Annotated in this window: 104 protein-coding genes, 1 tRNA gene, 2 pseudogenes and 1 riboswitch (2 of these 108 only partly in view); of the genes and pseudogenes, 58 read left to right on the forward strand and 49 right to left on the reverse strand. The window is 66.3% G+C overall.

The features are described from left to right. Positions 1–951, forward strand: the 3' portion of a protein-coding gene (locus tag LC039_RS06650; RefSeq protein ID WP_226622505.1) for an FAD-binding oxidoreductase. 423 nt of this gene lie to the left of the window's left edge; only the last 951 of its 1,374 coding nucleotides appear in the window; the start codon falls outside the window, past its left edge; the stop codon is at positions 949–951. Between the two features lie 55 nt (positions 952–1,006). Here LC039_RS06650 and LC039_RS06655 read toward each other — a convergent pair whose 3' ends face one another. From LC039_RS06655 to metZ, 4 genes are all read right to left on the reverse strand, one after another. After that, positions 1,007–2,455 (reverse strand): TrkH family potassium uptake protein, encoded by a 1,449-nt coding sequence (locus LC039_RS06655; protein ID WP_226622507.1) that lies wholly within the window; start codon positions 2,453–2,455, stop codon positions 1,007–1,009. A gap of 57 nt (positions 2,456–2,512) precedes the next feature. Next, positions 2,513–2,752 carry a hypothetical protein gene (locus LC039_RS06660; RefSeq protein ID WP_226622509.1) on the reverse strand — a complete coding sequence of 80 codons (240 nt, stop codon included), beginning with the start codon at positions 2,750–2,752 and terminating at the stop codon, positions 2,513–2,515. Positions 2,753–2,953: 201 nt separating this feature from the next. Continuing rightward, positions 2,954–4,054: a GTP cyclohydrolase FolE2 gene (gene folE2, locus LC039_RS06665; protein ID WP_226622510.1), complete on the reverse strand. Its 1,101-nt coding sequence runs from the start codon at positions 4,052–4,054 to the stop codon at positions 2,954–2,956. A 161-nt stretch (positions 4,055–4,215) separates the two neighbouring features. Beyond that, positions 4,216–5,400, reverse strand: a complete 1,185-nt coding sequence (gene metZ / locus LC039_RS06670) for an O-succinylhomoserine sulfhydrylase (protein ID WP_226622512.1) — start codon at positions 5,398–5,400, stop codon at positions 4,216–4,218. Positions 5,401–5,477: 77 nt separating this feature from the next. Then, a riboswitch (SAM riboswitch) is annotated at positions 5,478–5,554 on the reverse strand. Positions 5,555–5,702: 148 nt separating this feature from the next. On the opposite strand from metZ, the gene LC039_RS06675 reads away from it, so the two are divergent. Both LC039_RS06675 and LC039_RS06680 read left to right on the forward strand, forming a co-directional pair. Beyond that, positions 5,703–7,571, forward strand: coding sequence for a monovalent cation:proton antiporter-2 (CPA2) family protein (locus LC039_RS06675; RefSeq protein WP_226622514.1), 1,869 nt, complete (start codon positions 5,703–5,705; stop codon positions 7,569–7,571). A 263-nt stretch (positions 7,572–7,834) separates the two neighbouring features. Further along, entirely contained in the window at positions 7,835–9,163 is a 1,329-nt protein-coding gene (locus tag LC039_RS06680) for an NAD(P)/FAD-dependent oxidoreductase (protein WP_226622516.1), read from the forward strand. A gap of 92 nt (positions 9,164–9,255) precedes the next feature. Here LC039_RS06680 and LC039_RS06685 read toward each other — a convergent pair whose 3' ends face one another. From LC039_RS06685 to LC039_RS06705, 5 genes are all read right to left on the reverse strand, one after another. Beyond that, positions 9,256–9,765, reverse strand: a complete 510-nt coding sequence (locus tag LC039_RS06685) for a CarD family transcriptional regulator (RefSeq protein WP_066105780.1) — start codon at positions 9,763–9,765, stop codon at positions 9,256–9,258. Between the two features lie 315 nt (positions 9,766–10,080). Continuing rightward, a complete protein-coding gene (gene fdxA / locus LC039_RS06690; RefSeq protein WP_092430094.1) occupies positions 10,081–10,419 on the reverse strand; it encodes a ferredoxin FdxA in 339 nt (112 codons plus the stop codon). A 49-nt stretch (positions 10,420–10,468) separates the two neighbouring features. Next, entirely contained in the window at positions 10,469–10,852 is a 384-nt protein-coding gene (locus LC039_RS06695; RefSeq protein ID WP_226622517.1) for an RNA-binding S4 domain-containing protein, read from the reverse strand. A 12-nt stretch (positions 10,853–10,864) separates the two neighbouring features. After that, positions 10,865–13,834: a helicase-related protein gene (locus tag LC039_RS06700; RefSeq protein WP_226622519.1), complete on the reverse strand. Its 2,970-nt coding sequence runs from the start codon at positions 13,832–13,834 to the stop codon at positions 10,865–10,867. Between the two features lie 77 nt (positions 13,835–13,911). After that, positions 13,912–14,475, reverse strand: a complete 564-nt coding sequence (locus tag LC039_RS06705; protein ID WP_226622521.1) for a hypothetical protein — start codon at positions 14,473–14,475, stop codon at positions 13,912–13,914. A gap of 65 nt (positions 14,476–14,540) precedes the next feature. Between LC039_RS06705 and LC039_RS06710 the strand changes: the two genes are divergently transcribed. The 7 genes from LC039_RS06710 (at position 14,541) to LC039_RS06740 (ending at position 23,390) form a co-directional block, all read left to right on the forward strand. Further along, on the forward strand, positions 14,541–14,831 hold the full coding sequence (locus LC039_RS06710; protein ID WP_226622522.1) for an SCP2 sterol-binding domain-containing protein: 291 nt from the start codon (positions 14,541–14,543) through the stop codon (positions 14,829–14,831). Next, positions 14,831–15,799, forward strand: a complete 969-nt coding sequence (locus tag LC039_RS06715) for an alpha/beta fold hydrolase (RefSeq protein ID WP_226622524.1) — start codon at positions 14,831–14,833, stop codon at positions 15,797–15,799. Before LC039_RS06710 ends, LC039_RS06715 begins: the two co-directional genes overlap by 1 nt. 49 nt (positions 15,800–15,848) lie before the next feature. Next, positions 15,849–16,865, forward strand: coding sequence for a ligase-associated DNA damage response exonuclease (locus tag LC039_RS06720; protein WP_226622525.1), 1,017 nt, complete (start codon positions 15,849–15,851; stop codon positions 16,863–16,865). Continuing rightward, positions 16,862–18,454, forward strand: coding sequence for an ATP-dependent DNA ligase (locus tag LC039_RS06725; RefSeq protein ID WP_226622527.1), 1,593 nt, complete (start codon positions 16,862–16,864; stop codon positions 18,452–18,454). Before LC039_RS06720 ends, LC039_RS06725 begins: the two co-directional genes overlap by 4 nt. Before the next feature lie 181 nt (positions 18,455–18,635). Next, positions 18,636–20,930, forward strand: a complete 2,295-nt coding sequence (locus LC039_RS06730) for an arginine/lysine/ornithine decarboxylase (RefSeq protein ID WP_226622528.1) — start codon at positions 18,636–18,638, stop codon at positions 20,928–20,930. A gap of 168 nt (positions 20,931–21,098) precedes the next feature. Next, entirely contained in the window at positions 21,099–22,913 is a 1,815-nt protein-coding gene (locus tag LC039_RS06735; protein ID WP_226622530.1) for a M3 family oligoendopeptidase, read from the forward strand. A 186-nt stretch (positions 22,914–23,099) separates the two neighbouring features. Next, positions 23,100–23,390 (forward strand): hypothetical protein, encoded by a 291-nt coding sequence (locus LC039_RS06740; RefSeq protein WP_226622531.1) that lies wholly within the window; start codon positions 23,100–23,102, stop codon positions 23,388–23,390. Positions 23,391–23,415: 25 nt separating this feature from the next. On the opposite strand, the gene LC039_RS06745 is transcribed toward LC039_RS06740, so the two are convergent. Beyond that, entirely contained in the window at positions 23,416–23,685 is a 270-nt protein-coding gene (locus tag LC039_RS06745; RefSeq protein WP_226622532.1) for a DksA/TraR family C4-type zinc finger protein, read from the reverse strand. A gap of 160 nt (positions 23,686–23,845) precedes the next feature. Here LC039_RS06745 and LC039_RS06750 point away from each other — a divergent pair, with 160 nt between their 5' ends. Further along, complete coding sequence (locus LC039_RS06750; RefSeq protein ID WP_226622533.1) at positions 23,846–24,379, forward strand: glutathione peroxidase; 534 nt, start codon at positions 23,846–23,848, stop codon at positions 24,377–24,379. Here the strand turns inward: LC039_RS06750 and LC039_RS06755 are convergent. The 5 genes from LC039_RS06755 to LC039_RS06775 form a co-directional block, all read right to left on the reverse strand. Further along, the gene (locus LC039_RS06755; protein ID WP_226622534.1) at positions 24,376–24,633 is read right to left on the reverse strand and encodes a YdcH family protein; all 258 of its coding nucleotides are present in this window, start codon (positions 24,631–24,633) and stop codon (positions 24,376–24,378) included. The two genes, LC039_RS06750 and LC039_RS06755, sit on opposite strands and share 4 nt — an antisense overlap. 113 nt (positions 24,634–24,746) lie before the next feature. Next, entirely contained in the window at positions 24,747–25,460 is a 714-nt protein-coding gene (locus tag LC039_RS06760) for a thermonuclease family protein (RefSeq protein ID WP_226622535.1), read from the reverse strand. Between the two features lie 88 nt (positions 25,461–25,548). After that, complete coding sequence (locus LC039_RS06765) at positions 25,549–25,746, reverse strand: hypothetical protein (RefSeq protein WP_226622537.1); 198 nt, start codon at positions 25,744–25,746, stop codon at positions 25,549–25,551. Positions 25,747–25,883: 137 nt separating this feature from the next. Continuing rightward, complete coding sequence (locus tag LC039_RS06770) at positions 25,884–26,801, reverse strand: DMT family transporter (protein ID WP_226622538.1); 918 nt, start codon at positions 26,799–26,801, stop codon at positions 25,884–25,886. Positions 26,802–26,846: 45 nt separating this feature from the next. Beyond that, entirely contained in the window at positions 26,847–27,446 is a 600-nt protein-coding gene (locus LC039_RS06775) for a LysE/ArgO family amino acid transporter (RefSeq protein WP_226622540.1), read from the reverse strand. 104 nt (positions 27,447–27,550) lie between these two features. On the opposite strand from LC039_RS06775, the gene LC039_RS06780 reads away from it, so the two are divergent. After that, positions 27,551–28,441 carry a LysR family transcriptional regulator ArgP gene (locus LC039_RS06780; protein WP_226622545.1) on the forward strand — a complete coding sequence of 297 codons (891 nt, stop codon included), beginning with the start codon at positions 27,551–27,553 and terminating at the stop codon, positions 28,439–28,441. Here the strand turns inward: LC039_RS06780 and LC039_RS06785 are convergent. Both LC039_RS06785 and LC039_RS06790 read right to left on the reverse strand, forming a co-directional pair. Beyond that, positions 28,420–29,691, reverse strand: coding sequence for an MFS transporter (locus LC039_RS06785; RefSeq protein ID WP_226622547.1), 1,272 nt, complete (start codon positions 29,689–29,691; stop codon positions 28,420–28,422). The two genes, LC039_RS06780 and LC039_RS06785, sit on opposite strands and share 22 nt — an antisense overlap. Before the next feature lie 91 nt (positions 29,692–29,782). Then, positions 29,783–30,451: a DNA-3-methyladenine glycosylase I gene (locus LC039_RS06790; RefSeq protein ID WP_226622549.1), complete on the reverse strand. Its 669-nt coding sequence runs from the start codon at positions 30,449–30,451 to the stop codon at positions 29,783–29,785. A 131-nt stretch (positions 30,452–30,582) separates the two neighbouring features. Here LC039_RS06790 and LC039_RS06795 point away from each other — a divergent pair, with 131 nt between their 5' ends. Continuing rightward, complete coding sequence (locus LC039_RS06795; RefSeq protein ID WP_226622550.1) at positions 30,583–31,293, forward strand: GntR family transcriptional regulator; 711 nt, start codon at positions 30,583–30,585, stop codon at positions 31,291–31,293. A 6-nt stretch (positions 31,294–31,299) separates the two neighbouring features. Here the strand turns inward: LC039_RS06795 and LC039_RS06800 are convergent, their stop codons facing one another. Next, the gene (locus LC039_RS06800; protein WP_264179472.1) at positions 31,300–31,734 is read right to left on the reverse strand and encodes a nuclear transport factor 2 family protein; all 435 of its coding nucleotides are present in this window, start codon (positions 31,732–31,734) and stop codon (positions 31,300–31,302) included. A 234-nt stretch (positions 31,735–31,968) separates the two neighbouring features. On the opposite strand from LC039_RS06800, the gene LC039_RS06805 reads away from it, so the two are divergent. The 5 genes from LC039_RS06805 (at position 31,969) to thrS (ending at position 40,097) form a co-directional block, all read left to right on the forward strand. Then, on the forward strand, positions 31,969–33,138 hold the full coding sequence (locus tag LC039_RS06805) for an ABC transporter substrate-binding protein (RefSeq protein ID WP_226622552.1): 1,170 nt from the start codon (positions 31,969–31,971) through the stop codon (positions 33,136–33,138). A gap of 85 nt (positions 33,139–33,223) precedes the next feature. Then, complete coding sequence (locus tag LC039_RS06810; RefSeq protein WP_226622553.1) at positions 33,224–34,099, forward strand: branched-chain amino acid ABC transporter permease; 876 nt, start codon at positions 33,224–33,226, stop codon at positions 34,097–34,099. 4 nt (positions 34,100–34,103) lie between these two features. Then, positions 34,104–36,620 carry an ATP-binding cassette domain-containing protein gene (locus tag LC039_RS06815; RefSeq protein WP_226622555.1) on the forward strand — a complete coding sequence of 839 codons (2,517 nt, stop codon included), beginning with the start codon at positions 34,104–34,106 and terminating at the stop codon, positions 36,618–36,620. Beyond that, positions 36,617–37,840 (forward strand): amidohydrolase family protein, encoded by a 1,224-nt coding sequence (locus LC039_RS06820; protein WP_226622557.1) that lies wholly within the window; start codon positions 36,617–36,619, stop codon positions 37,838–37,840. Before LC039_RS06815 ends, LC039_RS06820 begins: the two co-directional genes overlap by 4 nt. A gap of 310 nt (positions 37,841–38,150) precedes the next feature. Next, on the forward strand, positions 38,151–40,097 hold the full coding sequence (gene thrS, locus LC039_RS06825) for a threonine--tRNA ligase (protein WP_226622558.1): 1,947 nt from the start codon (positions 38,151–38,153) through the stop codon (positions 40,095–40,097). An 87-nt stretch (positions 40,098–40,184) separates the two neighbouring features. Here the strand turns inward: thrS and LC039_RS06830 are convergent, their stop codons facing one another. Further along, on the reverse strand, positions 40,185–40,499 hold the full coding sequence (locus LC039_RS06830; protein WP_226622560.1) for an ArsC/Spx/MgsR family protein: 315 nt from the start codon (positions 40,497–40,499) through the stop codon (positions 40,185–40,187). 242 nt (positions 40,500–40,741) lie between these two features. Here LC039_RS06830 and LC039_RS06835 point away from each other — a divergent pair, with 242 nt between their 5' ends. After that, positions 40,742–40,948: a cold-shock protein gene (locus tag LC039_RS06835; RefSeq protein WP_194135753.1), complete on the forward strand. Its 207-nt coding sequence runs from the start codon at positions 40,742–40,744 to the stop codon at positions 40,946–40,948. Positions 40,949–41,069: 121 nt separating this feature from the next. Here LC039_RS06835 and LC039_RS06840 read toward each other — a convergent pair whose 3' ends face one another. Continuing rightward, positions 41,070–41,975, reverse strand: coding sequence for a LysR family transcriptional regulator (locus LC039_RS06840; RefSeq protein WP_226622561.1), 906 nt, complete (start codon positions 41,973–41,975; stop codon positions 41,070–41,072). A 98-nt stretch (positions 41,976–42,073) separates the two neighbouring features. On the opposite strand from LC039_RS06840, the gene metF reads away from it, so the two are divergent. From metF to LC039_RS06860, 4 genes are all read left to right on the forward strand, one after another. Then, complete coding sequence (metF, locus tag LC039_RS06845) at positions 42,074–42,940, forward strand: methylenetetrahydrofolate reductase [NAD(P)H] (protein WP_226622568.1); 867 nt, start codon at positions 42,074–42,076, stop codon at positions 42,938–42,940. A 331-nt stretch (positions 42,941–43,271) separates the two neighbouring features. Continuing rightward, entirely contained in the window at positions 43,272–44,036 is a 765-nt protein-coding gene (locus LC039_RS06850) for an HAD-IIB family hydrolase (protein WP_226622570.1), read from the forward strand. A 12-nt stretch (positions 44,037–44,048) separates the two neighbouring features. Then, entirely contained in the window at positions 44,049–45,269 is a 1,221-nt protein-coding gene (locus LC039_RS06855) for a glycosyl transferase (RefSeq protein WP_226622571.1), read from the forward strand. 192 nt (positions 45,270–45,461) lie between these two features. Then, the gene (locus LC039_RS06860; RefSeq protein ID WP_226622573.1) at positions 45,462–46,847 is read left to right on the forward strand and encodes a GntP family permease; all 1,386 of its coding nucleotides are present in this window, start codon (positions 45,462–45,464) and stop codon (positions 46,845–46,847) included. A gap of 57 nt (positions 46,848–46,904) precedes the next feature. Here LC039_RS06860 and LC039_RS06865 read toward each other — a convergent pair whose 3' ends face one another. Continuing rightward, positions 46,905–47,525, reverse strand: a complete 621-nt coding sequence (locus LC039_RS06865) for a DedA family protein (RefSeq protein ID WP_226622574.1) — start codon at positions 47,523–47,525, stop codon at positions 46,905–46,907. Between the two features lie 209 nt (positions 47,526–47,734). After that, positions 47,735–49,483: an alpha-amylase family glycosyl hydrolase gene (locus tag LC039_RS06870; RefSeq protein WP_226622576.1), complete on the reverse strand. Its 1,749-nt coding sequence runs from the start codon at positions 49,481–49,483 to the stop codon at positions 47,735–47,737. 338 nt (positions 49,484–49,821) lie between these two features. Here LC039_RS06870 and purU point away from each other — a divergent pair, with 338 nt between their 5' ends. The 3 genes from purU to LC039_RS06885 all read left to right on the forward strand — a co-directional run bounded on the left by purU (position 49,822) and on the right by LC039_RS06885 (position 54,814). Then, the gene (purU, locus tag LC039_RS06875; protein ID WP_226622582.1) at positions 49,822–50,709 is read left to right on the forward strand and encodes a formyltetrahydrofolate deformylase; all 888 of its coding nucleotides are present in this window, start codon (positions 49,822–49,824) and stop codon (positions 50,707–50,709) included. A 503-nt stretch (positions 50,710–51,212) separates the two neighbouring features. Then, on the forward strand, positions 51,213–53,189 hold the full coding sequence (locus LC039_RS06880; RefSeq protein WP_226623203.1) for an acyltransferase family protein: 1,977 nt from the start codon (positions 51,213–51,215) through the stop codon (positions 53,187–53,189). A gap of 410 nt (positions 53,190–53,599) precedes the next feature. Continuing rightward, complete coding sequence (locus LC039_RS06885) at positions 53,600–54,814, forward strand: tyrosine-type recombinase/integrase (protein WP_226622587.1); 1,215 nt, start codon at positions 53,600–53,602, stop codon at positions 54,812–54,814. A gap of 169 nt (positions 54,815–54,983) precedes the next feature. Here LC039_RS06885 and LC039_RS06890 read toward each other — a convergent pair. Next, positions 54,984–55,896, reverse strand: a pseudogene (locus tag LC039_RS06890) (IS5 family transposase). A gap of 493 nt (positions 55,897–56,389) precedes the next feature. On the opposite strand from LC039_RS06890, the gene LC039_RS06895 reads away from it, so the two are divergent. The 5 genes and pseudogenes from LC039_RS06895 to LC039_RS06915 all read left to right on the forward strand — a co-directional run bounded on the left by LC039_RS06895 (position 56,390) and on the right by LC039_RS06915 (position 59,402). Beyond that, positions 56,390–56,683 carry a hypothetical protein gene (locus tag LC039_RS06895; RefSeq protein ID WP_226622589.1) on the forward strand — a complete coding sequence of 98 codons (294 nt, stop codon included), beginning with the start codon at positions 56,390–56,392 and terminating at the stop codon, positions 56,681–56,683. Between the two features lie 229 nt (positions 56,684–56,912). Next, positions 56,913–57,557, forward strand: coding sequence for a helix-turn-helix domain-containing protein (locus LC039_RS06900; protein WP_226622590.1), 645 nt, complete (start codon positions 56,913–56,915; stop codon positions 57,555–57,557). 42 nt (positions 57,558–57,599) lie between these two features. Beyond that, on the forward strand, positions 57,600–58,022 hold the full coding sequence (locus tag LC039_RS06905) for a DUF6362 family protein (protein WP_226622592.1): 423 nt from the start codon (positions 57,600–57,602) through the stop codon (positions 58,020–58,022). A 640-nt stretch (positions 58,023–58,662) separates the two neighbouring features. After that, positions 58,663–58,770, forward strand: a pseudogene (locus tag LC039_RS06910) (IS5/IS1182 family transposase); the annotation flags it as partial. A gap of 209 nt (positions 58,771–58,979) precedes the next feature. Further along, positions 58,980–59,402: a hypothetical protein gene (locus LC039_RS06915; protein WP_226622594.1), complete on the forward strand. Its 423-nt coding sequence runs from the start codon at positions 58,980–58,982 to the stop codon at positions 59,400–59,402. A 181-nt stretch (positions 59,403–59,583) separates the two neighbouring features. Here the strand turns inward: LC039_RS06915 and LC039_RS06920 are convergent, their stop codons facing one another. From LC039_RS06920 to LC039_RS06940, 5 genes are all read right to left on the reverse strand, one after another. After that, positions 59,584–60,918 carry a Y-family DNA polymerase gene (locus LC039_RS06920; protein ID WP_226622596.1) on the reverse strand — a complete coding sequence of 445 codons (1,335 nt, stop codon included), beginning with the start codon at positions 60,916–60,918 and terminating at the stop codon, positions 59,584–59,586. Positions 60,919–61,502: 584 nt separating this feature from the next. After that, a complete protein-coding gene (locus LC039_RS06925; RefSeq protein ID WP_226622598.1) occupies positions 61,503–62,627 on the reverse strand; it encodes an ABC transporter permease in 1,125 nt (374 codons plus the stop codon). Positions 62,628–62,644: 17 nt separating this feature from the next. Then, positions 62,645–63,571, reverse strand: coding sequence for an ATP-binding cassette domain-containing protein (locus tag LC039_RS06930; protein ID WP_226622599.1), 927 nt, complete (start codon positions 63,569–63,571; stop codon positions 62,645–62,647). Further along, on the reverse strand, positions 63,568–64,530 hold the full coding sequence (locus LC039_RS06935; RefSeq protein WP_226622601.1) for an HlyD family secretion protein: 963 nt from the start codon (positions 64,528–64,530) through the stop codon (positions 63,568–63,570). Before LC039_RS06935 ends, LC039_RS06930 begins: the two co-directional genes overlap by 4 nt. A 552-nt stretch (positions 64,531–65,082) precedes the next feature. Continuing rightward, positions 65,083–65,922: an SHOCT domain-containing protein gene (locus LC039_RS06940; protein WP_226622603.1), complete on the reverse strand. Its 840-nt coding sequence runs from the start codon at positions 65,920–65,922 to the stop codon at positions 65,083–65,085. A gap of 540 nt (positions 65,923–66,462) precedes the next feature. Between LC039_RS06940 and LC039_RS06945 the strand changes: the two genes are divergently transcribed. After that, positions 66,463–67,095 carry a tyrosine-type recombinase/integrase gene (locus LC039_RS06945; RefSeq protein WP_226622604.1) on the forward strand — a complete coding sequence of 211 codons (633 nt, stop codon included), beginning with the start codon at positions 66,463–66,465 and terminating at the stop codon, positions 67,093–67,095. 661 nt (positions 67,096–67,756) lie between these two features. On the opposite strand, the gene LC039_RS06950 is transcribed toward LC039_RS06945, so the two are convergent. The 5 genes from LC039_RS06950 to LC039_RS06970 all read right to left on the reverse strand — a co-directional run bounded on the left by LC039_RS06950 (position 67,757) and on the right by LC039_RS06970 (position 73,920). Next, entirely contained in the window at positions 67,757–68,623 is an 867-nt protein-coding gene (locus tag LC039_RS06950; RefSeq protein WP_226622606.1) for a DUF6895 family protein, read from the reverse strand. 566 nt (positions 68,624–69,189) lie between these two features. Next, entirely contained in the window at positions 69,190–69,495 is a 306-nt protein-coding gene (locus LC039_RS06955) for a hypothetical protein (protein ID WP_226622607.1), read from the reverse strand. 467 nt (positions 69,496–69,962) lie between these two features. After that, on the reverse strand, positions 69,963–72,524 hold the full coding sequence (locus tag LC039_RS06960; protein ID WP_226622609.1) for a calcium-binding protein: 2,562 nt from the start codon (positions 72,522–72,524) through the stop codon (positions 69,963–69,965). A 172-nt stretch (positions 72,525–72,696) separates the two neighbouring features. Beyond that, the gene (locus tag LC039_RS06965) at positions 72,697–73,185 is read right to left on the reverse strand and encodes a hypothetical protein (RefSeq protein ID WP_226622611.1); all 489 of its coding nucleotides are present in this window, start codon (positions 73,183–73,185) and stop codon (positions 72,697–72,699) included. A gap of 96 nt (positions 73,186–73,281) precedes the next feature. Further along, positions 73,282–73,920 carry a hypothetical protein gene (locus LC039_RS06970; protein WP_226622612.1) on the reverse strand — a complete coding sequence of 213 codons (639 nt, stop codon included), beginning with the start codon at positions 73,918–73,920 and terminating at the stop codon, positions 73,282–73,284. 1,140 nt (positions 73,921–75,060) lie between these two features. Here LC039_RS06970 and LC039_RS06975 point away from each other — a divergent pair. From LC039_RS06975 to LC039_RS06995, 5 genes are all read left to right on the forward strand, one after another. Beyond that, positions 75,061–75,354 (forward strand): hypothetical protein, encoded by a 294-nt coding sequence (locus LC039_RS06975; protein ID WP_226622614.1) that lies wholly within the window; start codon positions 75,061–75,063, stop codon positions 75,352–75,354. A 315-nt stretch (positions 75,355–75,669) separates the two neighbouring features. Next, positions 75,670–76,008 carry a hypothetical protein gene (locus tag LC039_RS06980; RefSeq protein ID WP_226622615.1) on the forward strand — a complete coding sequence of 113 codons (339 nt, stop codon included), beginning with the start codon at positions 75,670–75,672 and terminating at the stop codon, positions 76,006–76,008. After that, complete coding sequence (locus LC039_RS06985; RefSeq protein WP_226622617.1) at positions 75,999–76,247, forward strand: hypothetical protein; 249 nt, start codon at positions 75,999–76,001, stop codon at positions 76,245–76,247. Before LC039_RS06980 ends, LC039_RS06985 begins: the two co-directional genes overlap by 10 nt. Positions 76,248–76,423: 176 nt before the next feature. Then, complete coding sequence (locus LC039_RS06990) at positions 76,424–76,732, forward strand: hypothetical protein (RefSeq protein ID WP_226622619.1); 309 nt, start codon at positions 76,424–76,426, stop codon at positions 76,730–76,732. 230 nt (positions 76,733–76,962) lie between these two features. Next, positions 76,963–77,166, forward strand: a complete 204-nt coding sequence (locus LC039_RS06995; RefSeq protein WP_226622621.1) for a helix-turn-helix domain-containing protein — start codon at positions 76,963–76,965, stop codon at positions 77,164–77,166. Between the two features lie 88 nt (positions 77,167–77,254). Here the strand turns inward: LC039_RS06995 and LC039_RS07000 are convergent. Beyond that, positions 77,255–77,330 (reverse strand) — tRNA-Thr (locus tag LC039_RS07000). A 49-nt stretch (positions 77,331–77,379) separates the two neighbouring features. Next, positions 77,380–79,047 (reverse strand): ABC transporter permease, encoded by a 1,668-nt coding sequence (locus LC039_RS07005; RefSeq protein WP_226622623.1) that lies wholly within the window; start codon positions 79,045–79,047, stop codon positions 77,380–77,382. Positions 79,048–79,142: 95 nt separating this feature from the next. Here LC039_RS07005 and LC039_RS07010 point away from each other — a divergent pair, with 95 nt between their 5' ends. Further along, positions 79,143–80,024, forward strand: coding sequence for a hypothetical protein (locus tag LC039_RS07010; RefSeq protein WP_226622624.1), 882 nt, complete (start codon positions 79,143–79,145; stop codon positions 80,022–80,024). 173 nt (positions 80,025–80,197) lie between these two features. Here LC039_RS07010 and LC039_RS07015 read toward each other — a convergent pair whose 3' ends face one another. Further along, complete coding sequence (locus tag LC039_RS07015) at positions 80,198–80,455, reverse strand: DUF2312 domain-containing protein (protein ID WP_092429970.1); 258 nt, start codon at positions 80,453–80,455, stop codon at positions 80,198–80,200. Positions 80,456–80,634: 179 nt separating this feature from the next. Between LC039_RS07015 and LC039_RS07020 the strand changes: the two genes are divergently transcribed. Next, the gene (locus tag LC039_RS07020; protein ID WP_226622626.1) at positions 80,635–80,850 is read left to right on the forward strand and encodes a hypothetical protein; all 216 of its coding nucleotides are present in this window, start codon (positions 80,635–80,637) and stop codon (positions 80,848–80,850) included. A 9-nt stretch (positions 80,851–80,859) separates the two neighbouring features. Here the strand turns inward: LC039_RS07020 and LC039_RS07025 are convergent, their stop codons facing one another. Then, on the reverse strand, positions 80,860–82,842 hold the full coding sequence (locus LC039_RS07025; RefSeq protein WP_226622627.1) for an enoyl-CoA hydratase-related protein: 1,983 nt from the start codon (positions 82,840–82,842) through the stop codon (positions 80,860–80,862). A 189-nt stretch (positions 82,843–83,031) separates the two neighbouring features. Further along, positions 83,032–83,244 carry a hypothetical protein gene (locus LC039_RS07030; RefSeq protein ID WP_226622628.1) on the reverse strand — a complete coding sequence of 71 codons (213 nt, stop codon included), beginning with the start codon at positions 83,242–83,244 and terminating at the stop codon, positions 83,032–83,034. A gap of 407 nt (positions 83,245–83,651) precedes the next feature. Here LC039_RS07030 and LC039_RS07035 point away from each other — a divergent pair, with 407 nt between their 5' ends. The 5 genes from LC039_RS07035 to LC039_RS07055 all read left to right on the forward strand — a co-directional run bounded on the left by LC039_RS07035 (position 83,652) and on the right by LC039_RS07055 (position 87,344). Continuing rightward, entirely contained in the window at positions 83,652–84,515 is an 864-nt protein-coding gene (locus tag LC039_RS07035) for an MBL fold metallo-hydrolase (protein ID WP_226623204.1), read from the forward strand. Between the two features lie 116 nt (positions 84,516–84,631). Beyond that, the gene (locus LC039_RS07040; RefSeq protein ID WP_226622629.1) at positions 84,632–85,060 is read left to right on the forward strand and encodes a YeeE/YedE family protein; all 429 of its coding nucleotides are present in this window, start codon (positions 84,632–84,634) and stop codon (positions 85,058–85,060) included. A 1-nt stretch (position 85,061) separates the two neighbouring features. Continuing rightward, positions 85,062–85,514 (forward strand): DUF6691 family protein, encoded by a 453-nt coding sequence (locus LC039_RS07045; protein ID WP_226622631.1) that lies wholly within the window; start codon positions 85,062–85,064, stop codon positions 85,512–85,514. A gap of 10 nt (positions 85,515–85,524) precedes the next feature. After that, on the forward strand, positions 85,525–85,953 hold the full coding sequence (locus LC039_RS07050; protein ID WP_226622636.1) for a TIGR01244 family sulfur transferase: 429 nt from the start codon (positions 85,525–85,527) through the stop codon (positions 85,951–85,953). Between the two features lie 209 nt (positions 85,954–86,162). Continuing rightward, positions 86,163–87,344: a GAK system CofD-like protein gene (locus LC039_RS07055; protein WP_226622638.1), complete on the forward strand. Its 1,182-nt coding sequence runs from the start codon at positions 86,163–86,165 to the stop codon at positions 87,342–87,344. Positions 87,345–87,356: 12 nt separating this feature from the next. On the opposite strand, the gene LC039_RS07060 is transcribed toward LC039_RS07055, so the two are convergent. After that, positions 87,357–88,811 carry a DUF2252 domain-containing protein gene (locus LC039_RS07060; RefSeq protein WP_226622640.1) on the reverse strand — a complete coding sequence of 485 codons (1,455 nt, stop codon included), beginning with the start codon at positions 88,809–88,811 and terminating at the stop codon, positions 87,357–87,359. A 507-nt stretch (positions 88,812–89,318) separates the two neighbouring features. Between LC039_RS07060 and LC039_RS07065 the strand changes: the two genes are divergently transcribed. From LC039_RS07065 to LC039_RS07090, 6 genes are all read left to right on the forward strand, one after another. Then, a complete protein-coding gene (locus LC039_RS07065) occupies positions 89,319–89,672 on the forward strand; it encodes a GlsB/YeaQ/YmgE family stress response membrane protein (RefSeq protein WP_226622642.1) in 354 nt (117 codons plus the stop codon). Between the two features lie 97 nt (positions 89,673–89,769). Then, entirely contained in the window at positions 89,770–90,081 is a 312-nt protein-coding gene (locus LC039_RS07070; RefSeq protein WP_226622644.1) for a hypothetical protein, read from the forward strand. 41 nt (positions 90,082–90,122) lie between these two features. Continuing rightward, positions 90,123–90,401, forward strand: coding sequence for a hypothetical protein (locus tag LC039_RS07075; protein WP_226622645.1), 279 nt, complete (start codon positions 90,123–90,125; stop codon positions 90,399–90,401). Positions 90,402–90,475: 74 nt separating this feature from the next. After that, entirely contained in the window at positions 90,476–91,510 is a 1,035-nt protein-coding gene (locus LC039_RS07080) for a L,D-transpeptidase (RefSeq protein WP_226622646.1), read from the forward strand. Further along, on the forward strand, positions 91,507–92,139 hold the full coding sequence (locus LC039_RS07085) for an SH3 domain-containing protein (protein WP_226622649.1): 633 nt from the start codon (positions 91,507–91,509) through the stop codon (positions 92,137–92,139). The genes LC039_RS07080 and LC039_RS07085 overlap by 4 nt, the downstream gene beginning before the upstream one ends. Positions 92,140–92,260: 121 nt before the next feature. Continuing rightward, positions 92,261–94,231 (forward strand): multiheme c-type cytochrome, encoded by a 1,971-nt coding sequence (locus LC039_RS07090; RefSeq protein WP_226622650.1) that lies wholly within the window; start codon positions 92,261–92,263, stop codon positions 94,229–94,231. Here LC039_RS07090 and LC039_RS07095 read toward each other — a convergent pair. The 3 genes from LC039_RS07095 to kduI form a co-directional block, all read right to left on the reverse strand. Further along, positions 94,220–94,873 (reverse strand): NAD(P)H-binding protein, encoded by a 654-nt coding sequence (locus LC039_RS07095; protein ID WP_226622656.1) that lies wholly within the window; start codon positions 94,871–94,873, stop codon positions 94,220–94,222. The genes LC039_RS07090 and LC039_RS07095 overlap by 12 nt on opposite strands. A 158-nt stretch (positions 94,874–95,031) precedes the next feature. After that, positions 95,032–95,775 (reverse strand): 2-dehydro-3-deoxy-D-gluconate 5-dehydrogenase KduD, encoded by a 744-nt coding sequence (gene kduD, locus LC039_RS07100; protein ID WP_413463816.1) that lies wholly within the window; start codon positions 95,773–95,775, stop codon positions 95,032–95,034. Further along, complete coding sequence (gene kduI, locus LC039_RS07105; protein ID WP_226622658.1) at positions 95,775–96,599, reverse strand: 5-dehydro-4-deoxy-D-glucuronate isomerase; 825 nt, start codon at positions 96,597–96,599, stop codon at positions 95,775–95,777. Before kduI ends, kduD begins: the two co-directional genes overlap by 1 nt. 328 nt (positions 96,600–96,927) lie before the next feature. On the opposite strand from kduI, the gene LC039_RS07110 reads away from it, so the two are divergent. Both LC039_RS07110 and LC039_RS07115 read left to right on the forward strand, forming a co-directional pair. Next, complete coding sequence (locus LC039_RS07110; RefSeq protein WP_226622659.1) at positions 96,928–97,668, forward strand: FadR/GntR family transcriptional regulator; 741 nt, start codon at positions 96,928–96,930, stop codon at positions 97,666–97,668. 18 nt (positions 97,669–97,686) lie between these two features. Continuing rightward, the gene (locus LC039_RS07115; protein ID WP_226622660.1) at positions 97,687–97,995 is read left to right on the forward strand and encodes a cupin domain-containing protein; all 309 of its coding nucleotides are present in this window, start codon (positions 97,687–97,689) and stop codon (positions 97,993–97,995) included. 191 nt (positions 97,996–98,186) lie between these two features. On the opposite strand, the gene LC039_RS07120 is transcribed toward LC039_RS07115, so the two are convergent. Then, positions 98,187–99,095: an AraC family transcriptional regulator gene (locus tag LC039_RS07120; RefSeq protein WP_226622661.1), complete on the reverse strand. Its 909-nt coding sequence runs from the start codon at positions 99,093–99,095 to the stop codon at positions 98,187–98,189. Positions 99,096–99,307: 212 nt separating this feature from the next. Between LC039_RS07120 and LC039_RS07125 the strand changes: the two genes are divergently transcribed. The 6 genes from LC039_RS07125 to LC039_RS07150 all read left to right on the forward strand — a co-directional run bounded on the left by LC039_RS07125 (position 99,308) and on the right by LC039_RS07150 (position 106,227). Beyond that, the gene (locus LC039_RS07125; protein ID WP_226622663.1) at positions 99,308–100,189 is read left to right on the forward strand and encodes a carbohydrate ABC transporter permease; all 882 of its coding nucleotides are present in this window, start codon (positions 99,308–99,310) and stop codon (positions 100,187–100,189) included. Positions 100,190–100,191: 2 nt separating this feature from the next. After that, the gene (locus LC039_RS07130; protein WP_226622664.1) at positions 100,192–101,115 is read left to right on the forward strand and encodes a carbohydrate ABC transporter permease; all 924 of its coding nucleotides are present in this window, start codon (positions 100,192–100,194) and stop codon (positions 101,113–101,115) included. Positions 101,116–101,119: 4 nt separating this feature from the next. Beyond that, positions 101,120–102,226 carry an ABC transporter ATP-binding protein gene (locus LC039_RS07135; protein WP_226622666.1) on the forward strand — a complete coding sequence of 369 codons (1,107 nt, stop codon included), beginning with the start codon at positions 101,120–101,122 and terminating at the stop codon, positions 102,224–102,226. Positions 102,227–102,255: 29 nt separating this feature from the next. Next, on the forward strand, positions 102,256–103,521 hold the full coding sequence (locus tag LC039_RS07140) for an ABC transporter substrate-binding protein (protein ID WP_226622667.1): 1,266 nt from the start codon (positions 102,256–102,258) through the stop codon (positions 103,519–103,521). Between the two features lie 73 nt (positions 103,522–103,594). Next, the gene (locus tag LC039_RS07145) at positions 103,595–105,151 is read left to right on the forward strand and encodes a glycoside hydrolase family 28 protein (protein ID WP_226622669.1); all 1,557 of its coding nucleotides are present in this window, start codon (positions 103,595–103,597) and stop codon (positions 105,149–105,151) included. After that, positions 105,148–106,227 carry a glycoside hydrolase family 105 protein gene (locus LC039_RS07150; protein ID WP_226622671.1) on the forward strand — a complete coding sequence of 360 codons (1,080 nt, stop codon included), beginning with the start codon at positions 105,148–105,150 and terminating at the stop codon, positions 106,225–106,227. The genes LC039_RS07145 and LC039_RS07150 overlap by 4 nt, the downstream gene beginning before the upstream one ends. 3 nt (positions 106,228–106,230) lie before the next feature. Here the strand turns inward: LC039_RS07150 and LC039_RS07155 are convergent, their stop codons facing one another. The 6 genes from LC039_RS07155 to LC039_RS07180 form a co-directional block, all read right to left on the reverse strand. Next, positions 106,231–106,875, reverse strand: coding sequence for an SGNH/GDSL hydrolase family protein (locus LC039_RS07155; RefSeq protein ID WP_226622672.1), 645 nt, complete (start codon positions 106,873–106,875; stop codon positions 106,231–106,233). Between the two features lie 18 nt (positions 106,876–106,893). Beyond that, complete coding sequence (locus LC039_RS07160; protein WP_226622674.1) at positions 106,894–107,757, reverse strand: amidohydrolase family protein; 864 nt, start codon at positions 107,755–107,757, stop codon at positions 106,894–106,896. Between the two features lie 196 nt (positions 107,758–107,953). After that, entirely contained in the window at positions 107,954–109,087 is a 1,134-nt protein-coding gene (locus LC039_RS07165) for a mandelate racemase/muconate lactonizing enzyme family protein (protein WP_226622676.1), read from the reverse strand. A gap of 16 nt (positions 109,088–109,103) precedes the next feature. Beyond that, positions 109,104–110,006 (reverse strand): 5-dehydro-4-deoxyglucarate dehydratase, encoded by a 903-nt coding sequence (kdgD, locus tag LC039_RS07170; RefSeq protein ID WP_226622677.1) that lies wholly within the window; start codon positions 110,004–110,006, stop codon positions 109,104–109,106. A 52-nt stretch (positions 110,007–110,058) separates the two neighbouring features. Further along, entirely contained in the window at positions 110,059–110,859 is an 801-nt protein-coding gene (locus LC039_RS07175; RefSeq protein ID WP_226622679.1) for an NAD-dependent epimerase/dehydratase family protein, read from the reverse strand. A gap of 5 nt (positions 110,860–110,864) precedes the next feature. Beyond that, a protein-coding gene (locus tag LC039_RS07180) for a TRAP transporter large permease (protein ID WP_226622680.1) crosses the window boundary here: on the reverse strand, positions 110,865–112,008 show its 3' portion. It continues 134 nt past the right edge of the window; 1,144 of the gene's 1,278 nt are visible here — the last part of the coding sequence; its start codon lies off the right edge, out of view — the gene reads right to left on this strand; it ends in the stop codon at positions 110,865–110,867.

Below are 112,008 nucleotides of genomic sequence, written 5' to 3' on the forward strand. Positions count from 1 at the left end.
GCGATGACCCGCGCCTCGGGCACCACCACGGTGCGCTACGGCTCGATGCGGGACAACGTGCTGGGGCTGAAGGCGGTGCTGGCCGACGGGCGGGTCATCCATACCGGCACCCGCGCCCGCAAGTCGGCGGCGGGCTATGACCTCACCGCGCTCTTCGTCGGCTCGGAGGGCACGCTCGGCCTCGTCACCGAGCTGACCCTGCGCCTGCATGGCATCCCGGAGGCGGTCTCGGCGGGCATCTGCGCCTTCCCCGACATGGGCAGCGCGGTCACGGCGGTGATGGAGACCATCCAGATGGGCATCCCCATGGCCCGCATCGAGTTCGTCGACGCCGCCACCGCCCGCGCCTTCTCGGCCTACTCGGGCATGGAAATGGCAGACAGCCCGCACCTGCTTGTGGAGTTCAACGGCTCGCCCGAGAGCGTGACGCAGGACGCAGAGCGCTTCGCCGAGATCGTCGCCGACAATGGCGGCAGCCCCTTCGAGTGGTCGACCCGCGAGGAGGAGCGCCGGGCGCTCTGGGCGCTGCGGCACAACGGCTATTACGCGATCCTCGCCTCGCGCAAGGGCGCGCGGGCGGTGGTGACCGATATCTGCGTGCCGATCTCGCGCCTCGCCGAGGCGGTCGAGGAGACGCAGGCCGACATCGCGGCGAGCGGCATCCCCGGCCCGATCCTCGGCCATGTCGGCGACGGCAACTTCCACGCCATCCTGCTGCTCGATCCCGACAAGCCCGAGGACCTCGCCGAGGCCAAGCGCCTGTCGCACCGCATGGCCGAGCGCGCCCTGCGCATGGGCGGCACCTGCACCGGCGAGCACGGCGTGGGCCACGGCAAGCTGGCCTACATGGCGCAGGAGCACGGCGACGGCTGGAGCGTGATGGGCGATCTCAAGCGCGCGCTCGATCCGCAGAACATCATGAACCCCGGCAAGCTGGTGCCTCAGGATTGAAACGCGAAAGGCCGGGCCCCGAGGGACCCGGCCTTTTCACTGCAGGCGCCCGGGGTCAGCCGCGCCAGAACCGAACGGTGAACAGCACGAAGACCGCCATGATCTCCAGCCGGCCGACCAGCATGGCGAAGGACAGCATCCATTTGGCGGTGTCGTTCAGCGTGGCGAAGTTGCCCGCCGGGCCGATGATGTCGCCGAGCCCCGGACCGACGTTGGCCAGTGCAGTCGCCGCGCCGGACAGCGAGGTCACGAAGTCGAGCCCGGTGAAGCCGAGCGCCACCGACAGCACCCCCAGCGAGACCACGAAGAAGACGAAATACGCCATCACCGAGCTCAGCACGTCGTCGGCCACCGGGCGACCGTCGAAGCGCGGGGTGAAGACGCCATGCGGCGCACGGATGCGTTTGAGCTGCACCCGGATCGAGGCGAAGAGCAGCTGGTAGCGGAAGATCTTCACCGAACAGGCGGTGGAGCCGGCGCAACCGCCGATCAGCCCGATGAAGAAGAACAGCGTGATGAGGAACGGCCCCCAGCCCATGTAGTCCACCGAGGCATAGCCGGTGCCCGAGATGATCGAGCTGATGTTGAACAGCGACTCGCGGATCGCCTGCTCTGGGTGGTGCGGAAACTGGAACACCAGCGTCACGCTCATCACCGCCACCAGCGCGAGGATGGTGCCGAAGAAGGCGCGCACCTGGCTGTCCTTCCAGATCGCGACGTGGTTGCCGTTGAGCATCTGCACGTAGCGCACGAAGGGCAGCGCGGCGGCGATCATGAAGAAGGCCGCGACGTATTCCGCCGGCCCCTGGAAGGTGCCGAAGGAGGCGTCGTAATTGGCGAACCCCCCGGTCGAGAGCGTGGTCAGCGCATGCACCGTGGCATCGAAGGCGTCCATGCCGCAGACCATGTAGGCGGCCGCGCAGGCCAGCGTCATGCCGACGTAGATGGTCGAGATCGACGAGGCGATCTCGGTGGCGCGGGGCAGGATCTTGCCCATGGTCTCAAAGGCCTCGGAGCGGAAGATCTGCATGCCGCCCACCCGCAGCTCGGGCAGGAAGACCATGGCCACCACGATGATCCCGATGCCGCCCAGCCATTGCAGGATGCCGCGCCACAGCAGGATGCCCTTGGGCATGTCGTCGAGCCCGGTGAACACCGTGGAGCCGGTGGTTGTGATCCCCGACATGGCTTCGAAGAAGGCATCGACGATGCGCGCCTCGGTGGCGCCGAGCATGAAGGGGATGCCGCCGAAGAAGGGCAGGACCACCCAGGCCCCGACGGTCAGCAGGAAGGTCTGCTGCAGGGTCAGCCCGTGGCGCCCGGCATTGGCGCAGGCCAGGCTCACGAGACCCCCGATGAGCATGGTGATCAGCGCGCTTTCCAGGAAGACGTGCCAATGCCCCCGCCCCTCGGCGATGTCCACGAGGAACGGAACCAGCATGCAGCCGCCGAGCGTGGTGACGAGAAGGCCAAGAACGTAGGCGACGGGGCGGACATCGAACATGCGCAGAGCCTTCGCCCGGCGCCGCCTGCCTGTCAAGCGCCGCGCCGCGGCACCGGGTCAGTCGCCGAAGAGGTCGCGGAAGACATGTGGCAGGATCTGCTCACGGGTCAGCCCCATCTCGGCCAGCCGCTCGTCGCTCTGGCTTTCCAGCACGAGGATTTCGTGCATCCGAGCCCGGCGCAGGCCATAGGCATTGATGCCCTGCCCCACGCCCAGGAAATAGGCGTCGATCTTGGCGCGCAGCGAGCCGCGCCCCATGCCGATCGTGACGTTGTCTGCGCTGCTGCTCGTCGCCATGCGGAGACCTCCGGTGGGTTGCCTGCCCTCCCGCTGTCAGCATGGGGGCGCGGCGTCCGGAAATCATGAAGGCCCGCGCAGAAATTGCCGCAACGCAGCAAAATGCCGCCGGAGTAACCGGCGGCATCGGGGAAATGCTCAGGATTGCAGCACGGTCCGAGGCGCGAAGCCCCTCAGCCACGGTGCACCAGCCCTTGTTTCTTAGCCCTGGTGGATCAGGCTCGGCAGCAGCGTTGGATCGAGACTGGTCTGCGCGAAGGTCGGCCCTTGGGTCAGCACCGCCACCGCATCGTGCGAGTGCAGGCTCTCCTGGTGGCTGCAGAGCACACGGAAGTCGCCGATGCGCTCGTCGCCGGCCATCGCCTCGGCGAAAAGACGCGCGGCATCCTCGACGAAGATCGGGTTGGCGGCATTGAGCTCGGCGAAGGCCTGCTCGTCCTCGCGCTTGACCATGACCTGCGTCTCGGTCGGCACCGCGGCGCGGCACAGGCCCACGAGATCCTCGAACCACAGGCAGTCGTCGCTGTCGTCCTGCAGCACCACCGAGACGCGCGCCACCGAGCGCTGCGAGTGCGGCGTGGCAAGCTGGCCGCGGAACTGGCGGGCGTGCTCGGAGAGCTCCAGCGAGCAGGGGCAGGTCGAGCTGTAGACGTAGTCGAGATGCGCAATGCGCTGGCGCACGCCATCGGTCTCGACCAGTTCCAGCGCAAGATCATAATACTGGTAGCCCGACAGACCGGAGCGCAGGCTCTTCATCGTCATCGGGAAGGAGAAGCGCATCTGGATGCGCGCGTCGAAGCTTTCGAGGTCGGACTTGTAGTCGTCCAGCGCCGCCTCGATCACCCCGAAGCTGAAGTTCTTCTCGGCGTGGGTGTAGAAGCTGCGCATGATGCGCGACATGTTGATGCCCTTCTTGTCGGCCTCGAGGCTGACCGTGCCGGTCACCGAGGTCTCGAGCATGAGGGACTTGCCATCCTTCAGCCGGTAGCTGATGGGCAGGCGGAAGTTGGAAATGCCGACGTGCTGGATGCGCACATTCTCGCCACGGATCAGCGAGGCCGGACCGTTCTGCAGGTCGGGCAGCGAGGTCTTGTAGGCATCGTCGACCGAGAATCCTTCGGGATACTGGCGCGAAAAGATCGGGTAATCCTGGGAAGCACCGAGAAGCTTCAGAAGGGCCGGGTCGAGTTCGGTAATTTCACGATCGTCAGCTGCCTCAGTCCATTGGCGAAGCACGGCCAGGGCGGCCTCGGCCTCGTCGCGGCTGGGGTTACGGTCAACTACTGGCGAATACACATTCATGTCCTGCCCTCCCAGGCGGGGGTTCGTTCAACGTACTTAAGATGTTTTACCGAAAAAACCACCATTTAAGACCCTTATACGGGCGCACATATACTTTTGGATCATCTATTGCGGGCAAAAATGTGGCCGGGCAATTGTTAATTGTCCCGGCCGCCTAAAAATTACGCCACGTCAATAGCTTGTTGAATATCTGCAACAAGATCGACCGTGGCCTCGATGCCGACCGACAAGCGGATCAGACCGTCACCGATGCCAAGCCCCTGACGCTGCTCGGGAGACAGCCGCTGGTGGGTGGTTGTGGCCGGGTGCGTGGCGATGGACTTGGCGTCGCCGAGGTTGTTCGAGATCAGGATCACCTTGAGCGCGTTGCAGAAGCGGAAGGCCGCCTCTTTTCCGCCTTCAATCTCGAAAGCGACCATCGTGCCCCCTGCCCCGAGCTGGCGCTGCGCCAGCGCGTGCTGCGGGTGGCTGTCCAGCCCCGGGTAGCTGACGCGGGTCACCTTGGGGTGGCCGGTTACCGCCCTGGCAATTGCCTCGGCAGAGGCGGTCTGGGCGCGCACCCGCAGGTCGATGGTCTCCAGACCCTTGAGCATGACCCAGGCGGTGAACGGGCTCATCGAGCCGCCGGTGTGCTTCATGTAGGGCTCGATCACGCCGCGGATGATCTCACGCGAGCCGAGGATCACGCCGCCCAGCGTGCGGCCCTGGCCGTCGATGTGCTTGGTGGCGGAATAGACCACCACGTCGGCGCCCTGCTCGATGGCGCGGCTGTAAACCGGGGTCGAGAACACGTTGTCGACGACCACCTTGGCGCCGACCGCATGGGCGAGCTTGGCCACCGCCTCGATGTCCACCAGCTCCAGCGTCGGGTTCGACATGCTCTCGAAGAACACCAGCTCGGCGCCCGGCTTCAGCGCCTCTTCCCATTGCGCCAGATCGGCACCGTCGACGAAGACCACCTCGACACCGAAGCGGGTCAGGATGGTCTCGAGCACGTAAAGGCAGGAGCCGAACAGCGCGCGCGCCGCGACGACGCGGTCCCCGGCCTTGAGCATGGCGGTCAGCGCGCCCGAGACGGCGGCCATGCCGGAAGCGGTGGCAAAGGCATCCTCGGCGCCTTCCAGCAGCGCGATGCGCTCTTCGAACATGGCGACGGTGGGGTTGCCGTAGCGGGCATAGATGTACTCGTCCGCCTCGGTCTTGATGAAGCGCGCCTCGGCCTGCTCGGCGCTGTCATAGGCGAAGCCCTGGGTGAGGAAGATGGCCTCGCTCAGTTCCCCCCACTGGCTGCGCTTGGTGCCGCCATGGACCAGCTCGGTCCGCGATGCCTTCTTGAAATCTGCCATGATCTTCCACCTTTCTGTGTCCCGGGCGATCCTGTTGCGCCGGAAATGAAAAAGCCCCGTCCGCGGTCAAGCGAAAGGGGCTCTCTCGTCCGACCTTTTAGCGGCATGTTTTACGTGGCCCGCAATCCGTCAACAAATCGCCACGGCGCGGAGATACGCCCCCTCTGCCTTCCGGTCAAGCACGACGAGGCCCGGTGCGCGACGACACAGCCCGGGCCGGTGCCGCGCGGAGTCTTGTGTTTTCCCGCGGTCCCCCGTCATCATGCCATGCAACGGCAGTCACCAAGCAGGCAAGGTCCGACATGGAAAGCGCGCTCTTCCAAGCCTCTATCTATCTCGCTGCGGCGGTGATCGCGGTGCCCATCGCGACCCGGCTGGGGCTCGGCTCGGTGCTGGGCTACCTGCTCGCGGGGATCATCATCGGGCCGGGGCTGCACCTCGTGTCCCATACCGACGACCTGCGCCATTTCGCCGAGTTCGGCGTGGTGATGATGCTCTTCATCATCGGGCTCGAGCTGGAGCCGCGCGCGCTGTGGGACATGCGGCACCGGCTGATCGGGCTGGGAGGGCTGCAGATCCTGCTGACCATGGCGGCTGTCACCGCCGTGACCCTGTGGCTGGGCTCGATCTGGACCACCGCCGTGGCCGCAGGCATGGTCTTCGCGCTCTCGTCGACGGCCATCGTGCTGCAGACGCTGTCGGAAAAGGGGCTGATGCAGACCGCCGGCGGGCGCTCGGCCTTCTCGGTGCTGCTGACCCAGGACATCGCGGTGATCCCGATGCTCATCCTGCTGCCGCTGCTCGGCGCGCCGCTGGCCTCCTCGATCAGCCCGGACGGGGCGATCCAGGTCGCCGAACAGGGCCACGACGCGCATGGCATGTCGCTGGTCGAGGGGCTGCCCGGCTGGGCCGTGGCGCTGGTCACGCTTGGTGCCATCGCCCTGATCATCGTCGCCGGCATCTACGGCGCCCGGCCGCTGTTCCGGCACATCAGCGCCTCGCACCTGCCCGAGATGTTCACCGCCGTGGCGCTGCTGATCGTCGTCGGCATCGCCTTCCTGATGGGGCTGGTGGGCCTCTCCCCCGCCCTGGGCACCTTCCTCGCCGGGGTGGTGCTCGCCAACTCCGAGTTCCGCCACCAGCTCGAGAGCGACATCGAACCCTTCAAGGGGCTCCTGCTGGGGCTCTTCTTCATCACCGTCGGCGCCGGGCTCAACTTTCAGGACTTCCTGCGCGAGCCCTTCGTGCTGCTCGGCATCACGCTGGGGCTGATCCTGGTGAAAGGTGCGATCCTGCACGTGCTGGGCGGGCTCTTCCACCTCAAGGGCCGCGACCGCATGCTGTTCACCCTGTCGCTGGCGCAGGCGGGCGAATTCGGCTTCGTGCTGATCTCCTTCGCGCTGCAGCAGAACGTGATGACCGAGGCCTTCGGCCAGCGCCTGCTGATGGTGGTGGCCCTGTCGATGCTCATCACCCCGGCGCTGTTCATCCTCTACGACAAGCTCTCGGCCAAGTTCGACACCAAGGCCGACGCCCGCCCGCACGACAAGATCGACCGCGAGGGGCCGATCATCCTGGCGGGGATCGGGCGCTTCGGGCAGATCGTCAACCGGCTTGTGCAGAGCTCGGGCTACCAGACCGTGGTGATCGACCACGACATGCAGACCATCGAGCTGATGCGGAAATTCGGGGTGAAGGGCTTCTTCGGCGACCCCACCCGCCCCGAGCTGCTGCACGCGGCGGGCATCTCCAAGGCAAAAGTGCTGGTCGCCGCGCTCGACGATCCCAAGGCCACCACCAAGCTCGTGCGCTTCGCCAAGCGCATCCGGCCCGACATCTTCATCATCGCCCGCGCCCGCGACCGCACCCATGTCTACGAGCTCTACCAGGCCGGGGCCGACAAGATCGTGCGCGAGATGTTCGACAGCTCGCTGCGTGCCGGGCGCTACGTGCTCGAACAGGTCGGACTGAGCGACTACGAGGCGGCGATCGCCGAGGAGACCTTCTACCACCACGACCGCGAAACCATGCGCGAGCTGGCGACGCTTTGGGATCCGAGCATGCCGCCGTCGCAGAACCCGGCCTATGTGAAGCGCGCCCGCGAACTGGAAAAAGACCTCGAAACAGCGCTCTACACGGCGCTGGAATCACAGCGTCACGACGCGGCCTGAGGCAGCCAGAGCCGGAAGAACGGGATCCCATCGCATGCAATGACCAGATTTTTCCCTTATTCGACATGCAGATAGCCTAAAATTGAGGCGAATTGCCGCATGCGACAGTATACCTCGCGGGAATGTCATCACGAGATGCGGATTCGCCAATGCTGCGGGTGCAGCATTGGTCTATGCGGAGCGGGCCGGAGGTGGACCAAGACCCGCGCACGCGGCGCCGGCCCCGTCCCGCCCTCCGGTCGACAGATCCGAATGCCTCGACCATGTCCAACACTTCCAAGCAGACCCCCAAGCCGCCCCAGATCGTCATCGTGGGCGCCGGCACCGCCGGACTCAATCTCGCGACGCGCCTGAGCCACCGCTTCGGCCATGCCGGCAAGGCCGAGATCACCCTGGTGGACGAGAACCTCTCGCACATGTGGAAACCCTCGTTGCACGAGTTCGCAGCCGGCACCAAGGGCTTCGACGAAGAGATCAGCCTGCTCGAGCATTCGCATCGCAACGAATACAACTTCCGGCTCGGGCGCTTCGTCGGCATCGACCGCGAGAAGCGGCTCGTGCAGCTTCAGGCGGTGAACGACCCCGCCAACCGCCCGCTCGCCCCCAAGCGCGCCCTGCCCTACGACATCCTGGTGCTGGCCATCGGCAGCCGCTCGAACGACTTTGGCACACCCGGCGTTGCCGAGCACTGCATGATGCTCGACACGCCCAATCAGGCAAAGCGGCTGCAGGCCGAGCTGCTGAACCTCTTCCTGCGCTTCCAGACGGGCGCGCTGTGCACCCAGAACGACAAGCTGGAGCTGACCATCATCGGCGCCGGGGCGACCGGGGTCGAGCTGGCTGCCGAGCTGCGCGAGGCCGCCGGCCAGTTCGCCCGCAACGGCATCCACAAGGTGCGCCGCCCCGACGCGGTGACCATCCGCGTGATCGAGGCCGCGCCGCGGGTGCTGGGCGCCCTGCCCGAGAACATCTCGGCCAAGGTCGAACGGCACCTGCGCGAGCTGCACATCGACGTGATGACCGGCGCCAAGGTGGCGCGGATCGAGCCCGGCTCGGTGCATCTCGCCGACGGCACGGCGCTCAGCTCGAACCTGACGGTCTGGGCCGCGGGCGTGCGGGCGCCCGAGGTGATCGGCCAGCTTGACGGGTTCGAGACCGGCAGCCTCGGCCGCCTGAAGGTGCGCCCCACCCTGCAGACCTTCGCCGACGACAACATCTACGCGCTCGGCGACTGCGCCGACTGCCCCTGGCCGGCCAAGGAGACCTCGCTGCCGCCGCGCGCGCAGGTCGCCACGCAGCAGGCCGAGTTCATGGAGCGCCAGATCGCCGCACAGCTTGCCGGCAAGCCGCTCAAGGCCTTCTCCTATGCCGATCACGGCTCGCTGGTGGCGATCAGCAACGAGGGCGCCGTGGGCTCGCTGATGGGCAAGGCGATCGGCACGATCACCATCGAGGGCTGGCTGGCGCGCCGCGCCTACCGCTCGCTGCACTTCCTGCACCGCAAGTCGGTGCTGGGCACCTGGCGCGCCACCCTGGGCGCCCTGCTCGGCGGCGCCTCGCGCCGCATCCGTCCCAAGCTGAAGCTGCACTGAGGGAACCGGACGAGCCTCTCGCCCTCCTGCTGCCAAAGAAAAAGGGCTGCCCCGCGGGGCAGCCCTTTTGATGTCGTCGGAAGTGTCTGCGATCAGGCGGCGCGCAGGCCGAGGACCTCGTCCACCTGACGGGCAGCGGCCACTTCATCGCCACCGGAGACGGCCGCGACTTCGCGGGTCAGACGCTCGAGAGCCGCTTCATAGAGCTGACGCTCCGAGTAGCTCTGCTCGCGCTGGTCGTCGGCGCGGTGCAGGTCGCGCACGACCTCTGCGATGGCGATCAGATCGCCCGAGTTGATCTTCTGTTCGTATTCCTGCGCCCGGCGGGACCACATGGCGCGCTTGACCTTGGCCTTGCCCTTGAGCGTCTTCATCGCCTGGCTCACCACGTCCGGCGAGGACAGCGAGCGCATGCCGATCTCGGTCGCCTTGTGGGTCGGAACCCGCAGCGTCATCTTGTCCTTCTCGAAGGAGATCACGAAAAGCTCCAGCTTGAGGCCGGCGATTTCCTGCTCCTCGATCGACATGATCTGACCCACGCCATGGGCCGGGTAGACCACGTAGTCATTCGGGCGGAATTCGTTCTTCTTGGTCTTGGTCATCCAACAGCGTCCTTAGCAGCAAAACCTTGAGCACACGCGACAGAAGACGGACGGGATGCTAGGAGATGCATTCCGTTCGTCTGGTTTTACGCGAAAAGCTTAACCCCCGGGGTGCAGACCGGCCCGGTCATGTGTGCATGGTTTCAACATGAGTGGCGCAGAACATAGCACAAAATGAACGTCTTTCCTAGGAGCGCCCGGGCCCGGAAAGATGTTTTTTAAACCAAGGCTTTGAGTGCCCGTACACGGCCTCGTGAGCGGGGATTGGCGCTTCGGGCACGAATCGCGCCCCGCGCCAGGCACCATTCAGCCCTGTCAGTCGCCTTCGCCCGGGGCTTCCGAGAAGTACTTGGTCATCTTGTCGGCCTCGCCGTCGCGCTCTTCGGCTTCGGGCAGCGGGTCCTTCTTGGTGATGATCACCGGCCAGAGTTCCGCGTACTTGCGGTTGAACTCCACCCACTTCTCCATGTCCGGCTCGGTGTCCGGGCGGATTGCGTCGGCCGGGCACTCGGGCTCGCAGACGCCGCAGTCGATGCATTCGTCGGGATGGATCACCAGCGTGTTCTCGCCCTCGTAGAAACAGTCCACCGGGCAGACTTCCACGCAATCGGTGTATTTGCAGGCGATACAATTTTCGGTGACGACGTAGGTCATTGCTGTCTCTCAAAGGCTGATAGGCGCTTAGCTAGACCAGCAAACGAGATCATTCAAGCGCCCGGCCACGATCAAGATCGAGTTTCCTGCGGTCGCGCTTGGTCGGACGAGAATTGCCTTCGAGGCGCTGCACCGGCGGAACGTCGTCCTCGGATTTCGGCTGCGGAGGATCAAGATCCTCGTAGAGTTGCTGCGCCTCGGGCGCCGGGCCGCGGCGCTCGCCGAGCGCCACGACCTTGATCACGCGCACCTGGCGCGCCTGGCTGAAGGTCAGCACATCCCCCGGCCCCACGTTGAAGGCCGGTTTCGACACGTTGAGCCCGTTCACCCGCACCCCGGCCGAGACCGCCTTGGCCGACAGGCCCCGCGTCTTGAAGAAGCGGGCCTGCCAGAGCCATTTGTCGATGCGGAGCTTGGGAGCCGGATCAGCCACGCGCGCTGCGCCTCAGGTCTTGTCCTTGAAGCCCATGAGCGCTGCGGCGAAGGGGTTGTCCGGATCGATCCGGTCCTTCTTCTCGGGACGGGATTCGAAGGTCTTGGGACCCTTCGGACCGCCCTTGCCGCCGCCCTTCGGGCCGCCCTTGCCGCGCGGCTTGCCGCCGGCCTTGGGGCCACCCTTGCCGCCGCCGCGCGCCTGGCGACCGCCTTCGCGGCCCCCCTCGCGCGCAGCGTCACGGCCGCCTTGGCGGCCCCCACGCGCGCCGCGGTTGCCACCCCAGGTGAAGGTGTAGAACACCTCGGTCTCGGGGCCGGCCAGCGCCGCATCGGGGGCTTCGCCCGGAAGGATCTCGGTTTCCGAGGCCTCGGGAATGTTGTCGTCGACCTCGACGGCGTCCGGCGTTTCGGCAACCGGGGCCACGCCCTCGTCGTCGATCGTCTCGGAGCCGGCGACCACATCGGCGGCCTCGGGCGCAGCGGCCGGGTCGGCCATTGCGGCGGGGGTCGCCTCTTCTTCCTGCGCGGCGTCGAACACCGGCTCGTCCTCGCCCGGCGTGCCGGAGGGATCGGAGCTCTCGGTCAGCACCTTGTCGGCCGCGCGCACCTTGGTACGCTCGCCCTTCTCGGCGCGGTAGCCGAGGCCCTGCATGAGGTCGGAGAACTGTTCCAGCGTCATGCCGGTGATCGACAGCATGTCGGCCTTGGCCTCGAAGCCGCCGCGGCTGTCCTCGCTGCGCAGCATGTCGGCGAGACGCTCGAGCATGTCGATGCGGATCGCGCGCTCGCCCGCGGGGCGGTAGCCCGACAGGGTGTAATGCGCCATCGGCACTTCGCGCATGTTCGGCACGGTCACCAGGCCCGGCGGCGGTGCCTCGGGGAAGGTGTCGAGACCGTTCGACAGCGACCACAGCACCAGCCGCAGGCGCGTCGGCGCGGGCTTCAGCAGCAGCGGCATGAAGATTGTGTACTGGCCGAAGCGCACGCCGTGCTTGCGCAGCGCGCCGCGGGCGTCCTGGTCGAGTTGCTTCACCTCGTCGGCCACCTGGCCGCGCGGGATGATGCCCATCGATTCGATCAGACGGAAGGCGAAGCCGCGGGCGAGCCCGGTCAGCGTCTCGTCGTTCTGCATGTTCAGCAGCGGCTCGAAGAGCGCCGCGATCTTGCGGTCGATGAAATGCTGCAGGCGGCGTTCGACCTTCTGCGCGACATCGGGGCCGGCTTCGTCGTCGACGAAGACCGCGACGCGCGGCTTCAGCGCGTCGTCACCCTTGATCAGCTTGCCCACGGCCTGGTCGCCCCACATGAGGCCACCCTGCTCGGTGAAGTCGATCTCGGTATCGGGCGCGTTGTAGAAGCGATCCGCCCGCAGGTGGAAATGCGGCGCGAGCGCCTGCAGCGACGCTGTCTTCAGCGTCTTCGCTTCCTGTCCCGTTGCGCCGGCATCCTGCCGGAAGCGGAACCCTTCGAGCCGACCGACGAATTCGCCTTCGACGGTCACTTCTCCGTTCTCGTTCACCTCGGCCAAGAGGGCCTCCTTCTGCTTCAACCGCCGCATGAGCACTGATGTGCGCCGGTCAACAAATCTTTGCGTAAGACGCGCGTGGAGCGCGTCGGACAGGGCATCTTCTACCGCGCGGGTTGCCTCGCGCCAATGGCTTTCGTCATCGACCCAACCTTTGCGTTGCGCCACGTAAGTCCAAGTGCGGATAAATGCCAGCCGTTTCGACAACGCGTCAATGTCGCCATCGGTTCGATCGATGCGTTTCACCTGCCGCGCCATGAAATCGCGCGGAATGCTGCCGCGCTCGTGCAGGTGCTGGTAGATCACCTGCAGCATGGCGGCGTGTTCATTATGACTGATCCCGCGGAAATCGGGAATACGGCAGACGTCCCAGAGCAGCTTGACCGAGGCCGGATCCGAGGCGCGGGCGCGCACCTCCGCCTGCGAGTTCAGCGATTTGAGCGACATCAGGTCGTCCGCCTCGCGCGCCTTGACCAGCGACAGATCGTCCGGCGCCTTCTCGAGCGAGTCGATCAGCGCCTCGGGCGAGCCGAATTTCAGCTGCGGATTCCGCCAGTTGAGCTTCTTGAGCGGGGTGAAGCTGTGGCTGGTGATAGCCTCGACCCAGTCCTCAGGGATCTGCCCGGCCTCGCCGGTGGTGCCGAAGGTGCCGTCGCGCATACCCCGCCCCGCCCGGCCGGCGATCTGCGCCAGTTCGTTCGGCTGAAGCTCGCGCATCCGCCGCCCGTCGAACTTCCGCAGCGAGGAAAACGCCACGTGGTCGACATCGAGATTGAGTCCCATGCCGATGGCATCGGTCGCCACGAGGTAATCGACGTCGCCGTTCTGGTAGAGCTCGACCTGCGCATTGCGGGTGCGCGGGCTGAGCGCCCCCATCACCACGGCCGCCCCGCCCTTGGTGCGGCGCAGCAGCTCGGCGATGGCATAGACGTTGTCCACCGAGAAGCCGACGATGGCGCTGCGCGGCTGCATGCGGCTGATTTTCTTCGAGCCGGAGTACATCAGCTGGCTCATGCGGTCGCGGCGCATGAACTCCACGCCCTTCACCAGCTGCGAGATCGGCCCGCGCATGGTGTCGGAGCCGAGGAACAGCGTCTCGTTCAGCCCGCGCATGCGCAGCAGCCGGTCGGTGAAGACATGGCCGCGCTCGGGGTCGGCGCAGAGCTGGATCTCGTCGATCGCCACGAAGTCGCAGCCCATGCCCTCGGGCATCGCCTCGACGGTGCAGATCCAGTACTGCGCGCGCGGCGGCACGATGCGCTCCTCGCCGGTCACCAGCGCGGCGACCGAGGGGCCGCGGGCGGCTACGACCTTGTCGTAGACCTCGCGCGCCAGAAGCCGCAGCGGCAGTCCGATCATGCCGGTCCTGTGCGCCAGCATCCGTTCGATGGCGTAATGGGTCTTGCCTGTGTTGGTCGGGCCGAGAACGGCCGCGATCCGTGCGCGTTGGGCCATGGGAGGGGGCCTTGTCTTTCCTCTTCCGGTCTTGGCGTCTCCGGCGGGTCAGCCCGCCAGTTCCGTGTGCCGGTGCCTCAGAGTGAAACGCCGTTGACCTGCGTCTCGAGCCGTTCGATGGCCTCGGTGACATCGCTGTCATAGGGCCGAAGCTCAACTACCCGGGAATAGGCGCGATAGGCAAGGTCAAGATCGCCAAGCTCCTCGTGGATCGCCCCCACCCCCTGCAGCGCCCCGAAGTGGTTCGGGTTGAGCGCCAGCGTGTGCTCCAAAGCATCCATCGCCGGGCCGAGCGCATCCGAGGCGTAATAGGCCAGCGCCAGCGTGCTCCAGCCCTCGGCGAAGCCCGGCGCGTGATCGGTGAGCGCGGTCAGATGCTCGATGGCGGTCTGGAAATCGCTCACCTCCAGCGCATCGCGACCGCGCTTGAGCAGCAGGTCCATGGCGGGCGAGCCGGATTTCGACCATTCGCCCATCAGGTCGCGCTCCAGCCGGTCTGCGATCTCGGGGCTCGGCGCCTCGGCCAGCTCGGCCAGGAGCTCGTCCGCCCGGTCCGCGACGGCGGCACCAGGTAGGGAAAACGTGACTAGGGCCAGCGCCGCAAGCGTTCTAGATTTGAATTCGCGGATGAGGATGCTCATAGAGGGAAGTGTAGCGCACAGCTGGCGCTTTGCCAGCACAGGAATTCGTGAGGAGTGCCCGCAGGATGAGCGAAACGGTCAAGGCGGCAGTGGCCGCGCTGAACAGCAAGCTGGACGGAAAGGGATTCGCCGGCGTTGCCAAGTTCGTCATCGAGGGCAAAGGCAGCCTGATCGTCGACGAGAACGGCGCGCGGGTCGGGGATGACGAGGCCGACGTGACCCTCACCGCCGACACCGAGACCTTCCGCGCCATCATCGACGGCGAGAAGAACCCGACCACCGCCTTCATGACCGGCAAGCTCAAGGTCGACGGCGACATGGGCGCGGCGATGCGGTTGGCGGGGGTGCTGGCCTGATGCTCGACCCGGCCCCCTTCCATGCCGAGCTGGCCGATGGACCCGAGGGGGGCAGCGCCTTCTGGCTGCGCGCCGAGGACGGGCTGCGCCTGCGCATCGCCCATTACCCGGCCCCCGAGGCTGCCGAGGGCACGGTGCTGCTCTTTCCCGGACGCACCGAATATGTCGAGAAATACGGCCGTGTCGCCCGCGACTTCGCGGCGCGCGGCTTTCACGTCGTGGCGATCGACTGGCGCGGACAGGGGCTTGCGGACCGCATGCTCGAGGACGTGCAGACCGGCCACGTGCACCTTTTCGCCGACTACCAGAAGGACGTGGCGGCGCTGCTCGACGCGGTGGACATGCTCGGCCTGCCCCGCCCGCTGCACCTGCTGGCGCATTCCATGGGCGGCGCCATCGGGCTGCGCGCCCTGACCCGCGATCTTCCCGTCGCGAGCGCCGGCTTCACCGCACCGATGTGGGGCATCCGCATGCTCGGCCCCGTGCGCCCCGCCGCCTGGGCGCTGAGCTGGTCCGGCGCGCGCATGGGCATGGGGCATCTCTACGCCCCCTCGACCGGGCCCGGCAGCTACCTCGCCCGCACCGCCTTCGAGGGCAACGTGCTGACCACCGACCGCGCCGGCTGGGACTACATGCTGCGGCAGGTCACCGAGGTGCCCGAGCTGGCGCTCGGCGGACCGTCGCTGCGCTGGCTGCACGAGGCGCTGGCGGAATGCCTGTCGCTTTCGCGCCTGCCCGCGCCCGATGTGCCCTGCCTGACCTACCTCGGCAGCAACGAACGGGTCGTGGACCCGGCCCGCATCCGTGCCCGCATGGGCAGATGGCCCGGCGGGCGGCTCGAGATGATCCAGGCCGGCGAGCACGAGGTGCTGATGGAGGACATGGTGACCCGCAGCCGCATCGTCTCGCAGCTCGTGGCGCACTACCGGCAGGGCGCCGAGGAGGCACAGGCCGCCGAGCAGGCCTGATCCGCCGGCACATCTGGCTTCACGCCGCGCGCGCCCTATTCTTCCGGCCATGGCGGACCCGGTTCTCAGCTTCACCGAGCGCGGCATCTACTGCCCCGCGGCGGATATCTACATCGATCCCTGGCGGCCGGTGCCGCGGGCGCTGATCACCCACGCCCATTCCGACCATGCCCGCCCCGGACACGGCAGCTATCTCGCCACCCCGCTCACCGCGGCGATGATCCGCCACCGGCTGGGGGTCGAGGTGCAGGAACTGGCGTTCGGCACCCCGCTGCAGATCGGCGGCGCCACGGTCAGTTTTCACCCTGCGGGCCACGTGCCGGGATCAGCGCAGGTGCGGGTCGAGGTCGGCGGCGAGGTCTGGTTGGTCTCGGGCGACTACAAGCTGGAACCGGACGGGCTCAGCGAGCCCTTCGAGCCGGTGAGCTGCCATGCCTTCATCACCGAGTGCACCTTCGGCCTGCCGGTGTTCCGCTGGCAGCCGCAGGCCGAGGTCGCCACCGAGATCAACGGCTGGTGGCGCGCCAACCGCGAGGCCGGGCGCGCCTCGCTTCTGGGCGCCTACAGCCTCGGCAAGGCGCAGCGGCTGATCTCTATGCTCGACCCCGAGATCGGCCCGATCCTCACCCACGGCGCGGTGGAAGGCAGCAACGCCGTGCTGCGCGCCGCCGGGGCGTTCGCCTGCGAGACGATCCCGGTCACCCCGGACTTCGACCGCAAGGCGCATCCGGCACCGATGGTCGTCGCACCGCCCTCGGCCTTCGGCACCTCCTGGGCCCGAAAATTCGGCCCGGCGCAGACCGGCTTCGCCTCCGGCTGGATGCGGCTGCGCGGCGTGCGGCGACGGCGCGGGGTGCAGCGCGGCTTTGTCATCTCGGATCACGCGGACTGGCCCGCGCTGCTGCGCGCGATAAAGGAAACCGGCGCGGAAAGGGTATTTCCGACACATGGTTACGTGGATATCTTCGCGCAGTACCTGCGCATCGAAGGCTATGAGGCCACCCCGGTGCCCACCGAATTCGGCGGCGACGAAGACAATTCCGAGCAAACCGGAGACGCCGCATGAAGGACTTCGCGCGCCTCTTCACAAAGCTCGACCAAACCACTAGAACTTCTAAGAAAACTGCCGCTCTTACGGAGTTCTTCCGGACCGCGCCCGAGGCGGATCGCCTCTGGGCCGTGGCGCTCTTCTCGGGGCGCCGTCCGAAGCGGGCGGTGACCACCACCTTGCTGCGCGAATGGGCCGCCGAGCGGGCGGGCATCCCGCTCTGGCTGTTCGAGGAGAGCTACCCGATCGTCGGAGATCTGGCCGAGACCATCGCGCTGATCCTGCCCCCCGCCGCATCGCGCGAGGAGCGCGATCTGGCGCACTGGATCGGTGTCGTCAAAGGCCTGGCCGGGATGGAACCCGAGGCGCGCAGGGTAGCGGTGCTGGAGGTCTGGGACCAGCTCGATGCCACCGAACGCTTCCTGTTCAACAAGCTCATCACCGGCGGCTTTCGCATCGGCATCAGCCGCAAGCTGATGACCCGCGCGCTGGCCGAGGCGACCGGCGTGGACGAGCCCGCCATGGCGCTGCGGCTGATGGGCAACTGGCAGCCCGAGGACACCACGTGGGACCAGCTGACCGCCGAGGAGGACGCCACCGAGGACGAAAGCCGCCCCTACCCGTTCTGCCTCGCCTCACCGCTCGAGGCCGAGGCGGCCAGCCTCGGCGATCCCGGCGACTGGCTCGCGGAGTGGAAGTGGGACGGCATCCGCGGCCAACTCATCCTGCGCGGCGGCACGCATCATCTGTGGTCACGCGGCGAGGAGCTGATCACCGACCGTTTCCCCGAGTTCGCCCGCACGCCCGATTTCCTGCCGCCGGGCACGGTGCTGGACGGCGAGATTCTCGCCTGGAAGGACGGCGCCCCGCTGCCCTTCGCGCAACTGCAGCCGCGCATCGGGCGCAAGACCGTGCCGAAGAAGCTGCTGACCGAGGCGCCGGTGCGGATGCTGGCCTATGACCTGCTGGAGCACGAGGGCGCGGACATCCGCGCCCTGCCCCTGTCTGACCGCCGCGCCCGGCTCGAGACCCTGCTGAACGGGCTGCCGGAAGATGCCGCCGTGATGCCCTCGCCGCTTCTGGCCGAGACCGATTGGCCCGCCCTTGCCGCGCGCCGCGAACGCGCCCGCGAGCACCGTTCGGAGGGGCTGATGCTGAAGCACCGGGACTCGGCCTACCGCGATGGGCGCAAGCGCGGCGACTGGTGGAAATGGAAACTCGACCCGCTCAGCGTCGACGCGGTGATGATCTACGCCCAGCAGGGCCACGGCCGCCGCGCGAACCTCTTCACCGATTTCACCTTCGCGGTGAAGGACGGCAACGGGCTGGTGCCCTTCACCAAGGCCTATTCCGGCCTCACCGACGCCGAGTTCGACGAGATCACCCGCTGGGTGAAGCGCAACACCCAGCAGCGCTTCGGCCCGGTGCGGCAGGTCACCCCCGAGCTGGTCTTCGAGATCGCCTTCGAGGGGATACAGGAGAGCGCGCGTCACAAGTCCGGCATCGCGCTGCGCTTTCCGCGCATGGCGCGCTGGCGCCGCGACAAGCCGGTGGACGAGATCGACACGCTGGAGGGACTGAAATCGCTGCTCGGCGCCTATGGCTGAGGCCCGCCGCCCGCCGCGCCGGTCCACACGCAGGCCCTTGACGGGGACGGGTTCAAAAGAAAGAAACATCCGATCATTATAGGGGCATCACACCGCGCCCCGAAGACCCGCCCGGAACAGGGGCCCAAGGCCTCGGCGACCGCACATCCACCCAACGAAAGACCCCCTGTTGGAGAAAAGAATGAAGTTCCGCTTCCCCATCGTGATCATCGACGAAGATTTCCGCTCCGAGAACAGCTCGGGCCTCGGCATCCGCGCGCTCGCCGAAGCCATCGAGGCCGAGGGGTTCGAAGTGCTCGGCGTCACCAGCTACGGTGACCTGTCGCAATTTGCCCAGCAGCAATCCCGCGCCAGCGCCTTCGTCCTGTCGATCGACGACGAGGAATTCTCGCCCGGCCCCGAGCTTGATCCTGCGGTTCTGAACCTACGCAACTTCATCGAGGAGCTGCGCTGGAAGAACGAGGACGTGCCGATCTACATCTACGGCGAGACCAAGACCTCGCGGCACCTGCCGAACGACATCCTGCGCGAGCTGCACGGCTTCATCCACATGTTCGAGGACACGCCGGAATTCGTCGCCAAGCACATCATCCGCGAGGCGCGCAGCTACCTCGAGGGAATCCAGCCGCCGTTCTTCAAGGCGCTGCTCGATTACGCCGAGGATGGCTCCTACTCGTGGCACTGCCCCGGGCACTCGGGTGGAGTCGCCTTCCTGAAGTCGCCGATCGGCCAGATGTACCACCAGTTCTACGGCGAGAACATGCTGCGCGCCGACGTCTGCAACGCGGTCGAGGAACTGGGCCAGCTTCTGGACCACAACGGCGCCATCGGCGAGTCCGAGCGCAATGCCGCGCGCATCTTCAACGCCGACCACTGCTTCTTCGTCACCAACGGCACCTCGACCTCCAACAAGATGGTCTGGCACCACAGCGTTGCGCCCGGGGACGTCGTGGTCGTGGACCGCAACTGTCACAAGTCGATCCTGCACTCGATCATCATGACCGGGGCGATCCCGGTGTTCCTCAAGCCGACGCGCAACCACTGGGGCATCATCGGCCCGATCCAGCGCAGCGAGTTCGAGATCGAGAGCATCAAGGCGAAGATCCGCGCCAACCCGCTGCTCAAGGACGTGGATGCCGACACCGTGCAGCCGCGTATCCTGACCCTCACCCAGTCCACCTACGACGGGGTTCTCTACAACACCGAGGAGATCAAGGGGCTGCTCGACGGTTATGTCGAGAACCTGCATTTCGACGAAGCGTGGCTGCCGCATGCGGCCTTCCACCCGTTCTACGGCACCTATCACGCCATGGGGCGCAAGCGCGGCCGCACCAAGAAGTCGGTGACCTATGCCACCCAGTCGGTGCACAAGCTGCTGGCGGGGATTTCGCAGGCCAGCCACGTGCTGGTGCAGGACAGCGAAGAGACCAAGCTCGACCGGCACCTGTTCAACGAAGCCTACCTCATGCACACCTCCACCAGCCCGCAGTACAGCATCATCGCCTCCTGCGATGTGGCGGCGGCGATGATGGAGCCGCCGGGCGGCACCGCGCTGGTCGAGGAGAGCATCGTCGAGGCGCTGGAATTCCGCCGCGCCATGCACAAGGTCGACGAGGAGTACGGCGCCGACGACTGGTGGTTCAAGGTCTGGGGCCCCGAGGACTTCGACCACAACAGCGACGGCATGGGCCGGACCCGCGACTGGGTGCTGAAGAAGACCGACGCCGAGGGCGTCGAGAGCAGCGGCACTGACAGCTGGCACGGCTTCGGCGACATGGCGCCGGGCTTCAACATGCTCGACCCGATCAAGGCAACGATCATCACCCCCGGCCTCGATCTCGACGGCCGCTTCGACGACTGGGGCATCCCGGCCTCGATCGTCACCAAGTACCTGGCCGAGCACGGCGTGGTGGTGGAAAAGACCGGGCTCTACAGCTTCTTCATCATGTTCACCATCGGCATCACCAAGGGCCGCTGGAACACGCTGCTGACCGCGCTGCAGCAGTTCAAGGACGACTACGCCAAGAACCAGCCGATGTGGCGCTCGATGCCGGAGTTCTGCGCCAAGCACCGCCGCTACGAGCGCATGGGGCTGAAGGATCTGTGCCAGCACGTGCACGCGCAGTACGCCAAGTACGACGTGGCGCGGCTGACCACCGAGATCTACCTCAGCGACCTCACCCCGGCGATGAACCCCGGCGAGGCCTTCTCGCATATCGCCCGCCGCACCACGAAGCGCGTGCCGATCGACGAGCTCGAGGGGCGCATCACCACCTCGCTGGTCACCCCCTACCCGCCGGGCATCCCGCTGCTCATCCCCGGCGAGGTGTTCAACAAGCGCATCGTCGACTACCTGCGCTTCAACCGCGAGTTCGCCCGTGAATGCCCCGGCTTCGAGACCGATATCCACGGCCTCGTGCAGGAGCAGATGCCGGATGGCTCGGTGGAGTATTTCGCCGACTGCGTGGCGGAGTGACCTGCGGCCCGCGGGGCCGAGGGGCGCTGCCCCTCGGCGCTGCGCGCCTCACCCCGGGATATTTTCATCTAGACGAAGGGGCATCGTGCCAGCCGGCACCTTCGCCCTTGAACTGCCGGGGGACAGCCTCTTACCTGTTCCCCAAGAAAGACAACAAGGAGACACGCGATGAGCGTTCGGCCCGTTTTTGATGCAACCGCCACTGCCGGGGGCAAGAACCTCGGCGATCTGCCGGAATGGGACCTGAGTGATCTCTACCCCGCGCCCGACGCGCCCGAGGTGAAACGGGACCTCGACTGGCTCGAAGACGCCTGCGCGCGCTTCGCCGAAGACTACGAGGGCAAGCTGGGCGCGCTCGATGCCGCCGGCTTCCTCGAGATGATCCGCCGCCACGAGAAGATCGAGGCGATCGGCGGCCGCATCATGTCCTACGCGGGCCTGCGCTACTACCAGCTCACGGTGGACGCCGAGCGCGCCAAGTTCCTGTCGGACTGCCAGGAAAAGATCACCCATTACACCACGCCGCTGGTGTTCTTCACGCTGGAGCTGAACCGGCTGGACGACGACGTTCTGGACGGGCTCTTCGCCGCCGACCCCGAGCTCGGCCGCTACAAGCCCGCCTTTGATCGCATCCGCGCGATGAAACCGCACCAGCTGTCGGACGAAATGGAGCATTTCCTGCACGACTTGGGCGTCGTCGGCGATGCCTGGGAGCGGCTCTTCGACGAGACCATCGCCGGGCTGACCTTCACCGTCGACGGCGAGGAGATGAGCATCGAGAGCACGCTCAACCTGCTCACCGAACAGGACCGCTCCAAGCGCGAGGCGGCTGCCCATGAACTGGCGCGTGTGTTCGGAGAGAACATCAAGACCTTTGCCCGGGTGCACAACACCCAGGCCAAGGAAAAGGAGGTCATGGATCGCTGGCGCAAGATGCCCTCGGCGCAGCACGCCCGGCACCTGGCCAACGACGTCGAGCCCGAGGTGGTGGAAGCGCTGCGCAACGCCGTGGTGAATGCCTACCCGCGGCTGTCGCACCGCTACTACGAGCTGAAGCGCAAGTGGCTGGGGCTCGACCGCATGCAGGTCTGGGACCGCAACGCGCCGTTGCCGATGGAAACCGACCGCATCGTCGGCTGGGACGAGGCCGAGAAGACCGTCATGGAGGCCTATGCCGGCTTCGATCCGCGCATGGCCGAGATCGCCGAGCCCTTCTTCAACAAGGGCTGGATCGACGCCGCCGCCAAGCCCGGCAAGGCGCCCGGCGCCTTTGCCCACCCTACGGTGACCGATGCGCACCCCTACGTGCTGCTCAACTACCTCGGCAAGCCGCGCGACGTGATGACCCTGGCGCACGAACTGGGCCACGGCGTGCACCAGGTGCTGGCGGCGGGTCAGGGCGAGATGCTGGCCTCGACGCCGCTGACGCTGGCCGAGACCGCCTCGGTGTTCGGCGAGATGCTGACCTTCCGCGCCATGCTGGCCAAGGCGAAGGACCAGCAGGAACGCAAGGTCATGCTCGCCGGCAAGGTCGAGGACATGATCAACACCGTAGTGCGGCAGATCGCCTTCTACGACTTCGAGTGCAAGCTGCACGAGGCGCGGCGCGGCGGCGAGCTGACCCCCGAGGACATCAACGTGCTGTGGATGTCGGTGCAGGCCGAGAGCCTCGGCGAGGCCTTCGACTTCATGCCGGGCTACGAGACCTTCTGGGCCTATATCCCGCACTTCGTGCACTCGCCCTTCTACGTCTACGCCTATGCCTTCGGCGACGGGCTGGTGAACGCGCTCTATGCCGAATACGAGCAAAGCCCCGAGGGCTTCCAGGACAAGTATTTCGAGATGCTCAAGGCGGGCGGCTCGAAGCACCACAAGGCGCTGCTCGAGCCCTTCGGCCTCGACGCCACCGATCCCAAGTTCTGGGACAAGGGGCTGTCGATGATCGAGGGTTTCATCGACGAGCTCGAGGCGATGGAAGACTGATCTCCCGGGCGGGCCCTGCGGGGCCCGCCCGTTTGCCTTCGCGGATGTCCGTCCGCTCCCCCGAACTCCCCCGTGTTTTCCCGTGTCTCCCGAGGCCCCCAAGGAGCCGCTCCGATGCCCTCCCCGGCCCCCGCTCCAGATGATCGTCAGGCTTCCAAGCCCCCGCGGCGCAGCCTCAAGCGGCGCATGCAGCACTTCCTGGTGCACGTGCGGCGGCGCGTCCCGCCAGGGCTGCGGCTGGTGCTGGGCTTGCTGCTGATCTGCGGCGGGATCCTCGGCTTCCTGCCGGTCCTCGGCTTCTGGATGATCCCGCTCGGCTTTGCCGTGGCGATGCTGGACGTGATGCCGCTCTATCGGCGCGGGCTGCGGCGCGGCAAGGCGCTGCGCGAGCGCGCCGAGCCTGGCGCAGATGACCGCGACGAAGATGCGCCCGGGGACGACGCGCCAGAGGACGGCCCAGAAGACGACAGGCGCTGAAAGCCCCGCCTCGGCAAAGACGACCTTATTTGAGCTGGCTGTCCTTCGAGCCGCGCCGGTTGATGCCGCCGCGCGCCTGGAAGGCGCCATCGCGCTCCTGCTGGCAGTCGATGCAGAGCTTCACCCCCGGGATCGCCACGCGGCGCTTCTCGGGGATCGGTTCCTCACATTCGGCGCAATGGGTCGCGCTCTCGCCCGTCGGGCGCCTGCGCGCCTGCATGCGCGACAGCTCGTCCTTGATGCTGTCCTCGATCTGCTCCTGCACCGCACCGTCGCGGCTCCAGCCTCCGGCCATGGCGTCACCTCCTGAAGGGAAAAGATAGGCGGGGCGCCACCGGGCTCCAAGAGATTTCGGAAATTCCGCGCCGGCGCAGATCCGATCCGCGCCCGGGGCCGTAATCGTTTCATTGACTTCACGTCAGCGAGACTATCTGTGAGCCCAAAGGAGTCGCCCCATGCGTATCGCCCCCCTGCTCGCCGTGATGGCCACCATCGCCCTGCCCGCCCTCGCCCTACCCGGCAAAGCCTCCGAGGCGACGGTTTTCCAGTCGATCGACGGCGGCACGCTGGATCTCGAAAGCTGGCGCGGCGGCCCGGTGCTGGTGGTCAACACCGCCTCGCGCTGCGGCTTCGCCCCGCAGTTCGACGGGCTGCAGGATCTCTATGACCGTTACCGCGCCCGCGGACTGGTGGTGATGGCGGTGCCGTCCAACGATTTCAAGCAGGAGCTGGGCAGCGAGGCCGAGGTCAAGGACTACTGCGAGATCAACTTCGATCTCGACATGCCGATGACCACGATCACCCATGTGGTCGGCGAAGAGGCGCACCCGTTCTTCCGGGGGCTGGCCGAGGACGAGGGCTATGCGCCCTCGTGGAATTTCAACAAGGTGCTGATCGGTCCCGAGGGCGAGTTCGTCGCGGGTTGGGGCAGCACGACGCTGCCCCTCTCCGATCCGATCACCTCGGAAATCGAGCCGCTGCTCAATTAACCCTCGACGCCCTCGGCGTCGGCGGTCAGCAGCGCGTAGATCTCATCTTTCAGCGCAGCGCGCTTCTTGCGCAGGTCGGCCTCGGCGAGCCCCTCCATCGGGGTGAGCCCGCTCTCGGCACCATTCACCTCGCGGTTCACCTCGTAGTAGCGCTCGGCGAGCGTGGCGAAATGGCCGCCCTGCTGCTTCAGCTCGGAGATGCGAACGGCGAACTGCGGGAACTCTTCGGCGAGCGTGTGCGGAACGTGGGACATGGGCCTATGCCTCCTTTTCTTGTCTTCCCCAAGTCTTGTCATGGCCAGGGCCGTCCCACCTTGATGCGGATCAACATGCCCCGAAGTCATGCGACCGATCTGCAGGGGGCACGCTACTGGCGGGCCCTGCGCCAGCCGGCGCTGCGCGCCTGGGCTTCAGAGCAGAACCAACGCTCTCCCTTCCCTTCGTCGATCCGGGTCGGCCCGTAGTGCTTCTGCCCCGGCATGTGGTAAATGGGCGTCCCCTTCGAGGAGATATTGCCCTTGATGACGCACCCCTGCGGTGCCTCGGACAAGGCGGCGGCATTGGCGGCCCGGCGGGTCTCGGCGCGGAACTCGGCGGGGCGCTGCACCTTGGTGCCATGCACCCCGACGCCGCGCACGGCGGCGCGTTTCTCGTCGAGGTCATAGTCGAGCGAGTAGGTGCGATAGGCGAAGGCGAGCCCGTCGGAGACCAGCGCACGGCCCATGTCATCGCCGTCCACCGCGCAACGCGCGACGGCGCGGCCATAGCGGTCGGTGTCGAGCCGCTCGCAGCGGGCACGGCGGCCCTCGTAACGGGCGCGGACCTCGGAGGTGACCCAGGCGCCGCAGGCCCAGTTCCCGGACCCGTTGCCGCCGCAGGTCTGGCCCTGCTCGGGCGCATCGACGCCGAACAGGCGCACGCGGACGTCGCCCACGTCGAAGGTATCGCCGTCGATCACCCGGACCGCGCCGGAGAAATCCGGCTGCGCCGACGCCGCGCCGGCGACGAGGCTGACCCAGGGTGACGCTAGGGAAACGATGGTGAATGAAACGCTTACAAAGCGTGAACAAATGCTGATCATCCGGCCAATCTCGCCGCGCAACGTGGCGAGGACAAGGCGGCCCGATCAGTCTCCCTAAGGGCGTGTGCCGCAGGACACGACGCGCGGATCAGGCGTCGAGCATTCCCAGCAGGCGGTTCTGCGGCAGGCGCGACACCTCCATGCCCCGCGCGGTGCGGCGCAGCTGGTAGCCGTAGCCCTTCATGCGGAAGCGCCACTCGGTCTCGGACAACGACTTGCCGCGCTCGGCGAGCAGGAAGGCACGGACATCATCGAGCGACTCGGTCAATGTGTTGTTGGCAAACATGGTTACATACCCGGTTAAACTGTTTCATTGAGGGAAACTCTTGACCGGGAATGCGGCGCAAATGCGATGCGAACGCGGATTTTTCGTGAACCGGAAACGCTGTGTTTCCAAGGCACGCGGCGGGCCGCCCTGCCCGCTCAGAACTTCGTGTCGGGCCCCGAGGGCGTCACCCGGCGTTTCAGCATCGCCTCGCGCAGGGTGATAAAGAGCACCGAGCCGATGATCACCAGCCCGCCACCGACCACGAAGGGGTCGACCGGCTCGGCAAAGAACAGCGCGCCGATGGCCACCGACCAGACCAGTTGCAGGAAGGTCACCGGCTGGGTGACCGTCACCGGCGCACTCGCGAAGGCCAGCACCATGGCGTAATGCCCGCCGGTGGCAAAGGTGGCCGTGGCCATGAGGATCGCGAGGTCGCTCCAGCTCGGCCAGACCCAGACTGCGAGCGCAAAGGGAAAGAGCCCCAGCGTCACCGAGATCGACAGCAGCGCCAGCGCGATGGAGGGCGAAAGCTCGTCGGTGATGATCTTCGCGATGAGGTAGGAGATGGCGAACATCAACGAGGTGGCGAGCATGGCGAAATGCCCGGGATCGAGCTCGCGGAACCCCGGCCGCAGGATCAGCAGCGCGCCGCCGAGCGCCGCGACGATGGCGAGGATGCGGCGCACCGCAAGCCGCTCGCCGAGCACGAGCACCGCCAGCACCGTCACGTAGATCGGCGTCAGGTAGTTCATCGCCGTGACCTCGGCCAGCGGGATGCGCGTCATGGCGAAGAACCAGCAGATCACCCCCAGCGTCTGCGCACCGCCGCGCAGGGCCGAGAGGCGCCACTGGCGCCCTGTCATCCGAAGATCACGCAGCGACTTCCACATGGGGATCAGGAAGACGAGCCCGAGCAGGTAGCGCAGGAAGGCCGATTCCGCCGCCGGCACCCGGCCGTGCAGCAGTTTGACCGTCACCGTCACCCCCACGAAGCAGAGCCCCGTGAGCACCATGAAAAGGATGCCCCGGACCGGGTTTGCCTGCGTCGTGCGGATCGTGCTCGTCGTACTCATGGCGATGTTGGTAGCGCGCCCTGCGCCAAGCGCAAGGGGCCGCACTCACCCCAGCAGCAGTTTCACCGCGATGAGCCACATGGTCAGACCGATCACCAGGTCGAGCACGCGCCAGGCCACGGGCCTCGCAAAGACCGGCGCCAGCAGCCGCGCGCCGAAGCCGAGCGCGAAGAAGAAGAGCAAGGAAGCCGTCACCGCGCCGAGCCCGAAGTGCAGACGGCTGTCGTATTGCGCCGAGATGGCGCCGAGCAGCATCACCGTGTCGAGGTAGACATGCGGGTTGAGCCAGGTCAGCGCCAGGCAGGTCAGCAGCACGCGGCGGAGCGATCCATGCCCCGGCGCAGCCTCTGCCCGCAACGCCCCGCCGCCGCGCAGGGCCGCACGCAGCGTACGCGCGCCGTACCAAGTCAGGAAGCACGCACCGAGCCAGCGCATGGCCGTCTCGAGCCCCGGCAGATGTGTCGCCAGCATTCCGAAGCCCGCCACCCCGGCCGCGATCAGCACCGCATCCGACAGCGCGCAGACCAGCACCACCGGCAGCACGTGCTCGCGCCGCAGCCCCTGCCGCAGCACAAAGGCGTTCTGCGCGCCGATGGCCACGATCAGCGAAAGCCCGAGGGCAAATCCCGCCGCTGCTGCCTGCATGTGCCTGTCTCCGTTCATCTTATGTATCTTGTTCGGAGCACCGGCTATCACGCGGCAAGCAGGACAGGCTAGTTAAACAAATTCATTCTGATTAAGCTTAGCTAATGCAGTATGATCCTTCCCAGTTGGCCGCACTCGAAGCGGTGCTGCGCCTCGGCAGCTTCGATGCCGCGGCGCGTGACCTGTCGGTGACGCCCTCGGCCATCTCGCAGCGCATCAAGGCGCTTGAGGATCGGGCCGGCGCCGCGCTGGTCATTCGCGCCACCCCCTGCACCGCCACCCCCGCCGGTGCGCGGCTGGCGCGCCACGCCTCGGAGGTTGCGCTGCTCGAGGCGGCGCTGGCGCGCGACCTGGGGCACGACCTCGGGCATATTGCGGGGAAAGCGGCGCGGCTGCGGCTGGCGGTGAATGCCGACAGCCTCGGCACCTGGTTCCTGCCCGCGCTGGTCGGGCACGACCTGCTGTTCGACATCGTGGTGGACGATCAGGCCTTCTCGGCGGACTGGCTGCGGCGGGGCGAGGTCTCGGCGGCGATCTGCGACCACGCGCGCCCGGTGCAGGGCTGCGATGCGGTGCCGTTGGGGCGGATGCGCTACGTGGCGACCTGCGCGCCGGGATTCCGCGACCGCTACTTTGCCGAAGGCGTCACCGCGGAGTCGCTTGCCCGCGCACCGCTGCTGCAATTCGACGGCAAGGATGCGCTGCAGCACCAGTGGCTGCGCCGGGTGACCGGCGGAGCGCTGCTGCCGCCCGCCCATCGCCTGCCCTCGACGCAGGGCTTCGTCGAGGCCGCGCGGCTGGGGCTGGGCTGGGGGCTGAACCCGGAAATCCTCGCCGCGCCGCTGCTGGCCTCGGGCGAGTTGGTGGCGATGCGGCCGGACGAGCCCGAGGACATTTCGCTGAGCTGGCAGGTCAACCGGCTGGTCGCCCCGGCCCTGGCGCCGCTCACCCGCGCGGTTCGGGCGCAGGCGCGTCAGGCCTTGCTGCCGCCCTGATCCTTCTCGACCTCGCGCAGGCCGATCGCGATGACGCCGCCGATCAGGCTGAGCACCGCGAAGCCCGCCAGAGCCGCCACGGGCCCGACGATGGCCAGCGCGCCGCCAAGCGCGCCGGTGAGCAGCAGCAGCCCGCCGATCAGCGTGTTGGCCAGCGCCGCGTAGCTGGCGCGGCCCTCCTCGGGAGCCATGTCCACGAGGTAGGTCGAGCGGCCCTGTCGCACCCCCTGCCAGGAAATCAGCAGCGCGAAGAGCAGCAGCGGCGTCACCCAGATCGGGCCGGTCCAGCCGAGCAGCGCCGCCGCCACCGCCAGCGCCATGGCGCCCGCCCCTGCAAAGCCCGAGAGCATCAGCACCCGGCGCGACGAGCGGTCCGCCAGCCTGCCCCAGACCCAGCTCGACACGAAGCCGGCCAGCGCCGAGGCCAGTACCATCGCCCCGAGCTTCTGCAGCGCGCCGCCGCTGTCCTCGAGCAGCACCAGGTACGGCGGCGCCAGCGAGGTGACGGTGAGCGCACCGCGGCAGGCGATGAAGCGGCGGAACTGCGGGTCTTTCCGCAGCGGCGAAAGGTCGATGGGATCGGCGTCCGCCTCGGTCTCGCTGTCCTGCTCCTCCAGTGTCGAAAACAGCGCCGCCGCCCCGAGCCAGAGCGCGGCCGCGAGGCCGATGGCGGCGGCGATGGGCGGCACGTCCTGCAGGTATCCCGAAAGCAGCAGCAGCGCGAAGACCAGAACGCCAGCCGAGGCCACCGAGCCCGCGGTGCCGGTGATCGAGCCGCGCCGGGTCTTCGAGACGGTCTTGCCCAGCACGTCCTTGTAGCTGACCGAGGCGGCGGCGCGCGACAGCGCCAGCACCGCCAGCAGCGCGCAGAGCGCGAGCCCCGCCGCCATGCCCTGCAGCGTCAGCGCCACGGCGACCATGCCCGCCGCGGCCAGCCCCTGGCCGACCGATCCCGCCACCCAGATCCACTTGCGCTGGCGGCTGCGGCGCACCACGCCGGCCAGCAGCAGCTGCGGCAGCAGCGCGCCGGCCTCGCGGATCGGCACCAGCAGCCCGGTGATCGCCGCAGGCGCGCCGAGCGCCTGTGCCAGCCACGTCAGCACCAGTTTGGGATTGAGCAGCCCGTCGGCGAGCTTGGTCATCGACAGCGATCCCACGTGGCGCAGCCCGTTGCGGGCCTCGGACCTGGGCGCGCCATCGTCGCCTTCGGTCAGCGTGTCGTAGATCCGTGTCTCGTCGAGATGTGTCATATGCCTGCCGCTGCTGTTCCGCCGGTGGGTCCGGCAAAGGAACGCTCCGGCCTCTCGGCGGGTTCCCGCGCAGCGGTCAACATGTGCGGTCTCAGCCGATGCTGCGCGCCAGAACCCGGCTGATGGTCGTATAGGGCAAACCGCTTTCCGCGGCCCAGCTGTTGAACGCCCCTTGCACCGCGGCCAGCGCCTTGCGCGAGGTCGGCGGCTTGTCGATCACCCCCTCGGCGATCAGCCGCCCGACGACGTCGCGGCTCAGCACGTAGCCGTCCTTGCCCATGGCGCGCAGCATATAGGCCCCGGTATTGCCCCCCAGCCGCGAGCCGCTGCGCTTGAGCCAGTCCAGCAGGCCGTCGAACTCTGCCACCGGCCAATCGGCGATCCTGCGCGCAAAGCTGCCCGCCTCGGCGGCGACCTCGGTGACGAAGACGGCATTGTCGCGGATCGCCGCCAGCTTCGGGCCCGAGCGGATCACCCGGGTGTCCGACAGCAGCGCGTCGAAGGCATCGTCCTCGATCATCGCGACGCGGGCCGGATCGAAACCCTGGAAGGCCGCCTCGATGCCGGGCCACTTGCTGTCGACGACGCGCCAGCTGATCCCGGCCTGGAAGAGTCCCCGCGCCATGGCCGCAAGGAAGCGCGCATCGGGCTGGGCGGCGATCTCCTCGGGGCTGAGCGGCGCGGGAATGTCCGCCAGCGCCGCAGCCTGCCCGCCGTGGCGCTCTGAAGCGATGGCGAGGATCTCGTCGAATGTGCGCATGGGCTGTCCCTCCGTGGCTGCGGCCATGGTGGCGCAACCACAGGCATTTGCAAAGCGCCGGGGCGGCGGTTGAGCTTGCGCGGGGGACGTGCAACCTTGCGGCCTTGAAAGATCGAAGCCGGGGACAGGACATGCCTTCGAAGGCCGTGCCGAAGAACAGGTCGGAACTCATCTGCGCGGCGCTGCGCTCGGCGATCCTTGAACGCGCGCTGCTGCCGGGGATGAAACTGCCCGAGGACTCGCTGGGCGAGCGTTTCGGCGCCAGCCGCACGATCATCCGCCAGGCGCTGGAACGGCTCGCGGCGGAAGGGCTGGTCGAGCTGCGCCACAACCGCGGCGCGGCGGTGGCCTCCCCCAGCCTCGAGGAAGCGCGCGATCTCTTCGAGCTGCGCACCCAGACCGAGGAGCTGGTGATCGCCCGCCTCGCCGCCGGGCTGACCGAGGCGCAGGCCGAGCGGCTCGAGGCGCATATCGATCGCGAGGAAGCCGCCGTCGGCGGGCCCGAACCGCAGTCGATCCGGCTCGCGACGGAGTTTCACATCCTGCTGGGCGAGCTCACCGGCAGCCCGGTGCTGATGCGCTATGTCAACGAGTTGAGCTACCGCTGCGCTCTGACACTGTCGCAGTTCTCGCGTCCGCATTCCACCGCCTGCGGCATCCAGGAACACCGCGATATCCTCGACGCCCTGCGCAAGGGCGACGTGGCGCTGGCGAAGACCTGCGCGCGCAACCACCTCGAACAGGTCTCGGCCCGCGCGCAGTTCCAGGAAGGCGGCAAGAGCGCCTTTTCCTATCTCGACGCGCTCGAACCCTACGCCATGGATGTGCGCGACAAGGGCTGAGGCGCGCTACGCCTCGATGCCGCGCGCGGTCAGGATGCGTTCGGCGCTGTCGTTCCAGACATCCATCTTCACGATCTTGCCGCCCTGCACCACGAAACGGTCGACGTAGCGGTTGCCTTCGAAGGGCGTGCCGTCGGGCCATGCGCCGTAGAGGTAACCGGTGGAGTAGACCACCGTGCCCTCGGCCCCCTGCGCCACGTCGAACTGGCGCATGTCCTTCTTCACCCAGGCGTAGCGCATGGCGTTGAAGCCCGAGGGGCCCGACGGGTGATGGTAGACCCGCCCGCCGGTGAAGGTGATCACCACCCCCTCCGCCATGTAGGTCGCGGCGCGCGCGGGGTCGGGCACCATCGACGCCTCGAGATAATCGTGCACGATCTGCGCCTCGGGCGGCAGCGCGGCGTAGTCGAGGGCGAGGACGTCGTTCGTTTCGGCGGTCATCAAGTGTCCTTTCGGTCGGTTGCTGATTCGACTTTGGCACACTGCGGACCGGAGGGAACCCGCTCGCAATAATTTCATACAAAAATTGCATGCAATTTGCCCGAACCTTGTGCAGACCGCCCGCTGATGGCGTTTTTTCGGTGGTTTCCGGGCGCCCGACTTTGACAGCAGGCCGGTTCGACCCGGCCTTATGAGGACACCAACAGGACCCTCATTGCTGGAGAGAGACAGAAAATGCCCATCCAACCGACCTTCACCCGCCGCGCGCTCATGGCCGGTGCCGCCGCGCTGTCGTTGCTCGCCGCCGCCCCCGCCAGCGCCGAAGAGCCGATCAAGCTCGGCCTCGTCGCCGCGCTGAGCGGCCAGTCCGCCAAGTCCGGCGAGGCGATCACCCGCGGCATCGAGCTGGCGCTCGACAAGATCAACGGTGCCGGCGGCGTGCTCGGCCGTTCGCTCGAACTGGTCAGCCGCGACGACGAGAGCAACCCGGGCAAGGGCCTCGTCGCCGCGCGCGAGCTGGTGCAGCGCGAAGAGGTGGCGGCGCTGATCGGCGGACTCGACACACCCGTGTCCATGGCCATCGTGCCCTACATGAACGACGCCAAGGTGCCCTTCGTCGGCCCCTGGGCCGCGGGCACGCCGATCACCATGAACGGCGCCGAGGAGAACTACGTGTTCCGCGTCTCGGCGGTGGATGAATACGTCGACGAGGCGATCACCGAGTACCTGGTGACCAAGTACGGCGCCGAGAGGCCTGGGATGATCCTGATCAACAACCCCTGGGGCGAGTCGAACGAGGCCGGGCTGACCAAGGCGCTGGCCAAGCGCGGCATGGAGCACGCCGGCATCGAGAAGTTCGAGAACAACGACGTCGACGTGGTGCCGCAGCTCACCCGCCTCAAGGAGAACGGCGCCGACAGCCTCTTCCTCGTCGCCAACGTCGCCCCCTCGGCGCAGGTGGTCAAATCGCTCGATCGCATGGGCTGGGACGTGCCGATCGCCTCGCACTGGGGCCCGGCGGGCGGGCGCTTCACCGAACTGGCAGGCGCCAGCGGCGAGAAGGTGCACTTCATCCAGACTTTCCTCTTCACCGATGCGGCGCACCCGCTCTTTGCCGCGCTGCAGGAAAAGTACCCCGAGATCGAGACCCTCGCCGACGTGACCCCGGCCACCGGCATCGCCAACGCCTATGACGCGACGCTGCTGCTGGCCGCCGCGATCGAGAAAGCCGGCTCGACCGAGGGCCCGGCGATCCGAGAGGCCATGTACCAGATCAGCGGCGTCGAAGGGGTCATCAAGACCTACGACATGCCCTTCACCCCCGAAGATCAGGATGCGCTCGGGCCGGAGGATTACGTCTTCTCGCAATTCGTCGAGGGCGAGATCGTCCCGCTGATGGACTGACCTCTTCGGTGCCGCCCAGCGCGGGCGGCACCTCTGCACGACCTTCCCGGCCACACCGGCCGGGAGCCCCATTTCGGAGCTCTGAATGACACTTCTCTTTGCCGCCCTCCTCACCGGGCTCGGACTTGGCGCCATGTACGGGCTGATCGCGCTCGGCTTCCAGATCACCCACTCGGTCTGCAGCCGGGTGAATTTCGCCCAAGGGTCCATGGTGATGCTGGGCTCGGTGCTCGGCTACGTGCTGACCCAGCGCGCGGGACTGCCGGTGATCCTCGCCTACCCGCTGGCGCTGCTGGGATGCGCGGCGATGGGTGTCATCGTCGAATTCTGCCTCATCCGCCCCTTCGCCATCCGCGGCAACGACGGCTGGCTGATGGCGACGGTGGCGGGCGGCATCCTGCTGGACAATGCGGTGCTCTTCACCTTCGGCAACGAACCGCGCAGCCTGCCCTCGCCGCTGGTCGAGACGAGCTGGCAGATCCTCGGCACCGGGGTCTACCCGCAGCAGGTGCTGATCCCGCTGGTGGCGATTGCCGTGGCCTTTGCGCTGCAGATGCTCTTCCGCCGGACCCGGCAGGGCCGCGCCTTGCTGGCGGTGGTGCAGAACCCCGAGGCCGCGCGTCTGATGGGCATCAACACCACCGTGATGATCTCGGGCTCCTTCGCGTTGTCCTCGATGCTGGCGGGGGCGGCGGGCCTGCTGATCGCGCCGCTCTTCTCGGTGCATTCGGACATGGGCACGCTCTTCGGCATCAAGGCCTTTGCCGTCGCCATCCTCGGCGGCATGACTTCGGCCTGGGGCGTGATGATCGCGGGCTTCCTCTACGGGTTGGTCGAGGCGCTGGTCACAACCTTCCTCGGCTCCTCCTACACCTACATCGTCGTCTTCGCGCTGCTGATCGCGGTGCTGGCGATCAAGCCGAGTGGCCTGTTCGGCGCGGCCAAGCTGCGGAAGGTGTGAATCCATGCGCCTGACAGACACCCGCCTTCTCGATCTCGCCATCCTCGCCCTCACCGCCGCCGCACTGGCGGGACTGGGGCTCGTGGGCGGCTACACGCAATTCGTCTTCGGCCTTGTCGCCATCTGGACCATCCTCTGTACCGGGCTGAACGTGCTCTTCGGCCTGACCGGGCTGGTCTCGCTGGGACAGGTCGGCTTCTTCGCCATCGGCGCCTATGCCCATGCGATCCTGATGCAGGCCGGGCTGAGCTTCTGGCTCGCCCCCCCCCTGGGCACGCTGATCGCCGCTGCCGTGGGCTGCCTGCTGGCGGTGCCTGCCGTGCGCATGGCTGGGCCGTTCCTTGCCATGGTGACCATTGCCTTCGCCTTCATCGTCGAACACCTTGCCATCGAGTGGCGCGGCCTGACCGGTGGGCAGAACGGGCTGATGGGGTTCGACGCGCCCTCGCTCTTCGGCGTGACCTTCGGCGAGCGCGAGCTGGTGATGCTGGCCATCGTGCTCGCGGGTCTCCTGCTGCTCGGCTACCGCAGGCTTACGGCAAGCGGCTGGGGCATGGCCATGGCGGCGCTGCGCGACCAGGAGATCGCCGCGAGCTCGCTAGGCTTCAATCCCTTCCTCACCAAGCTCTCGGCCTTTGCCATTGCGGCGGGCACGGCGGGGCTGGCAGGCGGGCTCTTTGCCTCGCTCATGCAGTTCATCGCCCCGAGCAACTTCATGCTCTCGCAATCGATCCTCTTCCTCTTCGCCGTCATCCTCGGCGGCGCGGGCACAGTGCTCGGCCCGGTGGTCGGCGCCGCGATTGTCGTCTTCCTCCCCGAGGCGCTCTCGGACATGGCCGAATACCGGCTGCTGGTCTTCGGGGCGCTGCTGGTGGCCGTGTTGCTGATTGCCCCGCGCGGGGTGGTCGGAACCATCGCCGCCTTCCTGCCCCGCCGGGAAACCAGGGCACGGGCCTCCGATCAGGAAACGGCCCTGCGCTTCATCACCCCCGAGGCGCCCCGCCCGCTCACGGTCAGCGATCTCGGCATCACCTTCGGGGGCGTGAAGGCCGTGGCGGGGGCGAGCTTCACCGCCGCGCCGGGCGAGGTCACCTCGGTCATCGGACCCAATGGTGCGGGCAAGACCACGCTTCTCAACATGATCTCGGGCTTCTACACCCCCGGCAGCGGCCGCATCGAGACCGCCGGGACCGAGATCGCCGGCTGGCCGATGCACGCCACGGCGCGGCTCGGCGTCGCGCGCACCTTCCAGGCGACCCGGCTCTTCGGCTCGCTGGGCGCCGAGGCGAACGTGATCTCCGCCTTCCCAAAGGGTCGGTTCGGTGCGCCCTTCGCAACGCTGGCCAATGAGGACCGCCGCGCCCTTGCACTGGGACTGCTAGAGCTGGTGGGCTTCACCGGCGATCCCGCCACCCCTGCCGCCGACTTGCCCCACGTCGACCGCCGCCTCGTCGAGATCGCCCGCGCTCTGGCGCTGCGCCCGCACGTGCTGCTGCTCGACGAGCCCGCCGCCGGGTTGATGCATGCCGACAAGTTGGCGCTTGCCGCGCTGCTGCGGCGGATCGCCGACCTCGGCATCGCGGTGGTGCTGGTCGAGCATGACATGGACATGGTGATGGGCATCTCGGACCGCATCCTCGCCATGGATGCGGGCGTGCCCATCGCCTTCGACACACCCGAGCGCATCCGTGCCAACCCGCAGGTCATCGCCGCCTATCTCGGCGAGGGCACGCTGCAGGCACCGCCGCGCACGCTCGCCTTCGAACCCGGCGCGATGGACACGCTGATCACCCGCGATCTGCGTGCGGGCTACGGCGCCGCCGACGTGCTGCAGGGGCTGAACATCCGTGTCCGGCGCGGCGAACTGGTGGCGCTGCTCGGGGCCAACGGCGCCGGCAAGTCGACCTTCCTCAAGGTGCTGTCCGGGCTGCTCGCCCCCAGCGGCGGGCAGGTGCTGATGAACGACGAATACGTGCAGGGGCTGGCGCCGCACCGGATGGTCGAGCACGGGCTGGCGCTGGTGCCCGAGGGGCGGCAGGTCTTTCCCGAGCTGACCGTGGCGCAGAACATCGAGCTGGGCGTCTACCGGCGCAAGACCCGCCCTGCCCCCGAGGAACTGGAGGCCATCCTGCGGCGCTTCCCGCGCCTTCGCGAGCGGCTGGACACGCCCGCCGGGCTGCTCTCGGGCGGCGAGCAGCAGATGATGGCCATCGCGCGCGGGCTCATGGCCTCGCCGAAGCTGCTGCTGCTCGACGAGCCGTCGCTGGGTCTTGCACCCGCGATGACCGAGGAGCTCTACCGCATCCTCGCCGAGCTGCGCGACGACGGGATCACCATCCTGCTGGTCGATCAGATGGCAACGCTGGCGCTGGCCGTGGCCGACCGGGGCTACGTGCTGGAACAGGGCCGCGTGGTGGCGGAAGGCAGCGCCGAGGAACTGCGCCGTGACACGGCGCTGATCGAGGCCTATCTCGGCCAGGGGGAGGCCCGCGAAGACAGGCAGGCAGAAGCAGCACAATGACACTCGATCTCATCATCCGCGGGGCGCGTCTGTCGGACGGCGCCGCCCCGGTGGACATCGGCGTGGCGCAAGGGCGCATCGCGACGATCACGCCCAACATCGCCAGCGACGCCCCATCGCTCGATGCCAGTGGAGGCATGATCTTCCGCGGCTTCGCCGACAGCCACCTGCACCTCGACAAGGCCTGCATGCTCGAGCGGGCGGTGAACCGGACCGGCGACCTGAAGGGCGCGCTGGCCGCGGTGACTGCTGCCAAAAAGGACTTCACCACCGAAGACGTCTATGCCCGCGGCGCGCGGGTGCTGGAGCAGGCCATCGGCCAGGGCACCACGCTCATCCGCACGCAGGTCGAGATCGACCCGGTGATCGGGCTGGCGGGGTTCGAGGCGGTGAAGCAACTCAAGGCCGACTACGCCTGGGCGCTCGACCTGCAGATCTGCGTCTTCCCCCAGGAGGGCCTGCTGAACTACCCCGGCACCGAGGAACTGCTCCGCGCCGCGCTCGAAGGCGGCGCGGACCTGCTTGGCGGCTGCCCCTATACGGACACCGACCCCGAGGGGCATATCGCCCTACTCTTCGCCATGGCGCGGGAGTTCGACGTGGACCTCGACTTCCACCTCGATTTCGACCTCGACACCAGCTGGCGGCACCTCGACGAGGTGGCGCGGCAGACCATCGCGCATGGCATGCAGGGCCGCGTGGCGATCGGCCATGTGACCAAGCTGTCGATGCTGCCCCCGGACGCGCTGGAACAGAGCGTGGCGCTGCTGAAGGGCGCCGGGATCGCGCTGACCGTGCTGCCGGCGACGGACCTCTTCATCACGGGGCGGGAGCATGACCACGCGGTGCCGAGGGGCGTGGCCCCTGCGCACCGCTTCCACGCGGGCGGCGTCTGCTGCACCGTGGCGACCAACAACGTGCTGAACCCCTTCACCCCCTACGGGGACTGCTCGCTGCCACGGATGGCGAACCTCTTTGCCAATGTGGCGCAGCTGGGCGGCCCCGAAGAGCTGGCCGCCTGCTTTGCGATGGTGAGCAGCGATCCCTTCCGGCTGCTCGGCGTCTCGGACCGGATCGAGGTCGGCGTTCCCGCCGACCTGGTTCTGCTGCCCTGCGAGAGCCGCGCCGCCGCCGTGGCCGAGATCAGGCGCCCGGTCTGGGGGATGCGGGCCGGAAGGATGACGTTCGAGGCGCCCGCACCGAGGATCTTGCGCCCCTAGCACGCAGGGCAGACCCGCCGAAATCAAACCCAAGGCGCCGGGCGAGCGCCAGCCCGTTCCGGCGGGCTGGCGCTTTTTCATCCTCCCGCGCCGCAGCACCGCCGTCCGGATTTGGCTGGCATAGAGCGCAAACCTCAACCGTCGCAGCGCCACCCCACGGGCCGCCCCTCGCCCGACTCCCGCTGCACATGCCGGCACGCGCCCCTCCCCGCCGCTTGACACCCCCTCCCCCGAGGGTCACAAGGCGGCACGACACATAACCCGCAACCGGGCGTTCCGTGGGCGCCAGACCGACGAGGAGACTAGGCCGATGAGCCAGATTTCCCTGACATTCCCCGATGGCAATGCGCGCGAGTTCGACAAGGGCGTGACCCCTGCCGACGTGGCCGCAGCCATTTCCAAGAGCCTTTCGAAAAAGGCCATTTCCGCCACCGTGAACGGCGCGCATTGGGACCTGCAATGGCCCATCGACGCCGACAGCACGATCGCGATCCACACCCTGCAGGACGAGGAGCAGGCGCTCGAGCTGATCCGTCACGACCTCGCGCACGTGATGGCCCGCGCCGTGCAGGAGATCTGGCCCGACACCAAGGTCACCATCGGCCCGGTGACGGAATACGGCTGGTTCTACGACTTCGACCGCGCCGAAGCCTTCACCCCCGAAGACCTCGGCCAGATCGAGGCGAAGATGAAAGAGATCATCAACGCCCGCGACGAGGTGAAGACCGAGATCTGGGACCGCGAGCGCGCCCGCAAGTTCTACGAGTACGGCGGCGAGCCCTACAAGGTCGAGCTGGTGGACCGGATCCCCGCCGAGGCGCCGATCCGCATGTACTGGCATGGCGAGTGGCAGGATCTCTGCCGCGGTCCGCACCTGCAGAACACCGGCCAGCTGCCGTCGGACGCCTTCAAGCTGATGGGCGTCTCGGGCGCCTACTGGTTCGGCGACACCTCGCGCCCGATGCTGCAGCGGATCACCGGCGTGGCCTTCCGCAACCGCGACGAGCTGAAGAAATACCTCAACTTCCTCGAGGAAGCGGCGAAGCGCGACCACCGGAAGCTGGGCCGCGAGATGGATCTGTTCCACCTCCAGCCGGAAGCGCCGGGGCAGATCTTCTGGCATCCCAACGGCTGGAAGATCTACACCACGCTGCAGGACTACATGCGCCGCCGCCAGGAGCGTGACGGCTATGTCGAGGTGAACACGCCGCAGGTCGTCGACCGCAAGCTCTGGGAAAAGTCCGGGCACTGGGACAACTACCAGGAGAACATGTTCATCGTCGAAGTCGACGAGGAGCATGCCCGCGAGAAGGCGATCAACGCGCTCAAGCCGATGAACTGCCCGTGCCACGTGCAGGTGTTCAATCAGGGCCTGAAGTCCTACCGCGACCTGCCGCTGCGCATGGCCGAGTTCGGCTCGTGCAACCGCTACGAGCCCTCGGGCGCGCTGCACGGCATCATGCGGGTGCGCGGCTTCACCCAGGATGACGCGCATATCTTCTGCACCGACGACCAGATCGAAGCGGAATCCAAGAAGTTCATCGACTTCCTGGCTTCGATCTACGCCGATCTCGGCTTCGAGAACTGGACGATCAAGCTCTCGACCCGCCCCGAGAAGCGCGTCGGCTCGGACGAGAGCTGGGACCGCGTCGAGGCGGCGCTCGGCGACGCCTGCAAGGCCGCGGGCTACGACTTCGAGATCCAAGAGGGCGAAGGCGCCTTCTACGGTCCCAAGCTCGAGTTCACCCTGACCGACGCGATCGGCCGGGACTGGCAGTGCGGCACGCTGCAGGTGGACCCGAACCTGCCCGAGCGGCTGGACGCGACCTACATCGGCCAGGACGGCGAGAAGCACCGCCCGATCATGCTGCACCGCGCCGTGCTGGGCTCGTTCGAGCGCTTCATCGGCATCCTGATCGAGGAAAACTCTGGCAAGCTGCCGTTCTGGCTGGCGCCGCGCCAGGTGGTGGTCGCCTCGATCACCTCCGAGGCGGATGACTACGTTCACGAAGTCGTCGCCGCGCTGAAGGCCGCCGGCGTCCGCGCCGAGGCCGATACGCGCAACGAGAAGATCAACTACAAGGTGCGCGAGCACTCGGTGGGCAAGGTGCCGGTGATCCTCGCCGTCGGCCACCGCGAGGTCGAGGAGCGCACCGTCACCGTGCGCCGCCTCGGCGAGAAGCAGACCGCGGTGCAGAGCCTCGACGAGATCGTCGCGGCGCTGTCGTTGGATGCCACCGCGCCCGACCTGCGCTGACGGCAGCCTTCTGAACATGAGAAAGCCCCGGACCATGGTCCGGGGCTTTCTCTTTGCGTTCCCCTTGATCGGCGGGAAGTGATCGCCTCACCCGGCCAGCGCAGCCTGCACATCCTTGGTCCAGCCGAGATACATGCTCTCGCCGTCCAGGATCAGCGGCCGTTTCATCAGCGTCGGGTGGTCCGCCAGCAGCTCCGGTGCCGGGCGCGCGCGCTGCGCGTCGTCTAGCTCGCGCCAGGTCGTCGAGCGCGTGTTCACCAGCTTGTCGCCGAATTCGGCCAGCGCCTTTTCAATCACCTCGCCCGGCACGCCATCGGCGCGTACGTCGAGAAATTCCGCATCGGGCAGCGCTTTCAACGCTTTCCGGCAGGTATCGCATGTCTTTAGCCCGTAAATCCGCATCCGCCATCTCCTTGATCTTTCCGGGCACCATTTATTGCCTAATGCCGCAAGTGCGAAGCGTTTCTCTTGATTTTTGATGGCACCATGCAACTCTTGACCGGTGACCTTCGATGATCAGACCCGGAAAGCCACGATTTTCCCGCGTTTTTCACCGGGACCGGCGATCCTCCCCCTGAGAGGCGAATGTGACGGGGCGCCCGTATTTCGGGTAGAAACAGGAAAGTTGGAAGGAGCACGGACACATGCCGAACGGCACCGTGAAATGGTTCAATACCACCAAAGGCTACGGCTTCATCGCGCCCGAAGAAGGGGGCAAGGACGTTTTCGTTCATATCTCGGCCGTAGAACGCTCGGGCCTCACCGGCCTCGCGGACAATCAGAAAGTGAGCTACGAGCTCAAGGAAGGCCGCGACGGTCGCATGATGGCGTCCGACCTTAAAACACTTTAAAAACATATAGATAAATTTGACGACCCTACCCCCATTCGGGGTCGGGTCCGACAGACTTGTCTGAACTCGCCAGTCCGTCAGGATTTGGCGCGTTTCGGCGTTTGTCCCGGCGCCTGGCAGCCTATTGCGTCTGCAGCCGCCGTGCCTCCTGTCCGGCGAGACGGATCAGATCCATCATGAAGGGCTTCTCGAGGTCCTCTGTCCGCGTCGCCGCATAGAGGTGACGGGTGATCCCGGCCTCGGTCAGCGGGCGGGTGATGTAGTCGGAATTGTATTTCACCTCGCGCACCACCCAGTCGGGCAGAACGGCAACGCCGCGATTGGACGCAACCAATAGCAGAATCACCGCGGTGAGCTCGACTTGGCGAATCGCCGCCGGTTCGACCTTCGCCGGGGTCAGCAATTGCGAGAAGACATCGAGCCGCGCCCGGTCCACCGGATAGGTGATCAGCGTCTCGCCCCGGAAGTCCTGCGCATCGATCCAGGGTTTCTCGGCCAGCGGATGCGAGGCGGAGGCGACGAAGACCGGGTGATATTCGAACAGCGGGGTGAAGGTGACCCCCGGCAAATCCTCCGGATCGGAGGAGATCACCACGTCCACCTCCTCCTTCATCAGCGCCGGCAGCGCGTCGAAGGCGAGGCCCGGCCGGATGTCGACGTCGACGTCGCCCCAGCTTTTGCGAAAAGCCTCCAGCACCGGAAAAAGCCATTCGAAACAGGCATGACACTCGATGGCGATGTGCAGCCGCCCGACCGATCCCTTGCGCAGCCCGTCGAACTCGGCCATCGCCGCCTCGACCTGCGGCAGCACCTGCTCCGCCAGCCGAAGCAGCCGCAGCCCCGCCGGCGAGAGCTTCATCGGCTTCGAGCGGCGCACGAACAGCTCGACCCCGGCCTGGTCCTCGAGCCCCTTGATCTGGTGAGACAGGGCAGATTGCGTTATGTTCAGCTGATCGGCGGCACGCGCGAGCCCTCCGGCCTCGTGGATGGCCTTGATCGTGCGCAGATGACGAAACTCGATGTGCATCCTAGTGTTCGCCTCATGTTGTTCTTGAGAAGTATGAGTTTGTCTCACAATGGCTCATGTGTCACAAGGACCGAAATCCAAACTCGGAGTCCCGGCCAATGACGCGCCCCGACATCTCTTTCGAATTCTTCCCGCCCCGCAACATCGAGGCGACCTTCCGTCTGTGGGATACGGTGCAGGCGCTCTCGCCGCTCGGTCCGCGCTTCGTGTCGGTCACCTATGGCGCCGGCGGCACCACCCGCGAGCTGACCCGCGACGTCGTCGCCACCCTGCACAAGAACTCCGGCCTGAAGGTCGCGGCGCACCTGACCTGTGTCGACGCGACCCGCGAGGAGACGCTGGCCATCGCACGCCAGTTCAAGGACGCAGGGGTGAACGACATCGTCGCGCTGCGCGGCGACCCGCCCAAGGGTGCCAGCGGTTTCACCCCCCACCCCGAGGGCTTCAACTCGTCGATCGAGCTGATCGAGGCGCTCCGTGAGGCGGGCGACTTCACCATCCGCGTCGGCGCCTACCCCGACAAGCACCCCGAGGCGCCCACCGCCACTTCGGATGTGGAATACCTCAAGCGCAAGTTCGACGCCGGTGCGTCGGAGGCACTGACGCAGTTCTTCTTCGAGGCCGAGAGCTTCTTCCGCTTCCGCGACGAGTGCGAGAAGGCGGGCATCGACAAGCCGATCGTGCCCGGCATCCTGCCGATCGAGAACTGGAAAGGCGCGCGCCGCTTCGCCGAGGCCACCGGTACGAAGATCCCCGCCTGGGTGATCGAGGCCTTCGAGAAGGCCGAGCGCGACGGGCGGCAGGACCTGCTGGCGACGGCCATGTGCACCGAGCTGTGCAACGAGCTGCTCGAGGGCGGCGTCGACAAGCTGCACTTCTACACGCTCAACCGCCCCGAGCTGACCCGCGACGTGTGCTACGCGCTCGGCGTGACCCCGGACAACAAGCTCGAGAACGTCGCCTGAGGGCATCGCGCGGGGCACAAAAGCCTGCGTCCCGAACCCAGGCAAAGCCACTGAGCGAGCGCCGGCCTGTCCCCACGGGCTGGCGCTCTGTCATTGTAGAACGGCGGCAAGCATCCCGACGGACTTGGCCGAAATAAAGTGCGCCCCCCGTCTACCTTGCAACACCCAATGGGCCGACACTGGCCGGGCACCCCAACGTCAATCCCCAAATCTGCCCGCTGCCTCTTTTCCGCCCAATCCCGGCATCTTAGCGATTTCCTCGCTGCGCGCCTGTTCCCTTCCCCGATCCCTTCGGCTTAACTGACAGCGGGGATAGAAGAAGGAGCAGGACGTGAGGCTGGCGGTTTTCACCGATCTCGACGGGACTCTGCTCGACCACGGCAGCTACTCCTATGCCGCGGCGCAACCCGCGCTGGACGCGCTGAAGGCACGCGGCATCCCGCTGATCCTCGCTTCCTCCAAGACCGGCGCCGAAATCGCGCCGCTGCATGCCGAGCTTGGGCTCGGCGACTGGCCTGCCATCGTCGAGAACGGCGCCGACCGGATCACGCCCGGCGCGCTTTCGGAAGAGGCACCCGACTATGAAAAGCTCCGCGCCGCTCTGGCGGAACTTCCCGAACACGCACGATATTTCAAGGGCTTCGGCGACATGGACGCGGCAGAGGTGGCGCGGGTCACAGGCCTGCCGCCCGAGAACGCCGCCCTCGCGCGCAAGCGCCGCTTCACCGAGCCGGGCCTCTGGTCGGGCAGCGAAGATGAACAGGACGCCTTCCTTGCCGCGCTCGCCCAAAAGGGCATCCACGCGCGCAAGGGCGGGCGGTTCCTCACCCTGTCCTTCGGCGGCACCAAGGCTCAGCAGATGGCGAGCATCCTCACCGACCTCGGCTGCGACACCTCCATCGCGCTCGGCGATGCGCCCAATGACATCGAGATGATCGAGAGCGCCACGCGCGGCGTCATCATCCGCAACGACCACGGCAATGGCATCCCGCCCCTGCCCGGCGAGCAGACGGGACGCATTCGCCGCACCGCCCTGCCCGGCCCCGACGGCTGGAACGCCGCCATCCTCGACTTACTTGAAGACCTCGGGCTCTAGGAGACCACCGCCATGGCCGACTTCCAGCAGAACGGCAATATCGCCCAGTTCCACAACCTGCGCTCGCGCCCCATCGAGGAGATGATCTACGAGCTCGAGACCTATGCCCAGAGCCGCAAGATCTCGCTGATCCTGCCCTCGCTCTACTCCGAGCTCGAGGGCGACGCGCTGCCCAACATCCTCAAGGAACTGAGCAAGGTCACCTACCTGCATCGCATCGTCATCGGCCTCGACCGCGCCGACGCGGCGCAGTACCGCCGGGCGCGCGAGTTCTTCTCCGTGCTGCCGCAGCAGCACACGGTGATCTGGAACGACGGCCCACGGGTGCAAGAGATCATGGGGCGGCTGGAAGGACTCGGCCTCGCCCCGCAGGAGCCGGGCAAAGGCAAGAACGTGTGGGGCTGCATGGGTTACCTGATTTCCTGCGCCGACAGCGCAGTGATGGCGATCCACGATTGCGATATCGTCACCTACACCCGCGAGCTGCTCGACCGGCTGGTCTACCCGGTGGCCAACCCGACCTTCAGCTACCAGCTCTCCAAGGGCTATTACCCCCGCGTCGGCGGCGGCAAGCTCAACGGCCGGGTCACCCGCCTTCTGGTCTCGCCGCTGCTGATCGCGCTCAAGCGCACCATCGGCGACCGCGACTATATCGACTACCTGCGCGCCTTCCGCTACCCGCTGTCGGGCGAGATGGCACTGCGCACCGGCCTGCTGCCCGACCTGCGCATTCCCTCGGACTGGGGGCTGGAAATCGGCGTGCTGTCCGAGGCCTGGCGCAACCTCGGCCCGCGGCAGGTCTGCCAGGTCGAGATCGCCGACATCTACGACCACAAGCACCAGGATCTCTCGCCCGAGGACGCGAGCCAGGGGCTCTCGCGCATGTCGGTCGACATCTGCAAGGCGATCTTCCGCAAGCTCGCCGCCGACGGCACGGTGTTCACCCCGCATGTCTTCCGCACGCTCAAGGCCACCTACTACCGCTCGGCGCTCGATCTGCTCGAGGCCTATTCGGCGGATGCCAAGATGAACGGACTTGCAATCGACCGCCACGCCGAGGAGCGCAGCATCGAGATGTTCGGCGAGAACATCGTGCGCGCCGGGCAGCTGTTCATCGAGAATCCGCAGGAGACGCCCTTCATCCCGACCTGGAACCGGGTGCATTCGGCCGACCCCACCCTGCTGGCCGATTTCCGCGCCGCGGTGGCGGCGGACGACGCCGATTTCGGCTGATCCCCGCCGAAATCGCCAGAGACCTCACGTCACAGTGATCACAGATCCCTTGCGACGTCGCGTCCTTCATCGCGGCGTCGCATTGACCTGACCTATCTCTCGTCCGAGTAACTGATTTTTGAGCCCTGCCCGCGCCGGTCCTCCCATTCCGGTGCCTCCCCGCGGGGCGCTTCAAATCGAAGGAGGAGAAGAATGGGTCTCATTGGGATCATAGTGTCGCTTGGCCTGCTGATGTACCTGGCCTACCGCGGCATCAACGTGCTGATCCTGGCACCGCTTCTGGCGATGCTCGCGGTGCTGCTCTCGGGCGGGCTGCCGGTCATGGCCACCTATACGCAGGTCTTCATGAAGTCGCTCGGCGGCTACGTGATCACCTACTTCCCGCTGTTCCTGCTCGGCGCGATCTTCGGCAAGGTCATGGCCGATGGCGGCGCCGCGCGCACCATCGCCGAGAAGATCGTCGCATGGGTCGGCGGTGATCGCGCGATCCTCGCCGTCGTGCTCGCCTGCGGCGTGCTGACCTTCGGCGGCGTGTCGCTCTTCGTGGTGGCCTTTGCCATCTACCCGATCGCCAACGCGCTGTTCCGCCGCGCCGACGTGCCCAAGCGCCTGCTGCCCGCGGCCATCGCGCTCGGCTCGTTCACCTTCACCATGACCGCCTTCCCCGGCACCCCGGCGATCCAGAACGCGATCCCGATCCCGTTCTTCGGCACCAACGTCTTCGCCGCGCCGCTGCTCGGCACGCTGGCGGGGCTGATCATGCTCGGCGGCGGCACGCTCTGGCTGAGCCGCCGCGCCAAGGCCGCGCAGGGCCGCGGCGAGGGCTACGGCGTGCACGAGCGCACCGCGGCCGACAGCTCGCTGCCCGAGGATGCCGACATGCCCGGCTTCGTCGCGGCGATCCTGCCGGTGATCGCGGTGATCGGCCTCAACGCGCTGCTCACCTACGTGGTCTTCCCGAACATGAGCGCCGACTACCTCGCCGATCCGCAATACGGCGAGACCTCACTGTCGCGCGTGGCGGGCATCTGGGCCATCATCATCTCGCTGGTGGTCTCGATCGTGCTGGCGCTGGCACTGAACTGGAAGCGCTTCGCCGACGTCAAGGAGACGGTGAACAAGGGCACCATGGGCTCGCTGCTGCCGATCTTCAACACCGCCTCCGAGGTCGGCTACGGCGCGGTGATCGCCTCGCTGCCCGCCTTCGGGCTGATCCGCGACGCGGTGCTGGGGCTCTTCCCCGAGAACCCCGTGGCCTCGCTGGCGGTGGCGGTGAACGTGCTCGCGGGCATCACCGGCTCGGCCTCCGGCGGCATGTCGATCGCGCTGCAGGCGCTTGGTGAGCAATTCGCCGCCATGGGCGCCGAGCAGGGTATCAGCATGGAGCTGATGCACCGGGTGACGGCGCTCTCGTCGGGCGGCTTCGACGCGCTGCCGCACAACGGCGCGGTGATCACCCTGCTGGCGATCACCGGCATGACCCACCGCAAGAGCTACTCGGACATCTTCGTGGTGGCCGTGGCGATCCCGGTGGTGGCCACCATCACGGTGATCGTGCTGGGCTCGCTCGGTCTCTGACCAGAGGTTCGGTCGAAATGTGACGGGGCGCCTTCGGGCGCCCCGTTTGCGTTGCGGCTAAGGCTCCAGCCCCTTGCGCCGCTTGCGCCGCCCGTAGGTGGCCACTCGCCAGACATAGACCCCGACGATCCCCGCCACCACGGCGGTCGACACCGGGTCCAGCCAGCCCGCCACCAGCCCGTATTGCGCCTGCAGCAGGTATCCGGCCATCGCCAGCACGGTCGTCCAGCTCACCGTTCCCACGGTGGTATAGGCGAGAAAACTCGCCATCGGCATGCGCGCCACGCCCGCGGGCACCGAGATGAAGGTGCGCACGGTGGGGATCAGCCGCCCGATCAGCACTGCGCTGCCGCCATGGCGGATGAACCAGTCGTTCGAACGGTCGAGGTCGTCGGGCAGGATGGTCAGCCAGCGCCCGTGCCGCGCCGCCAGCCGTTTCAGCCGCTGCGTGCCGAGCTGTCGTCCGATCCAATACCAGAACAGCGCCCCGGCGAGCGAGCCGATGGACCCCGCCACGATCACCGCCAGCAGGTGCTCGCGCCCGGCGGCGGCGTTGAACCCGCCCAGCGGCATGATCAGCTCCGAAGGGATGGGCGGAAAGACGTTCTCGAGAAACATCAGCACGGCGATGCCGATCGCTCCCACCGCGTCAACAAACCCCGAGATCCAGTCGAACATGTCGCCCTCCGTAACGTGCCCGGAACCTCAACGCGCACGCCCGCCCCCGGGTTCACCAACGAGGCAGGATCGATCTTTCTTCTAGGCAGAAATATCCCGGGGGAGACGCGCGCAGCGCGGCGGGGGCAGCGCCCCTCTCTCCGAGCCTGCCGCGCTGAGAGCGAAGGAACTCTTGTCCTCACAGCTCACAGCTCACAGCCCACGCGCATCTAGCCCTGGTTCGAGATCCACCGGCACTGGTAGGGCGCCAGCGTCACCGGCCCGGCCTCGATGGTCTCGCCCGACAGCAGGTCGACCCAATGCTCGTCGGCGATGAGGTTCAGCCCCTCGTGCGGGATCACCACCTCTTCGTCCGAGCAGTTGTGCAGCGCGAAGATCGACTGCGCCCGGTCCAGGGACTGCCGCCACAGGCCGAACACCCGCTCGTCGAGGTTGAGCGTGAACTGCGTGGCATTGGGGTGGAATGCCGCCTGCCCCGAGCGCAGCTTCAGCCGCTCCGAGAGCATTTCGAGCACCTGCGCGTGCAGGCTCTCGGGGTCGTCGAGCAGCGCGTTGAGCTCAGAATAATCCCAGCGGTGGCGGTTGATCGCCCGGTTCATGCCGCGCCGCTGCACCGCCTCGAGATCGTTCGGCGTGCCGAGCATCGAGTGGATGTAGAAGGCCGGGATGCCCTCGAGCGACATGACGATGGTCTGCGAGCAGAGGAAGCGCGCGAGGTGATGCGCGTCCTCTCCCTTGTAGGTGCGCGCCATCGCGGCGAAGAAGGCGCAGTTGAGCTCGTAGACGCTCTCGCCGCCACCGGGCAGCGAACGCATCGAGGCGAGCCCGCCCAGCTCCCGCGCGGTGTCGATGACCTTGCCCACTTCCTCGGGCGGCAGCAGCCCCTCGGCGGGGCGCATGCCGATGCCGTCGTGGCTGGCGGTGAAATTGAGATAGGCGCAGCCCAGCGGCGCCGGCGGCATCGCCCGCTGCCAGTCGTTGAGGTATTTCGCCGTCCCCGCCATCATCGCGTGCAGCACCAGCGGCGGCAGCGGGAAGTTGTAGACCATATGCGCCTCGTTGCGGTGCCCGAAATACGACAGGTTCTCGGCCTTCGGCACATTGGTCTCGGTCAACAGGATGATGCTCTCGGTGGCGTAATCCGCCAGCAGGCGCAGCAGGCGGATCACCGCGTGGGTCTGCGGCAGGTGGATGCAGTTGGTGCCGATCTCCTTCCACAGGAAGGCCACCGCATCGAGCCGGATGATCCGCACGCCCATGTCCACGTGCAGGCGGATGATCCGCAGGATCTCCAGCAGCACTTCGGGATTGCGGAAGTCGAGATCGATCTGGTCGTGGCTGAAGGTGCACCAGACGTAGCGGGTGCCCATCGCCGTCTCGACCTCCTGCAGCAGCGGCGTGGTGCGCGGGCGCACCACCATCGACACGTCGTCCGACGGATCGGCCTCGAAGAAGAACTCGTCGTAGGGCTTCTGTCCCTGCCGGTAGGCATTGAACCACACCCCCTGCGAGGAGACGTGGTTGAGCACGAGGTCCGACATGAGGTGGAACTCGTCGCCGATGCGGGTGATGTCGACCCAATCGCCGAGCTGCGGGTTCACCTTGCGATAGTCCGTGACCGCGAAGCCGTCGTCCGAGGTGAAGGGGAAGAACGGCAGTATGTGCACGCCGTTGACCACGCCCTTCATCCGCGAGCGCAGGAAGTGGTTCATCAGGTCGAGCGGCTTGTGGCTGCCGTCGATCAGGCTGTCGCCATAGGTGATCAGCACCGCATCCTTCTGCGACCACAGGTTGTTGCCCGGCTTGCGCGGCTGGCGGCGGCGTCCCTTGCCCGGATGATCGGGGGTCTCGGGCCAGAAGGCATCGATCACCTGACTCGAAAGGATGTCGGCGTTGAGGGTCGGGTAGATGAAATGGAGAAGCTCGGAAAGACGGGCGCTGAAGGAGGTCTCGGTCATGAAAACGTGTCTCGACGGGTCCGGGTTTGGGAGGACCGGAAAGCCGGGGACGGCACGGTGTTCCGGGCTCTTTCCCTTGGGGTAAGCAATGATCCTCGCTTTCACAAGCATTTAGTCCGCAAATCGCGCTCTTCCACGTCGCCGGACGGCGGACCGCCCGGGATCGGGCGCGGGTTTCCGATCGCGCCCCTGTCGCATCTTAGGGGAAACATGTCGCGCCAGCACGGCGGGCGGGCGCGATCTTGCCGCAGGATGGGCCCGCAATACGCTTGACCTTGCCCTCCGCAGGCGCCAGCGATCTGTCCACGCATCCAGTCGAGAAAAGAAACGCACCTCCCATGAGTTCCTCCTACGCCCTCACCGTGCAGTGCCCTTCTACCCGCGGCATCGTCGCCGCCGTCGCCGGCTTCCTCGCCGAGCAGGGCTGCAACATCACCGACAGCGCCCAGTTCGACGACCTCGGCACCGGCAGCTTCTTCATGCGCGTGAGCTTCCTGAGCGAGACCGGCGCGGAGCTGGAGGCGCTGCAATCGGCCTTTGCCGCCGTGGCCGAAGAGTTCGGTATGGACTTCGCCTTCCACGACGAGGCCACGAAGATGAAGGTGGTGATCATGGTCAGCCGCTTCGGGCACTGCCTGAACGACCTGCTCTACCGCTGCCGCATCGGCGCGCTGCCGATCGAGATCGTCGCGGTGATCTCCAACCACATGGACTACCAGAAGGTCGTGGTGAACGCCGACATCCCCTTCCACTGCATCAAGGTCACCAAGGAGAACAAGCCGCAGGCCGAGGCGCAGATCATGCAGGTGGTCGAGGACTCCGGTGCCGAGCTGATCGTGCTGGCACGCTACATGCAGATCCTCTCGGACGAGATGTGCCGCAAGATGTCGGGCCGGATCATCAACATCCACCATTCCTTCCTGCCATCCTTCAAGGGTGCCAACCCCTACAAGCAGGCCTTCCAGCGCGGCGTGAAGCTGATCGGCGCAACCTCGCACTACGTGACCGCCGACCTCGACGAAGGCCCGATCATCGAGCAGGACATCGTGCGCGTCACCCACGCACAGTCCCCCGAGGATTACGTCTCGCTCGGCCGTGACGTCGAGGCGCAGGTGCTGGCCCGCGCCATCCACGCCCACGCCCACCGCCGGGTCTTCATCAACGGCGACAAGACCGTGGTCTTCCCCGCCTCGCCGGGATCCTACAGCTCCGAGCGCATGGGCTGAGGGCACCCCGTTCCAGTCTCTCTACCCGCGGCAGCGCTCCAGCCTGCCGCGGGCTCTTGCTTGCGCCGGGCCTCGCGGGTTCTCACGCCACGGAAGGCCGAGAGATCCTTTTTCGGGCGTCGACACCTTGGCGCGTGGGAATGCGCTCCCCTTCAGCTTGGCTCCCGCAGTAATACCTCAGGGAGACGCAAGGGCACCGCCTGTCCAAGAAAATCAGACTTCCCGCAATTGCGCGCGTGACGATGGAGGTTTGCCACCGCGGGCCGGAAAGATCGCGGGATCCATTTCCCGGCGGTGCCGCAAAACACCTCTACATATTTTTACTATTTATTCACCCACAGGCCCTAACCAATAGTCTCAAATATTTCTCAAACAGGGTACGGCCGGAAGGAACCGCAAGCTGCACAGGTTTTGCAGGGCGTGGCAGCCCATCCAATCTCCGCCCGGGTCGCCCATGCACGCCGGCAGCAAGATACGCCGGCCCTCCTCCCGAGACAGGCTTGATGACCGCTGAGTACAGACGCGAAATAGATGGTTTGCGGGGCATCGCCGTCACTTCGGTGATCCTCTTCCACGCCGACCTCGAGGTGTTTTCCGGCGGCTTCGTCGGCGTGGATGTCTTCTTCGTCATTTCCGGCTACCTGATCAGCGCAATCTTGATGCGCGAGCTTGCCGAAGGGAGATTTTCCTTTGCGGATTTCTACGAGCGCCGGGCACGCAGAATACTCCCGGCGCTCGCGGTCGTGATCGCCTGCACGATCCCCTTTGCCTGGCTCTGGCTGTTGCCGCTGGAAATGAAGGATTTCTCGCAAAGCATCGCCGCCGCGGCACTCTCGGTGTCCAATATCCTGTTCTGGCTCGAAAGCGATTATTTCGACACCGCGACCAACCTGAAACCGCTGCTGCATACCTGGAGCCTCGGCGTCGAAGAGCAATTCTACCTGCTTTTTCCGCCCGCTCTGCTCCTGCTTTGGCGCTGGCCGCTGAACCGCCGCGCGCTGGCGATCGGACTCGCGGCGCTCGCCAGCTTCGGTCTTTGCCTCGTGACGGTGGGTGCCGCGCCTTCGGCGGCCTTCTACCTGCTGCCCTTCCGCGCCTGGGAACTCATGGCCGGAACCCTGTGCGCGCTCTGGCACTTCCGCTATGGGCGGCGGACAAGCGCACCACTCGCGCTCGCCGGGCTCGCGGCGCTGCTCGTCTCGGTCTTCACCTTCGACAAGGCCACGCCGTTCCCATCGGCCTATGCGTTGCTGCCGGTCGCAGGCAGTTGCCTCATCCTGACATGCGCGGACACGCGCGGGCTGGCCGGGCGCCTCCTTGCCGCGCCGCCTTGCGTCGGGATCGGGGTGATCAGCTATTCCGCCTACCTCTGGCACCAGCCCCTGCTTGCCTTCGGCCGCATCTACGCGCCCGACAGCCTCTCGCAGGCGGAGCTTCTTGCGCTTGCCAGCGCCAGTCTGCCGCTGGCCTTCCTGAGCTGGCGCTTCGTCGAACAGCCCTTCCGCGCCCGTGGCCGCTCGTCTGGCCGCTCCTATTTCCCCAAGGCGCTGCGCCGGACACGCGGCCGCGTGATTTCCCTGAGCGCCGCGACGCTGGCCCTGGCCGTGGGCTTCGGCCTTTGGGGCCATATCGAAGGTGGACATCCCTCGCGCTACACCGCCGCGCAGACAACCTTCCTGAAAACACACGAATGGCCGCGCCGCTGTCTCTTCACCCGCCTCGAGCCCTTGCGGCAACTGCCCAATGCAGCCTGCCGGTTTGCGCCGCGCTCCGCCCCCTCTCGGGGACGGGTTGCTCTTGTCGGTGACAGCGTGATGAGTTCACTCAGCCCGGCGATGATCAGCTATTTCACTGCGCGGGGCTACGAGGTCGAGCAATTCACCCATTCGCACTGCACGCTGACCCGCCGCCACCGCGTGAACAGCATCGATGCCGCGGCCTGCCCCGGCTTCATCGCCCGCGTGGTCGACTATATCGCCACGGAAGGGTTCGATCTGGTCATCACCGCCGGTGCGTTCCAAGGCATGGTCAAGAACGGCGTGCCGACTCTCCTGCGCACGGATGGCGCCCCCGCAACCCGGGAGTCCCTGGCCCTGGATTTCAGAGAGACCGTCACGAGCGTCGCGGCCCGCCTTCTGCTCATCTCACCCCCTCCCCGCCCGGCGGTGAATGTTCGGGATCGTGCGGTGCGGGAGCTGCGGACCCATGGAACGCAAAGCGACTACAGCATCGATGCCGCGCTCTACGCACGCCAGGTCGGAGAGATCGAGAGCCTCTTCGATCTCGCCCTGCCCAAAGGCGCCCTCAGGATCGACCCCGGCGAAACCTTTTGCACGGGCGGCACCTGCCATTTCCTGCATGCCGGCGCGCCGCTGCTTGCCGATCGCACGCATTTCACCCGCGCAGGCGCAGAGCATGCCATCCTTCCACTGATCGACCGCGCGCTGAGGGACACGGATCTCCTGAGCTGGGCAAACTAGGCCCGCGCACTGTCACGGCTTTCACAATCTTTGAATCTGAAAAGAGTCGTGGAAGCAGAAACTATCGCGCATCCGCACCGCTCCCGCGGAACGGCGCAGACGCGTATTGGTCGATGCCCCAGCTCCTGCCTGAGCGACACGACGCGGATGTGCGACGCAAAGTGCATACGAATTAGCTAGGGAATGGCAAAATCCCATGCAAAACAAATATTTGAGGAAGTCACTGGTGCCCCCACACTGACTGACGTCAGAGTTTCGCCCGGATGCATGCCGCCACGCTATCCTCATGACAATACTACTCTTTTCGCCCGTTCCGTGTAGTATTCCTAGGCTCGCGGTTGCAGCCCAGTGCACGCGCATTTGGGGGGCTTCTTGGGGGGCTGTGTGCAGTTGGTTTGACGGAGGAGCCTATGGTCAGGGCGAGGAACAAACTCTCGGCGATTGCGGTGAAGCGTGCCGGGCCTGGTAAGCACGAGGATGGTGGAGGCCTTCGCCTCGAGAAAAGCCACACTGCCGGGAAGTGGATTTGGCGGTACTCGCTCGCAGGAAGGCGGCGCGAAATGGGCCTCGGCTCAATCGACGATGTGTCACTGGCGGAGGCGAGAAAGGCGCGAGACAAATGGGCAGCGGTACTGGCGGAAGGCCGAGACCCAATTTCGGTCAGGCAAGAAGAAGTCAGCTCACAGGTCGCCGTGCTGAACAAGGACGATCCCACCTTCGAGCAGTACACGATGACCGTCTTCGAAGCGCGGAAGGCGCACCTTCGCGGCGATGGTGAGCGGGGTCGCTGGCTTTCCCCGCTGAAGCATCACCTCTTTCCGAAGATCGGCAAGCGCCGGCTCTCCTCCCTGCACCAGAGGGACATCGCCGACGCCTTGCGCCCCATCTGGCGGAAGAAGCCCGCGACCGCCGAGAAGGCCATCCGCCGCTGCCACATCGTGTTCCGGCATGCCAAGCTGACCGGCCTCTATGCAGACCCGTTTGTGGTCGAGGCGGCGCGCCACATGCTCGGCGAGGTGCGGCAGGAAACCTCCCACATCGCCTCGACTCCCTGGCAGCGCATCCCCGATCTCTACACCGCCCTGGAGGGCGTTGTTGCGAGCCGCCAATGCCTGCGTTGGCTCATCCTGACCGCGGTGCGGGGAGAACCCGGCCGCGGCGCGCGCTTCTCGGAGATCGACGGCAATGTCTGGACGGTTCCGGCGAATCGGATGAAGGGCCTTGAGGGCAAGGTCGAGGACTTCCGTGTTCCCCTGTCCCGGGCCGCGCTCGCGCTGCTCGATGACATCCGTGCGCAGGCAAGCAGCGAGTACCTGTTCCCCTCCAACCGCACCGGCTTCATCTCGGAGAATGCTCTGCTGAAGATCCTGAACACGATGGGCGAAAAGGGGCGCCCGCACGGCTTCCGCAGCTCGTTCCGGTCTTGGGTTCAGGACAATGAGGCGGCGACATTCGAGGTGGCTGAAATGGCGCTCGCGCACAAGGTCGGCACCAGAGTCGAGCGGACATATGCCCGCTCGGACTTGCTCGAGCCGCGGCGGCGGCTGATGAATGCGTGGGGCGACTTCGTCACCGGGGTGACCTCGGAGAAGGTTCTGCGCTTCTCCGACGGCAAGCAGCGCTGATCACGCCGTTCCGCGCAGATCGCGCTAAAGTGGAGTCACCTTGCGCCGGATGGTGCTCTCATCGAGAGCGTCACAGTCCTTGGATTGCCCGATGAACCGCTCCTGAAAATCGCTCGGCTTTGTTGCGCAAAGGGCGTGAAGCGCGGACCTCCCCTTTCCCCATACGCACTTACCCTACAGGCTCGGTGACAGGTATGCCGAGCGCGGTTGAGCACGGTGGCGCGGATCTGGATTGCGGCGACCTGGCGATCGAAATCGCGCGCCATGAGGCTCTGTCCCAGCAGCTTCATGCAATGCATCTTCGTCTCGTCTCGGCGTGGCTTCGGCGGTGGTATCCGCTCCATTTTCGCCAGATGGCGCGGCCGAGGTATATCGATGCACGCAGCGCCTCGTTTCGGGCAATCGCGTCGGCCGTCGGTGGCTTCCATGGCTTGGCGTTCTCGCGTGGCGATATGACAGCATCGGCGCCGCGGTCGGCGACGGCGTCGTGGCACCTGCGCGTGTCATAGGCTCCGTCTGCCGTTACTGATCCGATCTCCACATCAGCGGGGATCTGGTCAAGAAGCTCAGGCAACATGGGCGTATCACCGATGTGGCTTCCGGTGAACTTAATGGCCCGGATCTCCAGCGTCTGTTCATCGACGCCCCTCTCGGGATCATGCTTCGCATGACCCTGCCGGGCAAGGGATGTGGATCTTGCGCCACAGACGGCGTTTCGCGCCGCCATGCTTGCGAGCGTGCCATTCGCCTTCGCCCCCCCCCGCCTTAATGCCGGTGCTGTCGATCATCAGGTTCAGCGGCCCCTGCGAGCCACGGTAGGGGATGGTGACGGCAAGCGTCTTCTGTCGTCGGCTCAGCGTGCTGAAATCCGGCACCGTCCAGTCGAGGCCGACGAGCCGCAGAAGGCTCTCCATGAACCCGGTCGTCTGACGGAGCGCCATGCCGAAAAGCACCTTCATCGTCAGGCACGTCTGGATCGCGGCATCGCTATACTTTGGCTGCCTGCCTCGCTTGCCCGTAAGCGGCGGCACCCAGGCCATGTCCGGGTCGAACCAGATCGTAAGGGAGCCGCGCTGCTTCAGCGCTTCGTTGTAGGCCGGCCAATTTCTGGTCTTCTAGCTCGGCGGGATGGGTCTGCTCATGCAGACCAGCTACCACGCTGGATCGCGAGATGAATCCCTCACCCGGCCTTTGCGCAACAAAGCCCCTTGACGCACGCATACCGAGTTCAGCGCTCACACGGCAGCGATCCTCCGCCTCGGGTTTGGCCGCGCCGACGCCAGACAGCATTACCGCTGGGGAGGAGTGTCACAGCTTGTGTCAGATTCGCCGCTCATCGTGGCACGCCCCTTTTTACCCAACGCGCGGCCCATGAAATAAGGGGGTGGCAAGGGTGGCAAAGTACCGCGCCGCTCCGTGCCGGTCTATGCCTCCCCGCCACCCCCCCCGCCTTGGCACAACTCAAGTCTACGCCCTCGCGCCGGGCGCAGCAGGAGTGAGCGCAGCACAATGTCAGAATGTCCGGAAAGCAAGAGCCCTAGATTCGGCTCAACGGAGGGCCTTTTCGAAGAATGGGTGACCCACGCCGACCTGGCGAGGGCACGCGAGCTCGGCCGGATGGTTTCGCCGGAGGCGATCTCGGCAAGGACCGGGCTGCCGCTGGCCGAAGTCCTGGCGATCCTTGAGGAGCAGCGCGTTCGGCTCGTGCCCGCCGTTGTGATCTGCGGTCGCACGGGCAAGGTCAGCCGCCACCCCTCCTTCCAGGCTGCGTATCTGCACATCTGCACCGTGGGTCTGGTCGAGTGGACCTGGCACACCCTTGCCGCCTACGAGGCCTGGCGCGCCCAGCGCGAGGCTGCGCAGCCTTGAGGCGGCCTGCCCCCTTCCCCGCCCTGAGCCGGGCGCTGGGCGCTGTCCCGGCGCGCAGGGCACATATGGGGGAGCGGGAATAGAGCGGGAGAAGCCCGCTCTCGGCGCGCCGCGGCGCGCCTGGTTTTGGTCCCGGGCGGCGGTCAGGCAGAAGCCTGCCGCGGCCCGTTTCAGTGAGCCTTCCCCTGCCCGGCGGCGGTGCCCCGGGTGCTGACGGAGATCTCCGACCATGAGTCATGCTGCCACCGTTTGGGCCATCCAGCAGCGCGGCCTAAAACCCGCCACGAAGCTCGTTCTCTGGCAACTCGCCGACCGGCACAACCGCGACACGCAGCGATGCGATCCTTCGCAGGCGCTGCTTGCGCATGATTGCGAGATGTCGCGATCGACGGTCAACCTGCACCTTCGCGAGCTGGAGAAGCACCGGCTGATCCGCCGCATTCGCCGCGTCGATCCGCAGACGCGCCGGCAGATCTCGACCTACTACGAGCTCGCCTTCGACACCGACTTGGCCCCCTGCGACGACGATGCCGACGAGGCGCCGGAGGCCCGGCAGAAGACCTCGCCGAAGGCCCCCAAGGCGGTCGAGCCGAGTCCGAAATCCGGACTCGGAGCCGTGTCCGAAAAAACGCGAAAACCGTGTCCGAAAAAAGCCGAATCCCGAGTCCGAAAATCGGACACAAACCTTGTAATAGAACCAGGAAAAGAACCTTACGCGCGCGAGGCGCTTTCGCCGCTGCAATCGAAGGCGCAACTGATCCTCACCGGCAAGCCGTTTCTCTGCACTGCCATCTCGTCGGTCGCAGCCCGCGAATGCATCGTCGCCGGACTAGTGACCCCGGAGGACTGCCGCGCCGCCGGGGTCCAGCCCTGAGCGGATGCCGCGCATTGCCAAGCTAGGAGAGGGAGAGCACCGATGAGCAATCCGCGCAAACAGCCCGCGCTGACCGTCGATGAAATCGAGGAACGCCTCGAGGAGGCGGCACTGACGCTGAAGCGTATGCCGGCGAAGGACGGGCCCAAGGGCTACGGCTCGAGCTGGCCGGATGTCGTGCGCTCGCGCTTCACCGCCTACGGCTTCGAGGAGGCGCGGATGCGGGTGATCCCCAGCGCGCAGGAAATCCAGCGCATGGAGGACGCCATCGACTGGCTGCGGCTCCTGGACGATCCGGACGATCGCCACATCGTCTGGATGCGCGCCGAGCAGCACCGCTGGCGCGCCATCTGCAACCGCGTCGGCCTATCGCGCTCGCAGGCCTGGTGCTGCTGGACGGCAGCGCTGATCACCTTCGAGCGCCGGCTCAAGCGCGCCCCACCGCGCACCAGCGCCCTGAGTTAAAACGGTCTGGTGCAAATGGAGGACGACGCAACCACTGCGGAGAGGTTAGTTGCGAACTTCGAAATCCCGCCTAAATGACCGCTTCTACTGGCGCGCCATCAAACAAAACCGGCGCTATTCTGCCTAACGCGATAGGTACCGCACACTACCGATCGCAGCTTCAAGCCGCCGGTCGCGCCTGTCAAAGCGTACCGCCGCAGCCAGCCCTAAGTGGACCTGTGCGCTTGGCGCAACAAGGCCAGCAGGACCGACGCGAAGGGCGGAGAGTCGCCGTTCGCTGCGTCCAGGATGAACGGCAGCGAAGCGCAGGAAGCGGACGTGACAGCTCTGCGCTATTTTCCCGAAAGCCGCCCTTCAGGCGGAACGCGGCAAGCGGCGCTATCGAGCCCTCCTCGACCGATGCTGTGCCTCGTCTTCGTGCCGGGAAAACCGACCCCGTGGACATTCGCTGAAAGTGCAGCCTTTGTCGCCGGCCCTTGCCAGTCTTCGGCAGCGGGTGAGAACCGCCCGACCCTGAACGCGAACATGCGGCACGAACGCGGCGACCGCGGAGAGAACCCCAGAGCCAGGCACGCTCTATGGAGACGCTTGTGGAACAGCCCTTGGCCGAGGCAATTAGAGAACCTTTCGGGACATCATCCTCATGGCACGCGACTTCGATCGTCCGGTCGCAGAGCTCCAAGTTCGCACCGCCGTGCTGAACGGCTACACTGCCTTTGGCATACCCGTCACAGATTCCATGGGATAAGTGTGGCTGGCGTAAGTGGAAGACCGCGCTTCACTTCCTTGGCGTAACAAGGCGCCGCCCGGCTGAACCGCCGCGCGGGTTCGCCCAAGGTCCGAGAGAAATCCCCAAGAGACCAGTACTCTTTGAGTTATTTTCTGGGTCGCGGTTGAAATGCTGCGATGCAGCATTCATGTGGATGGGGACCAAACGAAACCCGAGAGGAGGACCTCATGACTGCTCAGAACGAATTCGCCAAGATGTTCGCCGCGATCCCGAACGTTTGCAATCCGGACCTGGCAAAGGGCGGACTGGCATCGGTTGCCGAGTACAACGCGAAGATCGGTGGAGTCGCGCTCGACACCTCCGAGAAGTCGAACGAAGTTCTGTCGGCCTCGACCAAGAAAGCGCTCGGCAACATGCGCGAGCTGACATCCGTGCGTGAGCCTTCGGCGTATGGTCAGGCCTTTGCGGGCTTTATGCAGGCGCAGATGGAACTCGCCCAGAGCACGGCCGCGGCGCTTTTCGAAGTTGCGCAAGGCGCGGGCGAGCAAGTGGGCTCGGCTTCTGCCGGCGCAGCCGAGAAGGCTGAGACCACCGTCAAGAAGACCACAAACGCAGCCTCGGCGCGCAAGACGGCGTCTGCACCTGCCTGAAACAGCCTGAAGTTCCGAATTTGGAGGGCGCGTCCGCACCGGGCGTGCCCTTCGCATTTCGCGGCGCAGGTCCGCTCTCGCGGGTGTCGGCCTCGCGTTGCGACAATGGGACACGGTACCATTTTTCGGCTTTGGTGCTTGGAGCACCCCCCGGTGCACACCCAGAAGCCGCTCACGTCCCTCAATAGGACAAGAACTGTGTGGCCTCGTCCGCGGTGGGCGTGTCGCTGAAGTCGGCTTCGTCAGGGATGCGGCCGAAGGCGATCTTTGCGCCGACATAGCCGCCATGGACCTCCTCTTGGACGCCAAGGGACAGGGCCTTTGCCCCGTGCGATTGGCGCAGGCTGTCCATCAGGTCGCTGACCTTTTCCCATTTCACTCGAGAGGCATTGTCCGCGCCCTCGTCCAGCGCGCCGCCGAACAGATCACCGGTGACCTCGCCGTCAGAGACAACACCCTGCAGGGTCACGCTGACCGAGCGTGGCGAAAACCGCAGGGAGAGGCGTGCCTCCTGCAAGCCCTTGGAGAGGGTCCGCGTGAAGGTTCGGTCGTCCCGCGCGGCCGCGAAGCTACCTCGCCAGGTCCACTGCTCGTCCTCGGACCCGCGCCCGTTCCGAAACGCCAAGGTCAGTTCCTTGGCGCGCAGGTTGTCGCGGCGCAATCGCCGGGCGGCGCTGAGAAGGAGCTGCCGAGCGCAGGCCTCCACTTTGTCCGGCGTTCGCCCGTCCCGCGGCAACACACGTCCGTGGCCATACATGCTCTTCTTCGTCTCGGGGCGCTCGGCGTGACAGCCGTGGAACTCGTTCCAGAACCGCTCGCCTTCGACGTTGCCCCAGATCTGCCGCGCCTGTTTCGGTGCAAGCCGCCACAGCCCGCCGATATCTCGGACGCCTGCGGTGGCAAGGCGCGCGCCAATGCCTTTGGAGATGCCCGGCAGGTCACATAAATCGAGGTGGGACAGGCAATCTGGCAGGGCCTGCGCCTCGATCAGTGCGAAGCCGTCCGGCTTGTTCATCTCGGCACCGACCTTGGCAAGCAGCTCGGTCGGCGCCATGCCGATGGAGCAGGTGAGGGCAGGGCTGAAAGTCTGTGCCAGCGCGTCCTTGATGCGCGCCGCCAGTGTCTTGCCCTGCGCCGCTTCGCTGGGCGAGAGGTGGCAGACCACCTCGTCGATCGACCGCACGTGGGCCACCGGGAGGATGCCGCCAATGACCTCGAGGATGCGCTTGTGCAGCCGCACGTAGGCGTCATGCCGCGCGATCACAAAGACCATATCAGGGATCACTTCGCGCGCCGCGCGGATTGAGGCGCCGGATTTCACGCCCCGCGCCTTGGCCTCGCGGCTCACGGCGATGCAGCTGGTATGCGGCGAGTCCAGCGGCACAACGCCCAACGGCCGATTTCGTAGGTCGGCGTTGAAGTGTTGTTCAGCAGAGGCGAAGAAGCTGTCGAAGTCGAGGTAGAGGCGTTCGACCTTTGGCTGGCCCCCCATCCCGTTCGCCTCTCCGAAGGTCATGTCTGTTGCCTTTCAACCTGCCGACATGACCGAATGTCGGATTTCTGGGGTACAGGTTCAATGCCTGACTTGCTCGCAATGCCGCGAGTAGACCCTGCTTGGCTGAGCAGATCGTTCCTCTGGCGTGCGATCAAAAAGCTGCACCGAGGGTGCTGGCGTTCTCGGACATGCCTGAAATTCGGAAGTGTCTCGCCCAGCGGATGCCGCAGGACCTGCCGCGCGCAATATCTCTGACGAGCTCGTGTGCCTCCAGAGAGAGGCCAATATTGTGCGACAGGAGGATCGAGGGCGGGCCTCCCGGAGGTCGTCACGAGCGCCGAGATGATCTTCAATGGCTTTTCCCGGTCATTCGCGCAGCTAAGCCCAGGCGGTGTCGGTCGCTCCGGCGTCGAATGTCCTGACGTCGCCTTTGAACAAGACGGTGCTGAGCTTGACGCACCAGTCCACCCGCAGGGGTGCGCCCACCATTGCGGGCCGCCCGACATCGAATGCCTCCGGCGCGAACGTCTTAAGCCTTGCCTTCGCTTCCCTCCGCGATCCTGAGTTTTTGATCTTCTCTTCCTCGTGGCACATGCGCTGCGCGGTCAGTCCAGCCGCTTTCGGAACCGCAGGGCAGCCACGATCAGTCCCAGTACCGCAAATCCCAGCAGCCATGCCGCGTCCGGTCCGAGATCCGCGAATTCCGCGTCGCGCAGTACCACGCCGCGAATGATGCGCATGAAATGCGTCGCGGGCAGCAGGTCCGCGATCAGTTGCGCACTGCGGGGCATGCCCTCATAGGGGAACATGAACCCCGACAGCAGGATTGACGGAAGCAGGACAAAGACCGTCATCTGCATGGCCTGCAACTGGCTTTTCGCGACTGTTGACAACACCAGCCCCAGCGACAGGCTCGCGAAGATGAACAGGAGCGTGACGAGGAGGAGCGTGACGAGCGATCCGGCCGTCGTGACCGAAAAAAGCAGGGCGCCCAATCCGAGGATGATGAACACCTGCACGAGGCCGATCCCGATATAGGGAATGATCTTGCCGATCATGAGTTCCAGCGGCCGGATCGGCGTGGTGATCAGCATCTCCATATTGCCACGTTCGCTCTCGCGCACGATGGCGGCGCCGGTGAACATGATCATGGTCATCGTCAGGATGATCCCGACAAGGCCCGGCACAATGTTCACCACTGTCCGTTGCTCGGGGTTGTAGAAGAGTGTGACTTCGAACGTCGGCGTGGGCGCATTGGTGGGCTCGCGGAAGAGTTCGCCCAGCGGCATGAGCCGCAGCGAGCGGATCGCGCCTGCCACAAGCGTGTCCGATCCGTCGGCGATCCATTGTGCCACTGGCCTTGCCGTTTCTCCCTGCGCCGGCGGAGCGAAACGACTGAAGGCGCTGGAATTTCGCACCAGCCGGTCGTCGATGTCATGCGGGATGATGAAAGCCGCGCGCACCTCTGCGCGGACAATGGCGCGTTCGGCCTCCTCGACCGTGGCGAACCGCCGCTCGAAGTGAACCACCTGCGTGGCCTCCACCATCTGCGTCAGCGCCCGGCTGAGGCTCGTGCCGCTCTGATCGACGACGGCAGCCGGGATGTGGCGGACCTCGGTGTTGATGGCATAGCCGAAAAGTACCAGCTGGATGAGCGGGATCATCACGATCATTCCAAGGGTCAGCCGGTCGCGCCTGAGCTGCAGCAGCTCCTTGCGCAGGATGGCCATCGTGCGGCGCGCCGAAATCATCGGGCCGCGCCGTGGGTGGCCAGCACGAACACGTCCTCCAGATTGGGCCGGACCGCCCGAGGCGACACGTCGGGATGACCACGAAGGGCTTGCGCCACCGTCGCCTCGGAATTGGTCACCGCCCCGGCCACGAGGACGCGCAGCCGTGCACCGATCTGGGCGACCGAGGCGATGTCCGGGTGCTCCGCCAACTCGCGCCCGATGTGGCGCAGGTCGTCGCCCGCGACCTCCACGACCCGGCCCTCGGCCTTCTCCATGAGCTCCCGCGGGCTCCCGTCGGCGCATTTCCGTCCCCGATCGAGGATCGCGATCCGATGACAGCGCTCGGCCTCGTCCATCAGGTGGGTCGATACGATCATCGTCGTCCCCAAGTCGACAAGGTCGAAGAGCCTTTCCCAGAAGCCGCGCCGCGTCTCGGGATCGACGGCGGAGGTCGGCTCGTCGAGGAACAGGAGTTTTGGCTCGTGAATGACCGTCGCGGCCAGCGCGAGACGTTGGCGCTGCCCGCCGCTCAGCGCGCCGGCAAGTCGCCCCGCTTGCTCGCGGAGGTCGTATGCCTCGAGGAGCTCGTCGATGCGATGCCGTTTCCGCCTGGCGGGCAGATCGTGGATCTCGGCGATGAACCTGAGGTTCTCGAAGACCGTGAGGTCACGGTAGTAGGTGAACCCCTGCGTCATGTAGCCGACTTGGCGTTTGAGCGCCTCGGCATTGCCTGGAAGCCGTGTTCCCAGAACCTCAGCCCGACCCTCGCTCGGAGTCAGAAGACCTGTGAGCAATCGCATCACCGTTGTCTTGCCCGAGCCATTGGGCCCCAGGAGGCCGTAGACGACGCCCTTGGGGATCGTAAGGTCCAGCGCGTCGACGGCGGTATTGGTGCCGAAGCGCCGCGTCATGCCGACGACTGTCGCCACGGTTTCGCTCATGGCAGCGTTGCCGTTACCGGCACGCCGACCGGAAGCTCCGCCGCCTCGGGCGGAAGCGCCACCTCCGCAAGGAAGACGAGTCGGCTGCGCTGGTTCTGGCTGAGTGCGTAGTAGGGCGTGAAGGCGGACTCGTTGCTGATCCAGCGTAGGCGGCCCTCGAAAACCGCCTCCGTTCCGTCGAGACGAACCATGACAGGGGCCCCGATCGCCAGCCCGACGCGCGCGGGTTCGGGGATGTAGATGCGCGCGTGCGGCCTTTCGCCGGTCAGGAGTACGGCCACGGGACTGCCAAACGGCACGCGTTCGCCCAGGTTCCAGGGGAGGCTGTCGAGCATGCCGTCCCGCGACGCACGGATCGTCAAGTCCTCCAGCCGGGTGCGCTCGGCGGCGACCTCCGCATGGGCGGCTTCGACATGCGCCGTGGCGATTTGGATGTCCTCTTCGCGAGCGCCCTCCCTGATCTCGGCCAACGCCTGTTCTGCGCTGGTCAGCTCGGCGAGAGAGGTATCGCGGCGGGCGATGTCCTGATCAAGACGCGCCTGCGTGATGGTGCCGCTTTCCAGAAGGCGTCGATTGCGATCGAGGGTCGTCTCCGCTTCCTCGTAGACGGCGTGGGCGCCGCGCACGCGCGCCTCCGCGATCGCAACCTCCTGGTCGCGCGCGCCGCTCCGGACACGTTGCAGGTCCGCTTCGGCCTCGGAGAGCCGGGCGCTCGCGAGCTGCAGGTTCGCCTTTTGCACCGCGTTCTCGAGCTGGACAAGAACGTCACCTGCTGCAACCGCGTGGCCTTCGGCGACGGGCAACTCGGTGATGATCGCGTTCGCGGTCGCCGTCAGGACAACGCGCTCGCGCATAAGGACGCCGAGAGCAACGACCTCGCCGTCTTTCGGTTCACAGGATTGCATCAGCATCGGCAGCAGGAGGGCCGGGACTGCCATTGCCTTGAGTATGGGAGTCATGACAGAAGCCCTTTCTGATCCCCCCCTACGCCTTTCGCTGCGCGACACTACAGCGCCCCGGTTGGTTTTCCCCTGATATGAATCAAACCAATCGGTTCTTGGCCTGCTGAGTTACCGTCGCCATTCAGCCGGCAGGATACCCGCACCGCCGATCCGTACACAATTGCAGCATCTGGAGAACCGGTACGCGGGCTGCGACGTGACCATCGACTTGCTTGCAGAAACCCCAGAGCGCTGACTGACTGAGCTGTCATAGCGCAGAGGTCGACCCGTCAATCGTCCTGACGGACGGCGTCCGCCGTGCGGTGGGCAGCCGATGCGGAGTGGTCCTCTCAAGCAACTCTCCCGAGGCCGGTTCGGCGTTGATCCGAACCTCCGCGTCAAGCCCGGTGGTCGAACCGTGCCGCACAGGGAGCGAACATCCACTTCCCAACTCCTACTTCCCCGCGCGCGCCGTCGCAGGACAAACCGAGCGCGTGCAGCGAACGGCAAGAAGGTCCGCTTCATCAGGCTGGGCAACTCGAGCCGAGCGGCCGCGGTAGCGAATTCAGGCTACAAGCGCGCCAGGAGCTCAGCTTTCTTCGCCTCGAACTCTTCCTTAGTGAGAATACCCTTTTCGAACAGGCCCGCGAGCCGTTCGATCCGGCTAAAAATCTGATCATCGGTCATGTCTCGAGAGGCCGCTACACCAGGCGCGGTTCTCGGTTCTGGCTCCGTGTGCTGTATAGGTGCCTGAGTGGCGGCAACTGGCGCGGCCTCGGACGGTTTGGGGGCGCTGTCTGGTGACGCCAGTGAGTTGCCATCCACGATGGGCAAGTCCGAGAGATGAACGAGCCCGTGCTGGCTGGTGAAGCTGAGGCTCTGTCCGACGCCCTGCGCCTGTCCGAAGCCGCCGATCTGGTGGTCGCCAGTATCGTAGACCGTTGTTCGCCCTCCGACCTTGATGGCCAGCCTGCGCTTGTCGGCGAAATAGGCGTACCGAAGGTCATTTTGCGTTCCGACAGAGGTTGGCTGACCTAGATCGGCGGGCCAGTCACTGGTCTCCTGTACGAACAAGCTGACGCCGGACACGTCGTGCATCCCGCCCTGCGATTGCGACTGTGAGGAGATAGGTGCGGCAAACAGGCTGTGCTGCTGGACGATCCCCGAAAGGTCCGTGCACAGAGAGTCGACCCGCGCCTTGAGGCCATTGTTGAACATATCGCCGACCATGGTCATGCCGCCCTGTGACCATTGCCCCATACCACCCAGCTCGGGGTGGTTGAACTGCGCCTGAGTGCCATGCCCGGCGGACACAGCCATGAGCATGTGCAATGCGGCATCGCTGCTGATCCCATGGCGCGCTGCGATGTCGGCGACAATCTCCTCGCCTTCATCCGTGAGTCTCGGCATCTGTGCATCTCCGGTTACTCTGAAGCCGACGCTAGCACCGATAGGCTCCGGTAGACACCTGTGTTCGAGCGCTTTGGGTCCGGCGGGCTCCGCGTTCGGTATCTCGTCGGGATGAGATATCGCCATTGCCGAACAATCGGGCCGGTCAGCCGACAAGGGATCAGCCTCGGACATGCCTCTTGGCGTATGTCACCGTGACCTACGCCGGTGCACGACGCCAGTCGCAAGGAATCCAAAGACCCCGAGGACATGTCGAGATTGTGCCAGAAGCATGGTGACTCTCAATTGTCAAAAATCTCCGCCTTGGTTGTCCAACGCTCTCGGGATGAAGGTCCGCTTTGCTGTGCCAGAGCATTCGGTGCGAAGGGCAAGTTAGGGCTGTCACCAGCCAAATGCGCTCGTGCAAGCGCTCGGCCCAGCACCCACGATTCAGACTTGGCGCCGCCTTGCAGCATCGCGGTGCAGGATCTCCATGCTAGCATTACGCCGCCGGCAACGGGTCGGAGATGTGGCTGGGCGCGGTGGAGGGAGACCTTCACCATGAGAAATGAGAACCTACCCGCCGTTCGCCCCACCAAACCCGCCTGGAACCGTGGCCGCATTGTCGGACAAAAGCGGCCTCTATTGCCTCGACACGTCTGGGCCATCCGCGTCCGTTTAGAAATCGCAGCGAAGATCCGCGACCTCGCGCTCTTCAACCTCGCGATCGACAGCAAGTTACGCGGCTGCGACCTCGTGTGCCTGAAAGTGACGGACGTGCTTTCTGCCGGTTCGATCAAGGAACGCGTATCGGTCGTGCAGCAGAAGACTCGACAGCCGGTGCGCTTCGAGATCACCGAGGGCACGAGGCGGTCATTGATGGTGTGGCTCGCTAACCCGACGATGAGGGGCAGAGAGTATCTATGGCCCGGCCGCGTTCATGATCGTCTGCACATTTCGACGCGGCAGTATGCCCGATTGGTAAAGGGCTGGGTGAGCTCGATCGGGCTGGAGCAATCTGCGTATGCCACGCATTCGATGAGGCGGACTAAGGTGGCCCAAATCTACCGCAAGACCGGCAACTTGCGCGCCGTCCAGTTACTGCTCGGGCATTGCAAGATGGACAGCACAGTTCGCTACCTGGGTGTGGAGTTAGAAGATGCCCTGACAATTTCTGAAGCTGTGGACCTCTGAGAAACCAATCTTCGGACCTTGGCCATGGACAAGGCTAAGGCCCGGAGCCAGCCCAATTCGCCCCTTGCCCCGAGTTGCCTACGCGGCGAAGCGGACCTTCACACCGAGAATAAGGGGTGGCAGCAGTGCAATCGATGCTACCGTTGCCCCAAGTCCCGCTTTAAAGGTTTCGGCCATCAGCTTTACGAAACTCAAGCAGTCAGAGAATTGGCAATTCTTATGTATCCTTCAAAAAAAGCAAGAAAATTCCACACTCCCCCTGAAGCCTTGAGTACGGCAACGGCAAGGGTGACTAAAGGTCGCAAACATTGGGTATTTCTGGAAGCATAGAATGGCGGCAAAGCTACGGCCATTGTGTATACCCTGATCAGATTCAGGCGCCGGCTCTCGTTAGCGGAGTATATCAGTAAAAATTATTTTAAAAAATACTCAGTACACGCTTGGATCATTTTCACTAGTGAATGTAGTGAAAATTTTAAAGCCAAAATTTAACGAACCGTGACGCTGGCGTGAAGTCGTGAAGTCGTGGAGTCGTGGAGTCGTGGAGTCGTGGAGTCGTGGAGTCGTGGAGTCGTGGAGTCGTGGAGTCGTGGAGTCGTGGAGTCGTGGAGTCGTGGAGTCGTGGAGGGGCTGATCGAATAAGACTGGGTAGGCAAGTGTTTCAGTCCGAATACATCGCAAACATACACATAGAAACTAATGTTGTGTGATAATTCTTATAGAAAGCGCGCTCCGCAGCGTCAGCATCGATTGCGAGCATAAACTGCTGACCCGCATCCTCTGGACCTTCAACAGCTCCATTCTCCTGCTGGACCACAAGAATCGAGTTCGCCCAATGCCTTCCCATAGAGACTTGCCCTATACATCTTAAGACAATGCATAGTTCCCCGACCAAATCGTAATTGGCCTCCTCACTGTAAATTTGACACCAAACAGGAGCCCAATTAACCAAGTATTCTTTTACGTCTGGCGTTAGAACCGCATCCCGCGCGCCAAAATCCGTCGCGTAGAAAACTTCATGAGTAACAGCGTAAACCGATTGCTCTGATAGCACCCATGGTTCAGGTTTCTTAAATAGAAAGCTGTTATCATAAAGCTCTAGATTCTCCTCCCTGCACAACAGCCGAGAAACAGCAAAATCGGTCGCTATATTGATCCATGCCTCCCCTTCGACGGCGCCAAATATTTGCATTCGAGATATCTCTTCGAGCAACTTGGACAGTCTATAATTCTCGAACCCAAGCTGCTTGAAGAGATATAATGTGGTTGCCAGTCTATATATGTCTGGCTTTGCCATAAGAATCCTAAAGAGCAAATCCCCTTGCTCACATTCACCCCACGCCCATGAAGCGATTCTGTGCAAGACCTTCGGATTCACTTTGCTCCTACAAATGTACAGAGCGAGCAGTAGCTCGCTTAAAGGTTTGAGCTTGATGATTTTAATATTATCGCTACCTTTTCCTATCTGAAAATGGGCGAGATTTTCCTCAATCCAAGTTTCGCTTTTTCTCAACCCGCCTTTGAACACTTAGCAACTCCAATGAGGGCTAAAAATAGCCCTTTCCCAAGTGAGAGAGACATCCGAGATGAGAGCAACCTGACAGCAGAGATAACGCTCAATCTCGGCGTCTACGGACGCTATGTCTCCAGTCTTTTTGTTGACACGTCCCAGAACGGATGCAGCTCGATACGAGGAAACGAAATCTCCTTTCGCCAGGTAGTAGCAAATATCTCTTCGCAACTCTGGAGGTTCTAATTTAAGGCTTGACCGCTCATCTAGTTCAGAGGGCTTTACAAGTGCAAACCTAGATAGTTGGTAGTACACATCACGAGGAAGAGGCTGCCAGACGGTTTGCTGACAACCAGCGCCTAAAACATTGCTTTGGCTAAGCTTTTCAACGAAAAATTTGGGCAAAGTACGCTCAGCGCCCTGCCCAAATAGAAAATATGCAGCGCACACCTCCAGCCAATACGTCTCAACCACTGGCGCCATCTCTGGATCTTCACAAACATGCAAAAACCTATCAATGCCGACCTGGGGTATCGAGCAAAGCAATGGCAGGATTATTCCGCGCTTGTCTAGAGATGGATCATTCACAGAGGCTGTGACCAGCAATCAAGGCAAAAGTCACAAATGATCATTGAACTAATTTCGTTCGGCGTTCCAATCGTCGCCCGCAATCCACGTATCTGCTCAAATTCATCTTTGGGGAGCACTTCCGCTGCGGGGCAGGTCTCCTCTGTGCAATCTCCCGAGCAATCAATATCTTTATCAGAAATCTCAGCAAATAGTTTCGCTACAATTGCTCGCTGCTGATCGTTCATCTCAACTTGATTCAAGTCGATTTCGATCGAAACACCATTCCCATGATTCATTTTCACCATATGTGTTGCGCGCATAACTTGCCCCTAACCGACTTCTTGCATGTTCCAATTGATCTTTGTTAGCTTGATCTCTTATCTAAGGCGGGCATTCGTTTGGGGGCTCAACCCGACACGCCCCAATCTGCCGACCCTTTGGGAAATAAAGGTCCAAATCTACCCTCAGGTCAAGTATTTTGCGCCCGATAGGGGGCTACCATTTTCTAACCGTTCAGTTTCGAGAGAGCTGCTTACAAAGCCGCCACTCGTCCTTGAGCAGAAAGTGGTAGGTCTGGGGGCTCAGAGGGGCCGATCCCTGCTCCCCGCCTGAACGGCAGCTTTCGGGAAATGAAGTCTGCGGAGCTAGGTCCGCAATCTGCGCTGTCCTGCCTTACCAGGGCAGCGTGCTAACCGTCCGCTTCCTGCGCACTGCGTCCGGTTTTCAACCCGGTTCCTTTTGTTTACGCCGCCCGGGCAACTGTGGATCAGACGGCTAGTGCGGAAGCTCAGACAAAACTCACTGCATCCGCGACACCAAAGGCGAGCATATTGCTGTTCCCGTGCACAAAAAGGATCTCGATTTCGCCCGCTGATTGCCCAGCGCCACCAACGAAGGAGATGTTGAGCATGTCGCCAAAGACGCTGAGCGACGATGGTTGAAAATGCAAACCGCCGTGGTCGTAGAACCTCAGCGTGTCGCCCTCCGCCGCCGAGAAATCGACCAGCACGCAGCCCGAGGAACTCGCTGTGAACTCGAAGACGTCCGCGCCCGGGCCACCTTCCAGCGTGTCCCGTCCGGTACCTCCGAAAAGCGTATCGTCGCCGGCGCCGCCACGGATCATCTCACTGGCATCGGACCCCCAAACGACGTCGTTCCCGCTTCCTGCATCGATCTCGATTTCCGACCCAGCGAGGCTAAAGTACCGGCTTGTCAGGTCCACGATGTCGTCTCCCCCACCAGTCCAAATCTGCTCGATCGAGGAGAGCCGAGCACCCGAGGCAAGGGAGAGCTCTTGATGTCTTCCAGGAACCTCATCGTCCAAGAAGAGTGCATCCGCTCCGTCCCCGAATACCAGGCTGTCCTGACCGGCGCCGCCCTGCAACACGGTGGTGTTCACCTTCCTTTCGGCAAGCGGCAAGATAACCCCGGTCCCCTGTCCGCCGTAGGCCCCGACATTGTGCGCTCCGACCCCGGACCCGTAGACGGCCGTTGCCACGATTTCGAGGCAATCGTTGCCATCTCCCGCGCGGATCAGCTCCAGCCCGTCACCGCCGCGGATCGTGTCGTTGCCGGGCCCACCATCGAGCAAATCATCACCGCCATTGCCGGCCAGGAGATCGGCGCCCGCGCCGCCGATGAGCGTATCGCTCTCCCCTCCCCCGAAGAGCCAGTCGTTTCCTTCGCCGCCAGACAGATGGTCTTCGCCCCAGCCACCGACGAGGACGTCATCTCCGGCGCCGCCGCGCAGCAAATCGTCGCCAAATTGGCCTTTCAGCGTGTCGTCACCTGCGCCGCCTAGGATCTCGTCGGGGCCACCGGCGCCCTCGATCCTGTCGGGGCCTTTGCCGCCTTCGAGGTGATCCCCCTCATCGGTGACCCGCTGAAGGACCACCTTCGAGAGAGACCAAGCTTCAGCATTGAAGCTCAGTACCGGATCATCCAGCATGAATCCGCCGGGCCCGGAGAGAACGGCGTTGCCAGCGTTGTCGAGCGGGTCAGGGCTCGAACTCGTCATTTGCACGTACTGCGCGAAGTAGCGGGGTGACCCGAGAACGTCCGCCAAGTCGATCCGGAGTCCTTCCTGCCGCTGACCGCTCCGCTCTCCGACAAGCAGAACCATCCGGTCTGCACTATCGAATCCGTGAATGTCGATTTGTCCTTCGATGTCAAAATCGAATGCCGGGCTCAGGCCCGGCAAGTCAGTCGACAACCACTGGAAGGTCTGTCCGCCGAAAGTCAGGTCGCCCTCGAGACTGTCGATCAGCGTGCGGTGGATCACGCTCGGGCTGCCAAAGGTGATTGGCCAGAAATTCGCGCCCGCGACACCGTGCGAAGCCAGTTCAAAGAACGCTTCGACCGTTGTGTGCGCGTACTGCAGACCGTTTGCATTACCGAGGTTTTCTGAAACCGCGCTCCATCCCGGATTGCGAGCACTCCACTCCGTGACGTGGTAGGGAATGTCGTCAAGGCCAAGGCGAGCGGCAAATGCTGCACGTATGGAGGTGAGCGCGAAGTCTTTTTCGTGGTCGATCTCATCGAAGCCGCCATCGAAATAGAGATGTTCGACAATCCCTGTGAGAGCCGCCGCAGCTCCCGGCAGATCGGCAAAGTGACCGGCGATCGCCTCGCTCTGCTCCCGAGCATTTCCGTTGCCGGGCATCGTCGCTTCGAGCCATCCCTGCTCTGCAACGGCGCCGTCGCCGAGTTCGTGGAGAATGTAGTCACCCGAGCCATCTGGCTCGAGGAGGACGCGCCTGCTGCTGAGCGGGCTGTAGACATTCGCGGAACTCGCAGCCTGGGCGACGATCTCCGCACCTGGCGCCAGATCGGCAAGAAGAACGGCAAGGCGTGCGGAGATGTAGCCATACTCTCTGGCCGTCATCTGACCACTTCCCCAGAACTCATTCCCCAGCTCAAAGCGGGCAATGGTCACGCCCTGCGCCGCGGCCATTTCCGTCGCGGCCTGGACGTAGGCGGCGACGTGATCGAGATAATCGCTGTCGATTTGGTTGCGCACCCCGTAATCGCCGGAGGCCAGTGCTTGCCCCATGCTTTGTTCGAACGCAACGCGGGTGGGTATCACCAGCTGGACAGCAGCCCCGACTTCGCGCGCGACTTGCATGAAGGACGATAGCGGCGTGAGCGTGCGAACAACGCCCCGGTCATCGACATAGGAAGCCAGATCCCAGTTCCCCGTCAGGAAGACCTCTTCTGCAAAAGCGTTCTCGGTAACGCTGCCCCCTGCGTAACGCAGGGTCTTAGGATGCAGAGTGCCGAGCAAGGTGAGCAGCTCGTCGTCGTCCGTGAGCTCTTTGTCGTAAATTGTGACGAAGTTGGTCCCGAACATCTCTTCGCTGATGATGTCTCGGGAAAGGCCCGTGCCCCGGCTTGGAGAGTAACTCGGCATTGCCGCTGTCCTGGTCCGCGAAAACTCCGGAAAAACCTGCAGGCCAAAGGTTTAGAAAGGAGACTCGGAAGTTCATTTCTTTCCGCTGCATTTGAGGGGCTTTCTCAGGAACCTAGACGTTCAGGTAGTCCTCCTCTGAAATGAGCGTCTCCCGGCGCGCGAACAGCCAGAACATCTTGAGCCAGCTGCTACAGGCGCGGGCCATATGGTGGGATGGGTCTCCCAGGTCGCGGGCAACCTGCTCGAAATCCTGTTCACTTTGCGCCACGAAGGCGGACGCCAAGATGAGCAATGTGCCTTCTCTTTCCTCGAGCATCGCCTTCACATAGGGCCTGTCCCGGCAGTAGTGCATCCAGAACAATGCGGTGAGCGTGCTGTCTTGCAGGCGCCTTTCCGGGCCATGAACGTCGACCGAGTGCCGCAGGTCATATCTGACAATATCGAGCAGATTATGGACCCCATTGAGGGGTGTTTCGCGATAGTCGGGGCAAAAGGAACATCGGAGACGGCCGGCTCTGCGATCAGCCAGCAGCTTCGCTCTCGGGAGCTGCAAGGTGTCGGCGACTTCATACGTCGTAAACGCACAAGTTACGGGCCACATGACACTCATTCTCCAAAGGAGGTCCTGCAAGTATGAACTCAGACTTTGGTTAAACTGCTGTCAATCCTGCGCACGGCAGCGCCGCAACACAGAATTTCATCGAGAGATAGGGACGTTGCTCACGATCTCGGGGGAACCGAGATCTCCATTCTGAAAGTCGAGTCCGCCGTTCTCCAGGCTCTTCTGGAAGAAGCTCACGCCGGATTCGATTCGCGCAAGAGACTTGATACCGGCGGCAAGCGCCTCTGCCTCAAGCTCGGCATCTTCGGAAAACAGGGCGCCACCATCCTCTGACCACTTCAGGCCATCTGGGAAGGTCGCTCCTTCAGGGACGTAGTAGAGATTGGTGCCTCCATGGAATCTTGTGACTTCCATATCGTCGTGCCGCATCGTGTCGACATGGTCTGCCTCGATCACGTGGATGAAACCTCCATCTCCCTCCGGAAGCATCACCGAGACCGTTGAGCCTTCGCCAGCAAGAACAGTCCGCAAGGACCCATCGAGTCCGCGGGTGCTGAAAAGGTCTGGAAGCGCCAGCAGGTCGGCCTCCGAGAAGCACAGCGCTTCCAGTTCGGCCTCCGGCGGATCTGCGTCACGCCCTGCGTACGCAGGCTCGCCCGGGAGAATGAGGCTCGCGTCATCCGGCAGGCCATGGGTCTCCTCCCCGCCCCATAGCTCCGCCGCGTCGTCATCTGCCTCCTCATCATCCTCCGGATGCGTGGAAAGGAAATCCATCCCCACGATACCGAAAAGCAATCCAACCCCTAGAAGCACGAGAGATATTGGAAGCATGCATCAACCTGCAGACAGCCGCTCTATCGTGAGGCTAGGCGCTGCTCATCTTCGTCACGAGAGGCGAAATCCCAAAAGTTTGTCGCGAAATCCACGCGGACATCGCGAGGTCACGCGGCTCAACGAGCCATTAACGTCTCGGCGGTTCCATGAGATGAGCCAAATGGATAGAGGCCAAGGCGTGAAACCGACTCCCAAGACAGACTTTGCAGTTATTTTTCCAGCTACGATCTCATGGCCGCGAAACTTGCCGCTATGGCGTCTGTGTCTTGTGGCTGAGCTCATCTCTTGTCGGCCGGCTCCTGACCCGCTGTGAGTGTCATCGATGCTAAATCGACACTTCGTCTGGGCCTGATACGCGGCGAGCTCTTTGGCCAACCGCCGGCTGTACACAAGCGAGCGGTGGGGCTTTCACCCCCAGGCCGCGGTCGCTGTCCCAACACCGCATGGCTATCGACACTGAGCGCCACCATACGCGAGACCCGCGTTAGAGTGATCCCTCGATAAGATTAGATTTTCTGGCGTAGTCATTTGAGACCTCGCGGCGTCGCCGAGCTGCCGTTGGGGAGGCGCGTGACGACCCGACAACGGCGCATTTTTGGCGCGACAAAACCCGCCGCGCGGCGGCATTCTGTTGCTATCCTCGGGGGGCGCGCCGCGGCTGACCGATGGCGCCCTTTGCTCCCTGGGCCCCCCAACATGACGTTATTTCCGCCCCTGCACCGGGCCCGGGAGTCCGATCTGGCCCCTGCCAGGGTCCTCCTCTGGCGCTCGGCGTATGCGGGCGGCGGAAGCGCATTAGATCGCTAGTTTCAATTGATTTTTTTGGGTTCGCACCTCGGGTTCGCAGGTGCGCACCCTGCGTCGTGTCTGGCCTTCTGTGGCGGGACGCGCCTACCCTGGGAGATGCCATTGAAGATCGAGCTTCTCGCCCCGCACGAGCTGGTGCCCTACGACCGCAATTCGCGGACGCCCCCAGCATGACAGATCGCCCAGATCGCCTCGGCGATCAAGGAGTTCGGCTTCACCAACCCCATACCGCTTGGCGGCTATGCCGAGATAATCGCGGGCCATGGTCGCCTGGTGGCGGAGATGGTTGGGGGCAACACCCCGGTTAAGCCGCATTTCACCGGCGCGGTACGCGCGGCGATCGTCGGCGATGAGGTGGTGTTGACCCGCGAAAGCGACGATTTCCCAGCGGGCACGGAAGTGCGTTGTCTGGCAAACGGCGAGTGGCGCGACGGGACCGACCAGGACCCCATCATTTCCGGCATGCTCTATGAGACCTGGGCAGGCGACAATCTCGGGCTCGGCGTGCCGCTGCTCGGCTTGGTCAGCGGCGGTCAATTGGTCTCGAGTTGGAGCGTCAAGACCTGATCGAAGGGGGGGGGTGGCAGGCTGAAATCCAATCCATGCCACCCGCCACCCCTTGCCGGTTTCGGCTATAAATTATTGGGGTGGCACGCTCTCGGAGTTTCGATTCCGGCCATGCCTCCCCCGGAGCCCCGCGCGCGCCGCGCTCGCGCGATGTATCACACCGATCCCACTTCCTTCCTAAGTGTCTGCAGCGGAATCGAGGCTGCCTCTGTCGCATGGCCCCCTCTCGGCTGGCGCGCGGCTGCCGTCTCCGAGATCGACCCCTTTCCCTGTCATGTCCTGGCGCATCGCCACGATGCGGGACCGCCGCTCTTCATGCCCGATCAGGAGGCCTCCGGACTTGGCCTGAAGGAGCGCCGGGCGCGCGCAGCGGCCATCCGCAAGCTCGGAGATCTGCTCGCCAACTCCCCCATTCTGCCCGACGAGCGCGGGGCAAAGCTGCGGGCCATCGTCGGGCATCAGGTGATGCCGTATTTCACCGACGAGCGGCTGGGCCAGGTCCTGCTTGCCGCGGTCATCAATGGGCTTCTCTTCGAGCGCACCTTGATCTGCGCGGCACTGGACGGGCGGGCACAGGCGCCCGAGGCACCCTGCCCGGAGCAGTCATTGACGGCAATCTGGGAGGCGCATGAATGCGGAGCGACATGGAAGTGAAGGACGCCAGCATCAATATCGGCTGCGGCTGCACCCGCTGCAAGGCAGGGGCATTGACCGAGGTGGCGACCATGCTCGAGCAGGATAGCCGGGAGGACGCCGGCTTCGTCCTGCTCCTTGCCGCCGCCATGCTGCTGCCGGAGCCGGCGAGGTGGTCGAGCGCAGTGCCACTCGCCTTCTCTCTCGCGCGCGTCTCGGATGAGGCGCAGCCGCGCCCGCAAACCGGCACGGCGCACTGATGGCGGCGTGGGTATCCTCGCCCTGGTGGCTCGGCGATAGGGCCTTTCCCCTCGCCGACACCGCGCTCGAGGCAGAGCGTCTCGCCACCTCTTCCCTGCTCGGCCCGGATGGGCAACCGCTGGCCTATGCGCCCGCCCGGCTGTGGGGTCCGATCTGCGGCCTCGGGAGGCGCGCAATGGCTGATCTGCACCGCAACCAGCGCCCCTTGAGGGCTGCCATGAAACACGCGGACCACCAGCGCCTCCGGCGCCTCGTCGAAGGCGCCGTCACGGATGCCTTCCGCAGCCATCCCGACTATCTCACCGACCGCGGCACGCGCCTGGCGGTCGAGAGCGTGACCAAGCATGTTGTCGGCAACCTTGTTGGCCACGCGATGCAGACCCGCGAAGGTGGTCGCTCCGGCGGCTCTTGCGGCGCGGTCTTGCCAATGATCACGCCATCTCCGGCCAACGACGGAGCCGTCCGGGAAGCGATTTCGCCCTAGGGAACCGCCCAACCTTCGGGCGCCGGGCGATCTTTTTCGCTCGGAATCCTCGATGGCAGCAGGGGGGCACGGACGCGATGCTTAGAGGCCGGCTCATGCCTCCCTACCACCCTCATCAGCGTTGCAAGGAGTTGCACACTTTACAATGCCAACCTCTTACAAGCTATCGACTCCTCAGGCAGGCACGCCCCACCTAGGTCCGCCGCTAGTCGAAACCAAAGGAGAACGACATGACTGCACCGATCAAAGCGCTCTATGTCAGAATGGCCCACGCTCAGGAGGTCTTCGGAATCCACCGCGTGACCTTCTACCGCTGGGCTGAAGCCGGGCAGATTCGCGTCTACAAGAGGGGCGCGATGTCCCTGCTCAAGGTCGCCGAGATCGAGGCATTCCTCGAAAACCGCACTGAAATGATGCAGGGCGTTGCTGAGTGATGCGCGACTACTTGGGGGGCTATTTGGGGGGCCGAGCGACATCCGCCTTAGCGGAATCGTTTTAGATCAGATACTTAAATTCGTAACTTGGTGCCCCCACACGGACTCGAACCGCGGACCTACTGATTACAAATCAGTTGCTCTACCAGCTGAGCTATAGGGGCACCGTGGGCAGAGGGATATGCCAGCTTCGCCCCCCAGTGCAAGAGCGATTCAGCGATTTGCGCGCGCGAGCAGCCCGACCGCCGCCAGTCCGACGCCGATCACCAGCACCGCCGCCGGGGCGGCGCCTCCGAGGTTCTCCAGCGAGGCCTGGTCGTGCACCCGGGTCGCCAGGGTCTCGTAGTTGAACGGGCGCAGCAGCAGCGTCGCGGGCAGCTCCTTCACGCAGTCCACGAAGACCAGCAGCAGCGCCGAGGCGACCGAGCCGCGCATCAGCGGATAGTAGACCTCGCGGAGGGTCTGGCCCTGGGTGCGGCCGAGCGAGCGCGCGGCGCGGGCGAGGTTGGGCGAAATGCGCCCCATCGCCGCGTCCGCCGCCCCCTGGGCAATGGCGAAGAAGCGCACGAAGTAGGACAGCACCAGCGCGAAGGCCGAGCCGGTCAGCACCAGGCCGATGTCGATGCCGGTCGCGGCCTCTACCGTGTCGGCGAGCACGTGGTCCACCGCCGCCAGCGGAATCAGGATGCCGACCCCGAGCACGGCGCCCGGCGCGGCGTAGCCGATGGTCGAAATCGGCAGCAGCAGCCGCGGCAGCTGCCGCCCCGACAGGCGCACCCCGTAGACCAGGAAGATGCCGCCGAGCACCGTCAGCACCGCCGCGATGCCGCCGACGGTGAGCGTATGCACCCCGGCGCGCCAGAGCCGCGGATCGGCCCAGGCCTGGGCATTGTCGATCGCATGGCCGAGGATCACACAGGCGGGCAGCACGAAGCCCATGCCGAAGGGAATGAGGCAGGCCAGCATCGCGCCAAGCCCCGTTGCACCGCGCAGCGCGGTGCGCGCCACCGGGCGATGCCGCGAGGAGAGGTTGAAGAAGCGCATGCGCCGCCGCGAGCCCTTCTCGAGCAGCACCAGCACGATCACCAGCGCCAGCACCGTGCCGGCGATCTGCGCCGCGCCGCCGGCGTTGTTGCTCTGCAGCCAAACGCTGAAGATGCCGGTGGTCAGGGTCTGCACCGAGAAATAATCGACCGTGCCGAAGTCGTTCACCGCCTCCATCATCGCTATCGCCATGCCTGCGGCGATTGCCGGGCGCGCGAGCGGCAGGCCGACCCGCCAGAACCGCGCCACGGCGCCCTGCCCCAGCGAGCGTGCCACCTCGTCGGCGCTGCCCGGCTGCTCGCGAAAGGCGTTGCGGGCGAGCAGGTAGACGTAGGGGTAAAGCGCCGCCGAGAGCACCACGATCGCCGCCCCCATCGAGCGAATCTCGGGGAACCAGTAGTCGCGCGAGGTCTGCCAGCCGAAGATCTCGCGCAGCCCCGTCTGCACGGGCCCGGCGTATTCGAGGAAATCCACCAGCGCGTAGGCGCCGACATAGGCCGGGATCGCCAGCGGCAGCAGCAGCAGCCACTCCAGCCAGCGCCGCCCCGGGAACTCGTAGCGCGCCACCAGCCAGGCCGCGCCCGAGCCCGCCGCCCCGGCCAGCAGCCCGACCCCCGCCATCAGCTTCAGCGTGTTGCCGAAGTAGCGCGGCAGGGTGGTCGAGATCAGATGCGGCCAGATGTTCTCGGAGGGAAACAGCGCGATCCAGAGAACCGCGAGGATCGGCGCGACGACCACCGCGGCGATGAGCGCGGCGCCAAGCGACCAGGGGTTCGGCAGGACCCGCGCCAGGGACAGGCGCGCGCGGCGCGGGGCGCTGTTGTCGGCAAGGCTCATGGGGGCTCCTTCGTGGTCCGCCGAGAGCGGCGCGCTGTTTTCCTTGGCTCCATTCCGCTTATAGTGCCTGCCGTTGGTAATCGAAAGTGCAGGTCATGCAGGTCATTCTCCATATCGGCGCGCAATGCACGGACGAGGATCGCCTGCTCAAGGGGCTGCTGCGCAACGCCGGCGACTTCCATCGCGAAGGCATCGCCATCCCCGGCCCGTCCCGCTACCGCATGCTGCTGTCGGAGGCGGTCGGCGCCCTCGGCGCAGAAGAGCCGGCCCCCGAGGCCCGCGAGGTGCTGCTCGACGCCATCCTCAGCGAGGATGCCGACACGGTGAACCGCCTGATCCTCAGCCACGAGACCCTGTTGTCCGTGCCGAAACTGGCGCTCGAGGACGGGGCGCTCTACCGCAAGGCCGAGCGGCGGCTGCAGGCGATGGCCCGGCTTTTTGCCGGCGACGAGCTGCAGATCTTCCTCGGGGTGCGCGATTTTGCCACCTGGCTGCCCGCCATGCTGCGCGCCACGCCGCACCAGACGCTCGAGAGCTTCCTGTCGGGCGCTGATCCGATGCGGCTGCGCTGGTCGGAGCTGGTACTGCGGCTGCGCCGCGCCCTGCCCGAAGTGCCGATCACGCTCTGGTGCAACGAGGACACGCCGCTGCTGTGGGGGCAGATCCTGCGCGCCGCCGCGGGGATCGAACCCGACCGCAAGATCACTGGCAGCTTCGATCTCTTCTCCGAGATCGTCAGCCCCGAGGCCATGCAGCGCTTCCGCGGGTTCCTGCGCGAGAACCCCACGGTGAGCGAGGCGCAGAAGCGCCGGGTGATGATGGCCTTCCTGGAGAAATACGCGCTGCCCGGGGCGATGGAAGAAGAGCTCGACATGCCGGGCTGGGACGAGACCTACGTCGACATGCTCACCGGGCTCTACGACGAAGACGTCTGGCAGATGCAGCAGATGGACGGGGTCCGGGTGCTGGCGCTCTGAGTTGGCGCCGCGCCGCGGCGGGGCCGCGATCGGGGGCGCTGCCCCCCGCCTCCGACGACTCCCCCGGGCTATTTTATCTGGACGAAGGCCGAAGCCCTTTGCCCGCGAGGGGACAGCAAAAAGCCGGGACGCGGGGCCCCGGCTTTGCTCGTAGAACGGGACTGGCGCTCGGCTCAGTCCATGCCGAGCGCGGCCTTGTACATCTCCAGCACCGCCTCTTCCTCGGCGATGTCGTCCTTGTCGCGCTTGCGCAGGGCGATGACCTTGCGCATGACCTTGGTGTCGTAGCCGCGGCCCTTTGCCTCGGCCATGACCTCTTTCTGCTGGTCGGCGATTTCCTTCTTTTCCATCTCGAGCCGCTCGAACCGCTCGATGAATTGCTTCAGCTCGCCTGCGGCGACGCCATAGGCGCCGGAATCATTGTCCTGCATCTCATCAACTCCTGCCAGATTTTCTGCCGGTATCGCCGGTTTGACTACCCCCCGGCGCCGCGCCCATCAAGCCCGATCCGGCACGCCGGGGAGATGCCGCCGAGGGTTGCGACGCCCGCGGCGATGCAGTACCCGCCCGGAAAGCGCCGACGGGCGGCGCGAACGGAGGGTAGTGCGGCATGGAATGGCTGATCTGGCTGGGTGCGGCGGTCTCGCTCGCGGGGCTCCTGGGGCTTTTCGGATGCATCATCAAGGTCTGGAGCGCCAAGCGCGCCGGGCTCGACGACGAAGGGCTGCGCGAGGTGATGCGCAAGATCGTGCCGCTGAACATGGCAACGCTGCTGCTGTCGGTCTTCGGCCTCGCGATGGTGATGGTCGGCATCCTGCTCGGCTGAGCCGGGGGCCTAGCGAACCGGCCAGTCCGCCGCGCGCGTGGTGACCAGATCGTCCCAGAGCGCATGCGGCGCCCAGAAGGCGCGGTCGGGATGCGCCACCCCGGCGAGCGCCTCGCGCACAGCCCGCGCCCCGAGGCGCAGCGCGGCCGACATCGGCCCGCCGCGCCAGCGCGGCATCTCCAGCACCTGCAGCGCCACAAGGTCGAGATCGGAGGCCCGCGCCAGCATGCCCGTGGACAGCATGCGCGCCCCCTCGTTGGCCATGGCGCCGATCAGCAGCAGACGAAGCTGCGCAGCCGGCAACGCGCGCGCGTCGGGGCGGCGGGCCGCGAGGAAGGCGTGGACCTCGGCGCTGCCCTCGGGCGCGCCGGCCTCGGGCCAGTCATAGAAGCCCGCGCCGCCCTCGCGGCCCCGGCGCCCGGCACCGGCCAGGGCGCTGGCCCAGTTCTCCGCGCCCTCGGCCCGGACCTGCGCGCCGAGACGCGCCAGCCCCATCTGGTCGCGGCGCAGGAAAGGTCCGCGGCGCCAGCCCCAGTCGCGGCAGGCGGCGTCGATGTCATAGGGGCTCTGCCCCATGTCGACCAGCGCATCCGCCGCCCGACAGCAGACATCGAAGATGCGTCCGCCGAGGCTTTCTCCGCCCGATCGCACGCGGATCGCGAGGCAGCCCATCTGCTGCGCCAGCGCCTCGGCCTCGGCGAGCTGCTCGGCATGGGCCTCCGGCCCGGCGATCACCTCGACCAGCCTGGCGCCGAGCGGCGCCGGAGCGAAGCGCAGGCCGACCTCGCGCACCCGGCCCGGATAGGCGACAAGCCGGCTGACGCCAGCCGGCGCCGCGACGTCGCGCTGCCCCGGCCCGGCCAGCAGGATCAGCCCGGCGCTGCGCGCCATGTCCGCGGGCGTGCCGACGCGCAGCCGCGAGAGGCGCTCCTCGGCCTGCTCTTCTGTAGTGCTCCCGGCGTGCCGCGCCGTCTTGAGACGCCGGTGCAGGGCGATCACCCCGGCGTGCAGCACGTCCGGCGCGTCGCAACCCCAGTCGACCCCGGCGGCGACGGGCAGCAGCGCCTGCACCAGCGGCAGCGCCAGCGGCCCCTCGCCGAGCACGGCGATGCGCTGCGGCGCGCGGCGTGCAGGCGCCATGGCGGCGGCGGCGCTGCGCTCGGCGGCGGCGACGGCGCGCAGGGCGGCGCTGGCCTCGGTTTCGCGGCAGGTCTCGAAGGCATCCACCTCGAACTCCAGACCGCCCGCATAGGGCAGCAACTGCGCCGCTTCGACCGCGGCGACGATCTCGCGCGGGGCGGGATTGCCCGCGCTCGCGACCTCGGCGCGGCGGGCTGCCACCGCTTGCTGGTAGGCCAGAGGATCGGCAAACCCCTCGCGGCGCTGCGCGGCGGGGCGTGGCCCCAGCCCCTCGGCGCGCAGCTCGGCGCAGAAGGCCCGGGTCTCTTCCTCGAGCGGGCCCTGCGCGAGATGGTCAATGAGCCCACCTGACGCCGCGTCGAGGATGATGGCCTGCCCCGAGAGCATCAGCTCCAGCGCCGGCCCTGCCCCGACCAGACGCGGCAGCCGCTGCGTGGCGCCGGCGGCAGGCGTCAGGCCAAGGGCGACGTTGGGCAGACCGAAGCGCGTGCCGGGTGCTGCGAGACGGTAGTGCGCCGCCAGCGCCAGCTCGGCGCCGGTGCCCAGGGCGCAGCCGTGCAGCGCGGCGATCACCGGCTTGGTGCAGGCCTCGATCCGACGACAGAGCTCGGCGGGCGTGGGCGGGGCGTGGGGGCCTTCGAGCTCGGCGGGGTCGTCCCCCTCGGAGAAGCAGGCGCCCGCGCCCTGCAGCACGATGCAGGCGACGTCGCGGTCTGCCTCCGCCCGCTCGATCTCGGCGAGCAGCGCGCCGCGCAGCGCGGGTGTCAGCCGGTTGGCCGCATCGCCGGACATCTCCAGCCAGGCGATCCCCTCGCCGTTCCGCACCTCAACCGCGCCTGCCGCCTGCGCCATCTGCCCGCCTTTCCAATTGCCTGCGGGCGCAGAAGCAGCGCCCCGCAGCCCGTCCCGATCCTCATGCCCTCCGGCATCCCCGCGAGCTAGTGGGTTCCGCACGGCGCGGCAAGACGAGAATCCGCCGCGCCGGCCCTTCGGGCCGCGCGGCGGTGTGGCCTGCACCAACGGCAGGCAGGGAGCTGCCGATCAGATCGGCATATTGTCGAAGCGGGCCTCGAGCTCGGCATCGACCTCGCTGCGCAGCCGGTCGCGCACATGCGCGGGCAAGGCAACGCCACGCACCCGGGCCTCGACCGCGAGGCGCTCAAGCTCGGCCACGAGGGCCGCGTGTTCGGCGCCCTGCGCGTCCTCCAGGGCGCGCTCGACCGTATCGATGCGGCGTTTCAACCTGTCGTCCATCTGGTCTTCCTCCTCGAATGTTTGCCGGGTGCGGGGCGAAGATCCTTCGCCGCCGCTGGCGCCCAGACCGCACTTCGGGATTGCCCCTTTGGCTGTCGCGCCGCCCCTCAATAGCTTGACCAAGGCCGCCGGATCCTTGCGGAACCGAACGGCACACGCCCGGGGCGCGGCTGCGTGCCCGCCCCTGAGGCCATTCAATTCTTGCGTCGTCCTCCCGTATCGGCGCGTTTCATCCCCTGCCCCATGCCCACGCGCGGCCCTGGGGGCGCTCGTCGGATGGGGGGTTGTTACTTGGGAATCGTGCACCGATACGCCGATGATGACCATGATATGGGTCAATCGCAACGAATCCTTGAACACGCATTCAGCTTTTACTATATGAACCTCAAACGGAGGATCGTCCCATGATGACACCTGAAGTCACCGCCTTCTTCGACGAGGCAACCAACACCATCTCCTACGTCGTGCGCGACCCTGCGGGCAGCGCCTGCGCGGTCGTCGACAGCGTGCTCGACTTCGACTACGCCTCGGGCCGCACCGACACCCGCTCGGCCGACGCCATCATCGCCTTCGTCAAGGAGAAGGGCTACAAGGTCGAATGGCTTCTGGAGAGCCACGTGCACGCCGACCACCTCTCGGCCGCGCCCTACATCCAGCGCGAGCTGGGCGGCAAGATCGGCATCGGCGAGCGCATCACCGTGGTGCAGGACACCTTCGGCAAGGTGTTCAACGAGGGCACCGAGTTCCAGCGTGACGGTTCGCAGTTCGACAAGCTCTTCGAGGAGGGCGACAGCTTCCACATCGGCCAGCTGCGCGGCGACGTGCTGCACACGCCGGGCCACACCCCGGCCTGCCTGACCTACGTGATCGGCGATGCCGCCTTCGTCGGCGACACGCTGTTCATGCCCGACTTCGGCACCGCGCGCTGCGACTTCCCCGGCGGCTCCTCGGAAACGCTCTTTGCCTCGATCCAAAAGATCCTGGCGCTGCCCGACGAGACCCGCATTTTCGTCGGCCACGATTACAAGGCGCCTGGCCGCGACGACTACGCCTGGGAGACCACGGTGGGCGAGCAGAAGGCGCTCAACATCCACGTCGGCAGCGGCAAATCCGCCGAGGAGTTCGTCAAGATGCGCGACGAACGCGACGCGACCCTCGCCATGCCCAAGCTGATCATCCCGTCGCTGCAGGTGAACATGCGCGCCGGCCAGATGCCGCCCGCCGACGAAAAGGGCGACGTCTTCCTGAAGGTGCCGGTCAACAAGCTCTGACCGCATAGGGCCACCACTCACGACACCATGCGCGCTCCGCTTCCGGGCGGGGCGCGCCTCTCATTACGGACAGCGGGCGCATTTGGGGGCGGCCGCACGACAAAGGAACCGCACATATGCCAATTGACTGGATTTGGGGCCTGATCGGCGGCCTGCTGATCGGCACCGGGGGGGCCGTCTACCTGCTCGTCAACGGGCGGATCATGGGCGCCTCGGGGATCATCGGCGCGCTGGTCGACGGATCGGCCGGCGACAGCAAGTGGGAGCGTATCGCCTTCCTCGCCGGGGTCATCCTGCTGCCGATCCTGCTCCTGCCGCTCTACGGCGGCGCGGTGGACACGCATATCACCGAAAACATCCCCGTGCTGGTCGCCGCCGGCCTGCTGGTCGGCATTGGCACGCGGCTGGCCAACGGCTGCACCTCGGGCCACGGCGTCTGCGGCATGTCGCGCCTGTCGCTGCGCGGCTTCGTCGCCACCTGCTGCTACATCCTCGCCGGCGGTGTCGGCGTGGTGATCTTCCGCCACCTTCTGGGAGTGATCTGACATGGGCAATTCCTCTCCGGCCCGCCTCTTCTTCGCCCTCGTCGCCGGCGGTTTCTTCGGCGCGGGCCTGTTCGTCTCGGGCATGACCGACACCGCCAAGGTGCAGGGCTGGCTCGACGTCTTCGGCGCCTGGGACCCGACGCTGGCCTTCGTGATGGGCGGCGCGATGATCCCCATGGCGCTGGCCTGGCTCTTCGCGCGCGGCAAGACCCGCGCCGCGCTCGGCACCCCGCTGCCGCCGCAGCCGGGCACGCAGATCGACCGCAAGCTGGTGATCGGCTCGGTGCTCTTCGGCATCGGCTGGGGCCTCGCCGGGCTCTGCCCGGGGCCGTCCATCGCCTCGCTCAGCTACGGCGGCGCCGGGCTCTACGTCTTCGTCGCGGCGATGCTCACCGGCATGTTCGTGGCCCCGGCCCTGCGCAGGAGACTCGACAAGCCGGTACCGGCGGAATAACCCGTCTGCCATGGATATGAACCGCATCACCCCCCGCTACACCGTCTCGCCGCAGATCGCGGTGGAGGATGTCCCCGCCCTTGCCGAGGCCGGCTTCAAGCTGGTCATCTGCAACCGCCCCGATGGCGAAGTGCCGCCCGAGCTGCAGGCCGAGACCATCGGCGCCGCGGTGCGCGCGGCGGGCATGGAGTTCGCGGTTCTGCCGGTGACCCACGACGGCCTGACCCTCGATCTCGTCGCCGAACAGGCGGCGCTGATCGAGAACGCGCCGGGGCCGGTCTTTGCCTACTGCCGCTCTGGCACGCGCTGCGCGACGGTCTGGGCGATGGGCCAGGCGGGCAAGATGCCCACCGATGACATCCTGCTGGCCACCGCCAAGGCGGGCTACTCGCTCGACGGCATGCGCCCGACGCTGAACGCCATCGCAGAGCGCGGCTGAGCGCCTGCCACACACGGATCGCAAAGGGCTGCCCCTCCGGGCAGCCCTTTTCTTGTGTCCGGTCTCCTGCCCGGGCCGCTGCGGTCAAACCGTGACTTGCGCGGGAGAAAATCCGCCGCTTCGTCACCCGCGGGCTTCGCAGCAGCGCCCGGCTCTGGCACAGTCGCCGGCAATCAAGACACGGCACATCGAGCAGAGCAGGCAGCCGGATGACCAGGATCACCCTCCAGCGCAGCGCCGAGCTGCCAGACGACCTGCGCGTCGCGCGCTCGCTGAGCGCGCCGCACCTCGGGCCGCGGCTTCTGTTCTTCAGCGGCGGCAGCGCGCTCAACAAGGTCTCGCGCGCGCTGAAGCGCTACACCTACAACTCCGCGCATCTGATCACCCCCTTCGACAGCGGCGGCAGCTCGCAGGTGCTGCGCGAAGCCTTCGACATGCCCGCCGTGGGAGATCTGCGCAGCCGGCTCATGGCGCTGGCCGATGAAAGCGAGCTCGGCCAGCCGGACATCTACGCCCTCTTCAGCCACCGCCTGCCCAAGACCGTGCCCAACGCGCCGCTGCGCGCCGAGGTCGAGACAATGCTTGCGGGCCAGCACCCGCTGATCAAGGCGGTCTCCGCCCCGATTGGGCTGCTGATCCAGGACCTGCTGCGCGAGTTTCTCGTCGCCGCGCCGATGGATTTCGATTTTCGCGGCGCCAGCATCGGCAACCTCATCCTCGCCGGCGGCTACCTCGCGCATGGCCGGCAGCTCGAGCCGGTGCTGTTCCTGATGTCGAAGATGGTCGACGTGCGCGGCACCGTGCGCGCCGTGGTCGACTGCAACCTGCAGCTCGGCGTGGAGCTGGCGGACGGGCGGCAGATCCACGGCCAGCGGCAGATCAGCGGCAAGGAGGCGGCGCCGATCGACACGCCCATCGCCCGGCTGTTTCTCAGCCAACACGGCAAGGAGGTGCCCACCGGCTCGGTGCCCTTGCCGAAGCGCAACCGCACGCTGATCCGCAGGGCGGATCTCATCTGCTACTCGCCCGGGAGCCTCTTCTCCTCGGTGATCGCCAACCTGCTGCCTGCGGGGGTCGGCCGCACCATCGCCCGCTGCGATGTGCCGAAGGTCTATGTCCCCAGCCTCGGCACCGACCCCGAGGCGCTGGGGTTGGGCCTTGCCGACCGCGTCGCCGCGATCCTCGCGCCGCTGCGTGCGGATGCGGGCATGGAGGTGCCTGCGACGCGGCTGATGACCCATGTGCTCTGCGACAGCTCCGACGACCCGGCGGCCTGCGCCGAGGTCACCGAACGCCACGGCATCCCCTGCCACCGGCTGCCGCTGGTCGGCGACGAGCCGCAGCGTTACGACCGCGAGCTGGTCTGCGCCGCCCTCGTGTCCATGGTCTGAGGGCGGCCCGGTTCAGCGGTAGCGCTTCTCGGTCATCTCGAAGGCCCCCAGGTCCAGGTCGCGCCTGAACATCTCGTGGTCCCGGCGCAACCGCGCCACGGCTTCCTCGGCGAAACAGAGAATGTCGTCGATGAACAGCTTGCCCGGCTCCATCGCCTGCAGGATCGCCGGCTCGATGTCATAATCGAGCTGGCCCAGATCATCCGACCGCGCATGGGCCTGCGCCAGCGCACGCCCGCAGGCGAAGGCATAGCGCTTCCACTCCTTCTTCGACAGATCGTCGAGATCGGCGTCGTTGCGGAACGGCGCGCGCTCGCGCGACATGAAGCTCTCGCCCTCGATCTCGACGTTGCCGTAGAAGACATCGCCTTGTGCGAGGTGCACCGCCTGGCCGTGGGCGATGCGGTCGCCCTGGTCCCCGGCATCGAAGTCATGCGCGGGCACAAGCCCCTCGAGCGCCGAGCGCCGCGCCTTCTTGAACTCGATGATGATGTCGTCGCGGGCGCCGCCGGTCGGACCTTCGAGCAGCACGTAATAGCGCGGCAGGCCCAGCGAGGCGGTCCCCTGCCCGTGCCGCATCGCCACGTCCTTGACCTTCAGCGGACCGTGGCGGCCGCCCGCCTCAATGCCGTTCTGCCCGGCCAGCAACTTCACCAGCTTCTGAAACTCCTCGACGCGGCTGCTCACCGGGGTCAGCTCCTCGTTGGCACGGAAGCCGCGACCGGTCTCGTCGAGGTAGCGCTTTGCGAGCCACTTCTCGCGCGAGCGCCCGGCCTTGCCGAAGATCGGCCGGATGATCTTCGGGCAATTGTCTTCGCGCATCTCGACGTTCAGCTCGGTGTTGTGCTCTGCGTAGAAGGCCATGCCCTCGCGGTACCCCTTGAGGAACTTCTTGGCGATCTTGCGCTGCTTCTTGCGGCCCAGCCCGCCCTCGACCTCGGCGGCGATCATGAAGCCCGCGGCACCGCGCTTGAGGTCCCAGATGAACGGCGCGTAGATCACGTCGTCGAAGTCGTTCACCCCGAAGATCGGCACGTTGTCGGCATTGGGCATGACGCCGAAATTGTCCGGGTGCACGTCACCCAAGCAAAGCACCGTGGGCATGCGCGCATCATCCCCCGCCATGTCGCGGTGGAACAGCAGCGAGGTGCCGCGGAAGAAAGAGAAGAAGGACTCCGAGAGCACGCGGAACTTCTCGTCCGCCCCCGCCGCCTTCTGGTCGATACGCACCATGTGGTCCTCGATGATCGTGCTGCGCACGTGCAGGCGCCGCGCCTGCCCCGTCAGGTCGCGCGGGCGGAACACCGCCGCCTCGTCGTCAACCCGGCGGGAGAGCCGCGCGTAATCCGCGGTGCGGCGGCGCATCTCACCGACCGGCTTGGCCGCGCCCGACTTCGGGGCCTGTTTCGAGGTGGTCTTCGAGCCCCGCTTATCTGCGTCCGGCTTGGCTTTCTGCGTCGTGCTCATCTTGTCCTCCGTGCGCTTCGGTTGCTCCTCCAACCGGCAGCGGGCCGCACGGGTTCCACGAACCGCGCTCCGGCAGAGTTCCGCCGGAAAAAGATGTTTATCGAATGTATGATATTATTCCGGGCATTTCCGGTACCCTGATCCCGTTATCCGGTCTGAAAATCTTTCGAATCAAACGTTTTACCCAAGTTCCCGTTGCCGCTGTGCCCCTCGCCAGACCCCGACCAGCCATGTGAGCAAGCCGCTCGGACAGGTAACGAGGGGGGCAAGATTTCAAGGGTGGACCCATTTGACTGCAGCCTGTTGCGAAGACACCATTTCAAAGGACGTCCGGCGCCGCCGGAACTTCCCGGCTCCCGCGCCTTCTGGACGATCTGTCGCGCATCAGGCCGCCTTTCCTCTCGTTCCTCTCCATCACATCGCCCCGGTGTGCGCGCATCGCGCAGCGACCGGCTCCGGGGCACGCCCGCGCGCAGCCTGCGCGCCCATCCGCAAGGAGACGACACCATGAGACCGTTTCACATCCTCGCCGCCGCCACCCTGACGGCCGCCCCCGCGCTCGCGCAGGACGCGGCCGGAGATGCCATGGCCAGCGGCGGCAACGCGCTGGTCGGGCTGATCGTCACCCTGATCATCGGCGCCATCGTCGGCTGGCTCGCCAGCGTCATCATGAAGGGCGGCGGCTCGGGCCTCGTGATGGACATCATCCTCGGCATCGGCGGCGCGCTCGTCGCGGGCTGGCTTTTCCCGCTGATCGGCGTGTCCTTCGGCGCCGGGCTGATCCCCTCGATCATCGCCGCGGTGATCGGCGCCATCATCCTCATTCTCGTTGTCCGCCTGCTGCGCGGCGCGGCCCGCTGAGCCCCTGCCTTCGGCGCAGCATTCCGAGGCGCCGGCGGCAAGCTGCCCGCCCCGCTGACAGGGGCACGTTCTTTCAAACCAAGGGAGACTGACTGACATGACCCACTTCGACCGACTCGCGAAAGCCGCCTTTGGCCTTGCTGCGCTCGCCGCGCTTGCCGCCTGCGGCGGCTCGGAAGAGCCCACCGCCGAGATGCGTCCGGCAAGCGAAGCCGAATCCGCCTGCCTGCGCGATGTCGCCACGGCCGCGGGCACCACGGACATCGCCCTGATCAGCTCCGAGCCCACCGAGACCGGCACCATGGTGAAGGTCCGGGTCGGCGAGGACCGCACCCATTGGGATTGCGTCGCCTATGCCGACGGCACCACCGGCGAGATCATGGCCGAGCCGCATATGACCGAGGGCTGATCCGGGCCTGACATGACGGACAGGGCCGACGGACCGGACCGATGCGGACTGCGCTGATCCATGTGCTGACCCTGCTGCTTTGGGGGCTGACGCTGACCTACCTCGCGGCGCTGGGGCTGTTCATCATCGGGCAGTTCGGCCTTTTCGGGGCCCAGAAGGACCCGCTTGCGGGCGTCTTCCTGATCCCGCTCGGCCTGCCGTGGAACCGGATGATCGACGGTTTTCCCGAGACCCTCTGGCCCTGGCTCGCGGCGCTCGCGCCGCTGCTCAACATCCTGCTCGTGGCGCTGCTGCGCCGCGGGCTCTCCCGTTCCGCCTGACGAGATCCCGACCGACTGATGCCGTGCCGCCTCCCTCCCGCCCCGCGCCCCGCGCCGCACCACCGAGACGCGCCATGCTGACCCGCCGCCGCCTGCTGCGCGCCGGCGGTGCCGCGCTGGCGCTCGCCCCCATGGCCCCCATGACCCGGGCGCAGGAATTGCCGCTGGAGATCGACCGCATGGTCCCCGGCGAGTTCACCTGGCACCCCGAACGCGCGCCGCGCGGCCCGGTGGCGGTGATCATCTCGCTTCCCGAGCAGCGCGTGCACGTCTATCGCAACGGCATCCGCATCGCCGTCTCGACCTGCACCAGCGGCATGGAGGGCCACGAGACCCCCACCGGGGTGTTCACCGTCCTGCAAAAGGACGTCGACCACCATTCCTCGCTCTACAACAACGCCCCCATGCCCAATATGCAGCGGCTCACCTGGGACGGCATCGCGCTGCACGCGGGCAACCTGCCGGGCTACCCGGCCTCGCATGGCTGCGTGCGCCTGCCGATCGAGTTCTCGAGGCGGCTCTTCGAGGTCACCCACCTCGGCACGCCGGTCATCGTGTCGGGCCACAGCAGCGACCCCTGGGAGTTGATCCACCCCGGCTTCGTGCTGGCCCGGCTCAGCGAGGCCGAGCTCGACGGCGCGGTGCGCGAGCTGGAGGTGCGGCAGCGCCCCTCCGATTGGCCCGATGAATGGGACGAGAGCGACCCCTTCCCGATCACCACCGCGCTGGTCACCTCGCCCGACCGGCGCATCACCCTGCTGCGCGACGGGCGCGAGGTGCTGACCGAGAGCTTCCTGCTCGACGACGAGCGCCCGCTGGGCGAGCATGTGCTGGTTCTGAGCGCCGCCGCGCAGGGCCGCCTGCGCTGGCTCGGCGTCACCCACCAGCCCGACCCCGCGCGGCCGCTGCAGCCGGAGTCGAGCATCCTCGACCGGCTGGTGCTAAGTTCCGCGACCCGCGAGCGGCTGCTCGGCTACGCACACCCCGGGCTGACGCTGGTGATCTCCGACATCGCCGCCACCCCCGACCGCCGCTCGGACCGCGGCTTCGTCATCATGCAGAGCGGGCTGCTGCGCTCGCCCGAGCCCGAAGAGGCACCCCGGCCATGAAGCTCTTCCCGCCGCTGCGCGCCCTGCTCGCTGCGCTGCCTCTCGCGGCCCCGCTGCAGGCGCAACCCGCGCCGGTGCTGCCGCAGACCGATTTCGTCTACGTCACCAGCGAGGGCACGCTGCGAATGCGCGGCGCGCCCTCGACCGAGGCCCCGGTGATCACCGAGCTCGATCCCGGCGCCCTGCTGCGCAACCTCGGCTGCGTTTCGGACCCGCAGCCCTGGTGCCAACTGCAGAGCCTCGACGGTGCGCGGGCAGGATGGGTCGCGGCGGGCTATCTCGCGTCCTTCGCCGGGGCCGACCCGGCGGCGCTCGCCAGCCCCGACGTGCCCGCCACCGAGATCCGGAACATGGAAATGGGCGGCGGCCTTCTCTACGGCACGCTGCCGCCCGCCGGCATCCTCGATCTCGTCACCAGCGCCCCGGCGGACGAAGCGGTGACACTCACCCTCGACGCCCCGGGCAATATCGGCCTCGCCGCCTTCGTGCGCCCCGCCACGCTGCTCGCCCGCGGCGATGCCGGAACCCCGGTCACGCTGGTGCTGCCCGAGGGCGGGGAGCTGCTGCTCCGGCTTGCCGACCGCAGCGGCGCGGGCGGCGACTGGCAACTGAGGATCAGCCTCGACTGAAGCCGCCCCGCGCAACACCACCAAGGGTTGACGCAGCGACATCACTCGGAAAGGATCGCCTTGGCGCGCGCCGCGCCCAAGTCGTTTTTCTGCCTGAAATTTTTACGCCGGATCCCATTCCATGCCGCATCGTCTCGCCCGCCTCCTGATGCTCCTCGTACTGGCTCCTGGTCTCGCCCTGGGCACCGGTGCCGCGCTGGCACAGGACTACCTCGGCTCCGAGCGCTGCATCGCCTGCCACGAGGCCGCCGGTGAGGCCTGGCAAGACTCGCACCATGCCCTCGCCTGGACCGCGGCGACGCCGGACAACATCACCGCGGATTTCGACGGCACCGAGTTCACCCTCGGCGACATGCAGGCCCGTTTCAGCCTCACCCCCGAGGGCAAGGCCCATGTCAGCGTCACCGAACGTGACGGGGTGACCACCGAATACGACGTGCATTCGGTGATCGGCGTCGAGCCGCTACAGCAATACATCCTCGAGACCGCGCCCGGCCGCCTACAGAGCTTCGACGTGGTCTGGGACACGGAAAAGGGCGACTGGTTCCACCTCTACCCGCAGCAGAACTACGCCCCCGACGACGGGCTGCACTGGACCGGCCCCTACAAGACCTGGAACAGCCGCTGCGCCGCCTGCCATGCCACCGGCTTCGAGGCGAATTACGATCCGCAGGCGCGCAGCTTCGCTTCGACGCAGGTCGAGATCGGCGTCGGCTGCGAAGCCTGTCACGGCCCCGGCTCGGCGCATGTGAACTGGGCCGAGACCTACGAGACCACGCAGGAGGCCCCGCCCCCCGCCTCCGGCTTCACCGTCGACATGTCGGTGCCCGCGCAGGCGATAGAGCAATGCGCAACCTGCCACTCGCGGCGCGAGCCCTATACCGACGGGAACCCGGTGCCCGGCACGCCCTACCACGACACCTACAACCTCTCGCTGCTGCGCGAGGGCGCCTATGAGGCCGACGGGCAAATCCTCGACGAGGTCTACGTCTACGGCTCCTTCCTGCAGTCGAAGATGTACGCCGAAGGGGTGAGCTGCTCGAACTGCCACCTGCCGCATGAGGCCGAGCTGATCGCCGTGGGCAATGCCGTCTGCACCCAGTGCCACAGCCCGGCGGGCAACCCCGAGTTTCCCTCGCTGCCGCTGCAGGTCTTCGACGGGCCCGAGCACACCCACCACCCCGAAGGCTCGGCGGGTGCCCAGTGCAAGAATTGCCACATGGTCGAGCGCGTCTACATGGGCAACGACTGGCGGGCCGACCATTCCTTCCGCATCCCGCGCCCCGACCTCACCGCCGAGACCGGCGCCCCCGACGCCTGCACCACCTGCCACGAGGAGCAGACCCCCGAATGGGCCGCAGCCACGCTGGAGGCGTGGTTCCCCAAAAGCACCCACCGCGGCCCGCATTACGGCGAGGTGCTGGCGCACGGCCGCCGCGATGCCGCCCGCGCCGCGCCCGGACTGCGCAGCCTGTCGCAGGACACGGACATGGCGGGTATCGTGCGCGCCACGGCGATCTACCTGCTGGAGCAGGCCGGCGACCCGGCCGAGGCCGTGGCGCTGGAAGCCCTGCTGCAGGACCCCGACCCGCTGGTGCGCAGCGCCGCGGTGCGGCTGCAGCGCGTCGCCCCCGCAATGGAACGCGCGCCGCGCATCATGAACTCGCTCAGCGATCCCTCGCGCTCGGTCCGTATGGCCGCGGCGCAGTCGATGCTCGACGCGCAGATCGCCCATATGCCCGGACGCTACGAGCAGGCGCTACGCAGGGCCTTCGGCGAATGGCAGGCCTCCATGGCCAGCCGTCTCGACTTCCCCGAAACCCACCTGCAGATGGGCGGCATGGCGCTGGTGATGCGCAACATGCCCGCCGCCTCGAACGCCTTCGCCGAGGCCAGCCTCCTCGACCCGCAGCTCAGCGATGCCTGGATCATGCAGATACGCATCGCCTTCGCCACCGGCGACGAGGCGCGGGGTCGCGCGCTGCTGGGCGAGGCCCTGCAGAGAAACCCTGACAACGTCACGCTGCAGATGATGCGCCGCGAGCTGACCGGCGAAGACATGGACCTGCTGCCCCCGCCCTCAGCGGACTAGGGCGTCCACCGCCTCAGCCACCGGCGTATCGCCGTCCGTCAGCTCGACGATCTCGCGCCTGATCGCCGGCGTGTCGATCAGCCGCGCCAGCACCGCGGCCACGTTGCCACGCTTGACCGAGCCATAGGGCAGCGCGTGCGACAGGCTCACCGCGTCGTCGCCATCCTCGTGCAGCAGCGTGCCGGGGCGCAGGATCACCCAGTCGAGATCGGTGGCGGCCAGCGCAGCGTCGGCTTCCTTCTTCGTCTTCATGTAGACTTCGAACTTCGGCTTCACCTCGCCGCCCCGCCCGGCCTCGGGCATGGCCGACACGAGATAGACGCGCGAGATGCCATTGGCCTGCGCCGCTGCGATCACCTTGAGGGGGCCCTGCCCGTCGATCTCGGCGGTGCGCTCGAGCCCGCTGCCCGCCGCCCCCGCCGAGAAGACGATCACGTCATGGCCTTCGGCGGCCCTGGTCATCGCCGCAGCATCCATCTCCATGAGGTCGTCCTGCAGCGGCGCGGCGCCCTGCGCGCGCAGCACCTCCGCCTGATCGGGCGTGCGATGCAGAGCGGTGACCGCGTGGCCGGCCTCGACCAGCAGCGGCAGTAGACGATGGCCGACGCCGCCGGTGGCGCCGATGAGAAGGATGCGGGACATGGGAGAAGCCTTTCGATTTGCTCCCCTTCAGATGGCCCCCGAACCGCATTTCTCAAGAGAGGGGCGCGACCCACCCCGGATCGCGCCCCGCCGCTTCTTCTCTTTCAAGATACGCCCGCCGGAGGCGGTCCCGCCCTCGCCGCAAGCGCGGCAAACGTTCAGCGCGCCAGCCAGCCGCCGTCGACGTTCAGCACCGCCCCGGTCACGTAGCGCGCCGCGCGCGAGCAGAGGTAGGCCGCCGTGCCGCCGATGTCCTCGGGGTCGCCCCAACGACCGGCGGGGATGCGGTCGAGAATGGCCTTCGACCGCTCCGGGTCCGCGCGCAGGGCCTCGGTGTTGTTGGTGGCGATATAGCCCGGCGCGATGGCGTTCACGGTGATCCCATGCGGCGCCCATTCGTTGGCCAGGATCTTGGTGATCCCCGCCACCCCGTGCTTCGAGGCGGTATAGGCCGGCACCCGAATGCCGCCCTGGAAGGACAGCAGCGAGGCGATGTTGACCACCGCACCCTCCTGCCGCCGGGCGATCAGCTCGCGGCCAAAGGCCTGGCAGGTAAAGAACAGCGCCTTCATGTTGACGTCGACGACCGCGTCCCAGTCGTCTTCTGAGTAGTCCACGCTGTCGGCGCGGCGGATGATCCCCGCGTTGTTGACCAGCAGCGCGTAGCCCGCGCCCTTGAACACGTCCTTCGCCGCCATCGGGTCCGAGAAGTCGAGCAGCAGCGAGTCCGCCGTGCCGCCCGCCGCCTCGATGATCCCCACCGTCTCGTCGCAGGCGCGGCGGCCGACACAGGTCACAGACGCCCCCTGCCCGGCAAGCGCCACCGCGATGGCCTGGCCGATGCCGGTGTTGGCGCCGGTGACCAGCGCGCGCTTGCCCTCGAGCGAGAAGAGCCCCGACATCAGCGCAGGTCCTTGGGCTGGATGAAGTCCATGTCGGTGTAATCGACGTTGTCGCCCGCCATCGCCCAGATGAAGGTGTATTCGCCGATGCCCGCGCCCGAATGGATCGACCAGCTCGGGCTGACCACGCCCTCCTCGTTGGCAACGAAGAGATGGCGGGTCTCGTCCGGCTCGCCCATCAGGTGCAGCACGCGGCTGTCCTCGTCCATGCCCCAGTAGAGGTAGGCCTCCATGCGGCGGTCGTGGATGTGGCTGGGGATGGTGTTCCAGACCGAGCCTTCCTCGAGCGAGGTGTAGCCGAGGATCAGCTGGCAGCTCTCCATCACCTGCGGGTGGATGAATTGCTTGATCGTGCGCTTGTTGGAGGTCTCGGGCGCGCCCATGGTCACCTCCTTGCAGTCGGCAAGGGTGACCAGCTTCGACGGGTAGGCCTTATGCGCCGGGCAGGAGGTGATGTAGAAGCGCCCGGCCCCCGAGAAACTCACCGCACCGCTCCCCATACCGAGGTAGAGCACGTCGCCGCGTCCCATCTCGTAGGTCTCGCCGCCTGCCTCGACGGTGCCCGCCTCGCCGATGTTGACGATGCCCATCTCGCGGCGATCGAGGAAGCTCGGGGTCTTCGTCTCCTCCACCACGTCGAGGGTGAGCGTCCCGCCGCCCGGCACCGCGCCGCCCAGCACGAAGCGGTCGTAATGGGTGTAGACGAGGCGGATCTCGCCCTCGCGGAACATGCCCTGCGCAAGGAAGTGCTCGCGCAGCTCCTCGGTCCACATGTCGCGGGCGTGGGTCGGATGGATGGCGTGGCGGGTTTCGACGGTCAGCATGTGCTCTCTCCCAGAATCTCTCCCTGCCCGGCCGGCGCCGGCCAGACGGTCGCCGCCAAGGAACCACGGATGGGCCTCGCCTTCAAGATGTTATCATACAACATTGGCAAGCAGTCAGACCTCTGCGCGAATGAGCGCCGGCACCTCAGCCGGCAGCACGGAGACGTACACCTTCCTGAAACACATCCATAATTTCCGGCTTTGACGGGGATCGCAGATGCGGCGACGAGGACAGGCTGGCGCGAACGTCCCGGTGCCCGACGTGGACAGCCTTCCGGAAACCTGTATTATAGATCACACCCGAGCCAGGAGCGAGAAGACCAAGAACGTGACCGAGCAGAAAGTCAGAACAGCCCGCCCCTCGCGCGGCAGCGGCAAGACCCTCGTCGAACAGGTGCGCGACCGCCTGCGGGCGCAGATCGAGAGCGGACAATACCCGCCCGGCACCCGTCTGCCGAGCGAGGCGAAGATGACCGAGGAGTTCGAGGTCAGCCGCACCGTGGTGCGCGAGGCGGTCGCCTCGCTGCGCTACGACGGGCTGGTCGAGCCGCGGCAGGGCGCCGGAGTCTTCGTGCTCGACGCGCGCCCCGAGCTGGACCTGCCGTTCCAGAACATCGATTTCGTGCGCATCTCCTCGATGATCGAGATGCTCGAACTGCGCACCGCCGTCGAGGTCGAGGCCGCCGGTCTCGCCGCCCTGCGCCGCTCGCCCGCACAGGAAGAGCTGATCCTGCACGCGCTGACCGAGCTGCGCGCCCGCGCCGCCGCCGGGGAGCCGACCGTCGAGGCCGATTTCGCGCTGCATCTCGCCATCGCCGATGCCACCAACAACCCGCGGTTCCGCGACTTCCTGTCGATGATCGGCGCCAGCCTGATCCCGCGCCATGCGCTGAGCGACACCAAGGACGCCGCCACGGCCACCTACCTGCAGGCCATCGACGCCGAGCACGAGGCCATCGTCACCGCGATCCTCGATGGCGACGAGGACGCCGCGCGGCTGGCCATGCGCCTGCACCTCAAGGGGGCGCAGTCGCGCTACCGCAACCTGCTGCGCAAGACCGGGCAGTAGCCCTATCAGGAGCTTCTCATGAGCAATTTCCCCGTCGTCTTCCCCGACACCGGCGTCGCCCGCCAGGTGCTCGCCGACAGCCCCGAGCTGATGGTCGTCTCCTTCCGCTTCGAGACCGGCGCGCAGGGCGCGATGCATCACCACCCGCACGTGCAGTCGACCTATTGCGAGAGCGGGCGCTTCACCTTCTTCCTCGGCGACGAGAGCTTCGAGGTGAAGCCGGGCGACAGTTTCGTCATTCCCTCGGGCGCCAAGCACGGCTGCGAATGCCACGAGGCCGGGCGGCTGATCGACTGCTTCACCCCGCGTCGGGACGATTTTCTTTAACCTCGTCAACACTGCACCGTGAGCCGGGCGAGCGCCTGCCCGTGGGGTGGCGCTGCAACCTTGGCCGGGTGCGGTTTATCCTGGCCAAACCCGGACGACATGCGAAGGTTGCACGAGGACGACAAAGCGCCAGCCCGCAGGGACGGTCAGGCGCTTGCCCGGCGGCCTTCGGCCTTGACTCCGGGCCAACCCTACCCCTGCCCCAGCGCCCGCGCCTGATCGGCCTCGTCCATGCCCATGACCTGGCCGTCCTGTGCGCGCTTCACCCGCTGCTGGTGACCGCGCGGGCTGATGCCCATCTGACGCTTGAAGGCGCGGCTGAAGTAATAGGGGTCGGCATAGCCGATCTCCGCCGCCACCTGCGACGGGCCCATGCCGCGCTCGAGCAGCGACATGGCCCGCTCCATCCGGCAATATTCCTGGTACTGGCGCGGCGTGCGCCCGAGCCGGTCGCGGAAGGCGCGGTGGAAGTAGTCGGCGTTGTAGGGCGCTGCCTCGACCGCCTGCGCCGCCACCTCGGGATCGAGAGGCGCGGTGGAGATCTGCGCCGCCGCCTTCATCACCGCCAGATCGATCGCCGCCGCCCCGTCGATGGGCACCGCACCGCCCTGCCGCCAGCCGAGAAACGCGTCGTCGATGAAGGCGATCAGGAAGACCATGAAGAGATGATGCTGCATCAGCGTCACCGAGTTCGGCGGCGCGCTCTCGCGGTAGCCGCGGATCAGCGGCGCCAGCTCGTGCCAGCGCGAGAGCCGCACCTTCCGGCGCAGGTCCATCTGCGCGATGAGGTCGGCATCGCCATAGATCCCCAACGTGAAGTGCTGCGCCAGCCCGGTGTAGAGATCGGCACCCTCGTTCCAGCCGCGGAAGGTCTCGCCCCGGCGCAGCAGCATCGCCTCGCCCGGCGCCAGCGTTAAGCGCTCCTCGCCGACCATGTACTCCCCCTGCCCGTCGAGCGCGATCACCAGATCCTCGACCGGGTTCTCCTTCTCGATCCGCCAGAGTTTCGAATGCTGCATGCGGATGGCCGAGCGGGTCAGCGTCAGGGTCAGCGCCGTGGCGGGCACCCGGTCGAGAATTGAACCTCCGATTTCGTCCATCTTTTTCGCCATCTTGGTGAATTCAATCCAAGCTCGCCATCTGTCATGAATTCATCATACAACTGTACAGGACCGCCTGTCACCCGCCAGCCCCGAGGAGGGGGCCAGCTGACGCTACGGGATGGGCGATCTCCGCGCAGTTCGGGAGGACACATGCTTATTTCGCCGAAGTTGGCCGCCGTTCCGGCGGGCCGCGGCACGGGAGGCCGGCCATGACGCGCAAGCGCGCCCTGGGGCTTGGCTACCTGTCGCCCTACATCATCGGACTTCTGGTCTTCACGATGATCCCCTTCGGGGCATCGCTCTATCTCAGCTTCACCGACTACAACCTGATGTCGGCGCCAAGATGGACGGGACTGGAGAATTACATTGATCTCTTCACCAAGGACCGGACGTTCCGCCGTTCGCTGACGGTGACCTTGATCTACGTCTTCACCACGGTGCCGCTGAAGCTCGCCTTCGCGCTCTTCATCGCCTACATCCTCAACTACAAGCTGAAGTTCATCAACTTCTTCCGCACCGCCTTCTACGTGCCCTCGATCCTTGGCGGGTCGATCGCGATCGCGGTGCTCTGGCGCTACATTTTCGCCTCCGAAGGGCTGGTGAACATGATGCTGACCGGGCTCGGCTTCGAGGCGGTGAACTGGTTCGGCGATCCGCAGAACGCGCTCTTCACCATCACCCTGCTGCGCTGCTGGCAGTTCGGCTCGGCCATGGTGATCTTTCTCGCGGCGCTCCAGTCGATCGACAAATCGCTCTACGAGGCGGCCGAGATCGACGGTGCGAGCAAGGCGCATTGCTTCATCTTCATCACCATCCCGCTGATCACCCCGGTGATTTTCTTCAACCTGATCATGCAGATGGTCCAGGCCTTCCAGGAATTCAACGGCCCCTACATCATCACCCAGGGCGGCCCGCTGAAGTCCACCTACCTGCTGCCGATGTACATCTACGACGAGGCCTTCCGCCGCTTCGACATGGGCTATGCCTCGGCCATCGCCTGGGTGCTCTTCGTGATCATCATGGTGCTCACCCTCGCGGCCTTCTGGTCCTCGAAGAAGTGGGTCTACTACGCCGGCGACAAGCGGAGCTGAACATGACCGATATCTCACACGCCTCCGATGTCCTCTCTGCCGGCGCCGACGGCCTTGCAGAGGCCCGCGCCGCCAACGCCCGGCAGATCCGCAACGCCAAGATCTCGGCCGCGCTGCGCTACATCATCCTCTTCGGCGTCGGGCTGATGATGCTCTACCCGCTGATCTGGCTGGTGGGCGCGTCCTTCAAGACCAACGCCGAGATCTTCGCCAACCCCGGCTTCATCCCGCAGGAGCCCACCACCGAGGGTTACGCGAAAGGCTGGGAGACCTCGACCCCCTACACCTTCGGGCGGTTCTTCCTGAACTCCTTCCTGATCATCCTGCCCAAGGTGATCGGCACGGCGATCAGCTGCACGATGGTGGCCTACGGCTTCGCCCGCTTCGACTTCCCGCTGAAGAAACTGCTCTTCGGCTCGGTCATCGCCATCCTGCTGCTGCCCAACGTGGTAACCCGCATCCCGCAGTACCTGCTGTTCCGCGATCTCGGCTGGCTCGACAGCTTCCTGCCGCTCTGGGTGCCCTCTGCCTTTGCCGGTGACGCCTTCTTCGTCTTCATGCTGGTGCAATTCCTGCGCGCCATCCCCGGCGACATGGAAGAGGCGGCGCGGGTCGACGGCGCGAACAGCTGGCAGACGCTGGTGTTCATCGTGGTGCCGATGCTGGCCCCGGCCCTCATCTCGGTGTGCCTGTTCCAGTTCATGTGGACGATGAACGACTTCCTCGGCCCGCTCATCTACATCAGCTCGGTCGACAAGTACCCGGTCAGCCTGGCGCTGAAACTCTCGATCGACACGACCGAGGCGTTCGAATGGAACCGCATCCTCGCGATGTCCGTGCTCACCATCACGCCCGCGCTCATCGTGTTCTTCATGGCTCAGAAATACTTCATCGAAGGCATCTCTGCCGGTGGGGTGAAAGGATAATCCAATGGCACGTCTGCAACTCAACAAGCTCGAAAAGGTCTATGGCGGTGCCTTCAAGGCGGTGCACGGGATCGACCTCGATGTGGAAGAAGGCGAGTTCATGGTGCTGGTCGGCCCCTCGGGCTGCGCCAAATCCACCACGCTGCGGATGATCGCCGGGCTGGAGGAAGTGACCAGCGGCGAGATCCGCATCGGCGACCGCATCGTCAACGCCCTGCCCCCCGGCAAGCGCCGCATCGCCATGGTGTTCCAGAACTACGCGCTTTACCCGCATATGAAGGTGCGCTCCAACCTCGCCTTCGGCCTGCGTCTTGCGCATGTCCCGAAGGCCGAGCGCGAGGCCGCCGTGCAGGAGGTGGCGCGCATCCTCGAGATCGAGCCGCTGCTCGACCGGCTGCCCAAACAGCTTTCGGGCGGTCAGGCGCAGCGCGTGGCGCTTGGCCGGGCGCTGATCAAGAAGCCCGAGGTGTTCCTCTTCGACGAGCCGCTCTCGAACCTCGACGCCAAGCTGCGCGCCTCGATGCGGGTGCGGATCACCGACCTGCACAAGCGTCTGAAGGCCGAGGGCCGCCCCTCCACGGTGGTCTACGTCACCCATGACCAGACCGAGGCGATGACCATGGGCGACCGCATCTGCGTGATGAAGGACGGCCACATCATGCAGGTCGCCACGCCCAAGGAGCTTTACGACCGCCCCGCCAACCTGTTCGTCGCGGGCTTCATCGGCTCGCCCGAGATGAACGTGATCGACGGCGAGATCGAGGGCACCGACTTCCGCCTTGGCGGGCAGGTTATCTCGCTCGACGACGCGGTGCTGAACCGGATGCACGCCAAGCCGCAGGAGGCGGCGCTCGGCATCCGACCGCAGCACATGAAGCTCTCTGCGGGCAACGGGCTCACTGCCCGGCTGCGCTCGGCGGAGTTCATGGGGCACGAGGTCTACCTGCACGCCATGCTCGAGGGCAAGGAGATCACCACCGTCGCCGGAGCCGCCGAGTACGACTCGCTCGACCGCTCGGACGAGCGCATCCGCCTGACGCCCGACCTTGGCCACGCCCATATCTTCGACCGCGCGAGCGGCGCGAATGTATCCCTGCCCCTCGCGGGCTGATCCGAGAACTAGGAGGAGGAGTTTTCAAAATGAAATCAACGATCAAAAAGGCGCTGCTCGCCAGCGCACTGGTGCCCTGCGCGCTGTCGTCGGCACAGGCTGCCGACCTGCGGATGAGCTGGTGGGGCGGCGAGTCCCGCCACGTCGCCACGCAGGAGGCGCTAAAGGCCTGCGGCGAGAAATACGGCCATACCATCGCCCCCGAGTTCACCGGCTTCTCGGGCTACCTCGAGAAACTCACCACCCAGATGGCGGGCGGCACCGAGGCCGACCTCATCCAGGTCAACTGGCCCTGGCTACCGCTCTTCTCGCGCGATGGCACCGGCTTTGCCGACCTACAGGATCTGGGCGCGGTGGACCTGTCGCAGTACCCGCAGGCCGATCTCGACGGCGTCACGGTGAAGGGCCACGTGCAGGGCATCCCGGTCTCGACCACGGGCCGCGTGTTCTTCTTCAACACCACCACGCTGGAAGAGGCCGGGCTGACCCCGCCGACCACCTGGGAGGAGTTCTTCGGCGCCGCCGAGGCGCTGCGCGACAAGGAGGGCGAAGACTACCGCCTGTTCAACGCCGTCTCGGAAAGCGCCCAGCTTCTGGTCTCGCTCGCCGTCACCCAGAAGACCGGCAAGGACCTCGTCGACCCCGAGTCCAACCGCGTCGCCTGGACCCCGGAAGAGCTGGTCGAGGGCATCAAGCTCTACCAGCGCATGGTCGACACCGGCGCCATCCAGTCGCGTCAGGACGAGGCCGCCGAGGGCAACGTGAAGCTCTACGAGAAGACCGCCTGGGCCGAGGGCAAGATCGCCGGCTCCTACGAGTGGGACAGCACCTACTTCAAGTTCTCCGATCCGCTGCAGGAAGGCGAGGTGCTCACCCCCGTCCCCATGGTGACCTTCGAGGACGCGGTGACCGAAGGCGTCTACCGCAAGCCCTCGATGCTCTTTGCCGTCTCAAAGAACTCCGACCACCCCGAAGCGGCGGCCGAGATCCTCAACTGCCTCGTCAACGAGCCCGAGGGCATCGACGCGCTTGGCGTCACCCGAGGCCTGCCGGCCTCGAAGGTGGCGCTGGAGCGGCTCGAGGGCGCGGGCGAAATCCAGCCCGAGCTGCTCAAGGCGCATGACATCATGATGGCCTCCGAGGGGCCCGCCGTCTCGCCCTTCAACGAGCACCCCGAGCTGCGCGCCACCTTCGTCGACACGCTCGAGGAGTTCTCCTACGGCATGGTCAGCGCCGAGGAGGCCGCCGCCTACATCATCGAAGGCGCCAACGACGTGCTGAGCCAGTTCGACTGACGCCACGATACCTCCCTGCGGGCGGCCCGCCACTCCGGGCCGCCCCACCCCAACCAAGACGAAAGCCCGTCCAATGACCCTCCGTTGCGCCGCGGTGACCCCGCGCATGGCCGTGCTGTGCCTCGCACCGCCGCCCGCCCGCTTCACGCTTTCCCCGGCCCGGCCCTGGCGCCTCAGCCGCGATGGCGTGACCCTGGCCGAGGGCGCCGCCGCCCGCGTCGTGCTGACGCTCGGCCCGCTGGAGCCGGGCACCGCCTATGACGTCGACTGCGGCGGCGAGACGCTGCACTTCACCACCGCCCCCTGCCCCGGCGCGCTGGATGTGACCGACTTCGGGGCCCGCGACGGCCTGCCCGACACACCCGGGGCCGCTGCCGAAAACGCCGCCGCCTTCGACCGCGCCATTGCGGCGCTGCCGAAGGGCGGCACGCTGATCGTCCCGCCCGGCGACTGGCTCTGCGGCCCGGTCGAGCTGCGCTCGGATATGATCCTGCACCTTTCCGAAGGGGCCACCCTCGCCGCCCCCTCGGACCGCAGCGGCTGGCCGATCCTGCCCGCCCGCGACCCCGACGGCACGATGCTCGGCTCCTGGGAGGGGCTGCCCGAACCCTGCTTCCGCGCCCCGCTGCACGCGATCGGAACGCGCAACCTGACCATCGAGGGCTTCGGCACGCTCGACGGCGGCGGCGATCGCGGCGACTGGTGGAGCTGGGCCAAGGAGCGCCGGGACGGCGCCCGTCGCCCGCGCGGCCTGCACCTCATCGACGCCGAGGCCACCCGCCTCATCGGGTTCACCATCCGCAACGCCCCGAGCTGGACCATCCACCCGCAGGGCTGCCGCAATCTCTTCGCCGGTGGCCTCAGCATTCAGGCGCCGCATGACAGCCCCAACACCGACGGCTTCGATCCCGACATGTGCGAGGACGTGACCATCCTCGGCACCCATTTCTCGGTCGGGGACGACTGCATCGCGATCAAGGCGGGCAAGCGCGGCGACGCGGCCGAGGAGGACCACCTGCGCCCCACCCGCCGCGTCACCGTGCAGCACTGCCTGATGGAACGCGGCCACGGCGGCTGCGTCATCGGCTCGGAGATGTCCGGCAGCGTCACCGACGTCACCGTGCGGGACTGCGAAATGGTCGGCACCGACCGCGGGCTGCGGCTGAAGACAAGGCGCGGCCGCGGCGGCGAGATCGCCCGCATCGCCATGCGCAACGTCACCATGGACGGGGTGCTCACCGCCTTCTCGGCCAACGCGCATTACTTCTGCGACCACGACGGCCACGCCGACTGGGTGCAGTCCCGCGAACCCGCGCCCGTCGGCCCCCTCACCCCGCGCATCGGCGAGATCACCGTGGAGGATGTCGAGATCCGCAATCTCGCCCATGCCCTCGGCGCCTTCCTCGGGCTGCCCGAGGCCCCGATCGGCCCGATCCGCCTATCGCGGGTTTCGCTCGTCTCGCACGACCCCGCCGCGCGCCCCGAACCGCCGCTCATGGCCGATGGCGTGCGCGCCCTGCGCCACGCCGGGGTGCGCGCCGAACATGCACGCATCGAGGGCGATCTGCGCCCCGACGACGCCCCGCTCAGCACCGATGCCTTCCTCAACCGGAGCCCCGCCTTGCCATGACCCTTCCCGATGTTCTGGAGTATTTCGACGCCTTCGCGGCCCGCTACAGCCACTACAAGAACGGCAGCTGGTGCTACGAGGACGGTTGCGTCTACCGCGGCCTCGCCCTGCTGCACGAGGCCACCGGCGAGGCACGCTGGTGGGATCACCTGACGCGCCTGACCGACGCGCAGATCGCCCCGGACGGCACGCTCGCGGGCTACCGGATCGACGAGTTCAACATCGACCACATCCTCGCCGGGCGCTGCCTGTTCCACCTCTCGGACGAAACCGACGATCCGCGCTACATGGCGGCCGCCGAACATCTGGCCCAGCAGCTCTCGCGCCATCCGCGCACGGCGGCGGGCAACTACTGGCACAAACAGCGCTACCCGAGCCAGGTCTGGCTCGACGGGCTCTACATGGGGCTGCCCTTCCAGATCGAATACGGGCTGCGCACCAATCAACCCGCGCTGATCGACGATGCCCTGTCCCAGCTTGCTCAGGCGCTCGAGCTGACCCGCGGCCCGGCGGGGCTCTACGTGCATGGCTACGACGCGGCCAGGGCGCAGGGCTGGGCTGATCCCGAGACCGGCCGCTCGGCGGCGGTCTGGGCCCGCGCGGTGGGCTGGCTGGCGATGGCACTGGTCGACATCTGCGCGCTGGTGCCCGAGCGCGCGCCGAAGCGCCAGACCGCCGAGTTGCTGAACGCCGTGGTTCGCCAGCAGGCGCCCTCGGGTCTCTGGCCGCAGGTGCTGGACGCGCCGGGCCTGCCGGGCAACTACGAGGAAAGCTCGGCCTCGGCGATGTTCGCCTACGCGCTGATGCGCGGCACCGAACTGGGGCTGGGCGAGTGGTTCGACGCCGGGCAACGCGCCCATGACGCGCTGATCGAAACCCGGCTCGAGACGGAGGGCGGCGTGACCCGCCTCACCCGCATCTGCCACGTCGCCGGCCTCGGCGGCTTCGACGGCAAGATGCGCGACGGCTCGCGCGAGTATTACCTCAGCGAGGACATCGTCGCGGATGACGCCAAGGGGGTCGGCCCGCTGATGATGGCGGCGGCGCAGCGGCTGGCCGCCCGGACACCGGCCTGAGGATCAGAGCTCCAGAAGAGCGCGCACCGGCTCGACGAGGGCCGCGCCGATGGCCCGCGTGTTGGCCGCATCAAGATGCACCCCGTCGAGCGGCGAGGGCTGCGCCACGCGGCCTGCGTCGAAGAAGGCCACGCCTTCCTCTTCCGCCAGCTCGGCATAGAGCGGCGCGAAGAGATGCGACTCCCCCACCCGCGCCGGGCTGTCGGGTGCCCCCTTGGCCGGAGCGTTGCAATAGGGCGGCGCGACGATCAGGATCTGCGGCTGCGCCGAGGCGGGCTTGAAGGGAAACCCCCGCACCAGTTGGATCAGCCGCCGCATCCCCGCCTGCGCGCCGCTGGCCACCGCGCCATGCTTGGGCTTCAGGTCGTTGGTGCCCAGCATGATGATCACCAGATCGAGCGGCATATGCGCCGCCAGCGCCACTGGCAGCGTCCGGGTGGCGTTGCGGTCGCAGGGCGCCGCGTGATCGTCGAACGACGTGCTGCGCCCGTTCACCCCGTCGGCCAGCACCGTCGCCTCGGGGATCGCCTCGGCAAGCACCGAGGGCCAGAGATCGGAAATCGCGTGCCGCAGGCCGTCATTCGCGGGGTCATGCCCCCAGGTGAGACTGTCTCCGTAACACAGGATGCGCGCCGTATGATCTGCCATGGGTCCTCCCAGTCCTCCTCAGGTCATCTTCGGAAAACCATAGAGATCCTGCGGGTTTTCCACCAGCACCCGGTGCTGCGCCGCCGCATCGGGCAGCCAGCCCATCGCCAGATCCAGCAGATGCGCGTCGTCGGGATAGTCCTCGGTCCGGCTGGCATGGTTGTGCGGCCAGTTGGTGCCCCAGACGATGCGCTCGGGCGCATGCGCCCCGATCTCGCGGCTGAGCGCGGCGATGTCGGGATAGTCGGGACCCGAGGTGGTGGTCGCCTCGTAGCAGCCGGCGAATTTGAACCAGCAGGTTCCGCCGTCAACCAGCCGCTTGATCGTGGCAACGTGCTCCGGAGTCATACCGCCGAAGATCTTGCCGTGGTGGTCGAGCACCCAGTTGGATTTGAGCCTGCCGAGGCGCGGCTCCAGTTCCGGCAGCGCGGTGCCGTCGAACTGCACCGCCATCATCCAGCCCGCCGCGTGGGCGCGCGCATCCACCGCCTCGAGCTGATCGAGCCCCACCGCCCCGCCGGGCAGGTCCATGATCCGCGCGCCGACGATGCCGCCCTCAGCGAGCCGGACCATCTCGGCGTCGGAGGTCTCGCCGGTGATCACCGCCACGCCGCGCGCGCAGGCGCCCATTTCGGCGATGCAGGCGAGCAGGCTCGCGTTGTCCATGCCGTGTCCGTTGCCCTGGGTGATCACCACCCGGTCGATGCCGAGCCAGCCCATCGCCTGCCGGTACATCGCGGGCGTCGGCAGAGGCTCGGCGGGCACGCCCTTGCCATCCTCGCGCCACGTGTAGCCCGGCAGGTACATGTGCATCTGCGTGTCGCAGGCGCCCTTGGGCATCGCCGTCTTCGGGTTAGGGCCGGTGAGTTTGCGGTCGATCATGGTTGGTCCTCTCAATTGGGTGCGACGGAGGGCAGTGCCCGACCGCGGGTGGGCGCTGAGATGGTTGCGGTCTTCACTTTATCTCTCCACCCCGCCGTCCGCCTGAACGCTGCGAAACGTGTGGAAAGCGCCCGCCCTGAGGGGCGGTCGGGCGCTGCCCGGCGGCACTACGTGCCTTGTTCCGGGCAAGGCAAATTCACCCCTTCGGCGCGAACTCCTTCAGCGCGTCCCGGTCGATCTCGACCCCCAGCCCCGGGCCGTCGGGGATGCTGACCCAGCCATTCTCGTGCTCGATAGGCTGTGTCACCACCGCCTGCCGGAAGGGGTTGTGGGTGCGGTCGAACTCCATGATCGGCTCGATCGGACCCCGCCTCACCGGATCGGGCACCATCGCCGCCATGAACTGCAGCGCCGCGGCGATCTGCACCGCGGTGCCCCAGACGTGCGGCACCACCCGAACCCCGTGCAGCGTCGCGAGGTCGGCGACGCGCTTTGCCTCGGTGAAGCCGCCCACGCCGCAGAGATCGGGCTGGGCGATGTCGATCACCCGCCGGCGCAGCGGCTCGGCAAAGCCCCAGCGGGTGTGCCATGTCTCTCCGCCCGCCACCGGGATCGGCTGGCGCGCGCGGACCTCGGCATAGGCGTCGAGCTGCTCTGGGATCACCGGCTCTTCGAACCAGTCGATGTCATACTCGGCGGCGGCGTTGCCAACGCGCACCGCCTCGATCACGTCGTAGCCATGGTTGCCGTCGATCATCAGCCGGGTGTCCGGGCCGATGGCCTCGCGCACTGCCTTGATCACCTGCAGATCCTCGGCGGGATCGAAGCCGATCTTGATCTTCACCGCGTGGAAGCCCGCCGCCGCGTGGCGCCCGGTCTCCTCGGCATTGTCGGCGACCCGGTCCACCCCGTCGCGCTTGAACGAGCCGGTCGCATAGGCGCGGATGCGCTCGCGGAACCGCCCGCCGAGCAGCGTCGAGACCGGAACGCCGAAGTGCTTGCCCTTGATGTCCCACAGCGCGATGTCGATGCCCGAAAGCGCGCAGACGGAAATCCCCCGCTGCCCCTGGTCGCGCAGCGCGTTGTAGAGCACCGCCCAGTGCTTCTCGGTCTCCAGCGGATCCTTGCCGATGAGCCAAGGCTTGTAGGCATCGACCATGGCGCGGTTCGGGCCCGCCGGGCCGAGGCATTCGCCCCAGCCCGTTGTGCCGTCGTCGCAGATCACCTCGACCAGCAGATGCACCCGCTTGTCGAAGCGCATGGAGGCGCTCTCAAACGCCGTCTCCAGCTTGTGTTCCAGAAGGTGGGTGCGGATCTCGGTAATCTTCATCGGTTGTGCCTTCGTCTTACTGATGCGCGTCGATCAGGGCCTTGAGGTTCTCTTCCTCCTCGCCGGTGAGGTCCGACAGCGGCGCGCGCACCGGGCCGGCGTCGAAGCCGACCAGACGCACGCCCGCCTTGATCGCTGACACGGCATAGCCCTTGCGGCGCGAGCGCAGCTCCATGAACGGATAGAAGAAGCTCTTGAGGATGTCCTCGCAGGTGGCCCGATCCCCGGCTCGCAGCGCGGCATAGAACTTGTTCGCCAGAGCGGGCACGAAGTTGAAAACTGCCGAGCTGTAGGTGGTGAAGCCCGCGCCGAGATAGGCCTCGGCAAAGAGCTCCGCCGTCGGCATGCCGCCGAGGTAGATCAGCCGGTCGCCCATCTTGGCGGTGATCTGCCGCACGAGGCCGATATCGCCGGTGCCGTCCTTGAACCCCACGAGGTTCGGGCATTCGTCGCAGAGCCGCGCCAGCGTGTCGGCCTGCAGCACGGCGTTGTCGCGGTTGTAGACCATGACGCCCATGCCGGTGGAATTGCAGACCGCTTTGACGTGCTCGAAGAGCCCTTCCTGCGGCGCGTCGATCAGGTAGTGCGGCAGCAACAGGATGCCGTCCCCGCCCGCCGCCTCGACCGAGCGCGCAATGCCCTTGGCGATCTCGGTGCCATAGCCGCAGCCCGACACGATCGCGGTCTTGCCCGCGCTTTCCTTGGCCGCCGTCACGATGGCCGGGATCTCGTCCGGGGTCAGCGAGAAGAACTCGCCCGTGCCGCCCGCAGCAAAAAGCACCGGCGCGTCAAAGCCCGACAGCCACTCGACGTGCTTCTGATAGGGATCGGCGGCGAACTTGTTGTCGGCGTCAAACGGGGTGACGGGGAAGGAAAGCAGGCCGGAGCCGAGCGCTTCTTTGATCTGTTGCGGGTCCATGCGTGGGTCCTCTTGATTGGGGGCCGCGCGCTTGCGGGCCTTGTGGTGAGTGTCAGCTTTGGTGGATCGGCTCGTCGGTGAAGACGCCGCCCTGATATTTCGCCACCGAGTCCTCGGGGCCGGGGCGCGGCACGGTGCGGCGGATCTCTTCTGCGTAGTCCTGGGAATTGTCCTGCGGCACCCAGCCGAGGAAGGCGGCGTGGGAATTGTCCCACCAGCCCATGTCGTTGGCCGACTGTCCCCAGACCACGGTGCAGCCAAGGCGCGGCGCGGTGAAGGCGGCCATGATCAGCGAGGTGAAATCGCGCGGGCTGATCCAGGTCGACAGCATCCGCCAGTTCTCGGGCTTCGGGGTGCAGGAGCCGATGCGCACCAGCGCGCTCTCCTGCCCGAACTTGTCGTGGTAGAGGCTGGCCACCGCCTCGCCGAAGATCTTCGACACGCCATATAGCCCGTCGGGTTTGAACGGATCGGTGTGCTTGAGGCGCTGTTCCTGCTTGTAATAGCCGATCGTGTGGTTCGAGCTGGCAAAGATGATCCGGGGCATGCCGTGCAGCCGCGCCGCCTCGTAGAGATTGTAGACGCCGCGCAGGTTGGCCGTCTCGATCAGGTCGAAACTCTTCTCGACCGAGATACCGCCAAGGTGCACCACCCCGTCGCAGCCCTCGACCAGCGATTTCACCGCCTCGCCGTCGGCGATATCGCAGGCCACGAAGCTCTCGTTCGGCCCGAGATCGGTGATCTCGGTGATGTCCGACAGGCGCAGTTCCTCGGCGTGGGGCTTCAGTGTCTCGCGCAGGATCTTGCCAAGCTGGCCCGCCGCGCCGGTGATCAGGATGCGTTTCATATTCATGTATCTCACTCCATCAGGCTCGGCAGGAACATGGAGAAGGCAGGCACATATGTCACCAGCAGCAGCGCCACGAGGATCGCCGCGTAGAACGGCAGGATCGTCTTCACCGCCTGTTCGATCCGCACGCCGCCCACGACGCAGCCGACGAAGAGGCAGGCGCCCACCGGCGGGGTGCAAAGGCCGAGGCCGAGGTTCATCATCATCACCACGCCGAATTGCACCGGGTCCATCCCGAGCCCCACCGCGACCGGCAGGAAGATCGGCGTGCAGATCAGGATCAGCGCCGCCATGTCCATGATCATGCCAAGTACCAGCAGGATCAGGTTCAGCAGCAGCAGGATCACGATCGGGTTGTCCGAGATGCCGGTGACTGCATTGGCCAGAAGATCCGGCACCCGGTAGAGGGTCAGCAGGTAGGAAAAGGCCGAGGCCGTCGCCACCAGCAGCATCACCAGCGCCGTGGTGCGCACCGAGCTGACGACGGCGGTCTTGAAGCCTTCCCAGGTCAGTTCGCGGTAGACGAAGGTGGTCACCAGGATGGCCCAGATCGCCCCGAAGGCGCCGGACTCGGTGACCGTCATCACGCCCGACAGCACCCCGCCCACCACGATGATCGCGGTCATCAGCCCCGGCAGGGCGACGATGAACGACAGGCCAAGCGCCTTCCAGCCGGGAAAGGTTTCAGCCGGGTAACCGCGGCGCACGGCGACCGCATAGGCCACGATCCCGAGGCAGAGGCACATGAGAACGCCGGGGATCACGCCCGCAATGAACAGCTTCGACACCGACACGCCGCCCGCCGCCACGGCAAAGAGGATCATGTTGTGCGAGGGCGGGATCACCACGCCCGCGACCGAGGAGGTCACCGTGACGTTCACCGCGTAATCGGGGTCGTAGCCCTTTTCCTTCATCACCGGGATGAGGATCGAGCCAAGCGCCGACGTGTCCGCCACCGCCGAGCCCGAGATGCCGCCGAAGAGCATCGAGGAGGCCACGTTGACCACGCCCAGACCGCCGCGCATCGCGCCCACCGCCGAGGAGGCCAGCCGCACCAGCCGCCCGGCGATGCCGCCATGCATCATCAGCTCGCCCGCGAAGATGAAGAAGGGGATCGCCAGCAGCGAGAACACCGAGATGCCCGACAGCACG

This window comes from Alloyangia pacifica (assembly GCF_020524285.1).
Taxonomy (GTDB): domain Bacteria; phylum Pseudomonadota; class Alphaproteobacteria; order Rhodobacterales; family Rhodobacteraceae; genus Salipiger; species Salipiger pacificus_B.

What these genes read in the sequence shown, in the direction of transcription:
- LC039_RS06655 (WP_226622507.1), bottom strand. Translation starts at nt 2,455, where the DNA reads ATGTTCGATGTCCGCCCCGTCGCCTACGTTCTTGGCCTTCTCGTCACC.
- LC039_RS06660 (WP_226622509.1), bottom strand. Translation starts at nt 2,752, where the DNA reads ATGGCGACGAGCAGCAGCGCAGACAACGTCACGATCGGCATGGGGCGC.
- folE2 (WP_226622510.1), bottom strand. Translation starts at nt 4,054, where the DNA reads ATGAATGTGTATTCGCCAGTAGTTGACCGTAACCCCAGCCGCGACGAG.
- metZ (WP_226622512.1), bottom strand. Translation starts at nt 5,400, where the DNA reads ATGGCAGATTTCAAGAAGGCATCGCGGACCGAGCTGGTCCATGGCGGC.
- LC039_RS06675 (WP_226622514.1), top strand. Translation starts at nt 5,703, where the DNA reads ATGGAAAGCGCGCTCTTCCAAGCCTCTATCTATCTCGCTGCGGCGGTG.
- LC039_RS06680 (WP_226622516.1), top strand. Translation starts at nt 7,835, where the DNA reads ATGTCCAACACTTCCAAGCAGACCCCCAAGCCGCCCCAGATCGTCATC.
- LC039_RS06685 (WP_066105780.1), bottom strand. Translation starts at nt 9,765, where the DNA reads ATGACCAAGACCAAGAAGAACGAATTCCGCCCGAATGACTACGTGGTC.
- fdxA (WP_092430094.1), bottom strand. Translation starts at nt 10,419, where the DNA reads ATGACCTACGTCGTCACCGAAAATTGTATCGCCTGCAAATACACCGAT.
- LC039_RS06700 (WP_226622519.1), bottom strand. Translation starts at nt 13,834, where the DNA reads ATGGCCCAACGCGCACGGATCGCGGCCGTTCTCGGCCCGACCAACACA.
- LC039_RS06705 (WP_226622521.1), bottom strand. Translation starts at nt 14,475, where the DNA reads ATGAGCATCCTCATCCGCGAATTCAAATCTAGAACGCTTGCGGCGCTG.
- LC039_RS06710 (WP_226622522.1), top strand. Translation starts at nt 14,541, where the DNA reads ATGAGCGAAACGGTCAAGGCGGCAGTGGCCGCGCTGAACAGCAAGCTG.
- LC039_RS06715 (WP_226622524.1), top strand. Translation starts at nt 14,831, where the DNA reads ATGCTCGACCCGGCCCCCTTCCATGCCGAGCTGGCCGATGGACCCGAG.
- LC039_RS06720 (WP_226622525.1), top strand. Translation starts at nt 15,849, where the DNA reads ATGGCGGACCCGGTTCTCAGCTTCACCGAGCGCGGCATCTACTGCCCC.
- LC039_RS06725 (WP_226622527.1), top strand. Translation starts at nt 16,862, where the DNA reads ATGAAGGACTTCGCGCGCCTCTTCACAAAGCTCGACCAAACCACTAGA.
- LC039_RS06730 (WP_226622528.1), top strand. Translation starts at nt 18,636, where the DNA reads ATGAAGTTCCGCTTCCCCATCGTGATCATCGACGAAGATTTCCGCTCC.
- LC039_RS06735 (WP_226622530.1), top strand. Translation starts at nt 21,099, where the DNA reads ATGAGCGTTCGGCCCGTTTTTGATGCAACCGCCACTGCCGGGGGCAAG.
- LC039_RS06740 (WP_226622531.1), top strand. Translation starts at nt 23,100, where the DNA reads ATGCAGCACTTCCTGGTGCACGTGCGGCGGCGCGTCCCGCCAGGGCTG.
- LC039_RS06745 (WP_226622532.1), bottom strand. Translation starts at nt 23,685, where the DNA reads ATGGCCGGAGGCTGGAGCCGCGACGGTGCGGTGCAGGAGCAGATCGAG.
- LC039_RS06750 (WP_226622533.1), top strand. Translation starts at nt 23,846, where the DNA reads ATGCGTATCGCCCCCCTGCTCGCCGTGATGGCCACCATCGCCCTGCCC.
- LC039_RS06755 (WP_226622534.1), bottom strand. Translation starts at nt 24,633, where the DNA reads ATGTCCCACGTTCCGCACACGCTCGCCGAAGAGTTCCCGCAGTTCGCC.
- LC039_RS06760 (WP_226622535.1), bottom strand. Translation starts at nt 25,460, where the DNA reads ATGATCAGCATTTGTTCACGCTTTGTAAGCGTTTCATTCACCATCGTT.
- LC039_RS06765 (WP_226622537.1), bottom strand. Translation starts at nt 25,746, where the DNA reads ATGTTTGCCAACAACACATTGACCGAGTCGCTCGATGATGTCCGTGCC.
- LC039_RS06770 (WP_226622538.1), bottom strand. Translation starts at nt 26,801, where the DNA reads ATGAGTACGACGAGCACGATCCGCACGACGCAGGCAAACCCGGTCCGG.
- LC039_RS06775 (WP_226622540.1), bottom strand. Translation starts at nt 27,446, where the DNA reads ATGCAGGCAGCAGCGGCGGGATTTGCCCTCGGGCTTTCGCTGATCGTG.
- LC039_RS06780 (WP_226622545.1), top strand. Translation starts at nt 27,551, where the DNA reads ATGCAGTATGATCCTTCCCAGTTGGCCGCACTCGAAGCGGTGCTGCGC.
- LC039_RS06785 (WP_226622547.1), bottom strand. Translation starts at nt 29,691, where the DNA reads ATGACACATCTCGACGAGACACGGATCTACGACACGCTGACCGAAGGC.
- LC039_RS06790 (WP_226622549.1), bottom strand. Translation starts at nt 30,451, where the DNA reads ATGCGCACATTCGACGAGATCCTCGCCATCGCTTCAGAGCGCCACGGC.
- LC039_RS06795 (WP_226622550.1), top strand. Translation starts at nt 30,583, where the DNA reads ATGCCTTCGAAGGCCGTGCCGAAGAACAGGTCGGAACTCATCTGCGCG.
- LC039_RS06800 (WP_264179472.1), bottom strand. Translation starts at nt 31,734, where the DNA reads ATGACCGCCGAAACGAACGACGTCCTCGCCCTCGACTACGCCGCGCTG.
- LC039_RS06805 (WP_226622552.1), top strand. Translation starts at nt 31,969, where the DNA reads ATGCCCATCCAACCGACCTTCACCCGCCGCGCGCTCATGGCCGGTGCC.
- LC039_RS06810 (WP_226622553.1), top strand. Translation starts at nt 33,224, where the DNA reads ATGACACTTCTCTTTGCCGCCCTCCTCACCGGGCTCGGACTTGGCGCC.
- LC039_RS06815 (WP_226622555.1), top strand. Translation starts at nt 34,104, where the DNA reads ATGCGCCTGACAGACACCCGCCTTCTCGATCTCGCCATCCTCGCCCTC.
- LC039_RS06820 (WP_226622557.1), top strand. Translation starts at nt 36,617, where the DNA reads ATGACACTCGATCTCATCATCCGCGGGGCGCGTCTGTCGGACGGCGCC.
- thrS (WP_226622558.1), top strand. Translation starts at nt 38,151, where the DNA reads ATGAGCCAGATTTCCCTGACATTCCCCGATGGCAATGCGCGCGAGTTC.
- LC039_RS06830 (WP_226622560.1), bottom strand. Translation starts at nt 40,499, where the DNA reads ATGCGGATTTACGGGCTAAAGACATGCGATACCTGCCGGAAAGCGTTG.
- LC039_RS06835 (WP_194135753.1), top strand. Translation starts at nt 40,742, where the DNA reads ATGCCGAACGGCACCGTGAAATGGTTCAATACCACCAAAGGCTACGGC.
- LC039_RS06840 (WP_226622561.1), bottom strand. Translation starts at nt 41,975, where the DNA reads ATGCACATCGAGTTTCGTCATCTGCGCACGATCAAGGCCATCCACGAG.
- metF (WP_226622568.1), top strand. Translation starts at nt 42,074, where the DNA reads ATGACGCGCCCCGACATCTCTTTCGAATTCTTCCCGCCCCGCAACATC.
- LC039_RS06855 (WP_226622571.1), top strand. Translation starts at nt 44,049, where the DNA reads ATGGCCGACTTCCAGCAGAACGGCAATATCGCCCAGTTCCACAACCTG.
- LC039_RS06860 (WP_226622573.1), top strand. Translation starts at nt 45,462, where the DNA reads ATGGGTCTCATTGGGATCATAGTGTCGCTTGGCCTGCTGATGTACCTG.
- LC039_RS06865 (WP_226622574.1), bottom strand. Translation starts at nt 47,525, where the DNA reads ATGTTCGACTGGATCTCGGGGTTTGTTGACGCGGTGGGAGCGATCGGC.
- LC039_RS06870 (WP_226622576.1), bottom strand. Translation starts at nt 49,483, where the DNA reads ATGACCGAGACCTCCTTCAGCGCCCGTCTTTCCGAGCTTCTCCATTTC.
- purU (WP_226622582.1), top strand. Translation starts at nt 49,822, where the DNA reads ATGAGTTCCTCCTACGCCCTCACCGTGCAGTGCCCTTCTACCCGCGGC.
- LC039_RS06880 (WP_226623203.1), top strand. Translation starts at nt 51,213, where the DNA reads ATGACCGCTGAGTACAGACGCGAAATAGATGGTTTGCGGGGCATCGCC.
- LC039_RS06885 (WP_226622587.1), top strand. Translation starts at nt 53,600, where the DNA reads ATGGTCAGGGCGAGGAACAAACTCTCGGCGATTGCGGTGAAGCGTGCC.
- LC039_RS06900 (WP_226622590.1), top strand. Translation starts at nt 56,913, where the DNA reads ATGAGTCATGCTGCCACCGTTTGGGCCATCCAGCAGCGCGGCCTAAAA.
- LC039_RS06905 (WP_226622592.1), top strand. Translation starts at nt 57,600, where the DNA reads ATGAGCAATCCGCGCAAACAGCCCGCGCTGACCGTCGATGAAATCGAG.
- LC039_RS06915 (WP_226622594.1), top strand. Translation starts at nt 58,980, where the DNA reads ATGACTGCTCAGAACGAATTCGCCAAGATGTTCGCCGCGATCCCGAAC.
- LC039_RS06920 (WP_226622596.1), bottom strand. Translation starts at nt 60,918, where the DNA reads ATGACCTTCGGAGAGGCGAACGGGATGGGGGGCCAGCCAAAGGTCGAA.
- LC039_RS06925 (WP_226622598.1), bottom strand. Translation starts at nt 62,627, where the DNA reads ATGGCCATCCTGCGCAAGGAGCTGCTGCAGCTCAGGCGCGACCGGCTG.
- LC039_RS06930 (WP_226622599.1), bottom strand. Translation starts at nt 63,571, where the DNA reads ATGAGCGAAACCGTGGCGACAGTCGTCGGCATGACGCGGCGCTTCGGC.
- LC039_RS06935 (WP_226622601.1), bottom strand. Translation starts at nt 64,530, where the DNA reads ATGACTCCCATACTCAAGGCAATGGCAGTCCCGGCCCTCCTGCTGCCG.
- LC039_RS06940 (WP_226622603.1), bottom strand. Translation starts at nt 65,922, where the DNA reads ATGCCGAGACTCACGGATGAAGGCGAGGAGATTGTCGCCGACATCGCA.
- LC039_RS06945 (WP_226622604.1), top strand. Translation starts at nt 66,463, where the DNA reads ATGAGAAATGAGAACCTACCCGCCGTTCGCCCCACCAAACCCGCCTGG.
- LC039_RS06955 (WP_226622607.1), bottom strand. Translation starts at nt 69,495, where the DNA reads ATGCGCGCAACACATATGGTGAAAATGAATCATGGGAATGGTGTTTCG.
- LC039_RS06960 (WP_226622609.1), bottom strand. Translation starts at nt 72,524, where the DNA reads ATGTTCGGGACCAACTTCGTCACAATTTACGACAAAGAGCTCACGGAC.
- LC039_RS06965 (WP_226622611.1), bottom strand. Translation starts at nt 73,185, where the DNA reads ATGTGGCCCGTAACTTGTGCGTTTACGACGTATGAAGTCGCCGACACC.
- LC039_RS06970 (WP_226622612.1), bottom strand. Translation starts at nt 73,920, where the DNA reads ATGGATTTCCTTTCCACGCATCCGGAGGATGATGAGGAGGCAGATGAC.
- LC039_RS06980 (WP_226622615.1), top strand. Translation starts at nt 75,670, where the DNA reads ATGCCCGATCAGGAGGCCTCCGGACTTGGCCTGAAGGAGCGCCGGGCG.
- LC039_RS06985 (WP_226622617.1), top strand. Translation starts at nt 75,999, where the DNA reads ATGGAAGTGAAGGACGCCAGCATCAATATCGGCTGCGGCTGCACCCGC.
- LC039_RS06990 (WP_226622619.1), top strand. Translation starts at nt 76,424, where the DNA reads ATGGCTGATCTGCACCGCAACCAGCGCCCCTTGAGGGCTGCCATGAAA.
- LC039_RS06995 (WP_226622621.1), top strand. Translation starts at nt 76,963, where the DNA reads ATGACTGCACCGATCAAAGCGCTCTATGTCAGAATGGCCCACGCTCAG.
- LC039_RS07005 (WP_226622623.1), bottom strand. Translation starts at nt 79,047, where the DNA reads ATGAGCCTTGCCGACAACAGCGCCCCGCGCCGCGCGCGCCTGTCCCTG.
- LC039_RS07010 (WP_226622624.1), top strand. Translation starts at nt 79,143, where the DNA reads ATGCAGGTCATTCTCCATATCGGCGCGCAATGCACGGACGAGGATCGC.
- LC039_RS07015 (WP_092429970.1), bottom strand. Translation starts at nt 80,455, where the DNA reads ATGCAGGACAATGATTCCGGCGCCTATGGCGTCGCCGCAGGCGAGCTG.
- LC039_RS07020 (WP_226622626.1), top strand. Translation starts at nt 80,635, where the DNA reads ATGGAATGGCTGATCTGGCTGGGTGCGGCGGTCTCGCTCGCGGGGCTC.
- LC039_RS07025 (WP_226622627.1), bottom strand. Translation starts at nt 82,842, where the DNA reads ATGGCGCAGGCGGCAGGCGCGGTTGAGGTGCGGAACGGCGAGGGGATC.
- LC039_RS07030 (WP_226622628.1), bottom strand. Translation starts at nt 83,244, where the DNA reads ATGGACGACAGGTTGAAACGCCGCATCGATACGGTCGAGCGCGCCCTG.
- LC039_RS07035 (WP_226623204.1), top strand. Translation starts at nt 83,652, where the DNA reads ATGACACCTGAAGTCACCGCCTTCTTCGACGAGGCAACCAACACCATC.
- LC039_RS07040 (WP_226622629.1), top strand. Translation starts at nt 84,632, where the DNA reads ATGCCAATTGACTGGATTTGGGGCCTGATCGGCGGCCTGCTGATCGGC.
- LC039_RS07045 (WP_226622631.1), top strand. Translation starts at nt 85,062, where the DNA reads ATGGGCAATTCCTCTCCGGCCCGCCTCTTCTTCGCCCTCGTCGCCGGC.
- LC039_RS07050 (WP_226622636.1), top strand. Translation starts at nt 85,525, where the DNA reads ATGGATATGAACCGCATCACCCCCCGCTACACCGTCTCGCCGCAGATC.
- LC039_RS07055 (WP_226622638.1), top strand. Translation starts at nt 86,163, where the DNA reads ATGACCAGGATCACCCTCCAGCGCAGCGCCGAGCTGCCAGACGACCTG.
- LC039_RS07060 (WP_226622640.1), bottom strand. Translation starts at nt 88,811, where the DNA reads ATGAGCACGACGCAGAAAGCCAAGCCGGACGCAGATAAGCGGGGCTCG.
- LC039_RS07065 (WP_226622642.1), top strand. Translation starts at nt 89,319, where the DNA reads ATGAGACCGTTTCACATCCTCGCCGCCGCCACCCTGACGGCCGCCCCC.
- LC039_RS07070 (WP_226622644.1), top strand. Translation starts at nt 89,770, where the DNA reads ATGACCCACTTCGACCGACTCGCGAAAGCCGCCTTTGGCCTTGCTGCG.
- LC039_RS07075 (WP_226622645.1), top strand. Translation starts at nt 90,123, where the DNA reads ATGCGGACTGCGCTGATCCATGTGCTGACCCTGCTGCTTTGGGGGCTG.
- LC039_RS07080 (WP_226622646.1), top strand. Translation starts at nt 90,476, where the DNA reads ATGCTGACCCGCCGCCGCCTGCTGCGCGCCGGCGGTGCCGCGCTGGCG.
- LC039_RS07085 (WP_226622649.1), top strand. Translation starts at nt 91,507, where the DNA reads ATGAAGCTCTTCCCGCCGCTGCGCGCCCTGCTCGCTGCGCTGCCTCTC.
- LC039_RS07090 (WP_226622650.1), top strand. Translation starts at nt 92,261, where the DNA reads ATGCCGCATCGTCTCGCCCGCCTCCTGATGCTCCTCGTACTGGCTCCT.
- LC039_RS07095 (WP_226622656.1), bottom strand. Translation starts at nt 94,873, where the DNA reads ATGTCCCGCATCCTTCTCATCGGCGCCACCGGCGGCGTCGGCCATCGT.
- kduD (WP_413463816.1), bottom strand. Translation starts at nt 95,775, where the DNA reads ATGTCGGGGCTCTTCTCGCTCGAGGGCAAGCGCGCGCTGGTCACCGGC.
- kduI (WP_226622658.1), bottom strand. Translation starts at nt 96,599, where the DNA reads ATGCTGACCGTCGAAACCCGCCACGCCATCCATCCGACCCACGCCCGC.
- LC039_RS07115 (WP_226622660.1), top strand. Translation starts at nt 97,687, where the DNA reads ATGAGCAATTTCCCCGTCGTCTTCCCCGACACCGGCGTCGCCCGCCAG.
- LC039_RS07120 (WP_226622661.1), bottom strand. Translation starts at nt 99,095, where the DNA reads ATGGACGAAATCGGAGGTTCAATTCTCGACCGGGTGCCCGCCACGGCG.
- LC039_RS07125 (WP_226622663.1), top strand. Translation starts at nt 99,308, where the DNA reads ATGACGCGCAAGCGCGCCCTGGGGCTTGGCTACCTGTCGCCCTACATC.
- LC039_RS07130 (WP_226622664.1), top strand. Translation starts at nt 100,192, where the DNA reads ATGACCGATATCTCACACGCCTCCGATGTCCTCTCTGCCGGCGCCGAC.
- LC039_RS07135 (WP_226622666.1), top strand. Translation starts at nt 101,120, where the DNA reads ATGGCACGTCTGCAACTCAACAAGCTCGAAAAGGTCTATGGCGGTGCC.
- LC039_RS07140 (WP_226622667.1), top strand. Translation starts at nt 102,256, where the DNA reads ATGAAATCAACGATCAAAAAGGCGCTGCTCGCCAGCGCACTGGTGCCC.
- LC039_RS07145 (WP_226622669.1), top strand. Translation starts at nt 103,595, where the DNA reads ATGACCCTCCGTTGCGCCGCGGTGACCCCGCGCATGGCCGTGCTGTGC.
- LC039_RS07150 (WP_226622671.1), top strand. Translation starts at nt 105,148, where the DNA reads ATGACCCTTCCCGATGTTCTGGAGTATTTCGACGCCTTCGCGGCCCGC.
- LC039_RS07155 (WP_226622672.1), bottom strand. Translation starts at nt 106,875, where the DNA reads ATGGCAGATCATACGGCGCGCATCCTGTGTTACGGAGACAGTCTCACC.
- LC039_RS07160 (WP_226622674.1), bottom strand. Translation starts at nt 107,757, where the DNA reads ATGATCGACCGCAAACTCACCGGCCCTAACCCGAAGACGGCGATGCCC.
- LC039_RS07165 (WP_226622676.1), bottom strand. Translation starts at nt 109,087, where the DNA reads ATGAAGATTACCGAGATCCGCACCCACCTTCTGGAACACAAGCTGGAG.
- kdgD (WP_226622677.1), bottom strand. Translation starts at nt 110,006, where the DNA reads ATGGACCCGCAACAGATCAAAGAAGCGCTCGGCTCCGGCCTGCTTTCC.
- LC039_RS07175 (WP_226622679.1), bottom strand. Translation starts at nt 110,859, where the DNA reads ATGAATATGAAACGCATCCTGATCACCGGCGCGGCGGGCCAGCTTGGC.